Genomic DNA, 115,343 nt, shown 5'->3' on the forward strand with positions numbered 1-115,343 from the left:
GGCAAGCGCCCCACCAACGCCGGCGCTCGATACGCCACGCTATCGAACCACCGGGCGTACGGCGGCCCGCCCGGCGCCCGCAGCTGCACTTGCACCAGTCGGCTGGCCGAATCTTGGTAGACGTTGAGCACTACCGGTAGCTCGGCGCCGCGGTAGGTAAGCGTGCCTTCGTAGCGGCCAACGGGGGCCACGCGCTGCTGGCGGTCGGCAGCGGGCGAGCAGGCGGACAACAAGCCCAGCCCAAGGCTTGTCAACCACTCCCAGCGCACGTCCAGCAGCCGCCTCCTCATAGCCCCCTGCGCAGGACGTAGTCGGTTTGCACGTCGTTTCCCACGCGGAATTCGGTTTCACCGATTTGCTTGAAGCCTTTGCGGCGGTAAAACTCCTGGGCCTTTTCGTTTTTCTCCCACACGCTCAGCACCAGGGAACGGCAGCCGCGTTGCCGGGTCTCGTCGAGACAGCGCCGCAGCAAGCTCGCACCCAGCCCGGTGCCCTGCCAGTCTTCCTGCACGTAGAGGCGCTGCAGCTCGGCCCGGTTGCGCACATCGGCGCCGGGCTCAGCGCCCAGGCCCGAGCCGATGGTCAGCTTGGCGTAGCCTACCAGTTGCTGCTGCATCAACGCCAGGAAAAAAATGGTGTTCGGATCCTGCAACTCCGCTAGCTGCTGCTCCGGACCGAAATTCTCCGCCACGTACAGGGCCATATCCTCCGCCGTGTTCTGCGCGGCGTAGGTATCCTGAAAGGTTTGGCGGCCGAACTCGGCGAGTTGGGCCGCAGTGGCGGCGGTTCGTTTGGCTGGAACGATGCGGAGCGGTGAGGACATAGCGCGGCAAAGAAACAAAACGCGCCGCCGTTCGTCACGACACGCGGCCGCCGCCGGGCTCGTCGGAGATACGTCCGTCTTGCCGCATGCGCCACCCGTAGCGAATGATGAGCGCGCCCAGCACCAACATCAGCACGGACAACACCAGATACGTCGGCTGCACGGCGTTCCAGCCGCCTTGCTGCCATTCGGCCGCCGATACGCCAAACCGCAGCACCTGCGCCGTGACCAACAGCCCACCCGCCACAATCAGCATCAGCCCGACCAAGCGCCGGGTCGCCGGAGAAAGAGAAGTAGCCATAGCCCAACTCAACGCAATATTTCGCCGGGCGTTGCCTCAAACAAGTGCCCTCAATCTGACTCGACGTTTACTAACACCCACCGCTGCCGTCTTGCATATTCGCTGCTGCTACGTACTTTTGCTCTACCAAACATCAAGCGGGAGTAGCTCAGTTGGTAGAGCATCAGCTTCCCAAGCTGAGGGTCGCGAGTTCGAGCCTCGTTTCCCGCTCACTCAGAATCAGCCACTTAGACACAGGTCTGGGTGGCTGATTTGCTTTTGGTTGCAATAACTCGAGTAAGCGGGCATACAGTTGACAAGCCCGAGCAAACGAATCTGCTGTTGGTTATGCAAGGCCACTAAGGGACTGGCTGCGCTTGGATTAGTGGTAACTTGTGCTCCGTTTTTCCACAAGGCCACTTCTGCAACGGGGTTATGTCGACCTTTTTCCTCCTTCGGGCAGCAGCGCGCAGCTGGGCCTGCGGGCTCTTGCTGCTGGCAACCACCGCTACGCTGGCGCAAACCCCGTCGTCGCGCGCCACCGCCTATGCCCGGCAGCTAAAGCAGCTGAATGCATTAGTTGTCAGTCCCGGCTACAACCAAGGCGCCGCTCAGCAGCAAAAGCAGCTGAGCGCGCGCCACCAAGCGCGTGCCCTGGCGGGTGAAGCCCAACTCCGGGGCGAGGGCGCGGTGTATTTGCAGGCCACGGTCTTAGCCTTGGAGTTGGAAGGCATGGACTCCGGCCTTTGGGGCCGGCGTAAGATTCCAATCGGTGCCCTGGAGCAGGAATTGAAGCAAGCCACGTTTCCGGTGCGGCCGCTGCTGCATTCGTTATTGGGCGAAGCATACCACCAATACCTGCGAACCAAGCACTACCGACAAGACCTAAATGCGTGGGGCCCCGAGCAGGAGCCCAAAACCAGCATCGCGCACTGGAGCGACGAGCGGCTGGAGCAAGCCTCCTGGGAGCATTACCGGCTGTCCTTACTGGAAGCCCCGGACCAGCAACGGCAGTTGCGCTTGCGGGCCACGCCGTATTTGCTGCGCGGGCTCAACGCCCATACCGGAGCCGGTTACGAAACCCTGTTAGACCTGATTTACAGCCGGGCCGTGGCCGGGCTGCCGCACGGTTCCCTCGCCCCAGCTAGTGCAACCGATTCCCTGCGCACCGCGCACTACTATGCCGCCCTGCTGGGTAGCACTGCCAGCTTTACGCGGCAGTTGCTGAGTACCGACCAGCCCGTAGGCGCCGACTCGCAGACCTTGCCGCTGTGGGCCTGGGCCTTGCAGCGCTGGGAAAATGCTCAGCCGGCCACTGCTACCGGTCAGGCCATTGTTCGGTTGACGCGCCTGGAATCAATTGCTGCGCAGGCGCCCGAGGCGTATGCCAAAACCCTGTACCGCGACGCGCTGCGGCAGGGCGCCCGCGACTACCGCCACTTGCCTATTGCCGCCGAATACCTGGCCTTGGCGGCCCAGCAGTGGCTGCCGCTCAGCCGCGACTCGGCGCTGGCCTTATGCCAGGAGGGGCTGCAGCGCTACCCCGCCTCGTTGGGCGGCCGGCAGTGCGAGGCACTGCGCTATCTATTACAGCGCCCTCAACTGTCGGTGTCCACCGCTTCGCTGCAGGTGCCCGCCGACTCGGCTTGGTCGATGCAAGTAACCACGCAGAACGTGCCGCGGGTACATGCCTGGGCCTTCCGGTTGCCCTTGGCTCTGATGCCCAGGCCAGAGGAACTCGCCAATCCTTCCGATGCGCATTCAACGGCCCACATCCGCGCGTACCGCTACGTGCTGGACCGCCACGCGACGCCGGCCGCCGCTTGGCAGGTAGCGCCTGCCGCGCCGGATGGCGTGGCGCATGACTTGTCCGGGCCCGCGCTACCCAGTGGGCATTACCTAGTGGTGTACAGCGCGACTGCGACGCCCGCGGAATGGGACCAGCTAGATTCGAATACGCAGTGCCTGTTTCTGCAGGCCAGCAAGTTGGTCGCTTTGCGGCGGCAAATGCCCGCCCGGGGCACCACGTCGTTGTTGCTGCTCAACCGGCGCACGGGACTGCCGCAGCCCGGCGTGCAGGCCCGGTACGTGTTTACACCGCCCGTAGATAGCCTTCCCCGGCTGAGCTGGGGCCCCGTTTCATCGCCCCAGCCCGGGGCGGATGGCTGGCTGCACTTGCGCGGCCCAGCTCCCACGCGCCAGGGCTACAGCCACCGCGCGGATCTGCTGCTGAGTTACGCGGCCGATTCGCTGCTGGTGCCCGGGCCGGCCGGGCCGCCGGACAGCAGTGCGCAGGCCGCGGCGGCTTTAGAGGGCACGTCGGCGGGCCTGATTGTGACCGACCGGTCGACCTACGCGCCCGGCGACACGGTGCACTACAAAATCATCCTGACCCGCAACACCCCGACCTGGCACGTCGGCGCCGGCTTGGTGGATACGTTGCAAGTGACCCTGCCAGGAGCGGCTACTAACCGCATTCCGATTCGGACCAATGCTTTCGGCAGTTATAGCGGTACCCTGGTGTTGCCGGATAGCTTAGCCGCCGGGTACGACTACCTGACCCTGAACCTGGGCCGGCAGCAGCTAACCTTGTCGCTACGCCCCCCCGTCCCTGCTGGCATGCAAGTGATCTGGGCTGATTTACCCAAGCAGGTGCAGCGGCAAGAGCTGGTAACCGTCCGCGGGCGGGTTCTCTCGCCAAAGGGGCAGGAACAGCCGGGCCTGCGCGTGCGGTATCAGGTTGTGCGCGAAGTGGTGCGTTTGCATAAGAACGGCGTGTACGGCGACCCGGTGCTGAACACGCTGCCCGCGGCGGAACAGGTGCTGGACGCGGGCACGGTGCAAACCGGTCCGGACGGCGGCTGGAGCTTTTCTTTTCGGGCCGCGGCCCCGGCCGATGTGCCTCCGGCGCGCTTGTCGCCGGGGCAGCTGGCCTACCGCGTGCGCGTGCAAGCCGTGGCCTACGCCGGTACCGACAGCGTAGTCAGTTTCCGCGAGCTGCCCCTGGACCGGCCGTTGCGCCTGCTGCACCTGCACGCTCCGGCGGTGCTGAACCGCCAAGACCTGGTGCCGCTGCGCGTAGCCTGCGAAGCCAGCTCGGCCGCGGCACGCGAGGCCACGGGGCAGCTGGAGCTGTACCGGGTTTCGGGCACCGCGGCTGAGCTAAGTTCATGGGCCAGTGCGTGGTTGGAACACCTCACCGGCGAGCAGCCCCTGGACTACCCGGACTTGGAGCCAACCGCAGTACTCAAGCCGGATTTGGCCAAGCTGTCCAAGGAGTTGGTCGCCACGCAACCCTTCGATACGCGCAGCATGGCCCTACCGGAGCTGAATGCCGTGCTGCGCCGCCAAGCCCCGGGCGTGTTCCTGCTGCGGGTGCGCACCACCGATTCGCTGGCCCAGCCCGCCCAAGCCGACTTTGCGCTGCTGCTCTACGACGCGGCCGCCGCCTGCCTGCCTTTCCCGACGCCCGATTGGTTTATCGGGGCTCGGGCGCTGGCCCCGGCCGACACTGGCTGCGTAGTGGTGGGCAGCCAAACTGGAGGGCCGATGCTGGTCGAGTTTGGCGCAGCCGACCGGGTGCTGGCGCAGCAATGGTTGCGGCTGCGCGCCGGTGAACAGCAGCACGTATGCGTGCCGGCCACTGCGCGGGGCGCCGCGTGCTGGCTGCGTACCACGCAGTGGCAGCAGAACCGCTTGTACACGCACGCCAGCCCGCTGCTAGCGCCCGCCCACGCCCCGCAGCTGCGGTTGCTCCGGGCCCGGCGCCGCACCTCGGCCGCCGGCGTCAGCCGCTGGCAGATTCGGCTGCGGGTGCAGGATGCCCAGGGGCGGCCCGTGGCGGCGGAGGCATTAGCAAAGCTCGTGCTGACTGCGGCCGATCAAACGGCCCCATCGGAGCCGCTTTATGCCCAACACTGGGTGCCCCAACAAACCGGGGAATGGCAGGACCGTACGCGGGCCGTAGCAGCGTATGCCGTGGCGGCGGCCCGCATCGACCAGGGCTATTACCCACAACGCACCGCGCCCGGGTTGCGCCTGCTCGGTGAAACGGCCATTTCCGCCCTAGAAGGCGACTCCGTGGAACTGCGGCGGATAAACGAAGGGCTACCCGTTGCCTCAGCGCCTTATCCGTCCGACTGGGATGCCGCAGCCACTTCCGACTGGTCTCCTGCGTACGCCCAGCAGACTTCTGCCGGCCAGCGGCTAAGCTTACCCCTCCCGCCGGCCGCTGGGGAGGTCCCAGCCGGGGGGTGGCATCCAGCGTTGACACCGCGCAAAAACGGGCGGCTGAAGGTGACCATAGATCTTCCGGCAAACGCCAGCCCCTCCTCCCTGCGGTTGTTGGTGCATACGCCGGAGGCAGCTTCGCAGCTGCTCACGGTGCCCTTGTCGGTTTTCCGCTGAGTGCTCTTGGGCTTGAGCTGTGATTTAGGCTTGCTCCCGGGGGCCGCCCGGCAAAGCCGGCTGAGTGACTCAAGCCTCGATCTGAAAAAGATGTGTCATGGGGAAGTCCACGCATTGAATTTGCCAAAATAAACTCGGCCACTGTGGTGCTTGCCCCGGTGCAAAGACAACGTTTCTCCGCGGCCCTGACGCACAACGCCCCTGCTTCTCACGAAGCAGGGGCGTTGTGCGTCAGGGCTACCGTTTCCGTTTTCAGCCGTCGAGCCGTTGTTAATTAGAACTGCTGAGGCGGCAGGGCCGCCGAGCCTAAAACGTAGGACTCGGCGGCTGTAAAACCGGGAATGATGAGGCGGAGGTCAGCTGTTCGTCGAGTTCAGCGGATGGTTAGTGCAGCACCAGTTTGCGGGTGAGCGTGCCGGCGCTGGTGCGCAGTTGCACAGTGTACACACCCACCGGGAGCTTGTCAACGGCAAGCGGCTGCTCCAGCAGCGGACCGCGCAGCGTCAGGGTTTCGGTCCGCACTACCTGGCCCAGAGCATTTACCAAGCGCAGCTCGGCGCTGCCGGTGGGCAGCCCTGCGGCGGCCAGGGTCACGCTCGTGCCGGCAGCCGGGTTCGGGTATACCTGCAAGGTGGCACCGGCCAGCCGCGCCGCCGTGGTGGCCAGCGGACGGCTGGCGTTGAGGTGCAGCACAAAGCGGACGGTGCTCAAGCCCTGCGCCAGCTGCACCGTGTAAGTGCCCTGGCGCAGGTCGTGCCAAGTGCCGGTCAGGCGGTCCTCCAGAAGCAGCTGACTGGAGGTCGGGAAGTTGACCAGCTGCTCGGGCGCAAACGTGTAAGAGCCAGCCTGCGGGGCATTCACCGCCAGCGTGAGGTCAAACGGCTGGCTGCCGGTGGGCAGGCCCTGAATGGCGAAGCTGTTGGCGCCGTCCTGCTGGTACAGGGTCGGCTGCTGGCCGCCGTTGAGCTGCACTTTCAGCGCGTCGAAACGGGAGTCGAAGCCGGTGGTGGCGCCGGCTTCCTGGTAGCAGTAGAACGCATCAGCATCGACCGGGGCGCTGCTGCCAGTGCGCCGCAGCGCCAGCGCCAGCACCGGCCGGGTTTCCTGGGTCCGGTACACGGCGGGGTTCGGGTAGCTGGTTTCGCGGGCGGCGTTGGTGAAGGTAAGCGTGGCCGCACTCGTACCCGTCGTGACCCGGGCAAAGAAGCCCTGCGCCATGGCCACGATGTTGGCGCCCGCCGGGCCCACGCCGTTGACGTAGCTCACGTAGCTGCCCGTGTACTGCCCGCTGGAGCGGTACACGTACAAGGCGTTGTCCACGCCGGCCGGGCGCGTCAGGTTGTCCCAGTTAAGCGGCGAGGGGTAAGGGTTGCCCAGCAGCTGCCAGCCCGAAGCCGCCGTGCTACCGCGCGTCAGGCTCACCGGCAGGGCGCCGTTGTTCAGCGGGCCGGTGAAGTCCACGGTCGTCGGGCTCAGGTTCGACGTGTAGCCCCGACCTACGGCCAGCGGGCTACTGGTAGCGGCCGGCGACTCCCAACCGTAGTCGAAATCGGCCGTGGTTCCGCTGCCCGTCAGGCGCTGTTCGTTGTACTGAAACACCGTCGGAAACGGCGTTACGGCGTAGGGGTTCGGCGCCGAGTTGTAGGCCGGGTTCACCACGGGCGTGGTGGCGGGGGCGGCCAAATCGGCCACCGTAGCGCCCGAGGACACGGGGCTGCTGAGGTGACGGTAACCCAAACCCGCGTTCAGGGCGGGGCTGAGGTAGCGCTGCACCGTCACGTTGCCGGTCACGACGCCGCTGCCCAGGTTGGCAACCAGGCCCGTGTTCTGCGCATCCGACAAGAGGGTGAGGTTGCCGTTCGACGCCAGGTTGCCGCTCGTCAGGCTCACCATGCCGCGGACCTGCACCGGGCCAGTCAGCGTGGCCCCGGGAGTGCCCACCAGCAGGTTGAACAGCTGCATGGTGCCGGAACCGCCCAGCAACTGGGCCGTGGTCGTCGAGGTAAGGCGCAGCGGGGCCAGGCCCGTGGTGGTGTAGCTGCCGTTGTTGACCACGTTGCCCTGCACTTCCAGCAAGCCGCTGGCTTGGGTGATGGTGCCGTTGTTGGTCAGCGTGCCGAGCACCTGCAGGGTGCCGTTCGACAAGCTCAGCGAAGCACCCGCGGCTACCGATACGGAAGCCACGGCCGGTTGCGTCGTGCTTACCACCGGGTAGCGCGCGGCGCCGGCCGGGATAATCACGTCATTGCTGGTAACCGGCACCGTGCCCAGGCTCCAGTTCGAGGCCGTCGTCCACGCCGTGGAATTCGCGCCGGTCCACACGTTGGCCGTGGTCGGGGTAGCCACCGTGAAGGCCAGGCCGCGCGAGCTGCCTTCCTGCAGGGGGCCGCCGGCCGGGCGCACATAGCCGGTGCCGGCACCCGCGGGCACTGTCACCCGGGCCTGGGTGGGGCTCAGCAGCTGAAAATTGGTGCCAGCTACGCCGTTGAAGGTCACGCCCGTAATCTGCGCCGGTATCGGGAAGCCCAAACGCGGGTCGGTGCGCTGGAAGTTGAAGCCGGTTACCGTCACCACCGTGCCCGCCGGGCCGCTGCTCGGCGACAGGGAGCTGATAACCGGGCTCATTACTTCGAAGTTGGCGCCGCTCAGCCCGGGCGTGTTCGTCACGATGAACCCGCCGTTGCCCGACAAGGCTGACACGCCGCTCAGATCGGGCACCGTGGCGGTAATCTGGGTTTCGCTAACCACCGTGTACTGCACGGTGTACGTGATGGAGTTCAGCACATAAGCCACCGTGGCTCCGGTGAAGCCTGTGCCACTGATGGTGGCGTTGTCGCCCGTCAGCCCGCCGGGGTAGGTGCTGGAGCCCACCGTGGCCGCCGTCACGGCCAGCAGGCGCAGCGAGGTAGCCGACGTGGCCGTGCCCACCGGCGTCACCACCTGAATCAGGCCCGACGGCAGATCCGGCGACGCGGACGTGTTGGCGAACGGAACCGTGGCCGTCAGCTGCGTGCCGGCGGCATTCACCGTAAAGGAGGGCTGGCTCACGCCGCTGAAGCGCAGCGCCGTGGCCCCCGTCAAGTTGCTGCCGGTGATGGTGACGGTCTGCCCGCTCTTGGCAAAAACCGGCGCAAACGAGCTGATGACCGGGCCTTGCCCGGTGACGGTGAAGTTGCTGGTGCTCGTGCCCGTGCCCTGCGGCGTCGTCACCGAAATGGGTCCGGTCGTGGCCCCGTTCGGAACCGTCACGGTCAGCTGGGTGCCGGTGGCATCCACCGTAAAGCCCGAAGCCGCGGTGCCGTTGAAGCTCACGGCGGTGGCGCCCGTCAGGTTGACGCCCGTTAGCGTCACCGTAGTCAGGTTGGTCGGGCCGTTGTTGGGCGTAAAGTTGGTAATGGACGGCTGCGCGGTCAGCGTAAACGGCAGACTCAAGTAGGTGTTGCTGGCGAAGCCAAAGTTGCCTACTGCCTGCACGGTGATGACGCCGGGGCTTAGACCGGGCGGAATATCCGCCGTTGCCGTTTGCCGGCCGTTATTGGTGCCAGCGGCGAAGTTGAGGCCGGGCACCCCGTTGAAGGTGAGTCCCGTTGCCCCAGCACCAGAGCCAGTGGTCCAGTTGCCGTTGAGCGTTACGCGCGTACCGGCCGGTCCGCTGGCCGGCGTAAGACACGAGGCGAATGGGGTGCCGATTAGCAGGTTAGCGAAATAGGGGTTTCGCGGCGAGCCATAGGACGCCAACGTGCCTGCGGGCGTGGTAATATTCAGCGTTACGTACGGGTTGACAAAACCCGCCAGGTTGTACTGGAACACCACGTAAAGCATCGAATCGTTGAGCACCGCGGGAGTACCCACAAACGAGGAAACGCTTCCGCACCCGGTATTAAAGGCCTGAAAGGTGGCCCCGGTGGCACCCAGAAAGCCGGAGCCTTTCAGGTAAACCTGAGCTCCGTTGTTGATGGTGAGGCTCTGAGTCAAAGGTTGCGGCGCCGGGTAGTTGTACCCGCGCGACGCATCGTAGTACCCAATGACGTTGAAAATGCGCAGGCGCGTGGGGCTGGCGGCCGAGCCAGCTGGCGTAGTGACCCGCACAAATCCGGTAGTCACGGGTTGGCTGTTGCCGTTCAGCTGGTAGTCCGGGCCCGGTACCGTGGTGGTAATCTGGGTGCCGTCGCTGCTTACCGTAAAACTGGTTTGCGGCGCGCCGTTGAAGGTCAGCTGCGTGAGCCCCTGCAGGTTTTGGCCGGTAATGGTAATGGCGTCGCCGGGCTTTACGTAGGTGGGCGAGAAGCTCGTCAGCACCGGCGCGGCCGCCACGCTCACGCTGGCCTGCGCGGTGGCCGTGCAGTTGCTGGCGTTGGTGGCCGTCACGGTGTACTGCGCCGCGCCCGTGCTGGGCGGCGTGGCCGTGACGCTGCTGCCCGTGGTGGTTTGCAGGCCTGGGCCGCTCCAGGTGTAGCTCACGCCGCTCTGCACGTTGCTCACGCTCAGCGTGGCGCTTTGGCCTTGGGCAATGCTGCTCGGCGAAGCCGTTGCGCTGGGGGTTGTCGGGGCGGGTGCCACGGTTACCGTCACCGCATCCGAGGCCGTGCATACGCTGGTCTGCGCGTCGGTGGCGGTCAGGGTAAAGACGTACTGGGCGCTGGCCGTAACGGCGGGCAACTGCACCGTGGGCTGGGCCTGGCTGCTGCTAAAGCCCGCAATGCTGGGGCTCACCGACCAGCTGTAGTTCACGCCCGTTTGGGCCGCCGCGCCGCCGAGCGTCACCGTGTTGCCCGAGCAGGCGTTCTGGTCGGCGCCGGCATTGGCGGTGGGCTGGCTGCAGCTCACGCCGTATTTGGCGACGAAGGTGCTGAGGAGGCCGTTGTGGTCCGGCAAGGTAAGATTGCCTAGGGCCATCTGGTAAGAATAGCCCCCACCGAGGTAGAGGGAGCCACTGGCGTCCGTGCCCAAGTGGCTGACGATATCCTGGTCCGATTGACCACTGCTATTAAGACCCGCCAGCGTTTGCACCGAAACGACCGCTCCCGCTGCCGAGTAGCGGGTCAGGAACCCATCGTACGAAGGCCGCGAACCAGCATCCAGCACGCTGGTTCGGCTGTTGCCAACAATATCCACGGTCCCCGCGAAGTAGCCCCCGGTGTACACATCGCCGCTGCTGGTTAAGGCCACACCGGCTACATCACAGTAGCTGGCGGAGGAGGGGGTAGCCGTAACGTTAACCCACTCCAACGTGCCGCCGCTGTTGAATCGGGCCAAGTAGCTACCGCTGACACCTGCTGGTACGGTCAAGGACCTACTGGCACTACCAACTCCGCCTATTGACACGGTATAGTCTGCCCCGCCAGACGACCTAATGGTCGTGGCCAGGTATACATTGCCGGCCTCATCTGCCACAATGCCCATATCCCTGGTAACGTTGGGGACCGAAGTCGTAGGCCGTTCTGTCTCGTAAGCCAGCGCAGCAACTCCGTCGCCGGCCGCTAGCTTCACCACGAATTTATTGGGAGTGCTGTAAGGAGAAATGGATGCGTGAGGTAAGGAGCTACCCCAAGCCATCGTAGCACCCGATCCGGATGTGTTGAATGACATGCCGGTAGCCCATACATGCCCCGCGTTATCCAGGGTAATCTTACCCGCTCGGGTGTAAATATCATTATTAACGTTTGGCCGGGACACCCACAGCACACTCCCACTTGGGGAGAACTTGGCTACTATCATGTTGCCGTTGCCCGTGTTGGTGACGCCGCCCAAGCTACCGAGAAGACTGCCGCTGAGGTAAACGTTGCCATTGGTATCGGCAGCTATATCGGTTTCTGAGGTGTGCAGCGCTATAGCCCATTGCACCCCACCGCCGCTGCTGTATCTCACCAGATACGAATCGTTGTACGTGCTGCCAGTGACCGACTGGGAACCGAACGTGACGGTTACGCCATTGGGCAATGAACCCGCCACGTATGCGCCACCGCTGCCGTCCGCTGTCACGCTAGGCCCTCCCACGGCAACAAGCTGATTAAAATCAATCAGGGCTGCCCACAGGGGTAGCCCAGTCGGATCGTAGCGCACGGCATACATGTCACTCCCTCCCGTTGAGGTGAGCGTGACATTGTTGCCGAAGGACATTGTGCTAGGCCCCGTCCCCGAAAAGCCGCCGACCACGTAGCTATTGCCCGCAGCGTCCACCGCCATATCAGAGGAAGATGATTGACCCGCAGCCGTGCGGGCCCATTGCCAGCTCTGAGCTTGCGTGCCTAAGCTGCTGCACAGCAACAGCCATACGAATGACCACCACTTAAAGGTGGTCGGGTGATTTTGACCAGTAAAAATGCCCATGCGCCTGTGGTATTATGAGAGCATCCCTTATGCTCTGAATGCAACCTTTGAATGAGAAAACTCCAAAATTAACATCATTTTAATCACTATTACTACATTGTGCTTGATTATTACAGCCAAATGACATTAATCCAAGTCGTAGTTGCCCCAGCGAGTTGAAGCCTAAGACTTGCGCCGATAAATACCTTTTTCAAGGACAATCCGCCTTTTCCAATAGCTCGCACAGTGCGGCATTTTCACTCTTCTCTCGGGCTGCGCCTGCTTGCTAAGCTGTTGTAGCTGCCCGAGTAGTCCGCCAATGGTGATAAGCCGAGAGCTAGGCCAAATCGTGCGCAGCCGTGCTTCTAGCCTTAAGGCACGGCGGTGCCGGGGCCGCCCAGGTATTGCGGTATCAGGCTACATCTGGCGCGGGGTAAACACCTGCCGCTCCGGGGGCTAATGCTTGTAAATTATCGGTTCCTCTATGCGCAAGCTCCTTCTAAGTGTGTTACAAGCTGCTTTGCTTCAGAAGATTGATAATTTTGCTATCCATGTTTGGAGCACGTTTAATTGTATTCTTCTTTGTGGTATTGCTGGCGAGTCTGGCAAGCAATGCCGTGGCCCAATCACCGGTTCTCCCGGTAGCCGTTCGCCTCGGGCTTAGCGACAACGATTTCCTCCGGCTGGCCGCGGCAACCGGCGACTTAGTTATGGCCCGCCGCTTATTGGCTCGCGGTGCTCAAGTGAATGACCGCTACCCCGAACCGGGCGCCGTCCAGTCGGGTATGGTGCTGATGTTACCCGGTCCGCGGGCGCCCAGCCCCGGTGAGGCCCCTTTGCACGTAGCCCTGAGCTACGGGCAGGTGGCCATGACGAAGTTCTTACTCGACCAAGGCGCCTGGGCCAGGTTGCCTGGTCCCGGGAACGTCTCGCCGCTTGCCTTGGTGTTCGACGCCGTCCCTTCCCACGAACTGGAACTGGCCCGTCTGCTGCTGGCCTGCGGAGTCAGGCCCAACGTCGCTGCTTGGGAAACGTGGGGGCCTTATTTGTCCCGGCTTATTAACCATAACCTCCGCCGCGCCCGAATGCCCATGCGCCCACCGCCCGGCCAACTGCCCCCGGAGCGAACTGACTCGGCCAGCGTGGCCCTGCTGGATTTACTGCTCAGGGCGGGTGCCGACCCGACGGAGGCCGACGCCAACGGAATGCGCCCCTTGCATCACGCCGCTACCAGCGGAGAGTTGGGCATGGCGCGGTACCTCGTCACGCACGGCGCGGACGTAGACCTGCCCAATGGGGAAGGCGCCACGGCCCTGCATTTGGCCGTTCGCCGCCGCGACGTGCCCTTGGTGCGCTTGCTGCTGAGCCAGGGCGCGAGCCTGACGGCCGCCAACTGGGCCGGCTACAACGCGCTGCACGTGGCGGCCGAAACGGGCTTGCCCGAAACCGTGGCGTTGCTGTTGGGCACCGGTGCCGACCCCAACGCCCGTACGGCCAGCGAGGCTAGCCTGTACACCGAACCCCGGGGATTTTACCCCAAACGCAATGATTGGCGCTCGACTCCGCTGCACTGCGCTGCCCGCGAAGGCCGGGCAGACGCGGCCTGCCTGCTGCTGGCCGCGGGCGCCAATCCTAACGCCGTCGACGAACAGGGCATGACGCCTTTATGGTTGGCCCTCGCACTGCATCACGGGGACTCCGACCGCGCTGCCACCGAAGACAGCGAAGCTCGCCGCAACCACTGGCCGGGGGTGGCCCGCAATACCAAAAACCTGGTGGCGGCGCTGTTGGCCCATGGCGCCGATGTCAACACTTCCTGCCGAGGCCTCACGCCCCTGCATGTTGCTCTGGAGTGGAACGCCGATACGGCGCTGGTGCGGCTGTTGCTAGCTCACGGAGCTTCTCCGAATGCGACCAGCAGTAGCGGATATACCCCCTCTCACGAGGTGCTGGGGCTCGGTCCGCTGGCGTTGCCTGTGTTGCAACAGCTGCTGGCCCACGGCGCACGGCTGCAAGGGCGCGGTGCTTCGCCCTTGCTCACTGGCCGGCTGAACCCGGATGTGAAGCTGGCAAAAGCCTGCCTGGCCGCAGGCGCCAGCCTGCGCGAGCTGGATGAGGCGGGCCGTACCCCGCTGCATTGCCTGATCGAATTCAGCGATTCGCTTCGCGTGGATGTTCTGGAGTTGTACCTGGGCCGTGGCGCGCCCCTGGAGGTGGCCGATAGCGCCGGCTTCACCCCGCTGGCCCGCGCCGCCGGTCGTGGAGAACCGGCGCCGGTGCAGCGGTTGCTGGCCCATGGCGCCGACCCCGCTGGCAAGCCCCGCCATCCCCCGTTGGTACAAGCCGCTGCTAGCGGCAACGAGGCCGTTGTGCAAGCGTTGCTGCAGGCGGGCGCCCGGCCTGATCGGTCTGCTGCCGGCGGCACAAGTCCGTTGCAGGCAGCCGTGGGCAACGATTATCCAACTTTTACCGTCGTGCGGGCCCTGCTCGACGCCGGAGCAGATCCGAACCAAGTCGGCCAGGAGGGCTATACTCCCCTGCACTGGCTGTTGCTTCGCCAAGCCGTCTTGCTGAACCAATTCCGGGAGAAGCCAGATCAAGCACTAGCCGAAGCAAACTTTTTGGCCGTTGCCCACTTGCTGCTCGCCCGCGGCGCCCGCCTCGATCAACGCAACGCTGCCGGGCAGTCTGCGGCCACGGCCTTGGCTGCTGGCCAACTACCCGCATTCAAGTCCCTGCGGGCAGCATTGGGGACTCCCTTTCACGAGCCCATTGCCCCGCCTACCCCGCCCCGGCGTCCCGTCCCATCAGGCTGGTAGCCGCTGCGTGCAAGGACGTCAAAGCGTAAAGGCTTGCGGTGCTGAAAGTTTTGCTGAACGACGTGTACCCGACCCTTGCTTATCCGCGCCAAGCCTTCAGCAAGCTGTAGGGGCTGAGAATACCTGTTTAGCAGCCAAATCACAGCAAAGGAACCGTATGCTTACTGATGAGTTAACTTAACCCAGCCGCAGCAGTACGCCGTGTAACGTCCCCGCGCAGGCTAGCCCACTCAATGCTTCTTCCTTGCTCAACGGTTGCCAGTGATGACGATGGAATCGTCCAGCGAACTAGGCCGGCAGCCGAGGCGGCAAAAAAACCAGCGCCGTGCAGAAGGTTCGTTCTGCGCGGCGCTGGCTGCAGCGTTGCACCGTTATTGGCTACCCCGATCAACTAGGCAAGCCGTTTCGCCTGCCGGCAAAATGAAGTAGCTGTGTAAACTGCCGGTTACGCCTTGGCTTTGAATCGGTGGATGGCTTGGCGGGTAAAGTCTGATAGAACCAGGCGGCCGCTGATGCCGGCGCGCTCCACCAGCAAATCGCCCCAGTGCACGGTTCCCTGCCAGAACACCTGCTTCAGTTCGCGGAGGGCCTCGGGGTTATAGGCCGCCAGCTTGGCGGCAAAGGCGGCCACGGCGTGGTCCAGTTGCTCGGTAGTATCGAAGATTTCCGCGTATAGGCCCCGGTCGCGGGCCCAGGCAGCGGAGCGGAACTCGGCCGCATCGAGGGCCAGCTGGGCGTAGGCCGCTCCTCCGATCTTGCGCTCCACGGCCGGGCCGACCACGAACGGGCCGATGCCCACCACCAGCTCGCTGAGCTTCACCGCTGCGTGAGCCGTGGCCAAGCAATAATCGGTGGCCGCGGCCACGCCCACGCCGCCGCCAATGGCCTTGCCCTGCACGCGGCCGATGATGATGCACGGGCAGGTGCGGCAGGCGTTGATGACTTTGGCGAAGCCGGAGAAGAAATCCAGCCCTTCGGCTTCGGTCCCGATGGCCATTAGCTCATCGAAGGAAGCCCCGGCACAGAAGGTTTTTTCACCCTCGCTGCGCAAGACGATAACTTTTGTTTGCGCGGCCTGCCCGACGCGGGTAATGGTGGCGGCCAGTTCGGTGAGCAGGGCACCGGGCAGGGAGTTGTGAGCCGGATGGAAAAAGGAAATGGTGGCTACGCCGTGCGCGTCGGTGGAAGTTTCGACTTTGCCGGCGGTGAGAATGTCGTTCATGGGAATGGGGCAAACGGATGGAGGCGCTGCGAATTGCGCGGCCGGCGCCGCGCCCTGGCGAGTCGGGGCGCGGCGCCGGCGGCAGGAGGGTTACTCTTGGTTCTTCTTTTTGACCATGGTCAGAATCGTGGCCACGGCCACGGTGTCGCCGGTTTCGTCGCTGACCTGCACCAGCCAGCGCACGATGCCCTTGGCTACGTCGTCCTCGGAGCGCTTTTCCTGGGCTATTTTCTCCTTCACCGTCAGCTGCACGCCGATGGTCATGCCCGGGTACACGGGTTTGGTGAAGCGGCACTCGTCGAGGCCGTAGTTGAGCAGCACCGGGCCCTTGCGCGGGTCCACGAACATGCCGGCGGCCTTGCTCAGGATGTAGTAGCCGTGGGCCACGCGCCCGGTAAACAGCGTGCCTTCCAGCGAGGTAGCGTCGACGTGGGCGTAGAAATTGTCGCCCGACACCTGCGCGAAATTGGTAATGTCGGCCTCCGTGACGGTGTGGCGGTGCGTGGTGTAGGTCTGCCCGATGGTCAGCTCCTCGAAGTAGTGCTGGAAGGGGTGTTTGTCGCGCTCCGTCTGCTGGGCGCCCTGCTGGTACACGTCGGTAATGGCCGTAATCATCGTGGGCGAGCCTTGGATGGCCACGCGCTGCATGAAGTGCTCCACGCCGCGCATACCGCCCATTTCCTGCCCGCCGCCGGCGCGGCCCGGGCCGCCGTGGATGAGCAGCGGCAGCGGGGAGCCGTGGCCGGTGCTTTCCTTGGCTACTTCCTGGTTCAGCACCAGGATGCGGCCGTGGTGGGTGGCCGCGCCGAGGGCAAATTCGGTGGCTACCATCGGATCATTTGTGGCTACCGAGCACACTAGGGAGCCTTTGCCCAGGTTGGCCAGCTTCACCGCGTCGGCCACCGTTTTGTAGGGCATCAGCGTGGTCACGGGCCCGAAGGCTTCCACTTCGTGCGAGTCGGTGAAGCGGAACGGGTCGGCGTTCAGCAGCACGATGGGCGACACGAAGGCCCCCACTTTGCAGTCCCCGCCGACGACCTGCACGTTGTCCAGGTCGCCGTACACGATGGGCGTGTTCTTGGCCAGCTGCTGCACTTTTTCGCGCAGGCGCTTGACCTGCTCCATGCCGGCCAGCGCGCCCATGCGCACACCTTCGGCCAGCGGGTGGCCGATGGTGGTCTGCGCCAGGGCCTTGCCGAGGGCAATCTGCACGTCCTCCACCAAGTGCTCGGGCACGATGGCGCGGCGGATGGCGGTGCACTTTTGGCCGGCCTTGGCCGTCATTTCCTTGCGCACCTCCTTGATGAAGAGGTCAAACTCCGGGGTGCCGGGCGCCGCGTCGGGGCCGAGCACGGCGGCGTTCAGCGAGTCGGCCTCCAGGTTGAAGGGCACGGCCTCCTCGATGATGCGCGGGTGGGCCTTGAGCTTGCGGCCGGTTTCGGCCGAGCCGGTGAACGTCACCACGTCCTGGTAGTTGACGTGGTCGAGCAGGCCGATGCCGGAGCCGACGACCAGCTGCAGCGCGCCCTCGGGCAGGATGCCGGACTGGATGATTTCGCGCACCACGGCCTCGGTGAGGTAGGCCGTGGGCACGGCCGGCTTCACGATGGCCGGCATGCCGGCCAGCAGGTTCACGGCAATCTTCTCCAGCATACCCCAGATGGGGAAGTTGTAGGCGTTGATGTGCACGGCCACGCCTTCCTTGGGCACCATCAGGTGCTGGGCCATGAACGTGCCGCCCTTCGACAGCCCGATCGGCTCCCCGTCGACGTAAAACGGCTTGTCGGGGAATTTGCGGCGCAGCGAGGCGTTGGCAAACAGGTTGCCGATGCCGCCCTCGATGTCAATCCAGGAGTCGGCGCGGGTGGCGCCCGAGCGGTAGCTCAGGGTGTAGAACTGCTCCTTTTTTTCGGTCAGGTACAGGGCCAGGGCCTTGAGCATGCGGCCGCGCTCGTGGAAGGTCAGGCGGCGCAGGGCGGGGTTGCCCACGCGGCGGCCGTAATCGAGCATGGCGGCGAAGTCCAGGCCTTCGCCGTCGGCCAGGGCAATGACTTCGCCGGTGGAGGCGTCGTAGAGCTCTTGCTTCTGGCCCGAGCCGGGCATCCAACGGCCCAGGGCGTAGTTTTCGAGGGTGGGAGTCATGGAAGGGGAATGGTAAGAAGGGGCGTGAGCAAATGCAGCCCCTAAAGTAGCGTACCCGCGTTCGATGACCACACCGTCGCCCCAGCCCGTAGCACTTGGGCGGCGGGTCGCCGGGCGGCGGACCACGTGCGGCCGCCTGCTAGCGGCGCGGCCGCGGCGGTTCGGCCCGGCCGGCACCAGCTGTCCAGAGCCGACACCGGTCTTGCCAGCAGTTTCCGTTTTCGTCGATTCTTGCCCGGATTGAGAGCTTGTGTCCGTGTGCTGCGCCAGCTGCCCGGCAGCGCCTATACTGGTCTTTTTGGGCGGTCGGCGGGGCCCGCCGGGCACAACCGATGACATGGGCAGCCGAGCCAGCGCAGGCAGTGACGGCCCCGGGAGTTGTAAGCGGCATTGGCCCGTGCCGTCGTACAATTGCGGCGCAGGCCGGCTCGGCTTTAGGCCGCGGAATGGTAATCTGCGTACTGGTATGCACTCAGTGCCGCCGCTCTTGCCTCCGCCCTCCCGCACCGCCCGACCCAATCTACATGCCCGCCCCCGCTATTCAGGAGACCCGCCCGGATGATCTGCCTGCCTGGCTGCCCTTCGACGAATTGCTGAGCGAAGTGCTCAACGTGTCGTTGACCGGGCTTATTTTCTACCTGCCCGTCTACGACCCGGCCGGATCCGGCGCCATCGTCGATTTCCGCTTCGAATACCTCAACCCCGCCGCCCAGCGCATGATGCGCATGCCGGCCCGGCCCACGCTCACGCACCGGCAGCAGTGGCCCCACAGCGAGGCGCACGGCACCTTTGCCTTTCACCTCGACGCCTACGTGAGCGGCGAGCCGCGCAGCTACGACGTCAATTACCAAGCCGACGGCTACGACAACTACTACCGCCTCACCGCCCGGCGCGCGGGCCCGGGCTTGCTGGTCAGCTTCACCGACACGGCCGACCAGCCCCGCACCCCCGTGGAAATAGCCCTGCGTGAAAGCCAAGCGCGGGAGCAAACGGCCCGGGCCGAGGCTGAAGCCCAGCAGCAACACCTGCAAGACATCCTAAACCAGGCGCCGGTGGCCATTGCCCTGCTCCACGGCCCCGACTACCACATCGTGCTGGCCAACCCCACGGTATGCCAGATTTGGGCCCGCGAGCAGGCCCAGGTCGTCGGCCGGCCGCTGTTTGAGGCCTTGCCCGAGGTGCGGGGCCAGGGGCTGGAACAACTGCTGCTGGGCGTGCTGCACTCCGGCCAGCCGTACGTGGGCACCGAGCTACCCATCCGGCTGCTGCGCCACGGCCGCCTCGAAACGGTGTACTTCAACTTTGTGTACCAGCCCCAGCGCAGCGCCGAGGGTCTGACCACCGGGGTGCTGGTAGTGGCCAGCGACGTCACGGAAACGGTGCTGGCCCGGCGGCGCGTCGAGGAGCAGGAGCACGAAACGTCCCAGCTCAACGAGGAGCTGGCCGCGGCCAACGAGGAAATCCGGGCCAACAACGACGAGCTGGCGCGCAGCCAGTTTGATTTGCAACACTTGAACCAGGAGCTGGAGGCCCGCGTGCAGGAGCGCACTTACGCGGCGTTGGCCCTGCAGGCCGATTTGCTGGCCGCTGCCCAGCGCCAAGCCCAGCAGCGCGAAACGTTCTACCACATCTTCGAGCAGACGCCGGCGTGCATTGCCCTGCTCACCGGGCCCGAGCACCGGTTCGAGTACGTCAACGCGGCGTATCAGCAGCTGTTTCCCGGGCGGCAGCTCGTGGGCCTGCCGCTGCGCGAGGCCCTGCCCGAAACCGAAACGCAGGGCTTTGTGGCCTGGATGGACAAGGTGTACCAAACCGGGGAAACCTTCTTCGGCACCGAGGTGCTGCTCACCGTCGAGCAGCTCGACGGGCAGCCAGCCAAAGACGTGTACTTCACCTTCACCTACCAGGCCTACCGCGAAAACGGGGCCGTGGCCGGCATTTCCATCTTTGCCTACGACGTGACCGAGCAAGTGCTGGCCCGGCGGCAGCGCGAAGCCCAGCAGGCGCAACTGGCCGAGTTGTTCGAGCAGGCGCCGGTGGCCATTGCCGTCTTGCGGGGCCCGGAGCACCGCATCGAGGTGGCCAACCCCTTGGTGGCGCAGATTTGGGGGCGCAGCTCGGCCGAGGTGTTGGGCAAGCCCCTGCTTGAGGCCCTGCCGGAGATGCGCGAGCAAGGCTTCAAGGAGCTGCTCGACCAAGTGGTGGCCAGCGGGCAAGCGTTTGCCGCGCAGGAAGTCACCGCGCTCCTGCCGCGCAACGGGACGGTGCAGTCCGTCTACCTGAATTTTGTTTACCAACCCTTGCGCAACCCCCAGGGCGAAGTCACGGGCGTGGCGGCCGTGGCCGTCGACGTGAGCGAGCAGGTGGCGGCGCGGCGGGCCAGCGAGGCCAGCGCCCGGCAGCTGCGCCTGCTCACCGATGCCCTGCCGGTGCTCATCGGCTACCTCGACCAGGAGCGGTGCTACCAGTTTGCCAACGAAGCGTACCGGACGTGGTTCGACCAAGACCCGGCCGCGCTGCTGGGCAGGCGCGTGCGCGACATCGTGGGCGAGGCGGCCTACGCGGCTACTGCCGGCTACATGGACCGGGCTCTGGCCGGGGAGCGGCTCGACTTCGAGGCGGAAATGCCTTACCGCCCTGGCTTAACCAAGTACATCCGCACGAGCTACGTGCCCGATGTCCGCGACGGGCAGGTGCTGGGCTTCTACACCTTGGTTACCGACATTACCGAGCAGGTGCTGGCCCGCCAGCAGGTGCAGCGCCTCAACGACGAGCTGGCCGCGGCCAACGCCGCCCTGCAGGCCCGCATTACGGAGCTGCGCGGGATGAACGCCCAACTCACGCGCACCAACCAGGACCTGGACAACTTCGTGTACGCCGCCTCGCACGACCTCAAGCAGCCCGTCAACAACCTGGCCGGCTTGCTGGCAGAGCTGCGCCGCAGCGTTAGCTTCGCCGACCCGGCCGAAGAGCAGCTGCTGGTGCCCATGATTCAGGATGCCCTGCACCAGCTCGGCATCACCATCGACGATTTGGCGCTGCTCGGCCAGGCCCAGAAAGCCAGCGAGGCGCCGGCCGAGCCCGTCACGTTGGCCGACCTGACGGAGGAAGTCATCGGCACGCTGGAGCCGCAGATGCGGGCGGCGCGGGCGCGCGTCACCACCGATTTTTCGGCCCGCCCTACGGTGGCTTTTGCCCGCGCCAACCTGCGCACCATTCTGCTCAACCTGGTGGGCAATTCGCTGAAGTACGCCGATCCGGCCCGTCCGGCGCGCATCCACATTTCCGTGTGGGTGGACGAGGGCCAGCCCGTGCTGGTGGTGCAGGACAACGGCCTGGGCTTCGACGCGCAGAAGTACGGCGGGGAGCTGTTTCACCTCTTCCGCCGCTTTCACACCCACACGGCGGGCACCGGCGTGGGGCTGTACTTGGTCAACCGCATCGTGGAGGCCAACGGCGGCCGGATCGAGGTGCAAAGCCAGGAGGGCGCCGGCGCCACCTTCCGCGTGCACCTGGGCCGCGCCTGATGCCGAGGGCTGGGGCTTCAACGCCGAAAATATTGCCACACCCAAGGGCGTCGCGCACTTCCTCAGACGCACACCTGCGCAGCCCCAGGCCCGTAGGCGCGAGGCGGACACCCCGGGCTTTTCGAGGCTGCGGCTGCGCGCGGATGCCGCCGTAGCGGTAGGCGCGTGGCGAGAAAGGCCGTTCGTGCTTATGTTTACTGCCCGCCAACGGCTGGTTTCCCGGCTGCCGCGGCTTTTCTTTTTTCCGCTCGTTTCGCCCCCTGCTGCCACCGCGTCGACGGGGGTTTCATCCGCATGAAGGCACCCCACCGCACCTCCATCACCGACCTGGCCCGGGCCCTGAACCTGTCGCCCTCCACGGTGTCGCGGGCCCTGACGGGCCATCCGCAGGTCAGCGAAGCCACCAAGCAGCGCGTGCGGGAACTGGCCGAGCAACTGCACTTTCAGCCCAACCAGCTAGCGGCGGCCCTGCGCCGGGGCCGCAGCAACACCATCGGCGTGCTGGTGCCCTACATCACGGGGCATTTCTTCCCGGAGGTAGTCAACGGCATTGCCATCGAAGCCAGCCGCACGGGCCACAACGTGATGATCTGCCAGTCGAACGAGGACGTGCAGCAGGAAAAGCGCAACATCGAGCTGCTGATGAACGCGCAGGTGGAAGGCATTCTGGTGTCCCTGGCCAGCACCACCCAGGAGTTTGCCCACTTCGACGCGGTGCGGGCCGCGGGCGTGCCGCTGGTGTTTTTCGACCGCATCGTGGAGGACATGGCCGGGGCGCGCACCAGCGCCGTGGTGCTCGACGACCACGCCGGCGCCTACGAAGCCGTGGCTCACCTGATCGGCCAGGGCTACCGGCGCATTGCCCACTTTTCCGGCCCGCTGCACCTGAACATCCACCGCAACCGCCACCAGGGCTACCGCGACGCCCTGCGTGACCACGGCCTGCCGCTGCGCGAAGAGCTGGTGTTCATTGCCGACCTCAACAAGGAAGCCGGTGCCCAGGGCATGCGCCAGCTGCTGCAGTTGCCCGAGCCGCCCGATGCGGTGTTTTCGTCCAACGACCTGGCCGCCGTGGGCGCCATGCAGGTGCTCAAGTCCCAGGGGTTGCGCATTCCCGAGGACGTAGCGCTGGTGGGCTTCAGCAACGAGGCCTTCACCGCCCTGACCGAGCCCACCATCAGCTCGGTGGACCAGCGCTGCCACCTGATGGGCCGCACGGCCGTGCAGCAGCTGCTGCGCCTGCTCGACGCGCCCGCCGCCGAGCCCCTGCCGCCGGTGGTGCTGACGCCGGAACTGCTGGTGCGCGCCTCCTCGCAGCGGCGGTAGCCGCAAATTGCCCGGCTTTACGCACCGCGGTAGCCAGCCCGATGTCATTCTAAAAGGGTGCACCCGGCAGACCTGCCTGTTGGTTTGAGGGTGGAGGTTCGGGACAAAACCAGGGACTCCGACTAACTGCTCCCGGGGCGGGCCGAATCATTCGTACACAGCAAAACCCGCGGCGCCGACCGGTCGATATACTCGACAGGCCGGCGCCGCGGGTTTCTAAACTGCGGTTTGGCAGCTGCTAGCGGGCCACAGCGGAAGAGCGGCCGGCGGCTGTTACTTGGCTTTGCGGAACAGGTAGCGGGTCATGAAAATACCCTGGCCGGTGGAGCCGCCGCTCTGCAGGGTTTGCGTCAGCGGCGTCACTTGCACCAGGTCCCAGCCCTCGGCCTGCACGTCCTGCAGGGTGCGAATGATGGTTTCTTCGTTGGCGCGCACGTTTTGCATGTTGATGCCCGTCAGGCTGAAGAGGTTTTCCATCTGCGCCTCCTTGGTGCCCTTGAACTCGGGCGTGAAGGTGATGCGCGAACGGCCCAGCCCGCCCGCCACGATGGATTCAATGGTCGTCATCTGCATAAACTGATACGAAACGGCCTTGGACACCTGCGCCATGCTGCGTTGGGGCAGCAGCGGCAGCAGGAGCAATAACAAAGCGGGCAGCAGACGGAGGAAGCGGTGGATGCGCATGGTGGAAACAGAGAAAGGAAGAGTTGAGATTGGGCAAAAGTAGCCGGGGCCGTTGCCCGCCGCAACGCATGATAATGTGAGGTGCCGGGCCACGGCCAGCGCGTTCGGGGCTAGCTCGGCAGTAGCGGCCGCGGGCCTAACAATTCGGTAACACGCTTTCGGCCGGGGCGGTATAAAGCGGCAAGCCCCCTCCCCTATGCCTCCCGCTCTGCACCAATTGCCGGTCTACGCGCCCGGCTCCCGCCGCCTGCACGTGGTCATCGAAACGCCCAAAGGCAGCCGCAACAAGCTGGCCTTCGACCCCGAACTGGGCTTTTTCAAGCTCATGGGCGTGCTGCCCGAAGGCAGTTCCTTCCCCTACGACTTCGGCTTCGTGCCCTCCACCCTGGCCGACGACGGCGACCCGCTCGACGTGCTGCTGCTCATGGACGCGGCCACCTACCCCGGCGTGGTGGTGGAAGCCCGGCTCATCGGCGTGCTGGAAGCCGAGCAGCCCGAGGACGGGCAGCCCCAGCGCAACGACCGGCTGCTGGCCGTAGCCGCCGAGTCGCGCCTGCACCGCCACTTGCACGACCTCGGCGACCTGACGCCCCAGCTGCTGCACGAAATCGAGCACTTTTTCCATTCCTACAACGAGGCCAAGGGCCAGCCGTTCCGCATCGTGCGCCGCAGCGGAAAAAAGCGCGCCGAGGAGCTGGTGCACAAGGCCGCCGCGCAGGCGCAGCCCTAGCAGCCACGGCCATGGAACACGCGCTCAACGAACTCCTCGGGCTGCACGCCAGCTCGCACAACATCACCGCCCTGCAGATGTCGGTGCGGGCGGTGGTCGTGTTTTTCGTGGCGCTGCTGCTGCTACGCTTGGCCGGCAAGCGCACCTTCGGCTCGAACAGCCCCTTCGACGTGGTGCTCAAAATCATCCTCGGCGCCGTGCTGAGCCGGGCCATCGTGGCCGCGTCGCCCTTCGTGGGCACGCTGGTGGCCTCGGCCGTGATGGTGGGCCTGCACCGGCTGCTGGCCATGGCGGCCTACCACAGCCACGCGGTGGGCAAGCTCATCAAGGGCCGCTCCTACGTGCTGGCCGAAAACGGCGCGCTGAACCGGGCCAACATGCAGCACAACAACATCACCGAGCGCGACTTGCACGAGGGCGTGCGCAGCAAAGGCCACACCGACGACCTAACCGAAGTGGAAACCGTGCGGCTGGAGCGCGACGGCGAAATCAGCGTGGTGATGCAGAAGCAAGACCGCCTGCCCTCCTGACGCCCCGAAACGCCACGGGCCCGCAGCGGATGGCTGCGGGCCCGTGGTGCGCGTCCAGAGGGCGGCTTAGTCGCGCTTGGTTTTGAGCAGCTGCCGCAGCGAGGCCAGCTCGTCGCGGAACTTGGCCGCCTGCAGGAAGTCCAGTTCCTTGGCCGCGCCTTCCATCTGCTTTTCTGTCTGCTTGATGAGCTTTTCCAAGTCGGCTTTGCTCATCATGGCCACCACCGGCTCGGCCGCAATGGCCAGCCCGCCGCCGTCCTCGTCGGGGCCGGCGTAGGCCTGGGGCTGCTCCGGGATGCGGTAATCCGACAGCGAGGTTTGCTCCATGATGGCCTCGCGCGACTTGCGCACGGTGCGCGGCGTGATGCCGTGTTCCTCGTTGTAGGCCAGCTGCACGGCGCGGCGGCGGTTCGTCTCGTCCATGGCGCGCTGCATCGAGCCGGTGATACGGTCGGCGTACATGATGACCTTGCCGCGGTCGTTACGGGCGGCGCGGCCCATGGTCTGGATCAGGCTGCGCTGGTCGCGCAGGAAGCCTTCTTTGTCGGCGTCGAGAATGGCCACCAGCGAGACTTCCGGCAAGTCCAAGCCCTCGCGCAGCAGGTTCACGCCGATGAGCACGTCGATTTCGCCCAGGCGCAGCTGCCGCAGGATTTCCACCCGGTCCAGGGTCTTCACGTCCGAGTGCACGTAGCTGACCTTGATGTTGAGGCGCTCCATGTACTTGGTCAGCTCCTCAGCCATGCGCTTGGTGAGCGTGGTGACGAGCACCCGGTCGCCCATTTTCACGCGGTTGTCCACCTCGTCGAGCAGGTCGTCGATTTGGTTGACGCTCGGCCGGATTTCGATTTCGGGGTCAAGCAGGCCCGTCGGGCGGATGATCTGCTCCACCACCACACCGCCGGAGCGTTCCAGCTCGTAGTCGGCCGGCGTGGCCGACACGAACACGGCCTGCCGGAACATGCTTTCGAACTCGTTGAAGGTCAGCGGGCGGTTGTCCATGGCCGAGGGCAGGCGGAAACCATACTCCACCAGCGCGGTTTTGCGGCTACGGTCGCCGCCCCACATGGCCCGTATCTGCGGCATGGTGGCGTGGCTTTCGTCCACCACCAGCAGGTAGTCGTCGGGGAAGTAGTCGAGCAGGCAGAACGGCCGGGCGCCGGGGGCGCGGCGGTCGAAGTAGCGCGAGTAGTTCTCGATGCCCGAGCAGTAGCCCAGCTCCCGGATCATTTCCAAGTCGAATTCCGTCCGTTCCACGATGCGCTTGGCCTCCGAGTCGCGCCCCTCCTTCTCGAAGTAGGCGTGCTGCTGCACCATGTCGAACTGGATTTCCTTGATGGCCTGCTGCAGGGTGTCCTTGCCGGTCACGAACAGGTTGGCCGGGAACAAGGCCACGTCCTTTTCCTCGCCCAGTTTCTTGCCGCTTTCGGGGTCGATGCGGTGCAGCGCCTCGATTTCGTCGCCGAAAAAGTAGATGCGGTAGGCGTAGTCGAGGTAAGCCGGGTAGATGTCCACCGTGTCGCCCTTCACCCGGAAGGTGCCGCGGGTAAACTCCTGCTCGGTGCGCGAGTACAGAATCTGCACGAACTGGTAGAGCAGGGCGTTGCGCGAGAATTTCAGCCCGGGCTTCAGCAGAATCATGTTCTTGCCGAATTCCTCGGGGTTGCCGATGCCGTAGATGCACGACACCGACGCAATAACGATTACGTCGCGCCGCCCCGAGAGCAGGGCCGAAGTCGTGTGCAGGCGCAGCTTCTCGATTTCCTGGTTAATGGCCAGGTCCTTCTCGATGAAGACGTCCGTCGAAGCTATGTAGGCCTCGGGCTGGTAGTAGTCGTAGTAGCTGATGTAGTACTCGACGGAGTTCTGCGGGAAGAACTGCTTGAACTCGCCGTAGAGCTGGGCGGCCAGCGTCTTGTTGTGGGCCAGAATCAGCGCCGGCTTGCCCGTCTGGGCAATGACGTTGGCCATGGTGAACGTCTTGCCGGTGCCGGTGGCGCCGAGCAGTACCTGGGCCGGCTCGCCCGCCTCAATGCCCGCCACGAGCTGGGCAATGGCTTTGGGCTGGTCGCCGGTGGGCTTGAATTCAGAGGTCAGTTGATACTCCATGCGGGGAGAAGTCGGAGAGCGGAAAAGATAACCCTTCTTAACCGCGGGCGGGCGGCTGGGGTTTCCCGCTGCGCAAAGAAACCCGCTGCCGCTTACCGATCAACCGGTGCGGGCGGGCCACCAAAGAAAAACCCCACGACCGGAAACCAGCCGCGGGGTTCGGACCCAGGTGAGTGAATGGGTGAAATCAGAATTATCGATTAGGGAACCAGCTCCGTCTTGCCGCCGCCAAACTCCATGCTGGCCGACAGGCCCAGGGCGTAGGGCCGGGTGCGCTGGCTCCAGCTTTCGGTGGGGTTGGCGTTGAGCGTGGTCAGGCCGGCTTCGGCTTCGGGGCCGAGGTTGAGCTGCCAGCCACCGCCGGCGGGCGAGAAGCGCACCCCGGCGCTGCCGCGGGTGGTAGCCAGCATGCGGCGGTACGAGGAGTCGTCGGCGGTGCTCTGCGTGCCCACGGCGGTGCGGTTGCGCAGGATTACGTTGACGGCGGCGCCCACGGCGGCGTACACGCCCCAGCCCTGCTTGCGGCTTTCGTAGCGCACCTGCACGGGCACGCCCACAGTGGTGAGGTGGTAGCGGCCGGTCTGAAATTTATCGGCGGCCGTGCTGGTGCTGAACATGGTCTGCGGCACTTCGCGGCCGGTGCGGCCCGAAATGACGGCCAGTTCGGCGCCGGTCAGCAGCGTCCAGTGCTTTTTGTCGAGGGGCACGGCCACCCCGAACATGCCGCGCTGGGCCAGGCCCGCCTGCAAGCGGGTGGGCTCTTCGGGCACGGCAGCGCGAGAGGCCACGTTGCTCGGGCCGGGCGTGGGCATGGCGCTAAAGGCCATGCCGCTACCCACCATGCTGCTCACGTTCGGTTCGAAGCGGTGGGCGCCGAAGCTGCCGCGCCAGCGCCACCGGCTGCTGGGCGAAGCTTTTTTGTCCTCTGCCTCGTCGGCGGCGGTTACCTGTGCCGCCAACAGGGCGGGCGTACTCAGCAGGGTCGGCTTTAGCGAATCAGGCGTCCCGGCATTCAGGCCGGTGCGGCGCAGCCGGCTGGCAATGAACTGCAGGGTCTCGGCGTCGGCCGAAACAGCAGCGGTAGTAGCGGCGGCGCTGCGGGCCCCAGTTGTCGTGGCACTGGCCACCGCCGTAGCGCCAGCGGAGCCGGCGGCACCGCGTGGGGCCAGGGCCGGGCCGGCCGGCAACAGCGAACCGCCGTTGGACGCCGGCGCAGCGGCCCCGCCGCCGAAGGTCTGGCGGATAGCGGCCACGGCGCGGTTGAGCAAGCTGGGCTGAACAGCTGAAACAGCCGCCCGGCGGCGGGCTCCAAACGACTCGCGCAGGTTATCCACCGTGCTCGGAGCCTCAGCAGCGTCGACCCGGGCTACGTCCGTAGCGGCGGAGCTACCCAGCTGGCCGGCTGCGCTACCCGAGGCGTCTTGCGTAGCTTCAGAGGAGTCGGTCAAGCCGTTCGTGGCGGCGGCGCGGCCGGAGCCGGCGGCTACCGTAGCGCCGCGGCCGGCTTCAGCCATTGGCTGCGCGGCCTGGCCCAGGCGGGCGGCGGCGCTGCGGGAAGCGGCGTTGCTATCCACCACGGCCGCTACTTCGGTGCCGGGGGCGGGTGCCAGCGCATGTTGCGTTAGCCAGCCCCCGAGGCCCAGGGTAGCCACGGCCGCGGCCGCTGCGGCGGCGCGGCGGTAGCCCACCAACCGGCGGCGGTAGCCTTGGTTTTCGCGCAGCAGCAACTCGTGGTCGAGCCGGTCCCACACGTCGGTGCGGGGCTGCAGCTCCGCCTCGGCCAGCTTCTGGCGGAATAACTCCTCCAGGTTGCCGGTGGGCGGCCGGTGGTCGTTATGGTTATTGGAAACGGGTGTCATTGTAATGCTGGTCGAGTCTTTCAAGCTTGGCTTTCAGAATAGCGCGGGCGCGGGAGTACTGCGACTTGCTGGTACCCTCCGAAATGCCGAGCATCTCGCCAATTTCTTTGTGGCCGTAGCCTTCGATGGCAAACAGGTTGAACACCATGCGGTAGCGCGGGGCCAGGTCCTGAACCATCTTAAGTAACTCCGTGAAGTTGTAGTTGGAGAGAATGAGCTCCTCGTCGGCCACGACTTCCGGGTATTCGTTTTCCGTCACGGCCAGCATGGGGGCGTTGCGGCGGTGCTGGCGCAGGGCGGCGTTGATCATAATGCGCCGAATCCAGAACTCCAGCGGACACTCGCGCCGGAACAGGCGCAGGTTGCTGAACACCGTCACGAAGCCTTCCTGCAACACGTCCTCGGCCTCGAACGTGGTCTGGGAGTAGCGCGAGCAGACGGCCAGCATGCGGCCGGCGTAGCGCGTGTACAGCTCCTTCTGGGCCACGCGGCTGCCGTCGAGGCAGGCGTCGATCAGCTCGGCTTCGCTCCAGCGGCTGGCCGGCGTGAGCGGGCGCGTGGCAGCGGGCGGGGCCACCTCAGCACTTTCGGCCGGCGCCGACATTCCCCCAACCAAACGACCGAGGCTGCCGCCGAAGGCAGCGGCCAGGGCGCTCATATGCGGGCCCGGCGGGAGCGGCCGGGGGCGCCAGTGCCCGGCGCGGCGGCGCGGCGGGAATTGTTAGTAACAGGTAGCGGATGTCTCATGGGCTAAAGGGCCACGAACGAACAAAACGAAGCCGGCCAATTGGCGGCGGTATGGGGATGAGTAGCAGCGGGGCAACTTGGTTGCAAGCTCGGATATTTTTTTGTGTCGGCCCAAGCTCAACCTTGCCGCTGCATTTGGGGTACCTACCCGGGTCGAGCCACGAAGGCCGATGCTTGCTGACCCGTTCTGCGCCTATGAAAACGCTCATCCTATTCTACTCCACGTATGGTCACATCTGGAAAATGGCCGAAGCCGTAGCCGAAGGCACACGCGAAGTCGGCGGCAACGAGGTCAGCATCAAGCGCGTGCCCGAAACCTTGCCCAAGGAGCTACTCGACCAGATCGGGGCCACCGAGGCGCAGAAGGCTTTTGCGCACGTTCCGGTGGCCACGGTGGAAGAGCTGGCCGGTTATGATGCCATCATCCTGGGCGTGCCCACCCGCTACGGCAGCCTGTGCGGGCAAATTCAGTCGTTTCTGGACGCGACCGGGCCGCTGTGGGCCAAGGGCGCGCTGGTGGGCAAAGTCGGCGGGGCCTTCGTGAGCACGGCCACCCAGCACGGCGGCCAGGAAACCACCATTCGCACGGCCCACACGGCGCTGCTGCACCACGGCATGGTCATCGTGGGGCTGCCCTACGCCTGGCAGGGGCAGACGCGCATCGATGAAATAACGGGCGGCTCGCCCTACGGCGCCAGCACCATTGCCGGCGGCAAAGGCGAGCGGCAGCCCAGCGAGAACGAGCTGGCCGGGGCCCGTTACCAGGGCAAGCACACGGCCGAAATTGCCAGCAAGCTGGCGGCTAAATAATCAATCCGGGGAATTGGCCTGTCATCCCAAGGCAGCGCGAAGGACCTTATCCCATCGAAACGAGTCGTTGTAACGAGTATCGTTTTGGTGCGGTAAGGTCCTTCGCTTTGCTCACGATGACATTTCCTGGAGAAACTGAAGCCCCAGACGCTTTTTCACAGTTGATTGTGTGTCCGGATTAAGCCCATGAACGCGTCGCGGTAACTGTCGCCGACGGGGAGCAGGCGGCCGGCAATCTGCACCTTACCGCGCTCCACGTGCTCGATGCGGTTCAGCGCCACCAAGAAGGACTTGTGGATGCGGGCGAAGCGCTGCGGGGGCAGCACCTCCTCCACCCGCCGGAAGGACTGCAGCGTGAGGATTTTGCCGCTTTCGACGGTGTAAATCATTAGGTACTCCTTCATGCCCTCGATGTAGAGGATGTCGTCGAAGGCCACGCGCTGCAGCCGGTGCTCGTTCTTCACGAACATGGCGTCGGCCGCCGCGGGGGCTTCCGCTGGCGCGGCGGCTGGCAGCGCCGCGGCGGGTGCGGCCGGGGCGCGCAGCTTGCCGACGGCCTGCAGAAACCGCTCGAAGGCAATGGGTTTAAGCAGGTAATCGGTGGCCGACAGCTCGTAGCTCTGCACCGCGTACTGGGCATAGGCCGTGGTGAAGACCACGCGCGGGGCCGGCTGCGGCAGCAGCTGCACGAACTGCAAGCCGGTGATGCGCGGCATGTGAATGTCGAGGAAGATGACGTCGACGGGGTGGTCCTGCACGAAGGCCAAGGCCTGTAGCGCGTCGTGAAACTGCCCGCACAGCTCCAGAAACGGCACTTGCGCGCAGTAGCCGGCCAGCACGTCGAGAGCCAGCGGCTCGTCGTCGATGAGTACGCAGCGGAGTTTGCGGCCAGAAAGAGCTTCCATGCGGGAAAGTAGTCAGATCAATGCAACATAGAATTTAAGGCGCGGCTTGCTCCGCTGAATCAGCTTAGCGCCGGGCCAGGCAGCAGCCTGAGGGAAGCACGGTAATGGCCGGGTGGCGTTTCGAGGCGCAGCTCGTGCCGGCCGGGGTAGAGCAGCTCCAGGCGGCGGCGCAGATTCACCAGGCCCACGCCGCCGGAGGCTTCCAGGGCCGCCCCGCCGGGTTCGGGCGCCACGGCGTTGTCGACCACCAACTGCAGGGCGCCGGCCGCGGTCAACTCCAGCCGGATCTGCACGGCGGGGCGGGCGGTCAGGTCGCCGTGCTTGAAGGCGTTTTCGACCAGGGGCAGCAGCAGCATGGGCGCCACCGGCCACTCGGCCGCGGCGGGCAGGCCGGCGTCGTCGAAGAGGATGGCGGCGCCGCCGGTGGCGGGCAGGCGCAGCTGCTGCAGGGCCAGAAAGCTGCGCAGGTGCTGCAGCTCCTGGCTGAGCGGCACGGTATCGGCGGCCGACTCGTAGAGCATGTAACGCATGATTTCGGCCAGGCGCAGCACTGCTTCGGGGGCGCGGTCCGATTTCTGGCTGGCCAAGGCGTAGATGTTGTTGAGCGTGTTGAACAGGAAGTGCGGGTTGACCTGCATTTTCAGCAACGACAGCTCCGTGAGCAGCTGCCGGCGCTCCAGCTCGCGGCGGTTGCGCCGTTCCTGCAGGTAGTCGCCGGTGACTTTCAGGGCCGAGCTGAGAAAGGCCATCATCAGGCCCATCAGGGCGTAGGGCACGGCGAGCTGCAGCAGCGTGGGCTGCTTCATGCTCTTTTCCCAAACGGCCGTGTACACCCAGTGAAAGCTCGCCAGGCGCAGCCCAACGAACAGCGCGAGCAGCAGCACTACGCTCAGGGCGTAGAGCACCACCTGCCCGCGGGCCAGCAGCCGCGGAATCAACTCGCGCCAGTTCAGGTAGAAGATGCCCGCGTACAGCGCATCGGTAACCAAGCTGCGCAGCACTACATTTTGCCACAACTCCCAAGACCGCGCCTCGTCGGAGCTGAGGGTGTGAAGAATCTGCTGAAACTGCAGCGCGTCGGTGAGCAGCAGCACGCCCCAGAGCACGGCGTGGGCCCACAGGGGCACGCGGCGCGAGGTAACGGGTTCGGCCGTCGGCCAGGGAGCGGAGCCAAACAGGGGCGCAACGGCGCGGGCGAGGAGGGTTGGCATGGGTCCAGGGTAAAAGCCCCGGCAAGCTAGGGCGGCGCGGAAGCCAGGTGCGCATTTTTTCAACCAACCCGCCCAGACGGCGCCCCAACCGCCCGCCGTTCGCCGCCAACCGTTGGGCAGCCCGCTGAGGGGCCGAAACGGGGTAATTCGCCACGGCAAAACCGGCGTTCGGCCCAGGGATATAGGGTTTGGTGGATTTGTCGGAATGGAGTCGGAACGGGCCAATACGTTTGCCAGCACTGACGCCTTCTGACCTATGAAAACCAACTCCTTACTCGTCGAGACGCGGGCCCTGTCCTTCGGCTTCGGGCCGCGGCAGGTACTGCACCAGCTCGATCTGCAGGTGCCCGCGGGCAGCATCTACGGCTTCCTGGGCCCGAACGGGGCTGGCAAGAGCACCACGCTGCGCCTGCTGCTGGGTTTGCTGCCCGCCCCCGCCGGCACGGTGCACCTCTTCGGCCACGACCAAGCCCGGCACCGCCTCGCCGCGCTCGGACAGGTGGGCGCCCTCATCGAAATGCCTTCGCTCTACGACCACCTCAGCGGCCGCGACAACCTGGAGGTAACGCGCCGCCTGCGCGGGCTGCCCGCCGGCCGCACCGCCGAAGTGCTGGCCACCGTGGGCCTGAGCGCCGACGCCCACCGCCCCGCCCGCGAGTATTCTCTGGGCATGCGGCAGCGCCTCGGCCTGGCCCTGGCCCTGCTGCCCGATCCGCAACTGCTCATCCTCGACGAGCCCACCAACGGCCTCGACCCGAACGGCATCATCGAAATGCGCGCCTTGCTGCAGACGCTGCAGCGGGAGCACGGCAAAACCATTCTGCTCTCCAGCCACCTCATCAGCGAGATTGAGCGCGTGGCCACCCACGTGGGGGTGCTGCAGCAGGGCCGGCTGGCCTTTCAGGGCAGCGTGGCCGAGCTGCAGCGCCGGCAGCAGGGCCACGCCCAGGTTGTCATCGATACCGACGACGCGGCCCGCTGCCAGCTGCTGCTGCCCGTGGACCTGGGCGGCGCCACCGTGCTCGGCCCGGGGCGGCTGGGCGTGCCCTACCAATCGGCCGAGCAGATGGCTTACCTGGCCCAGCAGCTGGTGCTGGCCGGGCAGCCCGTGTACGCCCTGCACTGCCAGCAGCCCAGCCTGGAGCAAGCCTTCCTGCACCTCACCGAACCCGCCGTAGCCTAATGGAAACCGCCCTGACCTTCGCCCAGCCCGGGCTGCTCACCCAGCTGCGCCGCTCCCTCGCGGCCGACGTGCTCAAGCTCAAGCACACCCCGGCCCTGTGGCTGACTTTGGGCAGCGGGGCGCTGCCGGTGCTGCTCTTCGCCCTGATTTTCTTCTTCAAGGGCCAGTTTATCCTCAAGCCCGGTGAGAACCCCTGGCCGGCCTACATCCTGCAGAGCTGGCAAACGGCCACCGGCCTGCTGCTGCCCCTGTTCGTGGTGCTGCTCAGCAGCTTGGTGCTGCACACCGAAAACAAGGCGCTGGCCTGGAAACACCTCTACGCCCAGCCGCTGAGCCGCGCCGCAGTGTTTGGCAGCAAGCTGCTGGTGCTGCTAGGCCTGAATCTGCTGGCGCAGGTGGTGTACGCGGTGCTGCTCGTGGCGTCGGGCTGGCTGCTGGGCGTGCTGCGCCCCGGCCTGCACTTCGCCGACTTCGCCGCGCCGCTGGGCGCCATCGTGCCGCTGCTCTGGCACACGTTCGTGGCCACGCTCGGCATTTTGGCCCTGCAGTACGTGGCGGCGCTGTGGTGGCGCAGCTTCGCGGCGCCGGTGGCCGTGGGCATGGCCTGCACCATTGTCGCCCTCACGCTGATGCGCTGGGAGTACATCAACTGGGTGCCCTACGCCGCGCCGCTGCTCAGCCTGAAAGCCGTGGGCAAGGGCCTGGCCGTGGGCTGGGCGCTGTCGACCTCGGGGCTGCTGGCCCTAGGCTGGGCCGCCGCCGCGCTGCTGCTGGGCTACGTGCTGCTGGGCTTCCGCCACGAGGGCGCCGCTCGCTGAAGTAGCGCCTATATATCCTGACCACAATTTTGTCTGCCGGAAATGCAACCCCGCCCCGAATCGCCCCGACCCTTGTCCCAAATGCTCCTAGAACGACCGGCCTGTGCTACCGCTTATCACATAATCGAGTGATTGTCTGACGACGAAATCCGCCGGTCCTTTGCCCTGAAATAGACCTGCTTACCGGCGGCCACCCACCGCCACATACCCGCCGCGGGCGCCCAGTATCCGCCGCCCACCTGTTCCGCTTACAGTTCACGGCGCTGCCTCGCCGGAGCCGCTTTCGGCGTCCGGCAGCGCGGCTACTTCCGCAGCCTTTCTGTAGTAGCGTCCCTCCTCCGCCCTCCCTTTATCCATGAAGAATTCCTTACTCCTGCTGCTCGCCTCCGCGGGCTTGCTTGCCACCGAAGCGGCCGCTCAGGCCCCAGCCACCCGCCCCGCCGGCCCCCCGCCCGGCGCGCCCGCCAGCGGCGCGCCCACCGGTGCCCCGGGCGGCGCCAGCCCCAAGGCCACCATCCTGCCCGCGGCCCCGCGCGGCAACGGCCGCATCTCGGGCACCGTGCTCGACGCCTCCACCAAGCAGCCGGTAGAATTTGCCACCGTGGCCCTGCTGCCCGCCACCGGCGAGCAGCCCCTCGACGGGGCCGTGGCCGACGACAAGGGCCGCTTCTCGCTGAAAGGCCTCGCGCCCGGCTCCTACCGGCTGTCCGTGAGCTTTATCGGCTACGGCGCGGTGGTGCAGCCCGTCACGCTGGCCGAGGGCAAAATGAGCGTGGATCTGGGCTCGGTGGCGCTGCAGTCGCAGGCCAAGCAGCTGGGCGAAGTGCAGGTAACGGGCGAGCGGCCCGTGGTGGAAAGCAAGCCCGACCGCCTCGTGTACAACGCCGCCCAAGACAACACCAACAAGGGCGGCACCGCCGCCGATGTGCTGCGCAAGGCCCCGATGGTATCGGTGGACCCGGACGGCAACCTGCAGCTGCGCGGCTCGGGCAACGTGCGCGTGCTCATCAACGGCAAGCCCTCGGCCATCGTGGCCAACGACGTGGCCCAAGCCCTGAAGCAGCTGCCCGGCGACCAGATCAAAAACGTGGAGGTGATTACCAACCCCTCGGCGAAGTACGATTCGGAGGGCTCGGCCGGCATCATCAATATTGTGCTGAAGGAGAATAACCTGCAGGGCGTCAATGGCAACGTCGGCCTGGCGGCGGGCACGCGCAACTCCAACGGCAACTTCAGCCTGAACGCCCGCAAGGGCAAGGTGGGCTTCAACTCGGCCCTGAACGGCTGGGCGTTCTACGCCCCGGGCGTGCAGGCCGTAGACCGCAACACCTACGACCGCGCCGGCAACCTCATCAGCACGCTTACGCAGCGCAACACCGGCCGCGGCGGCGGGGGCGGCGGCAACCTGCGCCTGGGCGTGGACTACGAGCCGGCTCCGAACCACGCGCTGAACCTGACGGTAAACGGCAACCTGTTTCGCAACGGCAACCACGCCGACGTGAGCCAGACCTTCACGCCCGGCAACGACCGCCGCAGCAACTACGACCGGGAGCTGGAACAGAAATTCCGCAACCAGAACTTCGACCTGACCGGCTCCTACACCCGCTCGTTTGGGCAGCAGAGCCGCCGGGAGTGGTCGGTGCTGGCGCAACACTCGCGCAACACCAACCGCCGCGAGTACGACATCGACCAGTTTGACCTCTACCAGGAGCACCTGACGCCCTTCTACCAGGAATCGAGCCTGAACCGGGCGCGCAACGTGGAAACGACCCTGCAGACCGACTACGTGCACCCGCTCTCGGAGAAGCAGACGGTGGAAGTGGGCGCCAAGATGATTCTGCGCGACGTGTACAGCAACTACTCGGTGGACACAGCCGGCACGCGCGGCGTGTTCGGGCAGAACGGCAGCCTGACCAACATCTTCGACTACACCCAAAACGTGACGGCGGGCTACGCCACCTACGCCACGCCGCTGGGCAAGAAGTACAACGTGCGCCTCGGCGGCCGTGTGGAGCGCACCGACATCGAGGGCAACTTCCAGGGCGACGCCGGCCGCTTCACGCTGGACTACACCAACGTGCTGCCCAACGTGAGCCTGACGCGCAACCTCAAGCAGCAGGGCTCCACCATCCGGGCCAGCTACACGCGCCGCATTCAGCGCCCGAGCATCTTCTTCCTAAACCCCTACGTCAACCGCATCGACCCCTTCAACATTCAGCGCGGCAACCCGAGCCTGAATGCGGAGTTTGCCGACAACTACGAGCTGAACTGGAACACCTTCGTGAAGGGCTCGGTGATTAACCTGACCGGCTACGCCCGCATCACCAACAACGCCATCGAGGCCGTGCGCACCACGCGCGACACGCTGGTCAACGGCGTGACGCGGCAGATTCTGACCGGCACCTACGGCAACGTGGCCCGCAACCAGACCTTCGGCCTGAACGCCTTCGGCTCGGTGAAGCCCCTGCCGAAGTGGGACGTGAGCGGCAACGTGAACGTGTCGTACGTGTACCTGAAAAGCCAGGCCCTGCAGACGACCAACTCCGGCCTGATGTACTCGGCCAACATCAACTCGGGCTACAAGTTCGACAAGGGCATCAGCCTGCAGTTCTTCGGCATGCTGAACTCGCGCCGCGTGCAGCTGCAGGGCACGTCTTCGGCCTGGAGCATGTACGCCATCGGGGTGCGCAAGGACCTGTTTAAGGGCAAGGGCGACCTGACGCTGAACGCCGACAACCCGTTCACCAAGTTCCGCCGCCTGGAAAACAACTTCCGCACCCGCTACTTCGACGACCCCTCGCTGGTGCAGTCGGATCAGCGCAACACCACCAACATCTACCAGCGCGGCGTACGTCTGGCCTTCAACTACCGCTTCGGCAAGCTGGAGAACAAGCCCCAGCGCCCGCGCCGCAGCATCCGCAACGACGACCAGAAAGGCGGCGGCGACGGCGGCCAGGGCGGCAACTAACGCGGGTTTAAGGGCACGGTGGTGAGTGAGTGTCCCCCGGCTCGTTTTTTCCCGGCAGCAGGCGTTCCAGTGGGGCGCCTGCTGTTTTTGTTTTCGGGTTAGGCTGCCGGGGCCGGGTAGACCCACCCCAAACGCTTCGACGCGACGACGGCCCCGTTCACACAGCGGCAGGCCTTGCTGGGCGAAACTCCCGGCGGGATGGGGGCCGGCCGGCGCACCTTTGTCATGTCGAACGGGCACAACGGCCCGCGCACCTCTTCCCAACCGCTTTTTCAGCCGCCCTCATGAAAGCCACCGTCCTCGCCCGCCTCGCTTCGCTGTTCCTGGTTGTAGCCCTGCTGCTGCCCTCGCTGGACGCGGCCGCGGCCCGCCCGGCCAACTTCGGCCGTCGCGGCAAGACGGGGATGCACCGCCCGGTGTATAAGAAGTACCAGCCCGGCTGCCGCTGGCTGTTTCAGAAATAATTTTCGCGCCGCCGCAGCTCCAAGGCTGCGCCTACTACCACACCTGCCCCAAAAGCCCACCGGTCCGACACACCGCCGGTGGGCTTTTTTCAGTTGGTGAAGTGGTGAATTGGTGGGTTTGATGGCCTCACGTCACTCACAATTTCCCCACTTCATCATTTTACCCTTGCCAGATGGCCCAGGCGGCTTCGGCTTGTAGGCAGAGCATTTCGAACCCGTTTTGGGCGTGGGCACCCCGCTCCCGGCCGCGGCGCAGAAACTCGGTTTCGCGCGGGTTGTACACCAAGTCGAACAGGTAATGCTGCGGGGTGAGCAGGTGGTACGGGATGTCGGGGCAGGCCTCCACCTGCGGGTAGGTGCCCAGCGGCGTGGTGTTGACGATGAGCGTGTGCTCGGCCAGCAGCTGCGGGGTGAGGTCGGCGTAGGTGAGGCCGCGGCTCATGGGGTCCCGGGATACGAGCCAGTAGCGGATGTCTAGCTCGCGCAGGGCCACTTCCACGGCCTTGGCCGCGCCGCCGGTGCCGAGCACCAGCGCCCCGGCCGCCGCCCCGCGCAGCGGGTAAAAGCGCCGCAGCGAGTCGCGGAAGCCGGCGTAGTCGGTGTTGTGGCCGATGAGCCGGCCTTCGGGCCCAAACTGAACCGTATTCACTGCCCCGACGCGGCCGGCCGAGGGCGCCAGCTCGTCGAGGTAAGGAATGATTTGCTCCTTGTAGGGAATGGTCACGTTCAGGCCGCGCAGCTGCGGATGGGCGGCCAGCAGCGGGGCTAAGTCGCGGATGTCCGCCAGCTCGAAGGCCTCGTAAGTACAATCATCCAGCCCGAGGTGCTCGAACTTGCGCTGGAAGTAGGTGGGCGAAAACGAGTGCGTCAGTGTCCGCCCGATGAGGCCAAATTCCCGGTTCATGCGCCCTTGCTGGTTGGTTTCTAACCCGAACAAACAAAAAAATCCGCCCCGGCCAAAGCGGCTCGGGGCGGACTGCAACTTTCTATTGTCCAAATCCAGTTAGCGCGTGGCCGGCGTGCGGCGCTGCTTGATGAACTCGAACACGGCCGGCAGCAAAGACAGCACGATGATGGCCAGCACCACCAGCGAGAAATTCTTCTGCACGATGGGAATCTGCCCGAAGAAGTAGCCGGCGCCGGTCAGCAGCACCACCCACAGCACCGCGCCCACCAGGTTGTAGGAGAGAAACTTAGTGTAGCTCATGGTGCCCACACCCGCAATGAAGGGCGCGAAGGTGCGGATGATGGGGATAAAGCGGGCCAGGATGATGGTTTTGGCGCCGTGCTTCTCGTAGAACTCCTGGGTGCGCAGCAGATGCTCCCGCTTCAGGAAGCGGTAGTCGCGCCGGAACACCCGCGGCCCGATAAAGTCGCCAATGTGATAATTGAGCGCGTCGCCGAGCACGGCGGCCACCACGAGCAGCAGCATGAGCAGGCCCACGCTGAGCGGGCTGCCGTCGAGGGCGGCCAGCGAGCCGGCGGCAAACAACAGCGAGTCGCCGGGCAGGAAGGGCAGCACCACCACGCCGGTTTCCACGAAGATGATTAGGAACAGGATGGCGTACGTCCAGGTGCCGTACTGCTGCACCAGCTCGGTCAGGTGCTTATCGAGGTGAAGAACGATGTCGACGAAGTCCTTGAGGATTTCCATACGGGCGTGAGGGATTAGCCCGCAAAGCTACGGCCTTGGCGCCAAAGCACACGTAACCAGCCGCCCCCTGCCGCGAAAAGTGGCGCAGGCAGCTCCCGCCGGCGTCCGGTGCTGGCCGGCAGCCGCCCGCTATTCCGCCAGCTTCAGGCCGGGGCGCCCTGACTCCGGCGCGCAGAGCCAAGGCACCAAGCCGCCAACTACAACACGCTGATGGGCACCTTGTGCTCGTCGATGGCCACGAAGGTGAAGGTGCCGGACACCGCGTCGAGGCGCACGTCGGAGTACATTTCCTCGATGTGAATGTCCACCGTCACGTCCAGGCTCTTGGTGCCGATGCGCGAGATGCGGCCGATCAGCTCCACGATGGTGCCGGCCGGAATGGGCATGCGGAAGTTGATGCGGTCCGAGGAAACGGTGACCATGCGCTTGCGGCTGAAGCGGGTGGCGGCAATGAAGGCCACTTCGTCCATGAGCTGCATGGCCGTGCCGCCGAAGAGCGTGTCGTAGTGGTTGGTGGTGTTCGGAAACACGGCCTTGAACAGGCGGGTTTCGGCGGCGGCAATGCGCGGGGCGAGGTCCGGAGTCATGCGGAAAATGGGGTGAAGCCGCAACGGCAGTGGCCGCACGCCTCCCCTACTCCGCCCCCGGCCCACACGGACGCGCCCGCCCCGGCCCGGGCACAGGGGCCCCGGCAGCGGCGGTGCAGCTTCAATTGGCCCGACGGCAGCTCCTGGTCGCGGAAGCGTGCGTCACGTCGTAGGTAGGCAAGTCTCCTGGCTTGTAACGGGGCGGCCGGCCTTCTCGCTTCGGGGCGCGAAGCAATGGCGCGCGGGGGCGGCCCGGACTAGTGTTACTTACAGTTGCGCGTCAGCCCGTGAATCACACACGGTTCCTTTTTCAGCCAGGCCACGAGGCCCGGCACCGTTCTACGGCAATTGCGGATGGCAAAGAACTGCCCGCAAGGTAGCGCCTAGCGCTAAAACAGCCCGTCGAAAAAGAACGTCATCCTGAGGCGCAGCTGAAGGACCTTCCTCGAACCCCGCACCGCCGCGACCTAAGAAGTGCAGATGCTTTTTCGGCAATAGCTACCAACGAAGAAGCGCAGCCACCTCGCCCGGACGATGGGGCGTTGGTGGCTGCGCATTTCGGTTGGTGCGGGGTGCGAGGAAGAACCTTGACTACGTCGACCTTCGGTTCGCTCTGCTCAGGATGACGGTCAAATACAGTTACCGGCTGCCAGCCGCCGTACCGTTGCTCCCCGATGCCGCCACGCGCCAGATGGTGTTGGCGGCGTCGTCGGTGACGAGCAGGGCGCCGTCGGGCGCTACAAAAGTGCCGACGGGGCGGCCGTAGGCTTTTTCGCCGCCGGCCAGGAAACCCGTCAGGAAGTCTTCGGGTGAGCCGCTGGGCTTGCCGCCGCTAAAGGGCACGAAGACCACCTTATAGCCCGAGTAGGCCGAGCGGTTCCAGGAGCCGTGCTGCCCGATGAAGGCGCCGCCCTGGTACTTGCCGGGAAAGGCCTTGGCGTCGTAGAAGGCGAGGCCGAGCGAGGCGGTGTGCGGGCCCAGCGGCACCTCTGGCACGATGGTTTTCTGCACCAGATCGGGCCGCTCGCCCTGGCGACGCGGGTCTTCGTGCGGGCCGAAGTAGGCGTAGGGCCAGCCGTAGAAGCCGCCTTCCCGCACGCTGGTCAGGTAGTCGGGCACGAGGTCGTCGCCCAGCTCGTCGCGCTCGTTGACGGCCGTCCAGAGCTGCTTGGTCTGCGGATTCCAAGCCATGCCCACGGGGTTGCGCAGGCCGCTGGCGTACACCTGCTCCCCTGAGCCGTCGGGGTTGATGCGCAGGATGTTGGCCCGGCGGATTTCGTTGGCGGGGCCGTGCTCCTGCACGTTGGAGCCCGAGCCCACCGACACGTAAATCTGCTTGCCGTCGGGCCCGGCCAGCAGGTTGCGGGTCCAGTGGTTGTTGTAGCCGCCCTTGGGCAGGGTCATGATTTTCTGCCCCTGGCCGCTGAGCTTGGTCTGCCCGGCCTTGTAGGGGAAACGCAGCACGCCGTCGGTGTTGGCCACGTAGAAATAGTCGCCGAGCAGCAGCATGCCGAAGGGCTGGCGGAGGCCGTTGGCGGCGGTCAGGAAGGTTTCGCGCAGCTCGGGCTGCCCGTCCTGGTTGGCGTCGCGCAGCAGGGTAATGCGGTTGGCGCTGCTCTCGCGCAGGGCACGCGACTTGTCCAGCTTCAGTTCGGCGGCAATTTCCTTCTTGAGCCCCATCGGGACGGTGCTGGCTTCGGCCACCAGCACGTCGCCGTTGGGCAGTACGTACAGCCAGCGCGGGCTCTCGAAGCCGTCGGCGTACTTGGTGACGGTGAAGCCGGCCGGGGCCACAGGCGTTTTGCCCGCGGGCCAGTCGATGATGTCGACGCGCTTGGTGACGGACTTGGTGGCGTTAGGCGGGGGCAATTGCACGCTGGTGCCGGTGGCGGCCGCCGTGTCGGCGGTGGCGGGGGGCGGCGTGGGGGGCGCGGCGGTATCGGCGGTTTTGGCGTTCTGATTGCAGGCCGCCAGCAGCGTGAGGGCGGCGGGCAGCAGCAGCGGCAACTTTTTCATGAAGGACAACTGGCAGGTGTACCTGTCTTCTTACTGCCGAACAGCCGCAGGGTTGCCGGCGGCGAGTCAGCGGGTCGTCAACCCTACTTCCCGAGCAGTCGGCGCAGGGTTTCCGCCACCACAAACCGCTGCTCTTTCCCATCGGCCAGGCGGGAATAGGCGTAAACCGGCAGGTAGTCTTCGTCCCAGAACGCCACGTTGTGCCGGTAATGGCCCACATCCACGCTGTAAACCTGCCCGCAGTCGTCCAACGAGACGCTCACCATCGGGTACTCGCCCGCCGTCGGTACCGGGCGCGAGTACTCCAGCTTGAAGTAGATGTTGTCCTGCCGGTTGTGGCGGTACGCAGGGCAGCAGTAGCGCAGCGTATCGGCCCGCAACCCATCCAGCACCGCGGCCAAGCCAGTAGCGGAATCGACCCGCGCTGATTCGGCCGTGAGCGGCCCGGGACAGTCCAGGTTGTGGCCCCTGCTCATCTCGACGCCCACTTCGTAGGGCCGACCGAGCGCCCGCGTCACTTCTTCGACGCTCATGCCGGCCCGCACGCGCTGCAGGCCCGCCGCGGTTACACCGGGCGCTACATCCCGCCGCAGCCCCAACCGCTCCACCTCCCGCGCCGCCACATAAGCGCTGCCGCCGAGGAACAGCACCAGAATGCCAACTGCGCCCGCGCTGACAAGAAACGCTTGCACCAACAACCGGCCCAGAAATCGGACTACCTGCAGCAGCGACATAGTGCAAAGGTATTGATAGTGCCCCTACTGGTTACTTGGTTTTCAACAGAAAGCGGGCCGGTACTTCGAAGCGCTTTTTCCAGCTGGCCTCGCTGTGGGCCGCACCTTCGTACTTGCGCGTCAGCCAGTCCTTTTCGGTGTAGCCCTTGGCTTGCAGCAGGCTGTCGATGCGGCGCTGGTGGCCCTCGTAGCGCGCATCGAGCGTGGCGGTGCCAAAGTCGAAATACAGGCGCGGACGCCGGCCCTTGCGGGGCAGGTGCTCGTTGAGGTAGCGCAGGTAAGCGGTAGTGAATTCCGGAGTGTTGTCCTGCAGGCTCAGCGGCCAGTGCGTGGACAGGCAGGCCGCCCCGCCGAATACCTGGGGGTACTCCACCGCGGCGTAGAGCGAAATCAGCCCGCCCATGCTGCTGCCGCTGATAAACGTGCTGGTGCGCCGCGTGTCGGTCTGGTAGTGCCCGTCGACGTATGGTTTCAGCTCCTGCACCAGAAAGCGCAGGTACTCGTCGGACAGCGGCGGGCCGGGCAGCAGGCCCTCCTGCGCCAGCTGCGCCTTGCGGGCGGCGCTCAGCTGCTGGTAAGGCTTGGCCGGGCAATACTCGCGGAAGCGCCGGTCGGTGTTCCACACGCCCACCACGATGACGTCGGCGCGCACCGCGCCGCGCTGCTGCAGCCGGGCCAGCGTGCTGTCGACTTCCCAAGCCACGCCGCCGTAGCTGCTGGCCGGGTGGAAGAGGTTCTGGCCGTCGTGCATGTAGAGCACGGCGTAGCGGCGGCCGGGCCGGGGGTAGTCGGCGGGCAGCCACACGTCCACGTGCCGCGGCTTCACGAATTTCGACGGGAAATCGGCCAGGTGCTCCACCCGGCCCGGGTCGCGCGGGCCGTCGGCGCGAAACGCGAGCAGGCCGAGCGTGAGGACGAGTGTTAGCAGACGCGAACCGGGCATGGGGCCAAGCGTGGTGTAAGGTTTACGTAGGCAGAAGCGTGCCGAGCACGACACTCGCCCGCGCCTGGTGGCAGCAACGCGCTGCTCGACAAAGCATTGTCTGACAGCTGTTCGCGCCGTTTACGTTGCATCGCGCGGGGCCAGCAACGAATAAATGGCCGAATCGATAAACTGCCCGCGGAAGTGGTAGTTCTCGCGAAAGTAGGCCTCGCGCACGAAGCCCTGCCGCTCCAACAGCTTGATCGACGCCTCGTTTTGCGGGTTGACGTTGCCTTCGATGCTGTGCAGCCGCAGCTGTTCGAAACCGTAGCGGCACACGGCGGCCAGGGCCTCGCTCATCAGCCCTTGCCCCCAGGCGGCCGGGTGCAGCGTGTAGCCGATTTCGCCGCGGTGGTGCTCGGCGTCCAGGCGCCACAGCCCGCAGGTGCCAATCATTTGCTCCTCCTCGCCGAGGCGGGCCAGCGCCCAGGTAATACCCCGGTTTTCGCTTAGCCCGGCGTCGACCAAGCCCACGAAGGTTTCGGCATCGGCCAGGCTGGCGGCCGGTTCCCGGTCGAGGTAGCGCATGGTGGCCGGATCAGACCGCAGAAACAGCACCGTCGGCGCGTCGGCCAGGGTGATGCGGCGCAGCAGCAGCCGCGGCGTGCGCAGTTCGGTAAAAGGTGAGAGTTGGAAGTGCAGCATAAGGGGATATAGCTACGGGCAGGAAAATGCGCGGACGCAATAGGTACAGCGGGACTTACTCGGCAGCGGCCAGCAATTCCACCCCGCCGCGCAAGTCCATCAGAAAGCAGCGGACCTGCAGCGGGTACTGCGGACGGGCCTCGCTCCAGGCGCGGATTTTATCGGCCAGCCGCTGGGCGTACTGGTTGTGCAGGGCGTACTCGGCCGCGTGGTCGTGGACCGAGTCGCCGAAAGCGCCTTCGTCGCCCAGAAACACCCGGTAGGCGCCACAATTGCGGTGCTCCAGGATGTACACGTCGCGCACGTCGTGCAGCTGGCAGGCCACTTCCAGGTGCTCGAACAGGGCTTGGTCCCAGTGCTCATTGTGCGCCGCGCCCAAGGCCGCTCCGGCCAAGATGAACTGGTCGTAGCGGTTGGTGAGGTTGTCGTGTTCCATGAAGTGCACGATGTCGTCGAGCAGGCGCAAGTCCATGCAGCTCAGCAGCAACACGTTGCCGCGGGCCGGCGGGTACGTAGGGTAATGACGATGAGGCATGGCGCAAAGGTAGCAGCAGCGGCCTTGTATGGCAGCCCGTTGCCGCGGCCATGGCTACCGCGCAGCTTTTCTCGCAACTCCACTGCCGGGCTCCGCCCAAAGCTCACCCGGCCGCGGTGTGTTCTGCTACTGCTTAAGCAGCATCACCCGGACGCCCGGTGCGTTGCACAGCTCCAGGCAATACCGGCCGGGCGGCAGTGCGGTGGCCGGTACCTGGCTTTGGACCGAACTGATCTGGCCTTGCCCCACCACGCGGCCGAGCTGGTCGAGCAGGCGGTAAGGGCCCTGGTAGCTGGGTTGCACGCGCCAGGCCGTCGTGGCCGGGTTCGGGTAGGCTTCCAGCGCCACGCGGCGGGCCGGCGCCGCTGCCGCCAGCGGCAGGCCTTGCGAAGCGCCGTAGTAATTCACGCGGCGGTTGCCGCTGCTGCGTGATTCTACCTGCACCCACCAGTACCGCCACGCACCGGCTACCGCCATGCGCACCACGACAAAGCCCGGCACGCCGTCGCGGAAAAACCCGCGGCCGCCGGTCCCGCCGTTGCCGGTGACTTCGTAATCGACGTAACCGGTGCTGCCCCAGCGGATGCCGTTGCGGATCAGCTGCCCGGCCTGAAATCGTTTCGCGCTGTCAAACTCCACCGAATCGGTGGCCAGTTCCACCGCCGCGTTTCGGGTACTCACCGTGAATGTGCGCAGCGTGGGTGCGCCCGCGCCCGCGGCGGCAGTGTACACGTTGGAGAATCCCACATCCGCTGTGCCGTCGCCATTCAAATCCAACGGGAACGTTTCGGTAAACGAGGTGGACCCGTAAATCGGTGACTGCCAGTTTATGGGCGTGGTCGGCGCACCGGCGGGCTGCACCGTTTGGCCGACGGCTATTTCCGCCACCAGCAACAGGGCGGGAGTCAAGTACCAGTGGTTCATAGCAATGGCGGTAGGCTGCACTGAAGGTAGAGCATTTTCGCCCGGCTTGGTTCCGAAAGCACGCAAGCCCTGACCGGAACGACCAGGGCTTGCGTGCTTTCGGGGTCAGCGTGCTTGTTAGCCGCGCGGCATCGAGGTACCCGGCTTGGCGCCCGGCTTCTCAGTAGGCTTGAACATGGGGTCGACCGCGTCCATGTCGAGGAAGTGCGAGAACGTGTCGCCGCGCAAACCCAGGCGGATGGTTTCGAGCGAAATAACCTCGTTCGGGGCGATGTTGCCCAGGTTTACGTTGGCGCCGAGCATCTTGATAAACCACACCTGCTGGGCTTTCTGCGGGGCTTCCCAAAGGATTTTCTCGAAGGGAATCTGGGTCAGGATTTCTTCCACCAAACCCGAGCGCACTTCGCCCGTGGAGCGGAACAAGCCCACGTTGCCGGCTTCGCGGGCCTCGCCGATAACCTTGATGGCGCCGGCTTCCAGCTCGGTGCGCATCTGGGCAATCCACTTGTAGGGCGGAATAATCTTCTCCGCGTCCTTGGAGCCCACTTCCGACAGCACCTTCACGTCCTGGGACAGGGTGCGGATAAACTCCAGTTTCCGGTCGTGGTCCAGCTCGATGGAGCCGTCCGACACCTCGGCGTACTCCATGCCGTATTGGTCGAGCAGGCGGCGGTAGTCGTCGAACTGGTTGCGGATGATGAAAGCTTCGAACAAGGTGCCGCCGAAGTACACCGGAATGCCCGCGGCCTTGTAGGCGTCGAGCTTGCGCTGCAGGTTGCTGGTCACGTACGACGTGGCCCAGCCCAGCTTCACGATGTCGGTGTAGTCGGCCCCAACTTCCAGGAAGTCCTCGACTTCGCGCACGCTCAGGCCCTTGTCCATAACCATGGTAAAGCCTTGTTCGCGCGGTTTCTGGGTGCGTTCGGGGATTTGCGAGAGGGTGTAGTTCATCTGATGAAGGTGGTCAAATGGGGCAAACGGCGGCGGGGCAGTACCTGCAGCAGCGGCAAAAAAAGAGTGGCCGCCGGGCGCCGAAGCCCCGACAGCCACTGCTGTTTTCAGTCCGTTAACAAGGCAGCCATTCAGCCATTTACTTCCGGTATTGCTCGATCAAGCGGGTGAGGGCGCGCTGCTGCTCCAGCTCCGGAAAGAACTCGAAGAGCAGGCGGTGCTTGTCGAAGTCCAAAAGTAGGGCATTTTCGAGTACCTCGTACGCCTGGCGGTAGCGGCCGGCGGCCAACTGGTAGGCGCAGAGGCGGTAGAGCAACTCCGCGTCTTCGGGCAGCAGCTCGGTGGCCGTCTTCATCAGGTCGATGGCCGCGTCGTAGTTGCCCTGCTCGTAGAGGATGGCGCTCCAGTTGATCCAGCCCTCGGGCATGTCGGGCTGCACCTCGGTGGCTTTTTCGTAGGCTTCCAGCGCCGACACGATATTACCTACTTGGTACTCGGCCCCGGCCAGGGCCACCCAGTACTCTCCGCTTTCGGCGTAGAGGCTCACGGCCTTGCGGTAGTAGTGAATGGCCTGAAACCAGTGCTCCTGCGCGTCCAGAATCACGCCGATGCCAAACCAGGCCTCGTCCATTTCCGGGTCGAGGTCCAGGGCCTTCTGGTAGTGGCGGCGCGAGAGGTCCCACTGGCGCAGCTTCTCGTAGCACTCCCCGATGTTGCAGAGGGCCTCGGCCGTCGGCTCGCCCTCGGGGTAGCTGAGCTGAAACTCGTCGATGGCGCGCTGGTACTCCTCCATGCTCACAAAGCAGCTGGCCAGGTAGGCGTGCGCCTCGTAGAATTTCGGGTCGATGACGATGGCGTAGTCGAAGGCCTGGGCGGCGTTGCCATACTGCACGGCCTTGTAGTAGGCCTGCCCGAGGTTGTACCAAGCAATGGTCGAGTACGGGTCCTCGTCGGTGAAGCGGCGGAAAAACTCCAGGTTGCTATCCAGGCGGCCCGACACTTCCAAGCAGTACAGCAGCTCCTGCACGGCCGCGTCGTTGTCGGGGTTGAGCTTGAGGCTCTGCTTGTAGTTGCGGGCGGCGCTCTTAAACTTCTGCCACTGCTGGTAGGCTAGGCCGAGGTTGAAGTAGATGTCGTCGCGGTCGGGGGCGCGCTCCACACCCTGCTGGAAGTAGGCTACGGCCGCCGGGTAGTCGCCCTGCTGCGTCGAAACGATGCCGCGGGTTACGGCCACGTCGGCATTATCCGGGTCGCGCTCGGCCACCTCGTCGATTTGCTTGAGCGCCTCGGGGTATTGCCCGCGCATGGCCAGCACCTGGGCCCGGTCGATCAGCAGCTCGGTGCTGAAGGGGTACTGGGCCACGGCCGCCTCGCAGGCCTGCAAGGCTTTGTCAAATTGCGCGGATTGGGTATAGTGGTCGATAATGCTTTCAAAATCGGCCAGATCAAAAAACGCCGGTTCGCCGTCAGCCAGCATGCGCTCAAAACGCTGCACCGTGGCCAACACCTCATCCCGTTCCTCAGACTGTTCGTTCATTCTCAATATAATCAGCAACGGCCGCGGCAGCCAGGGCCGACGCGTCCTTCCTCTGTACGGCGCCGCCCGCTTTTTGTGGACGGCCCCTAGGGTACTACAACCCCGCGCACCGGTTCGGAGTTCGGCCCGGCGGCCAGGGCCGAGCAAGCCCAGCGGATGGTTTCCTCAATTGGGCGGAAGCGCAGGCCGGTAGCCCGCTGCACCTTCTCGGCTTGGTACACCACGGGACGCCGCCCGGCGCGGGCGGTGTCCTTGGTGATGAGCGGCCGGGAGCCGCTGACCAGGCTGCGCAGGTGCTCCAGCCGCCAAATGGCTTCGGCGGCCCAATCGGGCACCTGCACCGTCGGGGGCTTCTTGCCGAAACAGGCCGCAGCCTGCCGGAAAAACTCCCCCAGCGGCAGCGCGCCGGCGCTCAGAATGTACCGCTCGCCCGTCCCAGCAAGGTCCAAGGTCAGCCGCAGCATGGCCTCCACCACGTCGCGTACATCTACAAAATTAACCTTTCCCGGCGTGTAAAACGAATGCTGCTGGTGGGCGTAGCGAAATAGCCGCGTGCTGCTCCGCTCCCAGTCGGTGGCGCCCAGGATTACCGAGGGATTCACAATGACCGCTGACAGCCCTTCAGCCATGCCGCGCCACACCTCCGTCTCGCCCAAGTACTTGCTGGTGGCGTAGTGCCCGTGGGCCGCGCCCAGGTCCCACTTGGCGTTTTCGTCCAGCTCGGGCCCGGTGGCCGTTTCGGGCAGCCCGCCCAGCGCCGCTACCGACGACACGTAGCACAGCCGCACGCCCGGCCGGGCCAGGCAAGCATCCACCACGACGGCGGTGCCTTCCACGTTCACCTGCCGCAGCAGCTCGGCGTCCTGCGGGGCGTAGGAAACGAGGCCGGCGCAGTGAAACACGTGCGTGACGCCGGCCAGGGCCTCGCGCAGCACGCCGGAGTCGCGCAGGTCGCCTTCCACCCATTCCACCCGCTCGTGGCCGGGCACGTGCCGGGGCACGGCTTGGCGGTACAGCGCCCGCACGCTCAGCCCCCGGGCCAGCAGGGCCGGAATCAGGTAAGAACCCACAAGGCCGCTGCCGCCGGTAACGAAGATCATGGCAGGAATAGGTAAACTGGCAACTGGTTAACAGGCTAGGCGTGCGGGCATCGGCACGATTGGCGGGTCAACCAGGTCGCCATTTGACAATTTACAGCTCCGCGTTGCGCAGCGGCAACTGCAACAGTTTGGGCAGGTACTCGCTGCTGAGCACGCGGTCGAGCGAGGACATGTGCTTGAGGTTGTGCGCGTCGGTACCCGCGAAGTCGACCAGGCCGGCGTCGATGAGCTTCTCGGCCACGCGCTTGGCGCCGCTGGAATAGTAGCCCACCAAGGAATTGAGGTTGACTTGCAGCAGGGCGCCGTTTTCGCGGATTTTTTCCAGCTCCGGGAAGCGGCCGTAGAGGTAGGTGTAGCGCTCCGGATGGGCCAGCACCGGCTGGTAGCCCGCGGCCTTCAGCCCAAACACCGCTTCCTGCAGGTTAAACGGCTCGTTGATGTACGACGTCTCGAAGAGCAGGTAGCGCTTGTCGCCACCGAAGCTGAGCAGCTCCTCCCCCGTTTCCAGCCGCCGCATGAAGAACTCGTCGAGGTAGTACTCGGCCGCGCAGTGCAGCTCCACATCGATGCCGGCCGCCGTGGCGGCGTGCTGCAGCTGAGCCAACGCGCCGCGCACGCCCTCGGGCGTGTTGCGGTAAAAGTCGCCCATGATGTGGGGCGTCATCACCAGCTTGCGGTAGCCCAGCGTCTGCATCAGCCGCAGCAGTTCCAGCGACTGTTCCACGGTTTCGGCCCCGTCGTCGAGGCCCGGCAGCAGGTGGGAGTGCATATCGGTGCCCAGCCCGGCCAGCGAAGCCGGCACTACGGCCGCACTCCGACCGAAAAGCTTTTGGAAAAAGGAAGCCATAGAGGCGGCAACTTACGAAAAGCGGCGGCGCAGACGCGCCAGCAGCCCCGTAGGTGCTTTGGTTTCCTCGTAGTAGCCGTAGCCGGTGCCGTAGCCGTACCCGTAGCCGTAGCCATATCCGTAGCCGTAGCCATACATGCCACCGGCCTGGGCGTCGTTGAGGATGGTGGTCAGCTTGCCGAAGCCGCTGCCGCGCACCAGCTTGTTGATGTTCTTGAGGAAGGCCTTCTTGGAATAGCCGGCGCGCACGATGTAAATCGGCACGTCCACCTTGCGCATGATGAGCACGCCGTCGGTTACCAGACCCACCGGCGGGGTGTCAATGATAATGACGTCGTAGGTACGCTTAAGCTCTTCCAGCATCTGGTCGAACTGCGGATGTAGAATCAGTTCCGAGGGGTTAGGCGGGGTCGGACCGGCCGAAATAAAGTCCAGCGACGGAATGCTGGTGCGCTGAATGCACTCCTGCACCGTGTGCCGGTCAATCAGGATGGTGCTGACGCCCTTGGTATTTTCCGCGTCGAAGGCCAAGTTCACCTTCGGCTTGCGCATGTCCAGGTCGATGATGATGACGCGCTGCTCGGAGAGGGCAATGATACCGCCCAGGTTGACGGCCACGAAAGTTTTGCCCTCACCCGAAATGGTCGACGTCACCGAAATCAGGCGCTTCTGCCGGGAGTTGGCCACGAACTCCAGGTTGGTTCGAATGGAGCGAATGGCTTCGGATATGGCTGATTTGGGGTTTTTATCCACAATCAGCTTCGACACGGACAGCTTTTCCTTGTCGTAGGACGGCACCACGCCCAGCACCGGCGCCACGGTGTTGCGCTCCAGTTCGCGGATGCTCGTCACGGTGTTGTGCAGCAGGTAACGCCCGGCCACCAAGCCCAGGCCCAACACGGCACCAATGGCCAAGCCGATGGCGTACACCATCATCTTCTGCGGGGAAATCGGCACGCCCGGCAGGCTGGCCGGCGACAGAATCTGCAGGTCGGCAATGGTACCGGCTTTCTGAATACCGAAGTCGACTTTTTTCTGCATCAACAGCATGTAAGAGCTGACGTACAGCTCCACCGGTCGGCGCAGGCGGGCCAGTTCGGTTTCCTTACCAGGCAAAGCCTGCAACTCGCCGGCCAATTGCTGCTGCTGCCGGGTCAACGCATTCAGTTCGTCGTTGGTGAGCTTCAGCGTTTGCTGCAGCAAGCGGCGGATGCTGCGCTTGGTAAACGCCAGTTGGTTTTGGCGAATCTGCACGGCCGTGGTGGTGGGCTGGTACGACTGCAGCACCTGCCGCAACTCGCGCTGCTGCTCGTTGAGCACGCCCAGCTGCTGGCTGATTTGCGGGTCCTGCAGCACGGCCAGCCCCGGAATGCTTTCTTCCACGGTCAGGTCGTCGCTGTTCACCAAGCGTTCCTGTTCCACTACCCGAGCCAAGTCCTGCAGCACGCCCTGGCGCCGCTGGATTTCCTCCCGCTTCTTGGCCAGCTCCTGCATCTGGGTGGTAATGGTGCCCAGGTCGCCCTTGGCATCGTAGGTGCGGTTGCGCTTGACGGCGGCCTGCAGGGCGTCTTCGGCTTTTTGCAGCGAATCCCGGTTGCCGTTGAGCTGGCTGTCCAAGAACGACATGGACTGCTGGGTGCTCTGGGAATTGCGGGCCAGCTTTACGTCCAGGTACACCGAGTCAATCTTGTTGACGATGTCGCGCGCTTTGGCCGGGGTGTAGTCGGTAAAGGCAATGCCGATGGTGTTGGCGTCCGGGTTGATGATGCTGACCACCAGGTTTTGCGCCAGGTAGCTGTTGATGGCTTCCGGCGTATTGATAACAAAGAAGTACTTGGTATCCGGCGTCTGCTCGTTGAAGAAGCGGGTGCGCGTCAAGGTGAGGGTAAAGCCCGGCGTGGTGACGGGTTCCCCGAAACGGTACTCCTTGCCCTGCTCCGCCTGGCCCTGGGCGTAGCTCAACCGGAACCGGTCCTGATCGAGCACTTCCACGTTGAATTTCTGCCCAAACTGCACCGGCTCCAGCACCTTGTAGTCCACCCGAAACGGCGCCGTGCGGTACAGCTCCGTCTCCAGCACCGTGCCCTCGGTGTAGTAATTCACGTCGAGTTCCAGAGAGTCGCGCAACCGACTGTATATCAGATCCGACTGGATTAACTCTACTTCCCCCGACAGCTTGCTGATGCCTTGTTGGCCGGCTTGGGCGCCGGCGGCCAGCAGGCCCAGGTCCCCGGCCTGCTGCTTCTCGTCAATCTTGATGGTGGAGGACGAGCGGTACAGCGGTTTGGTGTAGCGCAAATAGCTCCAGCTGGCGGCCAAGCCAATCAGCACCAGCAAAATCATCCACGGCAGACTGCGCCGCGTCACCGATAGCAGTAGCGGCAGGTCGAACCCTCCCCCTACCGACTCATCGTCGGCCTCGGCTGCGGGCGCCGCCGGCGCCGCGCCGCCACTGGTGGCGTTTCGGATGAGTTCTTCCAGTTCGGCGTTTTCGTTAACGGCCATCTAGGTCAGGTATGCGATGCAAAGAGAAAGACTTCCGAACTACTCAGTTTGAGTTATACCGGATGATGGTGATGATCAGGGCGGCGGTATTGAGCACCAAGCCCGCCAAGCCCAGTACGGGCGCCGCGTCGTTGAGCGAGTCGTAGAACGGACGCCGCACCGGTTCGATGTATACGATGTCGTTGGGTTCCATTTGCAGGTTGGCCCGACGCATGCCGGCAATGGTCGTCAGGTCGACGATTTCCACCTGCGGATTCTTCAGGTCGCCGCGGATGATGCGCACGTTGGACACGTTACCCCCCGAGCGGTACAGGGAGCCCGCCCCGCCGGCGGCGCCGTCGACGCCCCCGGCCGCGGCCAGTACTTCCAGCAGGTTCATGTTATCGTTGACCAGCGGCACAATTTTGCCGCCGGGCGAGCCGAGCACCACCACCCGGTTGTTGGTGACGCGGGTGGTCACAAACACGCCCTTGTAAAATTCGCTGTAGCGCACCTGCAGCAGGCTGTCGGCCTGCATCAGCGTCAGGCCCTGCACGCGCACGCGGTTGACCAGCGGCAGCTTCACGTAGCCGTCGGTCTGTACCAGGAATTCCGATTCCCCGGCCGCCGACGAGCTGGTGCCCGCGCCACCGCCCTGCCCGCCCACGTTGCTTAGCGTCCGGCTACCGTTGGCGCCGGTGGAGAGCAAGCCCGCCGGATTACCGAAACGGAGCTCCCCGTTCGGGTCGATAATTCGCTCACCGCTATTGGTATACACCCGCACGGCCAGTAAATCGTTGTTCTGGATGGTATAGTTCCGATTGGCCCGGTTGACGGCCCGCCGCACCTTGGCCGTATCCATCTGACCCTCCGCGTTCATTTTGAACATAACCCGCTGGTTGTAAATCTTCTTGGAGCAGGAAGAAAGACCCAGTACGACGAGTAAGCACGGCAGCCAGAGCTGGCGCAGGCAACGGAAAGCAGGTAGATGCATGCAGGCTTAGATGAGCCGAAGAAAGAGGGAAACGGACCGCAACTGTGTACGAGCCGGAAAGGTCAGAACGCTTAAAAAACCTTCAAAGTAACTCAATCCGTGGGCGCTTTCAAAATTGGGGCCGCCCGGGCAGTGGCTGGCAGCCGCCAAAATGCGTACCTTAGCCCGACCCAAACGAGCGTTTGTTTTTCTCGTTCTGCTCTTCCCATCATTCCCACCAACCCCTTTTTACTGCCATGGAACTGGTAGCTACTGAAAATCAGACGATGATTGCCCAGATGGTGCGCGACTTCGGCGCGGCCCACATCAAGCCCCGCATGCGGGAATGGGACGACACCCAGGAATTTCCAGTGGAGGTGTTCCACAAGCTCGGTGAACTGGGGCTGATGGGCGTGCTGGTGCCCACCGAGTACGGCGGCGCCGGCTTCGGCTACGTGGAGTACGTGACGGCCATTGCCGAGCTGTCGAAAATTGACCCGAGCATCGGCCTCTCGATGGCGGCGCACAACTCGCTGTGCACCGGCCACATACTGCAGCACGCTTCCGAGGAGCAAAAAGCCAAGTACCTGCCCAAACTCGCCTCGGGCGAGTGGATCGGCGCCTGGGGCCTGACCGAGCCCAACACCGGCTCCGACGCGGGCAACATGCGCACCACCGCCGTGCTCGACGGTGACCATTACGTGCTCAACGGTGCGAAGAACTTCATCACCCACGGCAAGTCGGGCAACGTGGCCGTGGTCATTGCCCGCACCGGCGAAGTGGGCGACTCGCACGGCATGACGGCTTTCATCATCGAGCGCGGCACGCCGGGCTTCGAAGCCGGCCGCAAGGAGGACAAGCTGGGCATGCGCGCCTCGGAAACCACCGAGCTGATCTTCACCGATTGCCGCGTGCCCAAGGAAAACGTCATCGGCAAAGTAGGCGACGGGTTCGTGCAGGCGCTGAAGGTGCTCGACGGCGGCCGCATCAGCATTGCCGCGTTGTCGCTGGGTATTGCCCAGGGCGCCTTCGAGGCCGCGCTGCAGTATTCCAAAGAGCGGCAGCAGTTCAACCAGCCCATCAGCAACTTCCAGGGCATCAGCTTCAAGCTGGCCGACATGGCCACCGAAATCGAAGCCGCCTCGCTGCTGACCTACCGCGCCGCCGACCTCAAGGACCAGGGCCAGAACGTGAACCGCGAATCGGCCATGGCCAAGCTCTACGCCTCGGAAGTGTGCGTGCGCGTGGCCAACGAGGGCGTGCAGATCTTCGGTGGCTACGGCTACACCAAAGATTACCCGGCCGAGAAGTTCTACCGCGACTCCAAGCTGTGCACCATCGGCGAGGGCACGTCCGAGATTCAGAAGCTCGTTATTGCCCGCACCATTCTGAAGTAAGCCCGACGGCTTATTCGGAGCGTTATTCCGCACCGGGCTGGCCGGAAAATCCCGGCCGCCCGGTCGCGTACGCCATTTGGGGCAGGCTGCCAAGCGGTTGCAACGAAAAAAACGGCACAAGCCGTGCATTCGTCAAAATCTCTGGCTATCTTTGCGGCCCTCAAAACTCAGAAACTCCACGCTTTCTTTTTTATGCTCATCGTCCAAATCAAGGAAAACGAGTCGGTTGACCGCGCGCTGAAACGTTTCAAAAAGAAATTCGAGCGCACGGGCGTGCTGAAAGAGCTGCGCCGCCGCACGTTCTTCCAGAAGCCTTCGGTTACGAAGCGCAAGCAGAAGATCAAGGCTGCCTACAAGCAGACGATGTACGGCCAGCAGGACTAATTCTGCGGCTAGGAGCCAGCGAGCCTCGCGCTCAGCCGGCTAACAGATTCACGACCAGCCAGCCCATTTCTTGTGGGCTGGCTGGTCGTTTTTTTATGTTTTGATTCTCGGCGGGGTTTCCTACATTGTCCGTCCACCCGCCGCCGCCGCGGCTTCCCTCGCATGGAAGCTTTCATCGATTACCTGCGCTTCGAGCGCCGCTACTCCCCCCACACCATTCTCTCCTACGAGACGGATCTGCGGCAATTCGCGGACTACCTGCTGGCAGCCTACGAAATCAGCAACCCGGCCGAAGCCGACCACACACTGATCCGCTCGTGGATAGTGACCTTGATGGAGCAGCAGCGCGACCCGCGCACCGTGAACCGCAAGATTGCCTGCCTGCGCTCCTACTACAAGTTTCTGCTGCACACGGGCGCCGTCGCGCGCAACCCCATGCTGCGCATCACCTCGCCCAAGACCAGCAAGAAGCTGCCCGACTTCGTGCCCGAGGAGCCGCTGAACCACTTGCTCGACTCGTTTGCGTTTACCGACGACTTCGCCGGGGTGCGCGACCAGCTGATGCTGGAAATGCTCTACGGCACGGGCATCCGCCTCGCGGAGCTTATCGGCATCGGGCAGCAGGACGTGAGCCTGCCGGGCCGCACGGTGCGCGTGACGGGCAAGGGCAACAAGCAGCGCATTGTGCCGCTGAACCCCTCGCTTATTGCCGTGCTCGACAATTATATGCAGCGGAAAGCCAAGGAGTTCGGCGCCGCTGGCAACGCCGCAGCGCCCCTGCTCGTTACGGATAAAGGTAAGCCGCTTTATCCGCAGCTGGTGTACCGCACCGTCAAGCACTACCTCGGGCAGATTACCTCGGCGCCCGGGCAGCAGCACCCCCACGTGCTGCGCCACTCCTTCGCCACGCATTTGCTGGGCAAGGGCGCCGATCTGAACGCCATCAAGGAGCTGCTGGGCCACGCGAATCTGGCGGCTACCCAGGTGTACACGCACCTGAGCATCGACAAACTGAAAGCAGTGTTTGAAAAGGCCCACCCAAAAGCCTAACGTTCCTTTTTTGTCTTACTCCTAACCCCCACGACCGATGAAAGTACAGATGCAATCGGTGCACTTCACCGCCGATCAAAAGTTGCTCGACTTCATCCAGAAGCGCCTTGATAAGCTGGAAACTTTTTATGACCGCGTGACGGAAGGCGAAGTAATCATGCGCCTGAACAACAACGACGGCATTAACAATAAAACCGTAGAAATCAAGCTCTTCGTACCCGGTACCACGCTCTTCAGCCAGGAAGACGCCGGCAGCTTCGAAGCCGCGGCCGATGCGGCGGCCGAGCAGCTGAAAAAGCAGCTCATCCGCCACAAGGAAAAGCAGGTGGCCCACTGAACCGCGTCGGCTACCGGATAAAACAACGGCGCCCGTTCCAGCTGGAACGGGCGCCGTTTTGCGTAGTCGCGCGGGCCGAAGGCTCAGCGCAATGCATTTAGTTCAGACCGAACGCCTGCTTGATCTGGTCGACGTAGTCGAGCTTTTCCCAGGTGAAGGTTTCAACGGTGCGGGTCGAGCCGTCGGCGCCTTTCACTTCCTTTTTGCCGGGCTGTCGGCCCATGTGGCCGTAAGCGGCCGACTCGGCGAAGATGGGGTTTTGCAGGCCCAGGCGCTGCACGATGGCGTAGGGGCGCAGGTCGAAGATGCCCTGCACTTTCTCGGCAATCTGCCCGTCGGTGAGCTTCTGGCCGTTGCCGTTGCTCACGTGGGTGGTGCCGTAGGTGGTCACGAACAAGCCCACGGGCTCGGCCACGCCGATGGCGTAGGCTACTTGCACCAGCGCCTGATCGGCCACGCCGGCGGCCACCAGGTTTTTGGCAATGTGGCGGGCAGCGTACGCGGCCGAGCGGTCCACTTTCGAGGAGTCTTTGCCCGAGAAAGCACCGCCGCCGTGGGCGCCCTTGCCGCCGTAGGTATCCACGATGATTTTGCGGCCGGTGAGGCCGGAGTCGCCGTGGGGGCCGCCGATGACGAACTTGCCGGTGGGATTGATGTGGTACTTGATGTCGTCGGTAAAGAGCTGCTGCACCTCGGGGCTGAGCTGGGCCTTCACGCGCGGAATCAGGATGTTCTTCACATCCTGCTCGATCTGCTTGAGCATCGTCTGCTCATTTTCATCGAAGTCGTCGTGCTGGGTGCTGACGACGATGGTTTCAATGGCCTCGGGCGTGTTGTCGTCGGCGTAGCGGATGGTGACCTGGCTCTTGGCGTCGGGGCGCAGGTAGGTCATTTCCTTGCCTTCGCGGCGGATGGCGGCCAGCTCGCGCAGCAGACGGTGCGAGAGGTCGAGGGCGAGGGGCATGTAGTTCTCGGTTTCGCGGGTGGCGTACCCGAACATCATGCCCTGGTCGCCGGCGCCCTGCTCCTCGGGCTTGGCGCGCTCCACGCCCTGGTTGATGTCGGCCGACTGCTCGTGCAGGCGGTTCATCACCTCGCAGGTGTCGGCGTTGAAGAGGTATTCGGGCTTGTTGTAGCCGATGCGCCGAATCACCTCGCGGATGATGGGCTCGGGCTCCACGTGGGCCGTCGACTTAATCTCGCCGGCTACCAGCGCGAAGTCGGTGGTTACGAGGGTTTCGCAGGCGACCTTCGCGGCGGGGTCCTGACGCAGGTATTCGTCGAGGATGGCGTCGGAAATCTGGTCGGCGACTTTGTCGGGGTGGCCTTCCGAAACCGATTCGGAAGTAAACAGATAGGGCATTGCGCTGAATTAGGGCCGGTTTTGGGTAAACCAGTATCCGCCGGGCGCCCCGGCAGAGCGGCGGCGGATAGGTCACAAAGCTACGATTTTACTTATCAGTTGTCTGCCCCCAGGAGCAGTTGCGCCGCGTTTTCCGCTGGCGCCGCGCCGCGGGCGGGGTCGGCCCAGCTAGCGGCTCCGGCGCGGGCCCGGCGGGCGGCGTCAACCCGCACGCAAGCTCTGCCGTTGTAGGAGCCTTAGGATTTTGCCATGAACCACACCTCCGCCCTCTTCTTTGCCGGTACGCTGCTGACCACCCTGGCGCCCGCCGCTCAGGCTCAGCAAGCGCCTTCGCCCTACCGCACCCGCTTTGCCGTCGATTTTCCCATCACCGCGGCCCTCGGCGTGGGGGCCGGCACCGGCCTGTACCTGATTCAGCAAAAGCACGGCCTGAGCGAAGCCGAACTGGCCGCCCTCGATAAGAACGACATTCCCAAATTTGACCGGTGGGTAGCGGGCAAGTACAGCGACAACGCCCAGCTCGCCAGCGACCTGCTGTGCTACCCCACCCTGCTCATTGCGCCGGGTTTGCTGGCGTTGAATGACAACGTACGCGGCCGCTACGGGCAAGTGCTCGGGCTGTACGTGCAGACGCTGGCCCTCTCCGACGCTGCGTTTACCTTGTCGGCGGGCAACGTGTACCGTTACCGGCCCTTCGTGTACGGACCCGAAGGGCCGGCCAACAAGCGCGGCAGCAAGATTGCCACCAACTCGTTTTTTGCCGGGCACACCGGGCATACGGCCGCGGCTACCTTCTTCGCGGCCAAGGTATTTCACGACTTCAACCCCGACTCGCCCGCGCAGCCCTACGTGTGGACCGCGGCGGCCCTGGTGCCGGCGGCGGTGGCCTACAACCGCATGCAAGCCGGCAAGCACTTCCTCTCCGACAACATTGTGGGCTATTCCGTGGGGGCGCTGTCGGGCATCTTGGTGCCGCAACTGCACAAGGCCAAGGGCGGCAGCATGTCGATGGTGCCGGTGCAGGGCGTGAACGTCAATGGCTTTAGCTACAGCGGCTTTCGGCTGAGCAAGCAGTTGTAAAGCCGCGCGACGTGCCGGCAATAGCGGATCGAAGGGCTACATTTAACGCCTCTTTGATCCGCTAGTATTGTTGTAGATGAACCTGTGTTGGTTACGCCCGACCGGCCTGTGCGTGCTGCTAGGCTTCAGTGCTGCGGGCGCCCGCGCTCAGACGTTTGAACGCGGTTACCTCGTGCTCAGCCGCGGCGACACGCTGCGCGGTGAAGTTGAAAATGCGTTCTGGTCGGATCCGCCCGACAAAATCCGGTTTCGCTCCGATGCTGGCCTGCGCATATACAGCGCCGGGCAGCTGCGGGCCGTAGGGCTGGGTGGCGGCCGGCTCTTGCGCCACGAACTGCTGCCTCTCGACCGCACCGCCGAAACCGATGCCAACCGCCTCCAAGTGGGCCTGCACTTGGCGCAGCACCCCGACTCGGTGCTAGCCGATGTGCTGGTGGACGGGCCGGCTTCGCTGCTGGGCGTGACGCTCAACAACGTCAAGCACTTCTTTGTGCGGCGGCCGGGGCAGGAATACCTGGAAATGACCGAGCGCCGCTACCTGGTGCTGCGCGACGGCGCCCGGCGCATCGCCGACGGCAACAACTACCGTGGGCAGTTGCTGCTGTACTTCGGCGACTGCCCCGCCGCGGTATCGGTGGCCGAAGCCGCGGCCTTCACCGCGGCGGCACTGGCGGAGGTGGTGGAAACCTTTAACCGGGAATGCTCCAGCGCCCGGCAGCCGGGGCGGCGCGTGGCGCGGGAGCGGCGGCCGCCCGTCAAGCTGCAGGTGGGCCCCACCCTGGGGCTGCGCTACAACACCTTGCGGTTTCGCACCACCGACGAGCCCGCGGTTGAGCGGGCCACCCTTAACGGCGTGGACCTGGACGGCCACGTGCACCCGCAGATTGGGGCCTACCTGGACCTGGTGCACCCGGGCCGGCGGCTGGCGCTGCACTTGGCGGTGCAGCACGCCGCGTACGGCCGCACGGTGGCGCTGCCCTCGCCCGATGGCTCGGCGCAATGGCAGGGAAAACTGAGCTGGCGAGGCCGGCTCACCACGCCTCAGCTGGGCCTCCGCTGGCTGCGGCCCCTGGGCCAGCAGTACCAGCTGCTGCTGGGCACCGGCGCCGAAGTGCCCCTGCGCTGGCGCAACCGCGAGGAGTCATTGCAATACGGCGACGACGCGGCCGCGACCCGACTGATCGACAACAACCAACGGCTGTCGACCTACGCCGTGGTGCGTCCTGGTTTCGGTACCACGCTCCGCCCCTACTTGGAAGCCGGCGTGCACCGCGGCCGGCTGACTTTCACGCTGACGGGCCGATGCTACGGGCGGGAGTCCCTCTTCGACCACATGGTTGTCAGCCGCTACATCGTCAGCGGGCAGTTCACGCACCACAACGGCTACGATTACTCGGGCCGCACCTACAGCCTAGGCGTGGCCCTGGGTTACCAGCTCAACCGCAACTCCGACCAGCCGACGCCCCAGTAAACGCCCAGCCCCGGCCGTCGTGATACGGCCGGGGCTGGGCGTTTACTGGGGCGCGGTGGAGCCCTAGCGGCTACCGGTGCTGCCGCCCCCGCCGGCCGGCCCAGCGGCCTGCCCACGCAGGTTGGTTTCGAACAGCTTCAGAATGCGCTTGTACTCATCGGTCCACGACGCGGGCTCCACGAAGCCGTGGTCTTCGACGGGGTATACAGCTAGCTCCCAGTTTTCCTTTTTCAGCTCGATCAGGCGCTGCGAGAGGCGCACGATGTCCTGGAAGTGCACGTTGGTATCGACCATGCCGTGGCACATGAGCAGGGCGCCCTTCAGGCCCTCGGCGTAGTTGATGGGCGAAGAACGGGCGTAGGCCAGGGAGTCGTTGTAGGGCTCGTTGAGGATGTTGTCGGTGTAGCCGTGGTTGTAGTGGGCCCAGTCGGTGACGGAGCGCAGGGCGCCGCCGGCCCGGAACACCTCGGGCTGGGTGAACATGGCCATCAGCGTGATGAAGCCGCCGTAGCTGCCGCCGTAGATGCCGATGCGCTGCGGGTCGACGCCGTACTTGTCCACCAGCAGCTTGGCTCCGTCGACCTGGTCGGAGAGGTCCTTGCCGCCCATGTAGCGGTAGATGCCGGTGCGCCAGGCGCGGCCGTAGCCGGCCGAGCCGCGGTAATCCACGTCGAGCACGGTGTAGCCGCGGTCGACGAGCAGGTTGTGGAACATGTACTCGCGGAAGTACTGGCTCCACCACTTGTGCGCGTTCTGCAGGTAGCCGGCGCCGTGCACGAAGATGACGGCCGGCCGGCTTGGGTCGGGCTGGGCGGGGCGGTAGAGGCGGGCGTAGACGGTGGCCCCGTCCTGGGCCGGGAAAGTCACCACTTCCGGGTCGCGCCAGGCGTAGCTTTCAAACTCCTTCGTGGTCGAGTGCGTGAGTTGCCGGTACTTGGCGCCGGGCTTGTTGTCCAGCACGAACAGCTCCCAGGGCTTGTTCGAGTAGCTGTAGCGCACCAGCAGGGTTTTCTCGTCGGGCGACACCACCACTTCGTGGGCACCGGAGCGGGTGGTAATCTGCGTGAGTTGGCCGCCGTCGACGGGCAGGCGGTAGAAATGCTGTTCGCCGGGGTGGGGCTTGTTGGCGGTGATAAACCAAGTCTTTTTGTCCCGGGACAGTTGGGCCTGCTGCACCTCGAAGTTGCCGCTGGTTAGGGCCTTTTTCTGGCCGTTGGTCACGTCCACGGTGTAGAGGTGGGAGTAGCCGGTTTCCTCGCTCTGGAACCAGATGCGCTTGCCGTCGGGCAGCCAGCCCACGTTGCCGGCGCCGTAGCCGATGCCCGGGCCGTTGATCCAGGCTTCGTCGCGCTGCCGGTCGAGCAGGCCGATTTTCTGGCTGGTCGGGTCGAGGCTGACAATCCACCGGTCCTTGTTGTCGGCCGAGCGAATGACGAGGAAGGCCCGCTCGCCGGTGCGGTTCCAGTAGGGGCCGTAGGGCACCACGCGGCGCAGCTCGGAAGCAGGCTTGTCCTTGGCGCCCTTGCCGTCAGCGGCCGGCTTGCCATCGGGCGCGGGCGTGGGCGCTTTGGCTTTCAGGGCGTACTCCTTGCGGTAAGCAGGCTGCTCGTCGAGGCCCTGCAGGTCCTTGTAGCCGAGCACGAAAGTGGTGTCGCGGCCGATGTCGTAGATACCCAGTTCGTAGGCCGTTTGCGGGGCGCCCACTTTGTTGCGGGTGTTCAGCTCTTCGGTAAAGCCCGACGCGGTGACGAAGCTCGGCACCAGGGCCAGCTTATCGGCCGCCGGCGCCTGCACCAGCGAGTAGGTCACGTAGCGGCCATCGGGGGCCAGCTGCAGGTTTTCCACGGTTTTGGTGCCGAGGTAAATGGCTTTGGGCCGCAGCCGGGCCAGAGCTTTCTGCTGCCGCTCCCGGGCCAGCCGGTCCTGCTCGCGTCCGCGCAGCACTTGGAACAAGGCCAGCTGCTGGGCCCGCAGGTACTTCTCCGATTTATCGGTGGAAGGGCCGGGCAGGGGCTGGCCGCGACGGAAGTCGGTACGCTGGGCGGTTTCGCCGGTAGCCGGGTCCCAGGTGAAGAGGTTACCGCCGCGCACGTAGCTGAGCACGCGGTCCTGCAGGGCAAATGCCGGCTCGGTTTCACGCTCGGCCGTGTTGGTCACGCGCCGGCTCTTGCCCGATTTCAGGTCGAGCAAGTAAATGTCGCCGTCCTTTTCGTAGACCTTGCGGCTGCGGGCTTCGTCGTACTCGCCGCGGGCGGCGGGCAGCTGGCGCTGCTCCGCGAGGCTGACCTTGCGCGGGGCGCCGCCAGCCGGCGTGGTCACGTACAGCGAGTCGCGGCGGGCTTTGTCGGGGTTCCACTGGAAGTAGATGCGCTTGCCGTCCTCGCTCCAGTACGGGGCCGAGGGCAGGCCGCCGAGCCACTCCGCCGGCTCGCGCATGATCTTGTCGACGGTGAGCGGGGCCAGGGCGGCCGGCGCGGCGGCGTTTTGGGCGGCCGCGGACAGCGGCAACAGGCCCGGCAGCAGGCAGAGGTAAGCAGGAAAACGCATGAACGGGAATCGGGCAACGGGACCAAGCGCAAGGTAACGCGCCCGGCCGGCAACGACACGCCCCGGCGGCGCAGCGTTGCAACGTCGGGCGGCCCGGCTCAGAAGCGGTTCTGCTGCCAGGCCTCTAGCTCGGCGCGCAGGTTGCGGCGGGCCTGGGGCTCCAGACGGCGAAACTCCTCGGTCTGGTACACGTGGGGCAGGGCCAGAAACTTCTGCAGCACGTCCTGCCGGCCGCGGCGGTAGAGAATGTCGGGCACCAGGGCGTACTCCTGCCGCACCTGCCGGGCGTAGCGCCAGTAGTCGGCCTCGGGGGCGCCCAGGATCTGCAGGTCCGCGTCGAGCAGCAGGTGCAGGTCGGTGTCGGCGGCGGGCTGGGGCTGGGTGTGGTCCTTGGTGCGCTCGATCAGGAAGGCCACCCGCTCGCGGCGGGCGGCGGAAAGGCTGGTTTGGGCCAGAAACTGCCGGGCCATTTCGGCGCTGCGGGCTTCGTTGTCGGAGCGCAGCGGGCTGTACACCACGTCGTGAAACCACACGGCCAGCTGCACTACCACGGCATCCTGCAAGGCAGCAAGGCGCGGGTCGAGGGCTTCGAGCATTTGGCGGATGTGCGGCAGGGCGTGGTAGTGCCGCCCCGATTGGGCGTAGGCGTCGTGGAGCTGTTGGTAGCCGCGGCGGCGCAGGTCGGCATCGGCGGTGAGCGGCGTCAGCAGTTGTTGCCAGCGCGCTTCCAAGGTCAAGGTCATGCAGTCGATACGATAAAGCGGCGGGTAGCGACGCCGAAGGCCGGCCCCACTACCCGCCGGGTATACTCTCTACAACGAGCTGACGGCCTAAAAATTCAGTGGCGGGTGCTTTTCGTCGAAGTCGGTGGCGTCTTGGTAGGCCTTGGCCAGGGCCAGCAGCTTGGCTTCCTGGTAAAGCTGGCCGGTAAAGGTGATGGTGCTCGGCAGCCCGTTGGGGCGCATGCCGTTGGGCACCACCACGGCCGGGTGCCCGGTGAGGTTGGTAATGACCAAGTTGCTGCTGAACGAGGGCGTGACGTAGCCGTCGAGGTCCTTGATGCGGGCGTCCAGCTCCTCGATGAGCAAGCGCCGGGCCCGCTGGGCCTGCAGGTATTCCACGGCCGGCACGAAGCGCGAGGCCCGGAACAGGCTGGGCCAGGCGTTGCGGTCCTGCTTCACCAGCAGCGCGTCGCGGCCCGAGCGGGTGAGGTCGTCGAAAGCGGCGGCGCCCTCGGCGGTGAGCAAGAAGGTCATGTCGGAAGCCGGCAACTTGGGCAGCTCCAGCTCCACCAACTGCACGCCCAGCTTGCGCAGCGCGTCGAGGCTGGCTTGGTCGTTGGCCTTGCCGGGGTAGTTGCGCTCAAAATCGGCCTTGACGTAGCCCACCCGCAGCTTTTTCACGTCGAGGTTGAATTCGTAGTAGAACTCCTGGGACAAGGCCAGCAAGGTGGCCGGGTCGCGCGGGTCGCGGCCCACCAGGGCGTCGAACACCAGGGCGCAGTCTTCGGCCGAGCGCGTAATGGGGCCGGCTTTGTCCATCGACCAGCTCAGGGCCATGGCCCCGGCCCGGCTCACGCGCCCGAAGGTGGGCCGCAGCCCGGTGGTGCCGCAGGCCGTGCTCGGGCTGACGATGGAGCCCAGCGTTTCGGTGCCGATGGCGAAGGGCACCAGCCCGGCCGCCACCGCCGAGGCCGAGCCCGCCGACGAGCCGCTGCTGCCTTGTTTCAGGTCCCAGGGGCTGCGCGTCATACCGCCGTACCACACGTCGCCCATGGCCAGCTCGCCGAGCGTGAACTTGGCCACCAACACCGCGCCCGCGTCGCGTAGCTTGGTCACCACGGCCGCGTCCTCGTCGAGCTTCTGGTCCTTGTAGGGCACCGAGCCCCAGGTGGTTTTGTAGCCCTTGGTGCTGAACAGGTCCTTCACCCCGAACGGCACGCCGTGCAGTGGCCCCTTGTACTTGCCGGCCTTGATGTCGGCATCGGCCTGCCGGGCCTGCTGCAGGGCCAGCTCCTCGGTGAGCGTGGTGACGCACAGCAGCTTGGGGTCATACTTTTTCAGGCGAGCCAGGAAAAACCGGGTTAATTCCTCGGAGCTGATTTGCCGGGTGCGAAGCAACTCCCCGAGCTGACGCACCGAGTAGAAGGCGAGGTCGTCGCGGCTGGCGGGCAGCGTCACCTTGCCGATGCTGGGCAGCTGGTCGTCGACGCGCTGCTTGACGGAGGAAATGGTGCGCAGGCGCAGCGGGACGGGGTCGAACACGAGCGTGGGCGCCACGCTGTTGGGCAGCGGCAGCTTGCGCAGCGCCTCGTAACTGTCGCGGTTGTCGCCCACGTCGCGGCGGGCCGAGTCGAGCTGGGCGTCGGTGAAATGCAGGCCCAGCACTTCTTGGGCGGCGCGCAGTACGGGCACGGTAAGGGGCGCGGGCGCATCGGCCACGCGCATGGTCAGGGCGCCGAGCGTGAAACAGGCCGCGCCGCTGAGCAGATACGGAAAAGAAATCTTCATCAATTACCCTCGCGCCCGGCTGGTGCCGCCGCGGGCAAGAAATATCCGCAATCCGCTTGGTCCCCCCAATGGCCGGGCTGCGTACATACACACATCCGCACACGCTTACCTGCTAACTTCTTGCCTATGAAACGTTTCGCCGCTTCGATTTTATTACTGACCCTGGCCTGCGCCGGCCGGCCCGACGCCGTAGCCCAGCCCACCACCTACCAGCTGGGCAGCACCACACTCACGCTGAGCACGCTCACCACCGGGCTGAACACGCCCTGGGAGTTGCTCTGGGGCCCCGATAACTTTCTGTGGATGACGGAGCGCGGCGGCCGCATCAGCCGCATTAACCCCGCCACGGGGCAGGTCTTGCCGCTGCTGACGCTCAGCGACGTGACGCAAACCGGGGAAAGCGGCCTGCTGGGCATGGCCATTTTGCCCTCGCTCACCCTGCCCGCTATTCCCCAGTACAGCGTGTTCGTGGTGTACACCTACACCGACAACGGCGCGGTCAAGGAAAAGCTGGTGCGTTATTACTACGATGAGCTGCTGGGCATGATCAACCCGCAGGTTATCCTGGACAACCTGCCGGCCACCAACATCCACAGCGGCTCCCGCCTGCTGATTTTGCCCGACCGCACCCTGCTGATGACCACCGGCGACGCCAGCAACACCAGTCTGGCCCAGAACCCGCAGGCGCTCAACGGCAAGATTCTGCGCTTGAACCCCGATGGCACAGTACCGACCAACAACCCCACGCCCGGTAGCTTGGTGTACACGCTGGGGCACCGCAACCCGCAGGGGCTGGTGCGGGTGGCCGCTACCGGCCGCCTCTACAGCTCGGAGCATGGCCCCAACAACGACGACGAGCTGAACCTCATCGAAGCCGGCCGCAACTACGGCTGGCCCAACGTGGAAGGCTTCTGCAACCTCGCGGCCGAACAACCCTTCTGCCTGGCCAACAACGTGCGCGAACCGCTCACGGCCTGGACGCCGACCCGCGCCGTGGCCGGCCTTACTTACTACAACCACCCGGCCATTCCGCAGTGGGCCAACACCCTGCTGCTCGTCAGCCTCAAAGACGGCGCCCTCACCAGCCTGCCGCTCAATGCCAGCGGCGACCAGCTCGGCGGCCCCGCCGCCGACTTGTGGGCGGGCACTTACGGCCGCCTGCGCGCTATTTGCGTGTCGCCGCAGGGCCGGGTATACCTGACCACCTCCAACCGTGACGGCCGCGGCGCCCCCGCCGCCACCGACGACCGGGTCTTTGTGCTCGAAAACCGGGCCTACTCTCCCACCGCTACCCAAACCGCCCAGTCCGCCACGTGGCAGCTTTATCCCAACCCAGCGCCGGCCGCCCTGCCCGCCGAGCTGAACCTGCCAGCGCTGCCCGAGCCGGCGGCGTTGGAGCTCACCGACAGCCAGGGCCGGCGCGTGTGGCTCGGCACGGCCGCAGCGCAGCAGACGCGCCTGCAGCTGCCGGCCATGGCGCCCGGGGCGTACGTGTTGCGGATGCGCACTGCCGAGGGTCGGGAGCAGTACGCCCGCTTGTTGCGCTACTAACTCAGCCGCCCTAAACGCAACAACGCGGCGCCCCAGGGTGGAGCGCCGCGTTGTTGCGTTTAGGGCGGGGCTGTTTATTCCACCGCCACGGAGCGCGTTACCACGGCTCCGTCTACCTGCAGGCGCAGCGTGTAGAGGCCGTGGCTTAGGCCCTCAACCGACAGCTGCTGCTCCGCGGCACCGTTGCGGATGCTCACGGCCTGCGCGCGCACCACTTGGCCCAGGGAATTGATCAGCTGGGCTTGGCCCGCCGAAGCCTTGCCGGCACCGTCCAGGCGCAGCGTCAGCGTGCCGCCGTGTACCGGGTTGGGGTACACCGCCAGCTGCCCGCCCAGCAGCGCATTGCGGCTGGCCGTGGCCGTCGTGCTGATGGTGAACGTGCCCTGCGTGTCGCCCGAGCCGTAGCCCGACACCGCCATGTAGTAGGTGGTGCCCGCCGTCAGACCGGTGAAGCTGATGGCCCCAACGCTCTGGTTGTTGCGCGCCGAGGCCTGGCAGCCCACCAGCGCGAAGCCGGTGGAGCAGGTAGCGGCCGTGTAGAGGCGTACCATGCCGGCCGGGTTGCCGGTCACAAACCCGCTGATGGCAGTAACGCCGGCGGGCACCGTCACGCGGAACCACACGTCTTTCGGCGAGAGAGCCGGCGAACAAGTGGCGGGCAGCGTAATGCCCGGCTGTACGCTGGTGGTAGAGCCCAACGTGGTGCCAGTACCCGATACCGCCCCGGTGGCCGTCACGCTCAGCGCCACGGCCCCGCAGGGCTCGTCGTTTTGCGGCACGGGAGTCAGCGTCAGGAAGCATACTTCGGTCGACGGTACGCTGGCCCCCTGCTGGGCGCCGCAGTTTTTCGTCACGGTGAAGCAGTAGTTCGTGTTCGGCAGTAGGCCGGTCAGCGTGGTGCTGGCCGACGTGATGTTGTTCACGGTGGTGTAGGTCGGCGTCGACTGCTGGCGGTATTGCACCGAGAACGTCTCACCCGTGCCCAGCGTACCGCCCCAGCTCAGAGCAGCGCCGGTAGCCGTGGGCGTCGCCACCGGGGCGGTGGGCGTTGCGCAGTTGCTGGTAGTACGGGCGCAGATGTACACGGCCCCCGTCGGGTTGGCATTGCTGTATTGCCACAGGCGCACGTACACCGTGCTACCGGGCACCAGGTTCGTGCTGTTCAGCAGCGAGAACGTGCCCGTGCCGCCGTCGTCGTCGCAGCCGCTGAGCGCCAGGCTGCCGCAGGTGCCGGTGTAGAGGGCCACGCCCGTGTCGGTAATCGACGAGCCGCCCACGGAATCCGTTTCGATGGTCAACGCGCCGCTGGCCGGCACCACCACGCTAAACCATACGTCGCCGCCCTGGTAGCTGGCGCAGCCGGGGGCCGGCGCACCGGTCGAATTGGTAGCGCCCGTCAGCGTCACGCGGGTACGGGTCGTGCAGTTATTGCTGATCGTGGGCGTCAGCGGCGCGGCGCTGGTGCACTCGTCGTTGATCGTCGTGAACGTGCCGGCGTTCGAGCGGCTGCTGTTGCCGAGCGTGCCGCCGCAGTTCTGCGTCACGTAAAACTGGTAGGTCGTCAGCGGCGTCAGGCCGGTAATGGCCAGCGAGTTGCCGCTGATGCCGGTGCGCGTCACCACGCCACTACCGCCGCCACCGGGCGTGAAGCCGCGCGGGCCGTACTCGATGGTAAACGTGCCGTTGCCGCTGAGAGCGGTCCAGTTCAGCGTGGCCGACGTCAGGCTCAGGTTGGTGGCGGTCAGGCCGCGGGGCGTGCCGCAGCCGGTCGATACCGGCGGCAGGAACGCGTATACCTGCCCGGCAGCCGGGCGGGTGGCGATGTTGCTGGTTTCGGTCGTGGAGCTAGCCGTCGGGGTTGCCGAGGTATTGTTCAACGACAAGAAGGAGCCCACCGTAGCCCCGGCCAAGCCGATGGACGCGGAAGCCGAGTTGATCGAGCCGCTTTCCGGCCGGTAGATAAACTCGACGCGGTTGGAGCCCTCGTACAGCTTTACCTGGAAGCTGATGGTCGAGCCGGTGGCACTGTAGTTCCACTGCCAGTTCAGCCACTCGAAGGTGAACACCCGGTTGGGCGACGTGCCCGTGGTCACGTACGAAGCCGTGCCCACTTCCCCGTCGAGGTCGTCCCACAGCGGGGCGACGAGCGGCCGAATGCCCACCGGACCCACGTTCAGCTCGTTGAAGCGGTAATCGTCGGTGGTCGACGAGTTGAACGACACCCAGCCGTTCGACGAGGCGACAACCTGCGTGTAATTCACGCCATCAAACTGAAAAGTGAAGCCCAGCGGAATGGCCGCCGACGCTTCGTCGTCCGTTTGGATAGCGGCCACGGTGGTTGCGCCCGTCACCGGGGTGAAGGTGCCTTGGCTCGGCGTGAGGGTGTAGGCGTCAACTTGGGCGTTGACGGTGGTGGCGCCCAGCAAGGCCGCTGTTAGCACAGCCATTGCCTTCCGCCAGCCTGCTCCCAAAAGATTGTGGAGTAAAGGTTTTCCCATAGGAATTAGGTGGTTATGATGTGAGAACGGTGCATGGGTGGGGGTCGTCAATAAACACAAAAAAAAGACAGCAACGGAACCCGTTGCTGTCTTTTTAATAAATATCCGGTTTTCTTAATCAACCATCACTTTGCGCACCAGCACATCGGAACCGATGCGTAGGCGTACCTGGTAGAGGCCTTTGGCCAACCCGGTGGTGGTGAGGGTTTGCTGCAGATTACCGTTGCGCACTTCGGCCGTCCGCGTCTGCACCACTTGGCCCAGCGCGTTGATGATTTCGCAGTGCAGTGCACCCGATTTGGCGCCGCTGATCTGAACGTTCAGTTCAGCACCACCCACTACCGGGTTCGGGAAGATGGCCACGTCGCCGCCGGCCAACTGGTTTTTCTGCGCCGTGATGATGGCCGTCGTGAACTGCCCACGGTTGTCGCCCGAGCCGTAGCCCGACACCGCCATGTAGTAGGTCGTGCCACCGGTCAGACCGGTGAAGTTGACGGCCCCAACGCTCTGGTTGTTGCCACCCGAAGCTTGGCAGCCCACTTGCGCAAAGCTCGTCGAGCACGTAGCCGCCGTGAACAAGCGTACCATGCCCGCGGCAGAGCCCGAGAAGGAGGCGTTGATTGCGGTTACGTTGCTGGGCAGCGTCACACGGAACCACACGTCCTTCGGCGAGAGAGCCGGCGAGCAAGCCGGCAGGGTGATGCCCGGCAGTGTGGTGGTCGTGGCGCCAAGCGTGGTGCCCGACAGGGTGACGTAGCCACCCGAGCTTACGGTCGCCGCAATGGCGCTGCACGGCTCGTCGTTCGTGGCTGCACCGGGGTCGGTGGTGAAGCAGATCGGGCCAACCCAGGCGCTGAAGCCGTTCACCGTGCCGCAGTTCTGGCGCACGTAGAAGCAGTAGTCCGTGCTAGACGCCAGCGTGTTGAGCGTGGCCGTCTGGCCGGCAATGCCCGTGATACGAGTGCCGCTGTTCAGCGTGAAGCCTTGCAGACCGTACTCAATTTCGTAGGTCGAGCCGCTCGTTTGCACCCCGCCCCAGTACAGCGAAGCCGAGGAGCTGGTTACGCTGGCTACCGTCGGAACCACCGGGTCTTGGCAGTTCGGCAGCAGCGAGACGCAGATGGTGAAGGGGCCTTGAGGATCGGTGCTGCCGTAGCCCGAAACGCGCACGTAGTACGTCGTCGAAGGTGCCAGAGCGGTCAGGTCCAGGTTCGGCGCTACCGACGTGCTGCTGTTGGCCGAGCAGCCAATCTGCGTAAACGGCCCAGCGGCGCTGGTGGCCGAGAAGGCGCGTACTTGGCTGGCCGGCGTACCCGTCACGCTGATGCGAACCGCCGTGCTGGTCGGGCCGGTGGCGGCCGTCGTGAACTTGTACCACACGTCCTTGGGCGAGCCAGCCGTGCCGCAGCCGGTGGTGCCCGTACCCGGGTTGAGGTAACCGCTAACCGTGGTCGTGGTGGCACCAACGTTGGTACCGCTGGTCGGCGTGCAAGCCGTGTTCACGGTCAGGGCAATGGCGCCAGTCGGGTCGTCGTTGGTGATTTGCGTGTTGAACACCACCGGGCCGCCAGCAGCCGAGGTGGTCGTGCCGCAGTTCTGAATCACGTAGAACTGGTAAGGCGTGCCGGGCGTCAGGCCGGTCAGGGTCGTGGTCGTGCCGGTGATGCCGGTTACCTGCGTGCCGGTGCCGAGCGCGAAGCCGATGGGACCGTACTCAACGGTGTAGTTGCCCGAACCGCTGTTCACCCAGTTCAGCACAGCCGTCGTGGTGGTGGTCGTGCCCACCGTCAGGCCAGCCGGCGACAAGCAGCCGGTAGCCGACTCCACGCGCACATTGTCCAGGCCGATGTCGGTGAGGCCAAAGTCGCTGCGGCCGCGGAAGCGGATTACCGCCGTGGCCGAGGTCGAGGTGAGCGTCAGCACTTGGTTGGTCCAAGCCGTAGCCGTGTTCAGGCGCAGCAGGGCCGGGCCGAAGGTCACGCCCCCGTCGGTCGACAGGTGCACCGTCAGCGAGTCCGTGCCCGTCGTGTTGATGAAGTCGAAGGTCAGGCGTTTGTTGCCGGCTTGGCTCAGGTTCACGTAGTAATCCAGCGTGCCCACGGTGCCCGAGGAGGCGTTGTAGGTGTGGAAACGGGCCGAGTTGATGCCTTGGCTAGCAGCGGGCGAGTACGCACCCGAAGTCGGACCCGTCCAGCCACCGGCCGCGCCGTCGTCGTCGCGGCGCCACGAGGCGTCTGCGTCCGTCGGCGAGGGGGTCGAACGCCAGCTGTTGCTGGGCACGTTGCGGGTGCCGCAAGCATCCACCCAAGTGTTGTCGAAGTTCTCGAGGGCGGGCAGCGAAGCGTAGGTCGGCACCGAGTAGGTCACCTGCACGGCCGTGGAGTTGGCCGACTGGCCCGAGCACGTCACCACGGCGCGGAAATACGTTGTGGTGGCTACGCCGGCAGCAGTGTAGGTCGGGCTGGTGGCGCCGCTGATGTTGGTGTAGGTCGTGCCGTTGGTCGAGCTCTGCCACTGGTAGGTCAAGCCCGTCGAGGCGGGAATGCCCGTCAGGCTTAGGGCCACGGCCGTCGGCGAGCAGATAGTCGACACGCTGGCCACGGCCGTGCCCGCTACGGGCGGCGTGGTGCAGGGGTTGAGCACCACCAGGTTCACGTTGTCCAGGCCGATGTCGGTGGTGCCGAAGTCGCTGCGGCCGCGGAAGCGAATAACCGCCGTGGCCGAAGTCGACGTGATGGTAACCGAGCGGGAAGACCACGTTGCGGCCGTGTTCAGGCGCAGCAGGGCCGGGCCGAAGGTCACGCCCCCGTCGGTCGACAGGTGTACCGTCAGCGAGTCCGTGCCCGTCGTGTTGATGAAGTCGAACGTGAGCAGCTTCGAATTGGTCGCGCTCAGGTTGGCGTACAGGTCCAGCGTACCCACGGTGCCGGAAGTGGCGTTGTAGGTGTGGAAACGGGCCGAGTTGGTGCCCTGGCTAGCCGTGGGGCTGTAAATGCCCGAAGTCGGACCCGTCCAGCCACCGGCCGCGCCGTCATCGTCGCGGCGCCACGAAGCGTCTGCGTCCGTCGGTGCTGCTTTTGCCCGCCAGTTGTTGCTCGGTACGTCCCGCGTGCCGCAAGCATCCACCCAGGCGTTGTCGAAGTCTTGGCTGTAGGGCAGCGAAGCGTAGGTCGGCACGGTGTAGGTCACTTGCACCGCGGTGGAGTTGGCCGATTGGCCCGAGCACGTCACCACGGCACGGTAGTAGGTCGTTGCGGCTACGCCGGCAGCGGTGTAAGTGTCGTTGGTGGCGCCGCTGATGTTGGTGTAGGTCGTGCCGTTGGTCGAGCTCTGCCACTGGTAGCTCAGGCCGCTTGAGGGCGTGATGCCGGTCAGGCTCAGGGCCACGGCCGTCGGCGAGCAGATGGTCGACACGCTGGCCACGGCCGTGCCCGCTACGGGCGGCGTGGTGCAGTTGGGCAGCACCGTCAGGCTCAGGTTGTCCAGGCCGATGTCGGTGGTGCCGAAGTCGCTGCGGCCGCGGAAGCGAATGACTGCCGTGGCCGAGGTCGAGGTAAGCGACAGCACTTGGTTGGTCCAAGTCGAGGCCGTGTTGCGGCGCAGCAGGGCCGGGCCGAAGGTCACGCCCCCGTCGGTCGACAGGTGCACCGTCAGCGAGTCCGTGCCCGTCGTGTTGATGTAATCAAACGTGAGTTGCTTGGTGCCGGCTTGGCTCAGGTTCACGTACAGATCCAGCGTGCCCACGGTGCCCGAAGAGGCGTTGTAGGTGTGGAAACGGGCCGAGTTGGTGCCGTTGCTGAACGTCGGGTTGTAAATGCCCGAGCTCGGGCCCGTCCAGCCACCGGCGGCGCCGTCGTCGTCGCGGCGCCACGAGGCGTCCGCATCTGCCGGCGAGGGGGTCGAGCGCCAGTTGTTGCTCGGTACGTCGCGGGTGCCGCACACGTCTACCCAAGCGTTGTCAAAACCCTGGGTGTAGGGCAGCGTGGCGTAGGTCGGCGCGGTATAGGTCACTTGCACGGCCGTGGAGTTGGCCGATTGGCCCGAGCACGTCACCACGGCGCGGAAATACGTCGTAGTAGCTACCCCAGCAGCAGTATAAGTGTCGTTGGTGGCACCGCTGATGTTGGTGTAGGTCGTGCCGTTGGTCGAGCTCTGCCACTGGTAGGTCAGCCCCGTCGAAGGCGTGATGCCGGTCAGGCTCAGGGCCACGGCCGTGGGCGAGCAGATGGTCGACACGCTGGCCACGGCCGTGCCCGCTACGGGCGGCGTGGTGCAGCTCGGCAGCACCGTCAGGCTCAGGTTGTCCAGGCCGATGTCCGTCGAGCCAAAGTCACCCCGAGCGCGGAAACGAATGACCGCCGTAGCCGAGCTGGCCGTGGTGGTCAGGGTCAGCGGCGTCCACGTTGCGGCCGTGTTGCGGCGCAGCAGGGCCGGGCCGAAGGTCACGCCCCCGTCGGTGGAGAGGTGCACCGTCAGCGAGTCGGCGCCGTTGACGTTGATATAATCAAAGGTGAGTTGCTTGGTGCCGGCTTGGCTCAGGTTCACGTACAGGTCCAGCGTGCCCACGGTGCCCGAAGAGGCGTAACCGCTGTGGAAACGGGCCGAGTTGGTGCCGTTGGTGAACGTCGGGTTGTACACGCCGTAGGTCGGGCTGGTCCATCCAGCAGCCGCGCCATCGTCGTCGCGGCGCCACGAGGCGTCCGGGTCGGCCGGCGAAGCGGTCATGCGCCAGTTGTTGCTGGGCACGTCGCGGGTGCTGCAAGCATCCACCCAAGCGTTGTCAAAACCCTGGGTGTAGGGCAGCGTGGCGTAGGTCGGAGCCGAGTAGGTTACCTGCACCGGCGTGGAGTTGGCCGACTGGCCCGAGCACGTCACCACGGCGCGGTAGTAGGTCGTAGCCGTTACCGACGTGCTGTAGCTCGGGCTGGTAGCGCCGCTGATGTTGGTGTAGGTCGTGCCGTTGGTCGAGCTCTGCCACTGGTAGCTCAGGCCGGAGCCAGAAGCAGAACCTTGAAGCGAAAACGAAACGGTAGTTGCCGCGCAAATGGCCGTGGCGCTAGCCGTAGTGGTGCCAGCCGTCGGCGGTGCGGAGCAGGCGCCGTGGGTCAGGCGCAGCGTCGGGCGACGGTTGCCGTAGGTGGTCGTCAGGGCCGTGGAGCTGGTCAGCGCGGTGCTGTTGGCAGCGCCCAGCCCAAACCCGGTGGCGGCATTCGTGACGAAGTTCACGGCGGCCGAAGCGCTGCCTTGCTTTACCCAATCGGTCAGGATCAGCAGGTTGCCCCCCGTGTAAGTAAAGGGCTGGTTCAGCGTAACAATAAAATACGAGCCGGCGCCGCCGGTAACCTGCTGCGAAGAGGAGGTGTACACTTGCGTCGCCGTCGCGCTGATTGCACTCCAGGTCTGGGTCGTGCCGAGCGTGGTGCTCGTCGAATTCTCCAGCCATACAGTGAAGGTATTGTTACCGGTCACAGTGCCGGCGTCCGCCTTCAACCACGCCAGTTCCGAAATGACCGACCCCGCCGAAATACCCAGTTCCGCAGCCGTATACAAATAGGCGTAGCGGGAGTAGTCGAACGAAGAGCCCGCGTCATTGGCGGAGCGGTAGATGGGGCCGTAGAGGTAGCTGCTAGTTGCGGGGGAGGCAACCGGGATGGTAGTGGAGCCGATGGTGGTCGTCTGGGCCCAGACGCTGACGGACGTCAGCCACAGCAACACGGGCAGCCACCACGAACGCAACCCGCGCCGGGGTGCAGGCGCAGGCCACATGCGTAGAGATGTTCGCATGAAAAAGGGGTTAGAGGGTGGTTGATGACGCCTCCCTTCATGCTGGGCATGATAAAGAAGCCCTTAAAGCTAATCCCAGCAAATGGATATAAAAAAGAAAAACCTGTTGGAACTTTTTTTTGGGATTCATGCAAAACTGGCAAAAGCTGGTAAAATATTTGCTTGATGCAAGAATGGTTTGACGCTTGGTTTGCATCACTGCTCAGTTTTGTCCTTATCTTACGCAGCAAATCGGTCACCCACCCAGGTCCATCGTTTCCCTTCAACCACCTTACTACATGAAGCACCTCTTACGCGCTTCTCTCCTGCTGCTTACTGCCTGGTGCCTTGCACTCTCCGGCGTGCAGCAGGCGTACGCCTCGCACGCCCAAGGCGGGCAGCTGACCTACGAGTACATCGGCACGGCGGCCCAACCCAACCGTTACCGCGTGACCTGCCGCTTCTTCCGCGACTGCAGCGGTATCGATGCGCCGACGCAGCTGACGCTGAACTGCCGGGTGGGTACGCCCACCACGTCGTGCACCGGTAACGACTCGCGCAACTTCACCGCCACGCTCGTGCGCGGGTTGTTGACCACGGGTACGCCGTACTGCACCAGCGCCGGTAACCCCTGCGGCTCGACCGGCCGCACCAACTACGAAACGGCCAAGTACGAAGCCGTAGTAACGCTGCCGCCCGCTCCCTCGTGGACGCTGAGCGTAGTGGAAAACGCCCGCCCCACGCTGGCAAACGTGACCGGCACCTCGCAGAACATGTACTTCGAAGCCGTGCTCAACAACCAGCTGAGCCTGGCTTCGGGCGGGCAGCTGGCCATCAACAATACCTCGCCCCAGTACCTGGACCAGGATATTCCGATACCGTTCGTATGCAAAGAGCAGCGCACCACGCTGACCTTCTCCACGTTCGAGCCCGACGGTGACTCGCTGGTATACAGCCTGGACCGCGCTCTGGAAGACTGCAACCAGCCCATGACCTACAAGGCCATGCCCGGCGGTGGCATTACGGTAATTTCGACCCAACCCCCCTGCGTACTTACGCTGGGTGCCGGCGGCAACTTCTCGCCGACTTTCCCCATTCCTTCCTACACCGTGGGCGGCTCCTGCCCGGTGCAAGTAGGTACGCCTTCCTTCCTCTTCAACGCTACCACCGGTAGCGTAACCTTCACGCCCTACTACTACGACGCCGTCAACCTGGCCAACAACAAATACGTGGTGGTTGGCAAGGTGACCGAGTTCCGCAAAATCAACGGCCGTTACTACCAAGTTGGCTCGGTACGCCGCGACATGCTGGTTGTAGTTATCGACTGCGGCGGCAACTCCGTACCGAACCCGCCCGTGGCTACCGGCGTGACCCCCGGCAACCCCAACCCCGTTAACCTGACGGACTCGACCGTAGTTGACGTGTTCACCTGCAACTACTCGCAGGTAAAAGTGCGCTTCACCGACCCCAACGCCGGCCAACAGCTGACCGTAACGGTTCCGCCCGCAGCGCTGACGCCCCTAGACGACATCATCGTACCGAACGGCTACGTGCTGTCAGGCAACGGCACGAGCACGCCGGTGATGACATTCTACTTCCAACCCTCGCCGCAACTGGTGGGTACGACGATTCGCATCCCCGTTAAAATCGAAGACAACGCCTGCCCCATCAAAGGCGTGCAGAACCGTATCATCGTGGTGCGCGTGAAGCAAGGGCAATTTGCAACGGCTGTGGCTGCCGCTACGGCGCCGGGCCAGAGCAGCACCAACCCGATTATCTGCAACGGCACCTCGCTCACCATCCGTGGCTCGGTGACCCGTCCTGACTCGGTGCGCAACGGCCTGCAGCAGTACTCCTACCGTTGGGCCGCGGCTCCGGGCCTGCCCGCTGCGCAGCAGAACAGCCAGTCCATCACCGTCAATCCGACGAGCACCACCCGCTACCGCCTGACCATTGCCCCGACCATCGGCTATTCGCAGGGTTGCGGCGACACGACCTCCATCGTAGTACGCGTGGCTCCGCGGGTGCAGGCTGCTTTCCGCGCCGTCTGGGCTGACTCGGTACAAGCCGTACGCCTCGGCCAGACCCAGCGCCAGCCGCGCACGTTCAACATCACCAACCTCTCGAGCGTGAACAACGTGCAGACGCTGGTGGGCATCGACTCCGTGAAGTGGACGCTGCAGCGTATCAAGGATGCCGATGGCAACCCGGTAACGGAAGCTGCCCGCACTATTCACCGCGGCAAAACCGCTCTGGCTCCCGTAAGCCCGCCCGCAGCTGGCGTGTACCAGCTGACCCTGAGCGTGGCCAACACCACGCCCGGCGTTACCTGCCCTGCTTCGCTGGCCACGCACCTGCTCGTGGTACCGTTCCAGCAAATGCCGAACGTCTTCACCCCGAACAAGGATGGCCTGAATGACAACTTCGTCGTGCAGCCGGATATGGTTGGCGGCAAGGTGGTAATCTTCAACCGCTGGGGCCGCAAGGTGAAAGAATACGCCGCCTACAACAACGACTGGGACGGCGACGCCCAGCCGGCCGGCGTGTACTACTACCAGGTTACTGCCCGCGACGGGTCGGTGACCAAAGGCTGGGTGGAGCTGGTTCGCTAATCCTCTCTTCGCTCTACAGAAAAGGCGCTGCTCCGGCAGCGCCTTTTTTTATGCCCTTGCCCTTCGCCCAACCCTATTTTCCTGGGCGCAGTAAAGGCCTTGGAAAGCGCTGAAGCTGCGTCAAGAGTTAAAGAATGGCTCCGGTACCACCCGCCGAAATACGCGTAGGTTCGACTGGGCCCCCTTTTCCAGTGCGGTTTATTCAGGCTATAGCTCAAACCTTTTGGCAGATAATGAGTAATTAAGTGAGTTTAAAAAAAATTTTAGACCAGACTAAATTTCTGTTCCTTTGCGGCAACAATCTGATTTGATGCTTCCTACTAATACCTCTCCGGCTGCTGAAGCGGCATTGGCACCTGAAACCGGCCCCGAAACCGGCTGGCGTCAGCGGCGGCATGCCCCTTCATTAGGCGATGTTTACGCTTCGGTCCGCGTGCCGGGGCAGCAAGCCCCTTTCTGGCGGAAGTTGTTGGCGTTTACGGGTCCGGGCCTTATGGTGGCTGTTGGGTACATGGACCCCGGCAACTGGGCTACCGACATTGCCGGCGGGGCCCGCTACGGCTACACGCTGCTGTCGGTGATTTTGCTCTCGAACTTGTTTGCCATGCTGCTGCAGCACCTAGCCGCCAAGCTCGGCATTGTGACGGGGCGCGACCTGGCGCAAGCCTGTCGTGACCATTATTCCAAGCCGGTGGCCATGGTGCTGTGGGTCCTCTGCGAAGTGGCCATTGCCGCCTGCGACCTGGCGGAGGTCATCGGCTCAGCCATTGCGCTGAACCTGTTGTTTGGTATTCCGCTGGCCGTGGGCGTGCTCCTCACGATTCTGGACGTGCTGGTGGTGCTCTATTTCCAAAACCGCGGCTTTCGCGTCATTGAGTCGCTGGTAGCAGGGCTTATCGTCATCATCTTCGGCTGTTTCGCCTACGAAATTGTCGTGTCCCGGCCCGACTGGGCGGCCCTAGCGGGCGGATTGGTGCCGCAACGCGAAGTGGTAACCAACCCGCAGATGCTCTACGTGGCCATCGGCATCTTGGGGGCTACGGTGATGCCTCACAACCTGTACTTGCACTCCAGCATCGTGCAGACCCGCGCGTTTGACCGCACCGAAACCGGCAAGCGCATGGCGGTTAAATTTGCTACCATCGACTCGACGCTGGCGCTGTTCCTGGCATTCTTCGTCAACGCGGCTATTCTGGTGTTGGCAGCAGCGGCGTTTCACCGCAGCGGGCACCACGGCGTGGCCGACATCAATCAAGCCTACGAACTGCTCACGCCCGTACTCGGCGCCGGCGCTGCCAGCGTGCTGTTTGCAGTGGCGCTGCTGGCCTCGGGCCAAAACTCGACGCTGACGGGCACGCTGGCCGGCCAGATTGTGATGGAGGGCTTCCTACACCTGAAGCTCAAGCCTTGGGTACGGCGCTTGATTACGCGCCTGATTGCCGTGGTGCCGGCGTTCATCGTCACGCTGATAGCGGGCGAAAAGGGCACTGGGGAACTGCTGGTGCTCAGCCAGGTGATTCTGTCGCTGCAGCTAAGCTTTGCGGTGGTGCCGCTCGTGCTCTTCACGTCGGACCGCCAGAAGATGGGCGTGTTCGTGAACCGCCCGTGGGTGAAATACACGGCCTGGGCCGTGTCGGTAGTCATCATCTTGCTAAACGCTCACCTGCTGATCCAAACCTTCAAGGGCTAATCAAAAGCGGAACCGGGCCAGACCTGTTTCCGCTTTTTTGCGCACAATTCAAGATTTAGACTCGTCTAAATAAAAATAAAAGCCTCAGCTAAAATGATAGCACGATTTTTACTCTTCTCCCTTGTGCTGCTCAGTCTGGCCGTGCCGGTTTCGGCGCAAACGGGCTCGGTGCGCGGCACCGTGCGAGCTGCGGGGCAGGCCGTGCCCTTCGCTAGCATAGGGCTGAAAGGCACCACCATTGGCACCACAGCCGACGAGCACGGCGGCTTTGTGTTGAGCAAAGTGCCCCTCGGGCGCTACCAGTTAGCCGTGACGGCGCTGGGGTTTCAGCCTGCCGAACGACCGGTGGAAGTGCAGGCGCAGGGCACGCTGCCCTACACGGTACTGCTGCTGCCGACCAGTAACGAGCTGACCGACGTGGTTATCAGCGGGACGCTTGGCGAGGTAATCAAAAGCGAGTCGCCGGTGCCGGTGGAGCTATACACGCCGAAATTTTTCCAGAAAAACCCGGCGCCCTGCCTGTTCGAGAACCTGACCATGGTCAACGGCGTGCGGCCGCAGCTCAACTGCAGCGTGTGCAACACGGGCGACATTCACATCAACGGGCTGGAGGGGCCCTACACCATGGTGCTCATCGACGGCATGCCCATCGTGTCGTCGTTGAGCACGGTGTACGGGCTGAGCGGCATCCCGAACAGCATGGTGGAGCGGGTGGAAGTGGTGAAAGGGCCGGCCTCCACGCTGTACGGCTCCGAAGCCGTGGGCGGGCTCATCAACGTCATCACCAAAACCCCGCAGAAGGCTCCGCCGCTGTCGGTGGACGTGTTCGGCACCAGCTTCGGCGAGCTGAACGTGGACGTGGGCACGGCCCAGCGGCTGGGCCAGGCCACCTCGCTGCTGACGGCCAACGTGTTCGGCTACGACCGGCGGCGCGACGTGAACCACGACGGCTTCACCGACGTGCCGACGCAGAAGCGGGCTTCCGTCTTCAACAAATGGAGCCTGAGCCGGCCCGAGGACCGCGTGGCCAACCTGGCCGGCCGTTACTACTACGAGGACCGATTTGGGGGACAACTGGGCTGGCGGCCCGAGTTTCGGGGCACCGACAGCGTGTACGGCGAGAGTATCTATACCAGTCGCTACGAGCTGCTGGGCCAGTACCAGCTGCCGGTGCGCGGCGAAAAGCTGCTGCTCAGCGGTTCCTACAACCGCCACCACCAAAATTCGGCCTACGGCACCACCCGCTACCTGGCCACCCAGCACGTGGGCTTCGGGCAGCTCACCTGGCTGCGCAGCCTCAGCGTGCAGCACCAACTGCTGCTCGGGGCCGCCTACCGCTACACCTGGTACGACGACAACACCACCGCCACCGCCCGGCCGGAGGGCGACCGAAGCCGCAACCAACCCGACGTGGTGCGGCTGCCCGGCCTGTTTGCCCAGGACGAATGGCGGCTGAACCTTCGCTCCACCCTGCTCACCGGCCTGCGCCTCGACCACGACCCGCGCCACGGCCTCGTGCCTTCGGGGCGCGTCAACTACAAATGGGGCACCGCCGACAACCGCCAGGTGCTGCGCTTAGGCGCCGGCAACGGCTTTCGGGTGGTAAACCTCTTCACCGAAGACCACGCGGCGCTGACCGGGGCCCGGCAAGTGGTAGTGACCGAGCGCCTGCGCCCGGAGCGTAGCTGGAACGCCACCGTCAACTACACCCAGCAGCTCGGGCCCGATGTGCGGCCGCTGATCCTGGACGGCAGCCTGTTCTGGACCTACTTCACCAACAAGATCCTGCCCGACTACGACACCGACCCCAACCAGATCATCTACCGCAACCTGCGCGGCTACGCCGTGTCGCGCGGGGTGACGCTGAACGCCGACTGGACGGTGGCCCCGGCGCTGAAGCTGCTGGCGGGCGTGACGTTGCTCGACGTATTCCGGCGCGAGCCCGGCCGGGCCGCGCACCTGCGGCAGGTGCAGACGCCGGGCTTTTCGGGTACGTTTGCCGCCTCCTACACCGCCGCCCGTTGGGGGCTGACGGTGGACTACACCGGGCAGGTGACCGGCCCCATGCACCTGCCCGTGCAGCCGCTGGACTACCGGCCCAGCCGCTCGCCCTGGTATTCGCTGCAGAACGTGCAGGTTACCAAAGAACTGGGCAAGCGCTTGCAGGTGTACGGCGGCGTGAAGAACCTGCTCGACTTTCTACCCCGCCACGTGCTGCTGCGGGCCTTCGACCCCTTCGACAAGCACATAAACCAGGATAATCCAAACGGCTACACGTTCGACACTGAGTATAACTACGCACCGCTGCAGGGACGCCGGGGCTTTTTGGGACTGCGTTACGCGTTGTAACTACGGATTTGTGACCGGGTAAGCCCTGCCGTACATCCGGCAGGAAGCAATTGCGTATGCGGGGCTAAATACCATTCCCCTCCCCCCTACTCATGTCACGCTTACTCCTGTTGCTGGCCGTGCTGCTCGGCAGCTTCGCCGGCCGGGCGCAGTCGCCCGATAAGCCCAAGACCTGCCCGTACGACTCGGCGCACTTCGATTTGTTTCATCCGGTGCCCCGCAACCAGTTGCGCGAGCTGCGCCCCGACCGGCCGGGCGTCACGGAAAGCCCGTTTACCGTCGACGCGGGCCACTTTCAGGTGGAAGTCGACGGGTTCCGGCTTATCAACCGCCGCGAGGACGACCAGCGCGAGCGGGAGTGGCACGCAGCCTACGCCATGCCCAAGCTCGGCCTGAGCCGCCGCACCGACCTGCAGCTGGAAGTGCCCGTGTTTGCCACCCAGAAGCAGCGCCAGGCCGATGAGCCGAACTGGGAGCAGCACCGCGGCTTCGGCGACGTGGCCGTGCGCCTCAAACACAACTTCATCGGCGACGACGAAAAGCAGCCGTTTGCGCTGGCGGCCGTAGGTTGGGTGCGCCTGCCCACCGGCGGGCAAGCCGGTGCCGGCGGCGCGGAGTACGGCCTCATCGTGCCGGCCGACGTGAACCTGGGCCACCACTGGGACCTGGAGGGCCAAGTGGAAACCAAGCTGAACTACGACCGGGAAACGAGCAAGCACTACCTCGGCGTCGTGCCCTCGGTGGCGCTGGAGCACGACTTCAACGACCTGTTTTCCTTTATGGTGGAAGGCGTGGCCCGCTGGGACGAGCAACGCGCGGGCTGGCGCAACTCGGTGAACGTGGCCCCGATTTTCAACCTGACCGACAACTTTCAGTTCGATTTCGGGGCGCACCTGGCCCTAAACCGCGAAACCGACCGGGAGTTCTTCGTCGGCTTCACGTACCGCCGCTAACGGGGCGTTAGGCCAGCTGGCTGCATCGACATGCAAAAGCCGCCCAGACAGCAGTCCGGGCGGCTTTTTTGTGCGTGCCAGTAGCCCGTGGCTTAGTGGCGTAGGCTGGTATCGGTCATCAAAGAGCCGGTGCGGGGCCGGGCGTTGGCGTGCGTGCCCACGCCCTTCCAGTCGGTAATCAGCCACACGAGCAGGAAGACGATGCCCGAGCCGACGAAGAGGTTGCGGGCCACAGGTTGGTCGTCGGAAAAGCCGAAGAGAAAGGGCAGTACGATGAAAACCAGGCCGCTGACCAGCTCGAAGGCGCCGTGCAGCGGAAACGGAATCACGCGCATGAACCCCATCGGGTAATCGGTGCACAGCGAGATGAGCAAGTAGCCGGCGGCCAGCACGTAGAAGGCCGTGGAAAACGGGTGCTGCAGCTCAAGCAGCGAAGGAGCCAGGGCAAAAACCACGACGGTGATATAGTCGAGCACGCCGTGGGCGGAAGGTGAAAGGACTTTCATGACTGGGTGCAAGGTTTGGGTTGGACATTGCATTCAGCCCATTTTACGCACTGACAATCAGCATGATATTGTTCAGTCGACAATTTCCGTATTTATACCAGGCCCGGGAGCGGCGCAACGTCACGGCTCAAAATCAGCTGGTTGTCGGCACCCAGCCAGTCGTGCAGAATGCTGGCGTAGATGCTGCGGAAGTCGAGCTGGTAGCGTAGGTCGCCCGCGTCGAGGTTGGCCAGGTCGGGCGCGGCGTTGGCCACGCCGGGCTGGCACAGCTTGCCGCCGAGCAGCAGCACGTTGTTGGCCGTGCCGTGGTCGGTGCCGTTGCTGGCGTTCTGGCTCACGCGCCGGCCGAATTCTGAGAAAACCAAGACGAGCGTCGAGTCGAGGTTGCCCCCGCGCTGCAGGTCGTCGACGAAGGCGGCGAGGCCCTCGGAGAGGTCTTGCAGCAGCTTGCCCTGCTGCTCCTGCTGGCGCACGTGGGTATCGAAGCCCGACAAAGCGGTGTAGTACACGCGGGTGTCGAGGCCGGAGTTGATGAGCTCGGCCGTGGTTTTGAGGCTCTTGGCAAAGTCCGTTTGCGGGTACGCGACCTTGGACTGGTACACCTTGCTTTTCTCGAAAAGGTAGTCGGCCGAGGAGGCGGTTTCGGCCAGGGTCTTGTAGAGGTAGTCCAGCTCGCCGAGGCCGGTGGCGGCCGATTCGCGGCTGGCGGCGCTGAGCAGGCGGTTGCGGGTTAGGTCGCGGAGCTTCTGTGGGTTTTTCAGGGCCAGTCCCTTGCGCTGGGCGCCTTTCATGGCCAGGCTCAGCGTGTCGTCGACCTCGATGCCGGTGTGGCCGGTGGCGCAGCCGGCGCAGGCCGCGTCGAGGTAGCGGCCCAGCCAGCCGGTCGCCAGGTACTCATCGGCCGCCGAGCCGGTGTGCCAGATGTCCATGGAGCGGAAGTGCGAGCGGTCGGGGTTGGGGTAGCCCACGCTGTTGAGCACGGTCACGCGGCCTTGGTCGTAGAGGCCCTTGAGCGCGCTCATGTGCGGGTTCAGGGCCAGGTCTTTCTCCAGCGTCAGCAGGCCGCTGGTTTCGCGCAGGGCCAGCGTGGGCCGGGCGTTGTAGTAGAGGTCGTTGCGGTAGGGCACGATGGTGTTCAGCCCGTCGTTGCCGCCGCCGAGCTGCACCACCACGAGGCGCCGGCCGCCGGCGTCCTGCAGCGCGGGCAGGGCCTGGGCATCGAGCTTGTGCAGAAAGCGCGGCACGAACAGCAGGGTGCTGGCCAGCGCGGAGGTCTTCAGAAAGTCGCGGCGGGAGGTCATGGTGGAAGGAGGTGGGTGGACGGGCAGAAGACGATAAAGGAAACTCGGGCCGTTATGTCGAGCTTGCCTTACTCGGCGCGTGCCAGCTACATCAGCTGGTACTCGGGCAAGGACAGCAGCACGCCGACCTGCTGGCGCAGCGCCTGCTGCGGACCGCCGCCGGCGGGGGCGGCTTGGTGCAGCAGCGCCCGGTTTTCGGGGCGCAGCGGCGCTTGGAGCAGGAAACCGGCCAGCGCTTCCGGCTGCTGCTCGGCGGGCACCGTGGTCAGGAGCGCGGCCACGGTGGCTAGGCTCACGGGCGCCTCGCCCGCTTGCTTGCCGCGGCTGCGCAGCAGTCTTTCGCTGCGGGGCAGCTGCGGCGCCAGGTCGTTTTCGTCGTCCTTCAGCGCGATATTGACTTCGGCTTGCTTGAGCAGCACCTGCGGCAGCTGCAGGCGCAGCAGCAAGGACGAGGAGTCAATCCAGCTGCGGCCGCCGGGCCAGCCGGCCACGTTCGGGGGCTGAAACAAGGTCTGGCCCAAGGCTTTCTGCCAAAACACCAGCTTCTGCCCGTCGGCGGGCGCGAGGCCGGCCTGCCGCTGCAGCCCCACCAGCAGCTCCACCGGCGACTTGATGCGGGTGCCCACGTGGGCCGCGTCGTAAAACCATTCGGCCGAGAACATGCGCTCCAGCAGGTCCTGAATGTCGTAGCCCGACTGGTAAAACGCCTCGGCCAGGGGCTGGATGTGGGCGGCGTTGGGCTGGTCGTTGACGAAGAAGCGGTAGAGCTTGGTGGTCAGAAACAGCGCCGTTTCGCGGCGCGCGGTGAGCATACGCAGCACGTCCTCGCCGCCGAAATTGCCGGTTTGGCCCAAGAAGGTCTTCTGGCCGTCGTCGTGCTGACGGGCCCGAAATTCGTAGCTACCCTGGGCGTTGAAGCCCCAGCCGGTGAAGGAGCGGGCGGCCTCTTTCACGTCCTGCTCCGAGTAGTGGCCGCGGCCGATGGTGAACAGCTCCATCACCTCGCGGGCGAAGTTTTCGTTGGGGCGCTGCTTGCGGTTCTGCTGGTTGTTGAGAAACTGCAGCATGGCCGGCTCCTGGGCCACGGCCAGCAGCAGGTCGGGAAACTTGCCCAGCGCCAGCCGCCGGATGGTGTTGTTGAGCTGCAGAGCCAGGTCGGGGCGGCGCACCCGGCAGGCGAAGTGCCCGTGCCAGAAGAAGGTGAGCTTTTCGCGCAGCTGGGCCGGCGAGGTGGCCATGCGCGCCAGCCAACCGGTGTTCATGGCGTAAAAGGCGTCGCGGATCTGTTGGTTTTGCTGCTTGCGCTGCTCGGCCGTCAGCTCGCCCTTTTTCAGCGCCGGCGCCTGTGGGTCCTGCTTGAGGTCCATCGTCGGGGCGGGGCTCATGGCCAGCGCCTCGCGGTAGCGCATCTGCGGGCTGTCGAGCGGCTCGTAGGCCTGCGCGTCGTGGAGCAGCTGCCGCAGCACCTTGCGCGGGGCAAGGCCGGCCGTGGTATCCTGGGGCCGGGGCCCGAAACCCGCCCGCCAGAGCAGGTGCTGTACCCGTTGTTGCGTCGTCATGCCTGGTTGGACGGGATTAGCGCGCCAGGGTTTAACGGTTGCCCGGCAGCTTATGCCGCCACTAGCTGCCGTCGCGCGGACTCCGGTCCGCACAACGGCAGCTAGTAATCCAAACTCGCCCGAGCGGACGCGGCCGGCAGCCCGCACTGCTGGCGCCGCAGTGAACAAGCCCGCGCGAAAGGCTGTTCTCTAAGCCATTTCCAGATTCCATGAACACGAACCTAGCCGAACTGCCCCTTTCCATTCTGGAGCTGGCAGCCATCCGCGAGGGCCACACGCCCACCGATACGTTTCAACACAGCCTCACCCTGGCCCAGCACGCCGAGCAGTGGGGCTACCACCGCTTCTGGCTGGCCGAGCACCACAACATGGCCAGCATTGCCTCCTCGGCCACGGCCGTGCTCATCGGCCACATTGCCGGCGGCACGTCCACCATCCGGGTGGGCTCGGGCGGCATCATGCTGCCCAACCACGCCCCGCTTATCGTGGCCGAGCAGTTCGGCACGCTGGCCTCGCTCTACCCCGGCCGCATCGACCTGGGCCTGGGCCGCGCCCCCGGCACCGACCAGATGACCGCCCACGCGCTGCGCCGCGACTTGCAAGGCTCCGTCAACGACTTCCCACAGAACGTGCAGGAGCTGCTGACCTACCTCTCGGCCGAAAACCGCGGCAGCCGGGTGCGCGCCATTCCGGGCGAGGGACTGGATATTCCCGTCTGGCTGCTGGGCTCCAGCACCTTCAGCGCCCAGCTGGCCGCCTACTTGGGCCTGCCTTTCGCCTTTGCCAGCCACTTCGCCCCGAGCCAGCTGCAGGCCGCCCTGCACCTGTACCGCGAGAATTTCCGGCCCTCCGAGTACTTGGCCGAGCCCTACGCCGCGGCCTGCGTCAACGTCATTGCTGCCGACACCAACGAGCAAGCCGAACGGCTGGCCACGTCGTTCTACCAGCTGGCCACCAACATCGTGCGCGGCACCTCCCGGCCGCTGCAGCCGCCTGTCGAGAGCATGGCCGGGCTGTGGAGCGACATGGAGGAGGAATCGGTGCGCATGATGATGGCCTACGCTTTCATCGGCAGCCAGGCCAAGGTGCGCAAGCAGGTGGAACAGTTCGTGCAGGTCACCGGCGTGAACGAATTGCTGGTGGTGTCGCACGTCTACGACCCAGCCGCCCGCCTGCGCTCCTACGAGCTGCTGATGCAGGCGCTGCGGCAGCCGGTGGCGGTGTAAGCCTTGGCTGTCATCCTGAGCCGAAGGCGCAGAATCTTTCTTTCCCACTGTACCAACTAATAAGCGCAGCCACCAACGCCCTTTCATTCGGGCATGGTGGCTGCGCTTTTATGCTATAGCCAGAAAACGTCTGCTCGTTGTTCGCGCCGGCCGTGCCGGGTTTGAGGAAGGTCCTTGACTTCGTCGACCTACGGTTCGCTCGGCTCAGGATGACGGGCTGGTTGTGGGCACTTCGTAAGCTCGTTTTATCTACTCAGAGCCGCGCGCCTACCACCACGGTCTTCTTGTACTCCTTTTTTGCGCCGCCGCCGGGCTTGTACAGCTCGATGTGGAGCACGTAGTAGCCCACCGGGGCTTTGTGGCGGGCATCGGTGAGGCCGTCCCACTGGAAGAAGCCGGTGGTGGCTAGGCTTTCGTTACGCACGAGGCGGCGGGTAAGGCGGCCCACGGCGTCGTACACGGTGACGCTGGCAGCGTAGCCGGCCCCGTCGAGGCGGTAGCTCAGGGTGGTGTAGTCCTGCTGCCCGTCGTCGTCGGGCGTGAAGACTTCGGGCTCCACCGCAAACTGCTGGCTGCTCCCCGACTCGGCCAAGAACTGCGAGTTGCGCCGGCCCGGGGTGGCGTAGCCCACGCTGCCCGCGGCCGAGTGGAAGTTGGCGCCCCGGCTGGGCCCGTCGGGCCGCAGGCGCTCCAATGATACCCCGTCGCGGGTATCGAGCAGGGCCAGGTGCAGGCTCTCGTTGTAGTCGAACCGGTCGATGCGCTGCGGGCCGTTGATCAGTGTCACGATGCCCGCATCGTCGGGGTAACTGGGGAGCGTGAGGGTCGGCAGAAAGGCGGCCGGGTCGCTGCTGCTGGCGTACTGGGCCTGTACCACGTCGGGGCGCTGGCTGAGCACCACCAGCTGCCCGGGGGCCAGCACGTACGGTTCGCTGATGATGGTGCGGTTTTCGGCAATGCTGTCCGGGCGCACCCGCCCGATCTGCCAGCCCTGCAGGTCAATGTACTTATTGGAGCGGTTCAACAGCTCCACGAAGTCGAAGCCTTCGGTGCGCGGGTTAAACAGCACTTCGTTGATAACAATGTCGTTGACCGCCGCCGCAGAGGGCAGCACCAGCGTGGCGGAGGTCAGCGGACCGGCGCCGTTGCCCACGCAGTCGGTGGCGCGCTGCACGGTGAGGGCGTAGGGTTGGCTGGGCGTCAGCGGGGCGGCCAGCGTCAGCTCCACGGCCCGAAAATCGGCGGCGACGGGCACGGCGCGCTGCACCGCGGGGCCGCCCGTGCCCAAGCTGTAGAGGGCGGGATTAGCCGCCAGGGTGCTGTCGAGCTTTTCGGCGAAGGTCAGGCGCAGCAGCGTGGGCGTGGCGGCCACGGCGCGCAGCAACGCGGGCGCGGTGCGGTCGGCGTTGGCGGCGCGCACGGCGTTGGCGCGGGCGGGCGTGCCGCCGCTGGCGTCGGTGCTGGCCAACCAGTTGTCGGCCCCGCCGCAGGGGTTGCCGGTATCCACCATTTCCAGCGTCCAGCCGCCGTCCTTTTTGCTGTTGTCGCGGTACCAGGTGTCGGCGTAGTTCACCTCAAACAGCTGCCGGCCGTCGCGGGCGCGCAGCAGCAGTTGGTCGCCGGTGTTGCCCAGCGCCGGGAAGTTGGTCAGGCCGAACACCTTGCCGTAGCTGGCAAACTGCGCCGTGCGGGTGTTGCCGCACACCACCGCGTACTCGCCCGGCAGCAGCAGAGAGCCAGCCGGGAAAATAGCCGACGATGTGCTGCCCGGCTTGGTCAGGCGCACCCCGGCCAGGTCCAGCGGGTTGGTGGCCGAGGGGTTGTAGATTTCAATAAACTCGGACGCCGGCAGCCCTACTTGCGGCGTTTCGTCGGCCAGGATTTCGGTGATGAGCAGCTGATTCGGGCCGGGCAGCACCGGCGTACCGTTGTAGACGAACGGGGCCGTGAGCGGCCCGGTGGCCACGTTGCCGTATAGGTCTACCACGTTGCGCGCTTCCAGGGTATTCGGGCCCAGCGGGAAGGTGCCGGCAAAGGTCAGGTGCACGAGGCCGGGGTCCTGGGCGTCGCGCGCGGCGCTGCTGGCGGTGGCACCGCTGCTCAGGCGGAAAGCCGAAGCCGGGATATTGGCCGCTACCGGCTCGTTGAAGAGCACATCAAGCGTGGTGCCGCTCTGGGGCGTGGCGCTGCTCAGCTGCGGCTCCGCTTGGTCCGAGACGCGAAAGTCGTCGAAGGTGAAGGCCCGGTTGTTGGCCGAGGAATACGTCAGCAGCACGCCCAGGTACTGGCTGCGCTGGTAGGTGTTGTCGGTGGCGGTGCCCTCGCTCACGTAATTGGTGCCGCCCGTCAGGTCGCGCTCCAGCGTCCAGACGCCGGCTGGAGTGCGCGTCACGCGCACCCGCACCAGGTTGTTGGTGGTCGAGGCCAGCGTGCCGTCGGCGCCGTTGATGACGTAGCTGCCCGCGCCGCTGGCGTCCTTGCGGAACAGGGCCACCTCGTCGGGGGTGCCGCCCAGGCGCACGAAGTAGCCGCGGTTGCCGGCCGCTTTCAGGTCGGCCTGCTCCGAAATCAGCCAGACGTCGGCGAGGTTGCCGCTGGACGTGGCCAGGCGCAGATTGGCCCAGAATTCCCAGGTGGTGCCCGTGACGGCCTGCACGGGCGTGGCCAGCTGCAGCTGCGTACCGGTCACGGCCGGGCCGTTGCTCTGCAGCTGCTGGCTGGTTACCTGAAAACCAGTCGCGTCGCCGGTCCAGGCGGGGTTCTGGGTGAAGTCGCCGTCGGTAAAGGTTTCGTTGAGCTGGGCGGCGGCCGGGGCCGCCGTCGCCAATACCAGGCTTAGGGCGCGGAGTACACGTAGCAGCATAGGCAGCAAACAGGAGCAGAAAAGACTGATGCTGAGGCCGCGCGCCGGCGCGCGGCCACGTCGCACCGGTACGCAAGCTAAACCATTGGGTGCAATTCCGCGCGTTTTTGCCGATTTTTGCGGGCCGCCTCGCTTGAAGCGGTTTTTCGCTGATTCTGAAGATGAAAGTAGCCGTCGTTGGTGCCACCGGCCTCGTGGGTGGCCAGATGCTGAAAGTGCTCGAAGAGCGCAACTTCCCCGTCACCGAGTTGCTGCCCGTCGCCTCCGAAAAATCGGTGGGCCAGCTCATCGAGTTCAAGGGCCAACAGTACCCCGTGGTGAGCATGGACGACGCCGTGGCCGCCCGCCCGGCCGTGGCCATTTTCTCGGCCGGCGGCTCGGTGAGCAAGGAGCAAGCCCCGCGCTTCGCCGAAGTGGGCACGGTGGTTATCGACAACTCCTCGGCCTGGCGCATGGACCCCAGCAAGAAGCTGGTGGTGCCCGAGGTCAACGCCGCCGTACTCACGGCCGAGGATAAAATCATTGCCAATCCCAACTGCTCCACCATTCAGATGGTACTGGCCCTGAGCCGCCTGCACCAAGCATACAAGGTGGAGCGCGTGGTGGTGAGCACCTACCAGAGCGTGACGGGCACCGGCAAAAAAGCCGTCGACCAGCTCATGCAGGAGCGCGCCGGCGGCGAGGTGACTTCGCAAGCCTACCCCCACCGCATCGACCTGAACGTGCTGCCCCACATCGACGTGTTCGAGGACAACGGCTACACCAAGGAGGAAATGAAGATGGTGAAGGAGACCAAGAAAATCATGGGCGACGACTCCATCCGCGTGACGGCTACCACGGTGCGCATCCCGGTGGTGGGCGGCCACTCCGAAGCCGTGAACGTGGAATTCGCCAAGGACTTTGACCTCGTCGAGGTGCGCCGCCTGCTGGAAGAAACGCCCGGCGTGGAAGTGGTGGACGACCCGGCCAACAACCGCTACCCCATGCCCAAGGACGCCCACGGCAAGGACGCCGTGCTGGTGGGCCGCCTGCGCCGCGACGAGTCGCAGCCGAACACACTGAATATGTGGGTGGTGGCCGACAACCTGCGCAAGGGCGCCGCCACCAACGCGGTGCAGATTGCCGAGTACCTGCTGCAGCAAGGGCTGCTGAAGTAAGCTTCACCCTATTAGCCAAACGGCTCCGGATGGTACTTCATCCGGAGCCGTTCTGTTTAGGGAATGGATGTTGGCAGAATGGTGCAGAGACGCAATCTTGCGTCTCGTCGTTGAACGATGACGACCAGACATCGGCAACGATTGAGACGCAAGCATGGGTCACTACGTCGTGCAGGCACGCGTCACGGACCGGCCGTTTACTTCGCCAGGGCCTCGTTGAGCGCGTCGATGGTGGCTTGGCCGGCGCTGGGCCGGGGGGCCGCGCTGCCGCGCAGCTGGCCTTGGCGGTCGATGATGAAGTAAGCCGGGATGGACTCAATCGAATAGGCTTTGGCCGCCGGCGTCTCGAAGCCCTGGGCCCAGCCGTGGCGGGCGTTGGGGCCGGTGAGCAGGGGCTTGGCCAGGGCGCCCTTCCAGGCCGGCTCCTTGGTATCCACCGACACGTAGAGGAAAACCACGTCCTGCTTGGCGTATTTCTCGCGCAGGGCGGCGCTGGCGGGCATTTCCTGCAGGCAGGGGGCGCACCAGCTGGCCCAGAAGTCCAGATATACCACCTTGCCGCGGAAGTCCGACAGGCGCACCGGCTTGCCGGTGGCGTCGCGCACGGTGAAATCGGGAGCGGGGCGGCCGCCGCTGAGCTTGTACTTGCGCGCGTAGAGGCGCTGCACCGGGTTTACTAGCAGCGTATCACGGGTCATCTGCTGCAGGGCCGCCACGAAGGGCTGGGCCGCAGTCAGTTTCTGGCTTTGCAGCACGTACACGCAGTACTGAGCCATGACCACGTCGCGGGTGCGGCTGGAGCCGAAGTGGGCGGTGAGCTGGGCGGGCAGCTCCTTGGCCGTGACGGGCCGGGGGCTGTTGTAGAGCACGGTGGACAGGTAACATTCCAGCAGGGTTGCCCACTCGGCGCTGTGCTGGCGCATGGCCGAGTCCAGGGAGGGCAGCTGCCGCAGCCGCTCGTAGTAGCCGGGCGGAGTGGGCCAGTCTGGGTTCTGCTCCTTGCGCCGCTTCAGGTACGGGTACCACAGGTTGCCAGCGGCGGAGGCATAGGCAATGGAAGTGCGGGCAAACCGCTCGAAGTCGGCCGGCAACGGGTGCTCGGCGGCGTAGGAGCGCAGAAACGCGTGCTCGCCCTGCTGCAGCGAGTCGCTCAGGCGCTGGTCCTGCTCCGGGGTGCGCCAAGACCGGGGCGCGGCTTGGTCGCGGGCGGGTGGTGGCCCACTGGGCAGGGGAAAGTCGTAGAAGCGCAGGAAACGCTGGGCCAGGTAGTTGTTGGCGTTGGCGCCGCGGCCGGTATAAGTCAGCGTTTCGTCGAACTGCTCGGCGTCGAGGGCCAGGTGCAGCTCGTCGCCGGGGGTCAGGTACAGCTCGGCCGTTTCGCCGCCGTGCACAAACTCGGCCTGCTGGCCAAACGGGAGGTCGGGCACCTCCAGGCGGAAGTTATTGGCCTCGTCCAGCTCGCCCCAAACGGCGCGCAGGGGGCGCCGGGTGACGGGGTGATTCCCGAGAAACAAGGCTACGCGGCGACTGGCCGGGTGCTCGATGTGGCCCGTGACGACGGTGGGCAAGGGGGCCGCGGCGCGGGCGGCGGAACCCAGCAGCAGGAGCAGACCCAGCAGCCAGTGCGCGGGCTGGGCGCGTAAACAGAACTTCATACAAGCGTAGCGAATAGGATTCGGGCGAATGCCGCCGAAAAGTATTTATTCCGCAAGATATAAGCAGCACGGCAACCAGTTCCACGCTAGTGTTCCTCTCGCAACCCGAGCTGGCACGCCGGTGCCCTGCGTATCTTGCAAGGCAGATTCGTCTGATATTCCCGTTTTATTCGATTTTTAATGCATTTCCGCATTATACTGGCGGGCCTGACGCTGGCCGCCGCTACCGCCCAAGCCCAAACCGCCCCGGCCGGCGACACCGTGCACGTCGGCGGCAAAGTGTACACCTATGTGGAGCAAATGCCCCAGCCTACCGGCGGCATGGATGCCCTGAAGCAGTACCTGCGTCAAACCCTGCAATACCCGCCCGAGGCCCTGCAGCAGCGCATCGAAGGCCGGGTGTTCGTCAATTTCGTGGTGAATGTCGCCGGCGGTATTGAGCAGGCCAAAGTGCTGCAGAACCCCGACCCGCGGCTGGGCGCCGAGGCCCTGCGCGTGGTAAGCCAGATGCCGGCCTGGGAACCGGGCCGGCAGAACGGCCGCCCGGTGAGCGTGCTCTACACCTTGCCCGTCACCTTCAGCCTGCCGCCCGTGACGCCCGCGCTGAGCGGGCAGCGCCCGGCGGCCGAAGGCCAGCCGGCCCGGCCCGTGGGCGGGCAGCGGGCGTTGGAAGAATTCCTGAAAACAGCTCTGCACTACCCCGAGGCCGCCCGCCAGGCCCAGGCCTCGGCGCTGGTATTCGTGAAGCTGGAGCTCGACTCGCTGGGGCAGGTGGGCAAAACCTACGTGCTCACCGACATGCACCAGCAAGCCCAGCGCGGCGCCGACAAGAAAGCCCTGCGCCAGGCCCACGAGCAGATGACCGCGGCCGCCGCCGAGGCGTTGCGCCAACCGGGCCTGCGCTGGCAGCCGGCCCTGCGCCAGGGCCGGCCCATCAAAAGTTCTACCATTGTGCCCATCCTGTTTCAAGGCGCGACGGGCACGGCAGGCGTCACGCCGGGGCTGCACCTGTTTCCCATGGTCATGCCGTCGGTGGAGGGCGGCGTGGCTTCGCTGACCAAATTTCTGGGGCAGAACATCCGCTACCCGGTGGAAGCGCTGCGCGGGCGCACCGAAGGCAAGCTCATGGTGCTCTTCGAAGTGAGCGAAGCCGGCCTGGTGGAAAATCCGGTGGTTATCCAGTCCGTGTCGCCCGAAATCGACGCCGAAGCGCTGCGGGTGGTGGCGCAGCTGCCGCCCATGTTTCCGGCGCTGGAAGAAGGCAAGCCCGTGCGCAGCTACCTCATTGTCCCGCTCTCCTTCAAGATTCGCACGACCGTCACCCGCACGGGCCGCTAGTCGCGGCTTCGGCTCCACCCCTTATCCTATCCATCTATGCATTTCCGCATTCTGCTGGCGGGCCTGACGCTGGCCGCCGCTACTGCCCATGCCCAAACCGTCCCGGCCGGCGACACCGTGCGCGTCGGCGGCAAGGTCTACACCTATGTGGAGCAGATGCCCCAGCCGCCGGGCGGCATGCCGGGCCTGATGCAGTTTCTGGGCAGCCAGCTGCAGTACCCAGCCGAAGCCCAGCAGCAGCGCATCGAGGGCAAGGTGTTCGTCACGTTCGTCGTCAACACGGAGGGGCGCATCGAGCAAGCCCGGGTGAGCAAGGGCGCCCACGCCCTGCTCGACGCAGAAGCCCTGCGCGTGATTCAGCTGATGCCGGCCTGGACCCCGGGCCGGCAACTAGGCCGCCCGGTGAACGTGGCCTATACCGTGCCGGTCAATTTTCGGCTGCCCCCCGCCGAGCCGGCCGCGGCCTCGCCCAAGTACCCCTTCGACGTGATGGCCGAGCCGCCGGGCGGCATGGCCGGGCTGATGCGCACCATGGCCAAAACCCTGCGCTACCCGGCCGAGGCCCGGGCGCAGGGCGCGCAGGGGCGGGTGTTCGTGCAGTTTGTGCTCGATTCGACCGGGCAGGTGCAGCAGCCGGTGGTGGTGAAGAGCGTGCACCCGCTGCTCGACGCGGAGGCGGTGCGCGTCATCCAGACCATGCCGCGCTGGAAACCAGCCCTCTACCAGGGTCGGCCGGTGCCCGTGTCGATGACCGTGCCCGTCACGTTCGGCCTGCCTGGCCGGTAGCCGCGCGGCCGCTTATTCCTCGCGTTCGAACACGCGCCCGGCGAAGTCGAGCACGGCGCGGCGCGTCACCTCGGGCTGCTCGAAGAAGCCCACGTGGCCCACGCCGTCGAGGATGAGCACGTGGCTTTCGGTGGGCAGGGTGAGCTGGGGCAGCAGGCTTTCCACGGTCACGGCCACGTCGTCCTTGCCGATGATGAACTGCACCGGGTAGCGGGCCTTGCGCAGCACTTCGGTGCGGTCGGGGCGCTGCTTCATGGCTTTTAGCGCGCCGATGATGCTGTCCTGAGGGGTAGCCTTACCGATTTCTTCGAGGAAGCAGCGTTCATCCACGAGCTTTTCGCGGTTGGCCGGGGCGAAGAGCGGGCGCACGAAGGAGTCCATGAACTTCTCCACGCCGTGGCGCTGGATGAAGTCGATGTTTTTGTCGCGGTTGGCTTTGCGCTCCTCGGTGTCGGGCAGGGCGGTGCTGTGAAACAGCGAGAGGCCGGCCACCATGCTGGGGTAGCGCTCGGCAAAAGCCAGGGCCACGTAGCCGCCCATGCTGTGGCACACGAACACGGCCCGCTCGACGCCGCGCTGGCGCAGGTACTCGGCCAGGTAGCGGGCCTGGGCTTCCATGGAGAAGTCGCGGATGTCGTGCACGTTGGTGCCGAAGCCGAGCAGGTTGGGCGTGACGAGGCGGTAGTCGTCGGGAAAGTCGCGGGTGAAGGCGGTCCAGACTTCGCGGCTTTCGGCAAAACCGTGCAGCAGCACGATGGTCGGTTGGGCGGTGCTCATGGCAACGGGCGTGAGGGTGCGGGAACGGCAAATCTACGCGGCGCAGGCGGCTTGCGCTGCGTAGGGCGGCGGAAGGCGGCAAGGGGCGGGGCCGTGTAGCGTGTCGAAAGAATGGAGTAACGGGTTGACGGCTCCGGAACTGGTGGCAACGGTTTCGCATCTGGTGCCGACGGCATAGAGCAGCGTGTCGACGGGGCCGAAAACGGTGTTAGTGGCATGTAGGGGCGCGTCGTAATGTATTAATTGCGTAGCCCCGGGGGCAGAACGGGTGGGATTCAGGGTTGCATTGTAGCTTCGCCGGGGCGGCTTGCGTATGCAGGCCGCTTACCCTTTCGCTATGAACCGACTTCTTCCCCGGCTGGGCTTTGGCCTGCTGCTGACCGGTGCCGCCTCGCCCCTGCTGGCGCAGGTGACCGATACAACCCAAACGCCCACGCCGACCCCGGCCACGTTGCCGGTTGCGGCCCCGGCTCCCTTCGTGCCCTCACCCGTGGCGCCGACGCCCCCGGCGCCAGCCCGCCTCGACGTGACGGACCCCAAAGCGCCGCTGCAGGCGCCGGTGTACGTGCCGCTTGATCAGGACGTGTACCGGCTCATTGACCGCTACGCCATCAAGTACGGCCCCGATTCGGCGGGCGACATCCACACCTCCACGCGGCCCTACAACCGGGCGGCCGTGGCGCGGCTGGCAGCGCGCATGGCCGCCGCGGGCCGGGTGGATGAGTTCAACCAAGCCTACCTGCAGCAGGACAACTGGACGCACTCGGCCGCCGGGCCGGCCGAGAGCAAGCGGCCCATCCTGAAGCACTTCTACCGCACGCCCACCGACCTGTTCAGCGTCAACTCGCCCGACTTCCAGCTGCGCGTGAACCCGGTGCTGAACCTGCAGGTGGGCGGCGGTTCCGACGGCTTCCTCTACACCAACACCCGCGGGGCGCAGGTGGAAGGCACCATCGACAAGCGCCTGGGCTTCTATACCTACTTCACCGACACGCAGATGCGGGTGCCGGAGTACGTAGCCGGCCGCATCCGCCGTGACAACGCCGTGCCGCACGAGGGCTACTGGAAGTACTTCAAGAACCAGCAAAACCAGTTCGACTTCCTCACCGCCCGGGGCTACATCACCTACGCTGCCACCCGCCACATCAACGTGCAGCTGGGCCACGACCGCAACGTCATCGGCAACGGCTACCGCTCGTTGATTTTGTCGGATTTCTCGGCGCCGTACTTCTTCCTGAAGCTGAACACGCGCGTCTGGAAGCTGAACTACCAGAACCTCTTCGCCGAGCTGACCGCGGAGCGGCGCAACATCGACACGGTGTTTCAGAAGAAGTACATGGCCCTGCACCACCTCAGCGTCGACATCACGCCGGGGCTGAACGTGGGCCTGTTCGAGTCGACCATGTTCGGGCGCGGCAAGGGGCGCTTCGAGCTGCAGTACCTGAACCCCATCATCTTCTACCGCAGCGTGGAGCAGGCCGTCGGCTCGAACGACAACGCCATCCTCGGCGCCGACTTCCGCTGGAACATCAAGCGCCGCGCCCAGCTCTACGGCCAAGTGGTGCTCGACGAGTTGGTGGTGAGCCAGGTGCGCTCGGGCAACGGCTGGTGGGCCAACAAGCAGGCCTTCCAGGTGGGCGGCAAGTACCTCGACGTGTTCGGCCTCTCGAACCTGGACTTGCAGGTGGAGTACAACTTCATTCGCCCCTACACCTACCAGCACCTCGACCTGTACCGCGCCTACGAGCACTACGGGCAGCCGCTGGCCCACCCCATCGGGGCCAACCTGCGGGAGCTGTTCGGGCAGCTGAGCTACCAGCCGCTGCCCCGCCTGACCCTGGTGGGCAAGGGCTTTTACTCGGTGTACGGCGAGGACGTGACGGTGTTGGACGAACTGGGCCGGCCCAAGCTGCTCAACTACGGCGGCAACGTGCTGCAGCCCTACACCACCCGGGTGCAGGATTACAACAACGTGGTGGCCCAAGGCCGCCGCGTGGAGCAGCTCTTCGCCGACTTCACCGCTACCTGGATGGCCCGGCCCAACCTCTGGCTCGACGCCAAGCTGGTGGCCCGCAGCGCCCGGGCCGACGGCACCCGCACCACGGGCGTGTACCCCTCGCTGGCCCTGCGCTGGAACGCGGCCCAGCGCCTGCACGAGTTTTAAGCCCGGGGCACGGCTAAGTTGTCCGAATCACCCTAATTTTGAGGACGATTGTCGTTCGGTGGTGCCACGGCTTGCAGTCGTGGCATCATTCGTTTTATGCCGGCTTATTCCCCTTACCCCCATGCAGACTACCGCTACCATCACGCTCTACCGCCCCGTTAACCAGGCCGAATTGGACCTCATTGCGCAAAGCGGCTGGCAGGCGTTTCCGCCGCGTCTGCCCGAGCAGCCCATCTTTTACCCCGTTACCAACGAGGCCTACGCGGTCCAGATTGCCCGCGACTGGAACGTGCCCTACTACGGCGTGGGCTACGTGCTGCGCTTTGAGGTGGGCGCAGCCTATGCCGCCCGCTTCCCGGTGCAAAACGTGGGCGGCCCCGAGCACGACGAGCTGTGGGTGCCGGCCGAGGAGCTGGCCGAATTCAACCTGCACATCCTCGGCCCAATTGAAGTGACCCAGACCTTCCGGCGCGAGTAAGCGATGCACTGGCAGTCATTGCGAGCGAAGCGCGGCAATCCTTCCTCTCGCGGCACGTCGGCTCAGCTGGCAGCCCCCATTACCTCCGCTCGGAACCAAGTACCTGGGGTTACGGGCGGGGGTGTTTTTTGGGTAGCAAGCATTGTATCGGCGGTGCTACTAGCGGACCGATTGCCGCGCTTCGCTCGCAATGACTACTGGGTACTACCGCCCGCAGCCGGTGCCACAATCGGTGTTGGCTCGGCCGGCGCGGGCGGTTAAGGTATTCGGCCGGGTGTAGCGTCGAATAGCGTAGCCCCGCCGGGGGTTACCTTTGTGCTTTCGATGAAGACATACCTGCGCATTCTCAGTTTTGCCCGGCCCTACGCCGACTTCGTGCCGCTGTACTTTCTGTACACGGTGCTGGGCATTTTCTTCGGCATTGCCAATTTCAGCCTGGTCATTCCGCTGCTCAACGTGCTCTTCGGGGTGGAAGGCAAGGAGCCCCTGCCGACGGTGGCGCCGCCCTTCACGCTGAGCCTGGACTACGTGACGGGCACCTTCAACTACTATTTTGGGCAGGTGGTGGCCACCGAAGGACGCATGGGGGCCCTGGGCTTCGTGTGCGGCGTCATCGTGGTGTCCGTGTTTTTCAGCAACTTGTTTCGCTACCTCAGCCTGCGCCTGGTGGCGCGGGTGCGGGCCCGGGTAATTCGCCAGATGCGGGCGGCGCTCTACCAAAACGTGACGCGCCTGCCGCTGGGCTACTTCTCGGCCACGCGCAAGGGCGACATGATGTCGCGCTTTACCAGCGACGTGCAGGAAGTAGAAACCTCCGTTATCAACACGCTGCAATCGGTGGTGCGCGAGCCGCTAACCATCTTTTTCATGTTCGCGGTGCTCTTCAGCATGTCGGTGAAGCTCACGCTGTTTACCCTGATTCTGCTGCCGATTTCGGGCGGGCTGATTGCGGGCGTGTCGAAGCGGCTGCGCACGCACGCCAAGACCAGCCAGTCGACCTTGGGCACCATGCTCTCGGTGATTGACGAGACGTTGGGCGGCATGCGCGTCATCAAGGCCTTCAACGCCGAGCCCTACGTGACGGAGAAGTTTCACGAGCAAAACGAGCAGTACACCAAGACGCAGCGCCGCATCGACAACACCCGCGACCTGGCCTCGCCCTTCTCCGAGTTTGCGGGCGTGATGGTGGTGGCCGGCCTGCTGTACTACGGCGGCTCCCTGGTGCTCAGCGGCACGGCTGGCCTGAGCCCGGCGTCCTTTATCACTTACATCATCCTGTTTTCGCAGATTCTGGTGCCGGCCAAGGCCCTCTCGTCCTCGTTCAGCAACATTCAGCGCGGCCTGGTGGCCGGTGAGCGGGTGCTGAGCATCATCGACACCGAGCCCAGCATCAAGGACAAGCCCGGCGCCGCGACGCTGCCCGCGTTCCGGCACGAAATCGAGTTCAGCGGCGTGGGCTTCGGCTACGGCGGCGAGGACGGGCGGCAGGTGCTCAGCGACATCAACCTCACTGTAGCCAAGGGCAAAACCGTGGCGCTGGTGGGGCCCTCGGGCGGCGGCAAAAGCACCCTGGCCGACCTGCTCCCGCGCTTCTACGACGTGACCGAGGGCAGCATCCGCATCGACGGCCAGGATCTGCGCGACTGCACCGTGCACTCGGTGCGCGAGCAGATGGGCATCGTCACGCAGGAAAGCATCCTGTTCAACGACACCATCTTCAACAACATCCGCTTCAACAAGCTCGACGCCACCGAAGCCGAGGTCATCGAAGCGGCCAAAATTGCCAACGCCCACGAGTTCATCATGGCCGCCCCCGACGGGTACCAGACCATGATTGGCGACCGGGGCGCGCGCCTCTCGGGCGGGCAACGGCAGCGCCTGAGCATTGCCCGCGCCATCCTGCGCAACCCGCCCATTCTCATCCTGGACGAAGCCACCTCGGCCCTCGACACCGAAAGCGAAAAGCTGGTGCAGGAAGCCCTCACGCGCCTGATGACCAACCGCACCTCGCTGGTTATTGCCCACCGCCTGAGCACCGTGCAGCACGCCGACGAAATCGTGGTGCTGCAAAACGGCCGCATTGCCGAACGCGGCACCCACGACGAGCTGCTGCTGCGCCCCGACGGCCTCTACGCCCGCCTGAGCCGCATGCAGAACAACCCGGCGCTGGCGTAAACGCCGCCCCGGCACCACATCCGAACCCCAGCATGCGTAAAAGGGTATATTTCGCCGCCGACGCCCGTTGGCGGCTTCCACACCCTCACTCCTCCCCTTCCCCATGTTGATTATTCGCCGTATTGCCACCGTCGCCGTGATGGTGTACTTGCTGCTCACCGTGCTGTTCGTCGTGACGGGCGGCGCCCGCGACGCCATGATGGCGCTGACCGGCAACCAGAACCCGGCCGAATTCTGGTACGTGATGACGCTCATCGGCGCGGGCCTGCTGCTGCTGCTGCTGCTCACCGAAAACGCCTACAACGTGGCCATGCGCCGCGACATCAGCCGCCACGAGCTTAAGGTCAACGAACTGAAAGCCAAGCTCTACGACCACCAGCTGGAGCAGCGCGACCGGGACGTGCGCCCCGTAGCGGCCACCACTGTGCCCCGCCCCGAGCCGGCCCCCGGCGCCATTCCGCGCGGCAGCATGACGCCCCCGCCCGCCACGCCCTACTCCGGCGACGACCATCCCACCGACACCACGGTGCGCCCCTCAGACCGCCCGCTGATGTAACTTTGCCGCGTGGCAGACAACACCCTTTCCGACCTTATCCGGGCTGAGCTGACCGAAGCCCGCAGCGTGCTCGACCGGTTCCTGACCGAACCCCAGCACATCCAGTCCATCGAACGGGCCGCGCGGCTCGTGGCCGACAGCCTTCAGCAGGGCGGCAAAGTGCTGACCTGCGGCAACGGCGGCTCCTTGTGCGACGCCCAGCACTTCGCCGAGGAGCTGAGCGGGCGCTACCGCCAGGACCGCCCCGCCTTGGCCGCCATTGCCCTGACGGAAGCCTCGCACATGACCTGCGTGGCCAACGACTACGGCTTCGAGTTTGTGTTCAGCCGCTTTGTGCAGGCCCTGGGCCGCCCCGGCGACGTGCTGCTGGCCATTAGCACCAGCGGCAACTCGCCCAACATCCTGCGCGCGGCCGAAGCTGCCAAAGCCGCCGGCCTGCAGGTCATTGCCCTCACCGGCAAGGACGGCGGGCAGCTGGCCGCCCTGGCCGACGTGGAAATCCGGGCCCCGCACCACGGCTACGCCGACCGGATTCAGGAAATCCACATCAAGGCCATTCACATCATGATCATGCTCATCGAGCAGTTGGTGGCGGCGTAATTCTGCCAGTAGATAAAAAGCAGCCCGTCATCCTGAGGCGCAGCCGAAGGACCTTCCTCGCACCCCGCACTAACTAAGAAGCGCAGCCACTAATGCCCCATCGTAAGGGCCGCGGTGGCTGCGCTTCTTAGTTAGCTGCCTTTAGCAGAAAGGCGTCGGCAGCGGCGGTGCAGGCTTTGAGGAAGGTCCTTCGGCTGCGCCGTACGCCAGATGAAGGATGACGTCCTGATGTTGCCCACGATGCCGGCCTGATTTCATTGCCCAGCCTCCGGGCATCCTTATCTTCGCCCTCCCTCTCTTGCATTTTATCTCTATGGTTACCAAGACCTACGGCTCGGCCGTGCAGGGCGTTAATGCCTATACCATTACTATTGAAGTCGTTGTATCTCAGGGCATGGGCTTTTTCGTGGTGGGCCTGCCCGATAACGCCATCAAGGAAAGCCAGCAGCGCATCGAGGCGGCCATGCGGGTGCGGGGCTACAACATGCCGCGCACCAAGGTAGTAGTGAACATGGCCCCGGCCGACATTCGCAAGGAAGGCTCGGCGTATGACTTGGCCATCGCGCTGGGCATTCTGCACGCCTCCCAGCAAATCAGCACCGAGCGGTTGGGCGAGTACATCATCATGGGCGAACTGGCGCTGGACGGGGAGCTGCGGCCCATTAAGGGCGTGCTGCCCATTGCCATTCAGGCCCGCAAGGAGGGCTTTAAGGGCTTTATCCTGCCCCGACAAAATGCTCAGGAAGCCGCCATCGTCAACAACCTCGACGTGATTCCCGTCGACACCATGCAGCAGGCCATCGATTTTGTGGAAGGCCGCGCCGCAATCGAGCCGCTGACGGTGGACACCCGCGACGTGTTCATGCACTCGGCCAACCAGTACGCCGCCGACTTCGCCGACGTGCAGGGCCAGGAAAACATCAAGCGGGCCCTGGAAATAGCCGCGGCCGGCGGGCACAACGTCATCATGATTGGGCCGCCCGGCGCGGGCAAGACCATGCTGGCCAAGCGCCTGCCCAGCATCCTGCCGGCCCTGACTATGCTGGAAGCGTTGGAAGCCACTAAGATTCACTCGGTAGCCGGTAAGCTCGGCACCAATGCTTCGCTGCTGAACACCCGCCCCTTCCGGGCCCCGCACCACACCATTTCGGACGTGGCGCTGGTGGGCGGGGGCGGCAACCCGCAGCCCGGCGAAATTTCCCTGGCGCACAACGGCGTGCTGTTTCTGGACGAGCTGCCCGAATTTAAGCGCACGGTGCTGGAGGTGATGCGCCAGCCCCTGGAGGAGCGCCGCGTGACCATTTCGCGGGCCAAGGTCAGCATCGACTTCCCGGCCAATTTCATGCTCATTGCCAGCATGAACCCCTGCCCCTGCGGCTACTACAACCACCCGGACAAAGAATGCGTGTGCGGGCCCGGCGTGGTGCAGAAGTACCTGAACAAAGTCTCCGGCCCGCTGCTCGACCGCATCGACCTGCACGTGGAAGTGACGCCGGTGACCTTCGACCAGATGACCGAGACGCGCCGCTCCGAGAGCAGCGGCACCATTCAGGAGCGCGTGGAGCAGGCCCGGCAGGTGCAGGCCGCCCGGTTCCATAATTTCCCCGACATCCATTCCAACGCCATGATGCCCTCGCAGATGGTCAAGGACATCTGCCAGATCAACCCGGCGGGTCGCACCTTGCTCAAGACGGCCATGGAGCGCCTCGGTCTTTCGGCCCGGGCCTACGACCGGATCCTCAAAGTAGCCCGCACCATTGCCGACCTGGCCGGCAGCGAAGAAATCCGCATCGAGCACCTGGCCGAGGCTATTCAGTACCGCAGCCTCGACCGGGAAGGCTGGGCCGGGTAGCCCCCGCCGCAGCGCCCTTCTTGCTCCGTCGCCCCGGCGCAGCGCCTCACTGAGGACGGCACCGGGGCGACGGTATTTGGGAGTACCACGCAAGCTTATTTGCCGCGCTCCAACCGCGGCCGGGCCGCCGGGGCCGGCGTGGCCTTGCGCTGTTCGGCTGCTGCCGGGCGCCCCGTGGGGCCGCTTTCCGGGCAGGCGATGATCAGCGACGTATACGTTTTCATGCCGCTGGTAAAGTTGCGGCAAGTTGTGGACTGCTTCTGGTAAATTGAGGTGTAGCCCCCGCAGCCGTCGGCGCGCCCGAAAGTAGCCCGGCCCGTGAGCGTGCCGTCCGGGCACTGTTCGCAGCCCAATTCCACTTCGGTACCGGCGGCGGGGTAGTTCGCGTTGTCAAAGCTCACACGCAGGCTATGGTCACCGCCGAGGTTGGCAACGGTGTAGCTGCTGGTCGCCGGGTCGTAGCTGATGCGGGTGCCGTCGCGCAGGGTTGCCGAGCCGAAATAGCCAATCCCGTCGACGGTGAAGGAGGACGAGGCAATCCAGTTGCAGTTGGCGCCGGTGGCAGCGTAGGTCAGGTCGTCGCCGACGTAGAGCGTACTAGCGCCCAGCGGCGCGATGGTGCCGCTCACGCCGGGTGCTACGGAAGCTGTCAGGGTGAAGCGCCGGTCACGCGCGTAGTGGCTCACGGTTTCCGAGGTCAGGCGTACGGGCTGCCCCACGTCCAGGATTTCGCGGTAGGTGCGCACGAGTTGCCCTTTGGCATCGTACTCGTAGCGCGTGAAGAGGTTGTCCTGGTTGAGGGAGTGCGTCAGCTGCCAGGTTTGCGGGTCGTACACGTACGAGGTGAAGGTGGCGTCGACCGGGTGAAAGCGGAAGTCGTCGAAATACACCGGGCTGGCACCGAGGTTTTTGCAGCCGATGCGCACGATTTGATTGGCCGCGCCGGCCGGTACGGTGAACGTCAGATTCAGCAGGTACCAGTCGCCGGCGCGCTTGACTCCGGTGCTGTTGATAGCCACGCTGCCGAGTTCGTTTTCGACGGTACCCGCGAGCAGGGCCGCGTAGAGGCGGCCGCCGGCGGCCGCTAGGTCGCTTTGGTGCAGCCAGGCGCTGGCCCGGTAGGTGCGGTCCAGCTCCAGCCCGTCGGTCGTGCCGGCTTTGGCTTCAAAGATGAAACCGCGCTGCCCGTTGCCCAGTTGCTCGCTGTAGCGCCCGGTGTGGCTGTAAGTGGTCGAGCGCAAATCGGCGCCGCGCACTTCGCCGCCAAAGTGCATGCGTCCACCGACGTTGCTCACGTCTTCGGCGCCGGAATACGCTATTTCGTTGTACTTGGCGTTGGAGGCCCGGGCAATGCCGAGCGCGTTGCCGTAGCCCCGCTTTTGCGCCGAGTACCGGCCGTTCAGGGCCTTGCTCTCCAGTGCTGCCGAATAGTCGTCGTAAACGGTCACTTCGCCCAGCTGCTTCCAGTTGCGGGGCTGAGTGGCGCCCGAGGTCCACGCAAAATCGGTGAAATCGGCCAGCGAGGTCAGGCCCACCGCGTTGGGGCGCGGGTTGTTCCACACGTAGCTGCGGTGCTGGCGCCACACGGGTACGGCGCCGGTTTGGGCTTCGTACTGCTCGGTGTTCGGGTTGTAGCCGCGGTAGGTAGCCCAGTCCTTCTTCCACGTCTGAACGGCAGCAGCCAGCAGGCTCATCACCTGCCCGGCCCCGTTCAGTTTTTCGGTGTAAGTGGCCGCGCCCTGGCTGAGCATGTTTTTATTGGCCGCGTTCTGGGCTTTGGAGCCCAGCTCGGGGTACTTGGTATAAGCCGGCACCTTGCGGGTGCGGAACCACTCGCCCGTCGAGCTGTACCATTCGTCCTCCAGCACGCCGCCCGTCACGAAGTCCCAGGTTTTGTTGGTGCGCACGGTGGTCAGGCCGTTGGAAGTAGTCCGCACGCTGGTCAGCACGTTGGGGTATTGGGTTTTGGTGGTACGGCTCAGCTTTAGGTGCATGGGCGAGCCGGCGTCGCCAGCTTTTTCGACTTCGCTCAGGATGGCGCCGCTGGTGTACAAGCCGCGGTTGTCGGCCGGCTGCTGGGTGTACTCAAACTGGGTTTCACCCATGGCCAAGCCGCTCTTGTCGAGCACGCGGATGCTTTCGATGCGCCCGATGCGCGAGGTGTAGTTCTTAATATCGAAGTTGAAGAGCTTGGAATCTTCCACCTTCCCGCCGGTTTGCGTGCGCCAGCCGAGGTACTGGTTGGCCACCATAGTGTGAGCCACCACCATGTCGCCAGCGTCGGGGGTGGCGAAGTTGTACTCCACCTTCTGCTTGTAGTCCGTGTCGCTGACCATGCCCTCCACGGTCGTCACCTTGCCGTAGAGCACGGGCGTGGTGGGGTAGTCGTAGTAGTTGTAAAAGGGGTAGTCGGCGGTGCGCACCAGCTCGGGCTCCTGGGCCACTACGCCGGAGCTGGCACCGGTGCGCTGGCCGTTGCGGGTGTAGAGGTAACCGGTGCGGTACTGGTGGCCCACCTCGTCTTGGGCCGTAACGGCCGCCACGCGCACCCCGCCGCCGCGCTTGGACGCCAGGGTGAATTCCAGGTTGCCGTCGGTGCTGTACCAAGTAGCGTCGTTACAGCCCTGCAGGCTGTTGCCGTGGCCGCCCATCAGCTGGGGCCGGCTGATGGCAAAGCTATTGGCCGTAAGCGACTGCACCAGCTGGGTGGGCGAGATGTTGTAATCGTAGTAATCCGGGCTTTGGCCCCCACCGATGGCCTTCCAGCAGCGTTGCTCCTGCTTGGCCGCGAGGTAGTTGAAAGTCACCGTCGTGCCGTTGCTCAGGAAATCCGTCAGCGTGTACGGGGCGATGCTGCGGATGTCGAACTGCAGCACGCCGTGGGTGGCATCGGTGGCGCGGAAGCCGCTCACGTTGACGTGCTGCTTGATGGGCTGCCCGCTGATGGAACCGTACTCGTCGCTTTCGTAGTCGATTTTCACGCGCCCGCCCAGCGGCGTCAGGATGTCGGTCAGGTGCCACACCGTTGGGTCGCTGCCGTTAGAGAAGTGCGAGTAAGCGCCGTTGGCGTTGTAGGAACCCCAGCCGTCCCAGGCGTCGCGGTTGTAAGCCGGGTTTTTGGCGGGGTTGTCGGGGCTGTACTCAAACTTGAAATCGGGGAAGACTTTGACGTTGTTGGCCGCGTAGTAGCTCACGCTGTGGAGCGTGAGCTTGCCCAGGCGGCCGGTGGCTTGGTTGGCGTTGAGCGCAGGGGGCGCGGCGGCGCTTTCAAACGAGTTGGTGGTGCCGGGGCAAAGCTTGTAGCTGGTGTTCAGCACCACTTTGCGCTGGGCCCGCTCATCGAGAAAGGCGCGGAAGGCCCCGGTGCCCACGTCGTACACGTCGTACACGTCGCTGAGCGAGCAAGTGGCCCCCTGCTGCGCGGCGGGCCCGTTCAGCTGGTTGGCGTCGATGGCCGCGCCGGCGGTGGAGTTTTTCGCGAAGCCCTGGTCTTGCAGCTGCTGGTAGTCGTCGTTGCGCAGCAGCACTATCTCGCGCAGGGCCAGGCTGGAAGCCGGGTACTTGTTGTCCTCGGCGCGGGCCCCGGGCGGCAAGGAGCCGTCGGAGGTGTAGGTGTAGGCGCTGCGGCCGTCCTTGCGCACGTCTTTGATAAACAAAGCCGTGTGCGAGCGAGTCTGCACCGCGTTCAGGTAGTAGTTTTCCTTGATGCCGCGGCTGTACGACACCCGGTTGACGTCGTGGATGTAGCCGGTATAGGGGAAGCGCCACTGGTAGTCGGTGGCGAAGCGTCCGTACTCGAAGCGCACCCAGTAGCCCGCATCGGCCGCATCCACCGTGCCGATCTGGCCGCGGTCCACGAAGTCGGGGCCGGTAATGGCCGTCAGCAGCCAGGTGGTGGCGTACCAGCCCTCGGACGACATGGAGGGGTTGGTCGTCGAGGTAGAAAACTTGCTGGCTTCCTGGCCCTCGATGCCGCTGTACTCGATCTGCTGTTTGTTGTAGACGGGCAGCGCGTAGTGGTAGGTCGTGCCATCGACCCCGGTCACGGCGAAGGCGCCGACGCCGCGGCTGGGCCAGGTGTTGCGGTCGTTCTGCCGGCGGCTGTCGCCAAGCGGAGCGTATTCCATCACCTTGCCGGTTTGGGCGGGGGTGTTGTTGCGCATTTCGGCGTTGGAAAACCACTCCACGTGCTTACCCTGCGCTAGGCGCTTGTTGTAGAGGCCCACGCGGTCGGCCTCTACGCGGCTGCTGGCGGCCGTCAGCTTGGGGTCGGTCAGGTTGTAATACGCCCGCAGCGGGTTGGTGCCGTTGCTGATGCTCATGCCCGGCCCGTTGCTGTCGTGGTGGGAGTAGGCGTTGCCCGGGTCGCCGTTGTACTTGAACTGCACCTTGCTCAGCTCCACGCCTTCCTCCAGAAAGGGCACCACGTTGAACTTGGTCGACGCCATCGAGAGCTGCTTGGGGTTGATGAGCGAGCCGATTTCCGGGCGGTACGGCGCCATGGCCCCGGTTACGTCGCCGCCCATCACCGAGTACGAGTCGAAGGCGACGTGGGCCGGGTTGAACGAGTACGCGTAGGTGGCATCGGGCTCCACGTAAGTGTACATGTCACTGGTCAGTGCCGGCGTGCCGTTGTCGAAGTAAGTGGACATGGGAAAGGGCTTGGCGGGCTGCCAACTGCCGCCCGGCACGCCCAGACGCGGGTAGGATTCGTCGCAGTCGTTGGGGCAGTACGACATGAACGGGAAGACGTGGTGCTTCATCTGCCCCAGGTACAAGGAGCCGTAGCTGTGCTCTTCGCGGGTGGCGTCCAGCCAGTACTTGTAGTCCTGCCGGAAGCCCAGCCACGACGAGCTTTGCTCCTGGCGCCACTGCCCGATGTTGCTCACCGAATTGCCCTGCGACTTGTAGCCGGTGTAGAGGCCCTGGGCCGTCATGCCGATGTCCATGACGGTCTGGCCGAATTTGAGCGTATTCTCGATCTGCAAGGCCGTCATCGAGCCTTTGAGGGTCGAAGCGGCCGGTGCCGAAGCGCCTAATGTACTGAGCGTCATTACCGCGTTGAAGGCCTGCTCCGGGCTGAATTTGGCTTTGTCCTTGTCGAAGGTCAAGCCCATAATGGAGGCATCCTGCACTTGGCCGCGCCCCCAGCTCATGCCCACCACGTCGAACAGGTTTACGGCCCCGCCGAAGCCCTTCTGCGAATCCCAGCTGCGCTGGTACAGCAGGTAGTTCTTGACGTAGCCACTGCCGCCCGGGTCCTCCACGTGCACGTCGGTCTGCACGTTGAAGTCGTCGTCGGCCGAGGCCACCTTGGCGCGCGAAATAGCACCCGGGTTTACGTTCCAACCCAGGCCGGCCCAGCTGGCTTCGTCTTCTAGCCCGATGCCGCTGTGGTAGCTCAGCGGCAGGCTGTAGCCGCCTTCCGGGCTGGGTACCTCAATCAAGGGTACGTTGTAAGTAAAGTCGCCGGTGATGAGGTTGACCATGTCCGTGGTGCCCATGGGCTCGTAGGACGTGTACTCCACCTGGTTGGCGCCGTTGGTGAGGGCGTAAGAGGCCACCGGCTGCACGAGCTGGGCCGAATACAGCAGAAGCAGGCTTAGCGCCACCCGTTTTCTGCGGCGAGTAGAAGTATACATTCGCAATTGGCGTTAATCGGTTTAAAGAGCGGGAATGGCGTTGATGGCGGGGGCCGCAAAGCGCAAAGTCAGCGGCCCGGTGCCCAGCGTGGGGCTATTCAGGAGCAGGGTCAGGCCCTTTTCCGGGGCCACGTCGGCCTTGCTGAATACCAGCAGCAGGCTGTTGCCGGCCCCCTGCCCATAGGAGCGGGCGTAGAGGCTGGCCAGCGGCTTCACCGTCTGGTGGCGGTAATTGACAACGGCGCAGTCGTGCTGCAGGCCCTGGGTGAGGTACTGGATGTACTGCGGCCCAAGGCGCTCCAGGTCGGTGCCGTTGTGGGCCAGGGCCAGCCGCAGGTACACCTTGTCGCGGTACGGCCGGGTCAGCGAATCCAGCGTGGCGGGCGCGGGCGCCGCGTCGTCGGTGAGTTCGTTCAGTGCCAGGTATTCGCCGGGCAAGTACTGGGCGGTGGCCTGAAAGCCGTTGGCGCTGGCCTGCTGCACCAGCCCGTGGCCGGGGTCGGCCACGTACTGGCGTAAACCGGCCACGCCGCTGGGCTGGCTGGAGCAGGCGGCTAGAACCAACAACCCGGCGCAACGCAGCGGGAGCGGGCGGGATAGAAATAATGATATCATGAAAAAACGCGGAATTGAATAAGAGGCGTCCCGGCAGGCGGCCACCGGCTGTTTAACTGGGTCGTTGCCAGTCATCGGCTCGCCGCCCAGCCCGCTTCCCTTCCCTGTTGCCGGGTCCGGCCTCGCGCAGAACCGAACATGCGCTTGGTCGGTAGTCGGCCACCGAGGGCAGATCAAAGACGATGTGCTGGGCGCCGGGCGTGCTTTCGGCTACACTTCCCTTGCTGGTATCTGCTCCCACTTGGGCGTTGATTTCTAGGTCCCGATTGAATCCAGCGGGGCCCAGCTTTCGGTTAGCGGTAGTCTCCGGCACCAAGTGCGGATTCCCCGTTGCTGAATCACTAAGCCGCGTTTGCCCGGCCGCATTCATCAGGAAGTGGCCTTGGCCGAAGGACTCTTTGATACCGAGCCGAAAGGCTTTGTCGGCTGGCACGCAGGCGCTTACGCAGACGCGCCCCCGCAGGGCCTGCGCGCTTGGGGCGCAGGTCACTTCGAACACGGTGTGCGAGTCGGTAGTGCAGGCTCCGGCCAGGGCTGCCAGCAGCGCCTGCGCGCCGCGGCTGCTGCGGTTGGAGTTTTTCAGCTGGTTCCCGCGCAAGAGGCCGGACAACAAAAACCGGTAGGGGCCACGAATTCCCGGCGACGTCTCCATTGCCGCAGCCGAATTGCGTACCTCGTGTGCGTTGGCAGTAGAGGTTTTCATTGCGCTTGCTTGTAAAAGCGCAGTATTACGTCTGATGGCGTCGAATCATTCAACATCAGCCGGTAGCTGAGCGTGTCGGGCGGCATCTCCCGGAAACCGGTCCACAAACCCTCCCGGTGCCCTTCCAGGCCGCGGTTGGGGTCATTGACCATTCTCGCTTGTACATCCCAAAGCTTTTCATTCGGCTCGGTCATTTGGATGACAAATCCAAAACCGGCGCCGGGTTCTTGGTCAATCCGCGTGTTGGAAGCCCATACCCCTACGTGCTGCCAGGATTTTTCCACCCAACATTCGCGTATGCGGAAATGGCCTCCGGCTGCATCAAACTCCGTTACGGCCGGGCGGTACTGGCTGAGAAAGACGCCTCGAGTTCGTGCTTCCTGAATACTGTCGCTGACCCCAAGCGCGCCATCTAAAGTTGGAGCGAAGTCCTTTAGTTGGTCGCATCCGCCTAGCACCAGCAGCAGCGGCCACATTTTGCACCAATGTTGTTTCATTATCTAAAGCGTGGGCTTTTGGGCTTGAAGAGCTGGAGGACTCGGCGCATGTTGCGCCCGGCCACACTGTTGAGAGCCGACTGCACCGGGTGTGACTTCGGGGAAAGCCCATACGCAGCCGCCCCTGCTTTGAGCAATTCCGGCGTATAGTCGGTGGCTACGTCGGCATTGCCGCGGGCAATATCAGCCACCCGGAAATTGGGCATCATGCCCAAATCGTAGTATATGCCTGGATACAATTTGGCGGCATACAGCGCATCGGACACTACGTCAACACAGCTGGCGCCTACGGGCGTGAGCAGCGTCCCGAACAGCATGTAATCTTTCTTGATCTGTTCGACGGCCGCCTTTTTCATGGCCTTGTCCTGATCGACTGTAGTAGGAATATAAAGGGCAGCCTGGTACTTGAATTCGTCTTCGGCCGCATCGTACATATGCGAGAATTCAGCATCCTTAGCCCAATCTTCCAGGGTCCGGTATATCGTGCCACCTACTGGTGATTTTTTGGTTTTGCCGAAAGCCCCATACCGCCCTCCTTCCTTGGAATAAAACTGCCAGCCGTCGATTTCGCCCTTTGCGTTGCGGTGCGACACGAGAATGGCGGCGTGCCCGGCGTAGCCCGCTGCGTTTGGGGCCAAGAGCACAATGACGTCGCGGCCGTCCGGGTCGCCGAACTTAACCGGGTTGTTGGCCATGCCCACGTAGGGGCTGAAGAAGTTGTTTTCGCGGTCGGGGCTGAGCCAGCGGCCGAGGCGGGCCGAGTACTGACGGTACTCGAAGCTGTCCCAGTTGGACTCCGGGTCGTGCTCGGCCACGTGGCCCTGGAAGCCGTGGCGGTAGAGTGGCGCCTCGGTGCTGTAATTCAGCCCGACGATGGGCGAACCGAACGCGTACTGGTGCTGCTCCTGCACGATCATGCCGCCGGTGTGCTCCACGGTGATGTCGTCGAAGTAAGCATCGTCGTCTGGGTCGTTCTTTTCCTGGTGGTTTACCACGGATACTTCCAGCGTGCCTTTTTGCTTGATGCGCACGCCCAGGCGGAGGTATTCCCACTTGTCGAAGTCGGTGGCGTACTCGTACTGCTCGTCCACGATGTCGCCGTTTTCGTCGCGCAACACGTAGTGGAGGCCGTATTCGCCCGGCTCGTACTCGCCGGCTTGGCGGCGGCCCGTCGGCAGCAGCTGGTCCAGGTTCTTCGGCACCAGGGCCACGCCCACCGCGAAGCGCGAGAGCAGGGCCGCGCCGCGCTGCTGCGCCACGGGTTTCTGCTCGTTCGAGGCGCCGCCCAACCGGCCCGGCTGGGCGCTGCGCACGAAGGGCACCAGCGCCAGCCGCGGCGAAGCGGCGCGCGGGTAGTTGTACCGGGCCTGCCCGTCGAGCGCCCACGCCGAGAAGGTCACCGTGTCGCCGGGTTGTACCGGCAGGGTTTTGTGCGGCCCCACCACATCGGCGTCGACGAAGGGCAGGCGGGCGACGTACTGGCCCGAAATAGCCGCGCCGGCATACTGGTAACGGGTAGGCTCCACGTCGTCGAATTCGGCTTCTTCCTCGCTGGCCCGGTCAAGCTCCATGGTGAGTTGTTTGGTCGTGGTCAAGGGCTTGTGAAAGACAACGCGGGCGCTACCGGTCTGGTCGTTCAGTTCGTAACGAGCGTCCAGTTTCCCGTCGGCCAGGCGCGTGAGCAGGCCCAGGCGGCTGCTGCCGTAGAGCGGCACTTCGGTGCGCACGGCGGCGCCGGTGCCGGCTTCGCGCTCGTAAGTGCTCAGCACGTTGCCCATCAGGTCGCGCACGTAATGCGTGGTCAGGCCCAGGCCATTCTGGTAGCTGGTTTTGCTGGCCCGGAAGCCGTGGTCGTTGTAAGTAAACGTCACCACCGGTTGGCTGTGGGCCGCGTCGCGGTACACGCCGGTAACCTTGCCGGTCAGGTCGTAGCTTAGGTAACGTTGGCCCTGCTCGTCGCGCTGCCGGGTCATCTGCCCGGTGGCGTCGTAGTCGAAGTCCATGACGGCGCTGCCGGCTTGGTTGTCGGCGCCGAGCAGGCGGTTGGTGCCGGCCGCGTAGCGGTAGGTAAAGTCGTCGGTGGCGAAGCCCGCCGCGTCGCGGCGGCGAAGCCGCTGAATGTTGCCGTTCAGGTCGTACTGCGGCACGGCTTCCTCGTTGGCGCTGTTCGGGGCGGGCTGAAATTGCCCGGTGGCGCGGTTCAGACTGCCAAAAGTCGCTTGCTGCAGCCGGTCCAGCGCATCGTACTGGTAGGTGTGCATGCGAATCAGGTCATTGGCCGGGGTAAACCACGCAGCCGAGCGCAGGTTGCCGTTGTAGCGGCCGGTGAGCCCGGCAACAACCGGCGAGGTAGCCCCGCCGGCCTGGCGGCTGCGGTAGTCGCCGCTGAAGTAATCCAGCGACAGGCCGAACAAGTCCTTGCTCATGCCGTTGTTGCGCGGGCTGTCCCCGCCCGGATCCAGGGACTTGTTGGCCTGGTTGATTCCCTTCAGCCAGCCTTGCACCGTGTAGGTGTAATCCACCCCTTGCAGGTCGCCGGCCAACTCGACGCGCTTCAGCGGGCCGTGCAGGTAGTAGTGGTACTGGGCCTGCAGCGTGCGCGTCACGCCGTCGGTGCTGGTGTAGGCCGCGCGCATGCGCTGGTCGGCGTCGTACTCGTAGTGGTGGAAGAAAGCGTCGGGTTGGCCTTTCTGGTACGCCACTTCCAGGGCGTTGCCGTTGAAATCGTAGGTGTACTCCACGGTTTTCAGGCCCAGCACCGGGTCTTCCTGCAGCATCCAGACCATGCGTCCCAGCTCGTCGTAGCTAAACCAGGAGGTAGCCGCGCCGTTGCTGCTCTTGGCCACCACGCCGAGCACAAAATCCTGGGCGTGGCCGTTGAGCTGCGGGTCGTTCGTGGGCACGTCGTACCAGAGGCTTTTGCGCTCGAAGCACAGCGCGGCGTTGAGCCCGCCCGAACGGGTGCGGTTTTCCAGCAGTGCTTCTTGCAGCACGCTGTTGCCGGCCGGCGTGGCGGTAGTCATGGCTTCGAAGGCCACGGCCCCCGCGCCGCTCGGCCGGTATTCGCCGGTTTCCACGATGCGCCCTGCCTGGTCGTAGTTGGTGTAGCCGAAGGCACCGGTAGCGCGCTGGGTGGCGTTCTGGCTGAAGCGCAGGGAGCCGTCGGCGCGGTACACGTAGTGGGTCAGCCCTTCGTCGGGCGTGGTGCGCGTCAGCAACTGGCCGTTCGTATCGTAGGTGTACGTGGTCACAAAGTCCGGCGTCTGGTCGAGGGCCGTGTTCAGGCCAGCGGGCATGAGCGCGGCTAGGCCTTCAGGGGCCACCGAAGCCACGAGCAGCCCGGCGTCGTTGAAAAACGAGTAAGTGAAGTGCCCGTAGCGCACCGGGTAGGAAAACTGCAGGGTCCCGCTGGTGGCCACGAGGCGGTAAAAGCCGGGGGCCAGCGTCACCGAGCCGCCGCCGGCCACGTTGACGGGCGCAGCCGTGCCCGTCAGGC

At 65.0% G+C, this 115,343-nt stretch carries 76 protein-coding genes, 1 tRNA gene and 1 riboswitch (2 of these 78 only partly in view); of the genes, 33 read left to right on the forward strand and 44 right to left on the reverse strand.

The genetic code is table 11. From position 1 onward, the window contains the following. The 3 genes in view from LJ737_RS11105 to LJ737_RS11115 are tightly spaced (at most 34 nt apart) and all read right to left on the reverse strand, a layout consistent with a single transcriptional unit that may run on beyond the window. Nucleotides 1-290, reverse strand: the 5' end (the start) of a protein-coding gene (locus LJ737_RS11105) for a dienelactone hydrolase family protein (RefSeq protein WP_227765618.1). Its footprint begins 766 nt before the window's first position; only the first 290 of its 1,056 coding nucleotides appear in the window; its start codon is at nt 288-290; its stop codon lies beyond the left edge, outside the window. Next, nucleotides 287-823 carry a GNAT family N-acetyltransferase gene (locus LJ737_RS11110; RefSeq protein WP_227765620.1) on the reverse strand — a complete coding sequence of 179 codons (537 nt, stop codon included), beginning with the start codon at nt 821-823 and terminating at the stop codon, nt 287-289. The genes LJ737_RS11105 and LJ737_RS11110 overlap by 4 nt, the downstream gene beginning before the upstream one ends. 34 nt (nt 824-857) lie before the next feature. Then, entirely contained in the window at nt 858-1,124 is a 267-nt protein-coding gene (locus LJ737_RS11115) for a hypothetical protein (protein WP_227765622.1), read from the reverse strand. Between the two features lie 137 nt (nt 1,125-1,261). On the opposite strand from LJ737_RS11115, the gene LJ737_RS11120 reads away from it, so the two are divergent. Together LJ737_RS11120 and LJ737_RS11125 are read left to right on the forward strand one after the other, a co-directional pair. Continuing rightward, nucleotides 1,262-1,334 (forward strand) — tRNA-Gly (locus LJ737_RS11120). Nucleotides 1,335-1,538: 204 nt separating this feature from the next. Beyond that, complete coding sequence (locus LJ737_RS11125; RefSeq protein WP_227765625.1) at nt 1,539-5,510, forward strand: hypothetical protein; 3,972 nt, start codon at nt 1,539-1,541, stop codon at nt 5,508-5,510. Between the two features lie 384 nt (nt 5,511-5,894). Here LJ737_RS11125 and LJ737_RS11130 read toward each other — a convergent pair whose 3' ends face one another. Next, nucleotides 5,895-10,625 (reverse strand): DUF8693 domain-containing protein, encoded by a 4,731-nt coding sequence (locus tag LJ737_RS11130; protein ID WP_227765627.1) that lies wholly within the window; start codon nt 10,623-10,625, stop codon nt 5,895-5,897. Between the two features lie 1,727 nt (nt 10,626-12,352). Here LJ737_RS11130 and LJ737_RS11135 point away from each other — a divergent pair. After that, nucleotides 12,353-14,638 carry an ankyrin repeat domain-containing protein gene (locus tag LJ737_RS11135; RefSeq protein WP_227765629.1) on the forward strand — a complete coding sequence of 762 codons (2,286 nt, stop codon included), beginning with the start codon at nt 12,353-12,355 and terminating at the stop codon, nt 14,636-14,638. A gap of 445 nt (nt 14,639-15,083) precedes the next feature. Here the strand turns inward: LJ737_RS11135 and LJ737_RS11140 are convergent, their stop codons facing one another. Together LJ737_RS11140 and paaZ are read right to left on the reverse strand one after the other, a co-directional pair. Beyond that, nucleotides 15,084-15,860 (reverse strand): enoyl-CoA hydratase/isomerase family protein, encoded by a 777-nt coding sequence (locus tag LJ737_RS11140; RefSeq protein WP_227765631.1) that lies wholly within the window; start codon nt 15,858-15,860, stop codon nt 15,084-15,086. 90 nt (nt 15,861-15,950) lie between these two features. Continuing rightward, nucleotides 15,951-18,002, reverse strand: a complete 2,052-nt coding sequence (gene paaZ, locus LJ737_RS11145) for a phenylacetic acid degradation bifunctional protein PaaZ (protein WP_227765634.1) — start codon at nt 18,000-18,002, stop codon at nt 15,951-15,953. Between the two features lie 524 nt (nt 18,003-18,526). Between paaZ and LJ737_RS11150 the strand changes: the two genes are divergently transcribed. Together LJ737_RS11150 and LJ737_RS11155 are read left to right on the forward strand one after the other, a co-directional pair. After that, a complete protein-coding gene (locus LJ737_RS11150; RefSeq protein ID WP_227765635.1) occupies nt 18,527-21,529 on the forward strand; it encodes a PAS domain-containing protein in 3,003 nt (1,000 codons plus the stop codon). Nucleotides 21,530-21,823: 294 nt separating this feature from the next. Continuing rightward, nucleotides 21,824-22,855 carry a LacI family DNA-binding transcriptional regulator gene (locus LJ737_RS11155; protein WP_227765637.1) on the forward strand — a complete coding sequence of 344 codons (1,032 nt, stop codon included), beginning with the start codon at nt 21,824-21,826 and terminating at the stop codon, nt 22,853-22,855. A gap of 273 nt (nt 22,856-23,128) precedes the next feature. Here LJ737_RS11155 and LJ737_RS11160 read toward each other — a convergent pair whose 3' ends face one another. Beyond that, nucleotides 23,129-23,539 carry a hypothetical protein gene (locus LJ737_RS11160; protein WP_227765639.1) on the reverse strand — a complete coding sequence of 137 codons (411 nt, stop codon included), beginning with the start codon at nt 23,537-23,539 and terminating at the stop codon, nt 23,129-23,131. Between the two features lie 196 nt (nt 23,540-23,735). On the opposite strand from LJ737_RS11160, the gene LJ737_RS11165 reads away from it, so the two are divergent. Beyond that, nucleotides 23,736-24,269, forward strand: a complete 534-nt coding sequence (locus LJ737_RS11165; RefSeq protein WP_227765641.1) for an inorganic diphosphatase — start codon at nt 23,736-23,738, stop codon at nt 24,267-24,269. An 11-nt stretch (nt 24,270-24,280) separates the two neighbouring features. Next, nucleotides 24,281-24,799 (forward strand): DUF421 domain-containing protein, encoded by a 519-nt coding sequence (locus tag LJ737_RS11170; protein ID WP_227765643.1) that lies wholly within the window; start codon nt 24,281-24,283, stop codon nt 24,797-24,799. 66 nt (nt 24,800-24,865) lie between these two features. On the opposite strand, the gene uvrB is transcribed toward LJ737_RS11170, so the two are convergent. The 3 genes from uvrB to LJ737_RS11185 form a co-directional block, all read right to left on the reverse strand. After that, a complete protein-coding gene (gene uvrB, locus LJ737_RS11175; RefSeq protein ID WP_227765645.1) occupies nt 24,866-26,908 on the reverse strand; it encodes an excinuclease ABC subunit UvrB in 2,043 nt (680 codons plus the stop codon). A gap of 200 nt (nt 26,909-27,108) precedes the next feature. After that, nucleotides 27,109-28,767 carry a hypothetical protein gene (locus LJ737_RS11180; protein WP_227765646.1) on the reverse strand — a complete coding sequence of 553 codons (1,659 nt, stop codon included), beginning with the start codon at nt 28,765-28,767 and terminating at the stop codon, nt 27,109-27,111. Next, nucleotides 28,748-29,425: an RNA polymerase sigma factor gene (locus tag LJ737_RS11185; protein ID WP_227765648.1), complete on the reverse strand. Its 678-nt coding sequence runs from the start codon at nt 29,423-29,425 to the stop codon at nt 28,748-28,750. Before LJ737_RS11185 ends, LJ737_RS11180 begins: the two co-directional genes overlap by 20 nt. A 284-nt stretch (nt 29,426-29,709) precedes the next feature. Between LJ737_RS11185 and wrbA the strand changes: the two genes are divergently transcribed. Next, on the forward strand, nt 29,710-30,324 hold the full coding sequence (wrbA, locus tag LJ737_RS11190; protein ID WP_227765649.1) for an NAD(P)H:quinone oxidoreductase: 615 nt from the start codon (nt 29,710-29,712) through the stop codon (nt 30,322-30,324). 155 nt (nt 30,325-30,479) lie between these two features. Here the strand turns inward: wrbA and LJ737_RS11195 are convergent, their stop codons facing one another. Both LJ737_RS11195 and LJ737_RS11200 read right to left on the reverse strand, forming a co-directional pair. Beyond that, complete coding sequence (locus tag LJ737_RS11195) at nt 30,480-31,229, reverse strand: LytR/AlgR family response regulator transcription factor (RefSeq protein WP_227765650.1); 750 nt, start codon at nt 31,227-31,229, stop codon at nt 30,480-30,482. Between the two features lie 59 nt (nt 31,230-31,288). Beyond that, on the reverse strand, nt 31,289-32,440 hold the full coding sequence (locus LJ737_RS11200) for a sensor histidine kinase (RefSeq protein ID WP_227765652.1): 1,152 nt from the start codon (nt 32,438-32,440) through the stop codon (nt 31,289-31,291). Between the two features lie 256 nt (nt 32,441-32,696). On the opposite strand from LJ737_RS11200, the gene LJ737_RS11205 reads away from it, so the two are divergent. From LJ737_RS11205 to LJ737_RS11220, 4 genes are all read left to right on the forward strand, one after another. Beyond that, nucleotides 32,697-33,623 (forward strand): ABC transporter ATP-binding protein, encoded by a 927-nt coding sequence (locus tag LJ737_RS11205; RefSeq protein WP_227765655.1) that lies wholly within the window; start codon nt 32,697-32,699, stop codon nt 33,621-33,623. After that, on the forward strand, nt 33,623-34,441 hold the full coding sequence (locus tag LJ737_RS11210) for an ABC transporter permease (protein WP_227765657.1): 819 nt from the start codon (nt 33,623-33,625) through the stop codon (nt 34,439-34,441). Before LJ737_RS11205 ends, LJ737_RS11210 begins: the two co-directional genes overlap by 1 nt. A gap of 355 nt (nt 34,442-34,796) precedes the next feature. Then, the gene (locus LJ737_RS11215; protein ID WP_227765659.1) at nt 34,797-37,409 is read left to right on the forward strand and encodes a TonB-dependent receptor; all 2,613 of its coding nucleotides are present in this window, start codon (nt 34,797-34,799) and stop codon (nt 37,407-37,409) included. A 284-nt stretch (nt 37,410-37,693) separates the two neighbouring features. Then, nucleotides 37,694-37,873 carry a hypothetical protein gene (locus tag LJ737_RS11220; protein ID WP_227765661.1) on the forward strand — a complete coding sequence of 60 codons (180 nt, stop codon included), beginning with the start codon at nt 37,694-37,696 and terminating at the stop codon, nt 37,871-37,873. A gap of 160 nt (nt 37,874-38,033) precedes the next feature. Here the strand turns inward: LJ737_RS11220 and LJ737_RS11225 are convergent, their stop codons facing one another. The 15 genes from LJ737_RS11225 to LJ737_RS11295 form a co-directional block, all read right to left on the reverse strand. Beyond that, nucleotides 38,034-38,777 carry a shikimate dehydrogenase family protein gene (locus LJ737_RS11225; protein WP_227765662.1) on the reverse strand — a complete coding sequence of 248 codons (744 nt, stop codon included), beginning with the start codon at nt 38,775-38,777 and terminating at the stop codon, nt 38,034-38,036. A 99-nt stretch (nt 38,778-38,876) separates the two neighbouring features. Then, nucleotides 38,877-39,527 carry a DedA family protein gene (locus tag LJ737_RS11230; protein ID WP_227765665.1) on the reverse strand — a complete coding sequence of 217 codons (651 nt, stop codon included), beginning with the start codon at nt 39,525-39,527 and terminating at the stop codon, nt 38,877-38,879. Between the two features lie 197 nt (nt 39,528-39,724). Next, complete coding sequence (locus tag LJ737_RS11235; RefSeq protein WP_227765666.1) at nt 39,725-40,114, reverse strand: acyl-CoA thioesterase; 390 nt, start codon at nt 40,112-40,114, stop codon at nt 39,725-39,727. A 159-nt stretch (nt 40,115-40,273) separates the two neighbouring features. Further along, a riboswitch (cobalamin riboswitch) is annotated at nt 40,274-40,468 on the reverse strand. 285 nt (nt 40,469-40,753) lie between these two features. Continuing rightward, nucleotides 40,754-42,130 carry a PQQ-dependent sugar dehydrogenase gene (locus tag LJ737_RS11240; RefSeq protein WP_227765668.1) on the reverse strand — a complete coding sequence of 459 codons (1,377 nt, stop codon included), beginning with the start codon at nt 42,128-42,130 and terminating at the stop codon, nt 40,754-40,756. An 83-nt stretch (nt 42,131-42,213) separates the two neighbouring features. Continuing rightward, entirely contained in the window at nt 42,214-42,864 is a 651-nt protein-coding gene (locus tag LJ737_RS11245) for a hypothetical protein (RefSeq protein WP_227765670.1), read from the reverse strand. Between the two features lie 31 nt (nt 42,865-42,895). After that, on the reverse strand, nt 42,896-43,807 hold the full coding sequence (locus LJ737_RS11250) for an alpha/beta hydrolase (RefSeq protein WP_227765672.1): 912 nt from the start codon (nt 43,805-43,807) through the stop codon (nt 42,896-42,898). 120 nt (nt 43,808-43,927) lie between these two features. Beyond that, a complete protein-coding gene (locus LJ737_RS11255; RefSeq protein WP_227765674.1) occupies nt 43,928-44,491 on the reverse strand; it encodes a GNAT family N-acetyltransferase in 564 nt (187 codons plus the stop codon). A gap of 55 nt (nt 44,492-44,546) precedes the next feature. Next, nucleotides 44,547-45,026, reverse strand: coding sequence for a hypothetical protein (locus LJ737_RS11260; RefSeq protein ID WP_227765677.1), 480 nt, complete (start codon nt 45,024-45,026; stop codon nt 44,547-44,549). 126 nt (nt 45,027-45,152) lie between these two features. Further along, nucleotides 45,153-45,950, reverse strand: a complete 798-nt coding sequence (locus LJ737_RS11265; RefSeq protein ID WP_227765679.1) for a hypothetical protein — start codon at nt 45,948-45,950, stop codon at nt 45,153-45,155. A gap of 117 nt (nt 45,951-46,067) precedes the next feature. Further along, complete coding sequence (locus tag LJ737_RS11270) at nt 46,068-46,901, reverse strand: phosphosulfolactate synthase (RefSeq protein ID WP_227765682.1); 834 nt, start codon at nt 46,899-46,901, stop codon at nt 46,068-46,070. Between the two features lie 139 nt (nt 46,902-47,040). Beyond that, on the reverse strand, nt 47,041-48,438 hold the full coding sequence (locus LJ737_RS11275) for a tetratricopeptide repeat protein (RefSeq protein ID WP_227765684.1): 1,398 nt from the start codon (nt 48,436-48,438) through the stop codon (nt 47,041-47,043). 86 nt (nt 48,439-48,524) lie between these two features. Beyond that, a complete protein-coding gene (locus LJ737_RS11280) occupies nt 48,525-49,538 on the reverse strand; it encodes an NAD-dependent epimerase/dehydratase family protein (protein WP_227765686.1) in 1,014 nt (337 codons plus the stop codon). Between the two features lie 91 nt (nt 49,539-49,629). Further along, nucleotides 49,630-50,385 (reverse strand): tyrosine-protein phosphatase, encoded by a 756-nt coding sequence (locus LJ737_RS11285; protein WP_227765688.1) that lies wholly within the window; start codon nt 50,383-50,385, stop codon nt 49,630-49,632. A 12-nt stretch (nt 50,386-50,397) separates the two neighbouring features. Then, nucleotides 50,398-52,890, reverse strand: a complete 2,493-nt coding sequence (locus LJ737_RS11290; protein WP_227765690.1) for a GumC family protein — start codon at nt 52,888-52,890, stop codon at nt 50,398-50,400. 43 nt (nt 52,891-52,933) lie between these two features. Then, nucleotides 52,934-53,863, reverse strand: a complete 930-nt coding sequence (locus LJ737_RS11295; RefSeq protein WP_227765691.1) for a polysaccharide biosynthesis/export family protein — start codon at nt 53,861-53,863, stop codon at nt 52,934-52,936. Between the two features lie 236 nt (nt 53,864-54,099). On the opposite strand from LJ737_RS11295, the gene LJ737_RS11300 reads away from it, so the two are divergent. The 4 genes from LJ737_RS11300 (at nt 54,100) to hpf (ending at nt 57,010) form a co-directional block, all read left to right on the forward strand. Further along, entirely contained in the window at nt 54,100-55,239 is a 1,140-nt protein-coding gene (locus LJ737_RS11300; RefSeq protein WP_227765693.1) for an acyl-CoA dehydrogenase, read from the forward strand. Between the two features lie 192 nt (nt 55,240-55,431). Beyond that, a complete protein-coding gene (gene rpsU / locus LJ737_RS11305) occupies nt 55,432-55,623 on the forward strand; it encodes a 30S ribosomal protein S21 (RefSeq protein WP_227765694.1) in 192 nt (63 codons plus the stop codon). A 162-nt stretch (nt 55,624-55,785) separates the two neighbouring features. Then, nucleotides 55,786-56,673, forward strand: a complete 888-nt coding sequence (locus tag LJ737_RS11310) for a tyrosine-type recombinase/integrase (protein ID WP_227765697.1) — start codon at nt 55,786-55,788, stop codon at nt 56,671-56,673. 37 nt (nt 56,674-56,710) lie between these two features. After that, entirely contained in the window at nt 56,711-57,010 is a 300-nt protein-coding gene (hpf, locus tag LJ737_RS11315) for a ribosome hibernation-promoting factor, HPF/YfiA family (protein WP_227765699.1), read from the forward strand. A gap of 97 nt (nt 57,011-57,107) precedes the next feature. Here the strand turns inward: hpf and metK are convergent, their stop codons facing one another. Beyond that, entirely contained in the window at nt 57,108-58,373 is a 1,266-nt protein-coding gene (gene metK, locus LJ737_RS11320) for a methionine adenosyltransferase (RefSeq protein ID WP_227765702.1), read from the reverse strand. Nucleotides 58,374-58,622: 249 nt separating this feature from the next. Here metK and LJ737_RS11325 point away from each other — a divergent pair, with 249 nt between their 5' ends. Next, nucleotides 58,623-59,453 carry a phosphatase PAP2 family protein gene (locus LJ737_RS11325; protein ID WP_227765704.1) on the forward strand — a complete coding sequence of 277 codons (831 nt, stop codon included), beginning with the start codon at nt 58,623-58,625 and terminating at the stop codon, nt 59,451-59,453. A gap of 76 nt (nt 59,454-59,529) precedes the next feature. Beyond that, nucleotides 59,530-60,924, forward strand: coding sequence for a hypothetical protein (locus LJ737_RS11330; protein ID WP_227765706.1), 1,395 nt, complete (start codon nt 59,530-59,532; stop codon nt 60,922-60,924). A 63-nt stretch (nt 60,925-60,987) separates the two neighbouring features. Here LJ737_RS11330 and LJ737_RS11335 read toward each other — a convergent pair whose 3' ends face one another. From LJ737_RS11335 to LJ737_RS11345, 3 genes are all read right to left on the reverse strand, one after another. Next, nucleotides 60,988-63,471: a S9 family peptidase gene (locus tag LJ737_RS11335; protein WP_227765708.1), complete on the reverse strand. Its 2,484-nt coding sequence runs from the start codon at nt 63,469-63,471 to the stop codon at nt 60,988-60,990. 98 nt (nt 63,472-63,569) lie between these two features. Beyond that, nucleotides 63,570-64,214, reverse strand: a complete 645-nt coding sequence (locus LJ737_RS11340; RefSeq protein WP_227765710.1) for an HD domain-containing protein — start codon at nt 64,212-64,214, stop codon at nt 63,570-63,572. 87 nt (nt 64,215-64,301) lie between these two features. Next, nucleotides 64,302-65,981, reverse strand: coding sequence for an amidase (locus LJ737_RS11345; RefSeq protein ID WP_227765712.1), 1,680 nt, complete (start codon nt 65,979-65,981; stop codon nt 64,302-64,304). 126 nt (nt 65,982-66,107) lie between these two features. On the opposite strand from LJ737_RS11345, the gene LJ737_RS11350 reads away from it, so the two are divergent. Next, a complete protein-coding gene (locus LJ737_RS11350) occupies nt 66,108-67,532 on the forward strand; it encodes a PQQ-dependent sugar dehydrogenase (protein ID WP_227765714.1) in 1,425 nt (474 codons plus the stop codon). 74 nt (nt 67,533-67,606) lie between these two features. On the opposite strand, the gene LJ737_RS11355 is transcribed toward LJ737_RS11350, so the two are convergent. Further along, nucleotides 67,607-69,979, reverse strand: coding sequence for an NIDO-like domain-containing protein (locus LJ737_RS11355; protein ID WP_227765716.1), 2,373 nt, complete (start codon nt 69,977-69,979; stop codon nt 67,607-67,609). A gap of 165 nt (nt 69,980-70,144) precedes the next feature. Continuing rightward, a complete protein-coding gene (locus LJ737_RS11360; protein WP_227765718.1) occupies nt 70,145-75,814 on the reverse strand; it encodes a DUF8696 domain-containing protein in 5,670 nt (1,889 codons plus the stop codon). A gap of 278 nt (nt 75,815-76,092) precedes the next feature. Here LJ737_RS11360 and LJ737_RS11365 point away from each other — a divergent pair, with 278 nt between their 5' ends. From LJ737_RS11365 to LJ737_RS11380, 4 genes are all read left to right on the forward strand, one after another. Continuing rightward, nucleotides 76,093-78,405: a T9SS type B sorting domain-containing protein gene (locus tag LJ737_RS11365; protein WP_227765721.1), complete on the forward strand. Its 2,313-nt coding sequence runs from the start codon at nt 76,093-76,095 to the stop codon at nt 78,403-78,405. Nucleotides 78,406-78,715: 310 nt separating this feature from the next. Continuing rightward, complete coding sequence (locus LJ737_RS11370; protein WP_227765722.1) at nt 78,716-80,095, forward strand: Nramp family divalent metal transporter; 1,380 nt, start codon at nt 78,716-78,718, stop codon at nt 80,093-80,095. 123 nt (nt 80,096-80,218) lie between these two features. Continuing rightward, a complete protein-coding gene (locus tag LJ737_RS11375; protein WP_317206649.1) occupies nt 80,219-82,444 on the forward strand; it encodes a TonB-dependent receptor in 2,226 nt (741 codons plus the stop codon). Between the two features lie 92 nt (nt 82,445-82,536). Continuing rightward, complete coding sequence (locus LJ737_RS11380; protein WP_227765726.1) at nt 82,537-83,397, forward strand: transporter; 861 nt, start codon at nt 82,537-82,539, stop codon at nt 83,395-83,397. 92 nt (nt 83,398-83,489) lie between these two features. On the opposite strand, the gene LJ737_RS11385 is transcribed toward LJ737_RS11380, so the two are convergent. The 3 genes from LJ737_RS11385 to LJ737_RS11395 all read right to left on the reverse strand — a co-directional run bounded on the left by LJ737_RS11385 (nt 83,490) and on the right by LJ737_RS11395 (nt 86,763). Next, a complete protein-coding gene (locus tag LJ737_RS11385) occupies nt 83,490-83,903 on the reverse strand; it encodes an SPW repeat domain-containing protein (RefSeq protein ID WP_227765728.1) in 414 nt (137 codons plus the stop codon). Between the two features lie 92 nt (nt 83,904-83,995). Next, nucleotides 83,996-85,204, reverse strand: a complete 1,209-nt coding sequence (locus tag LJ737_RS11390; protein WP_227765730.1) for a DUF1501 domain-containing protein — start codon at nt 85,202-85,204, stop codon at nt 83,996-83,998. Between the two features lie 86 nt (nt 85,205-85,290). Then, nucleotides 85,291-86,763, reverse strand: a complete 1,473-nt coding sequence (locus LJ737_RS11395) for a DUF1800 domain-containing protein (RefSeq protein ID WP_227765732.1) — start codon at nt 86,761-86,763, stop codon at nt 85,291-85,293. 209 nt (nt 86,764-86,972) lie between these two features. Here LJ737_RS11395 and LJ737_RS11400 point away from each other — a divergent pair, with 209 nt between their 5' ends. After that, the gene (locus LJ737_RS11400) at nt 86,973-87,989 is read left to right on the forward strand and encodes an LLM class flavin-dependent oxidoreductase (protein WP_227765733.1); all 1,017 of its coding nucleotides are present in this window, start codon (nt 86,973-86,975) and stop codon (nt 87,987-87,989) included. Between the two features lie 253 nt (nt 87,990-88,242). On the opposite strand, the gene LJ737_RS11405 is transcribed toward LJ737_RS11400, so the two are convergent. After that, nucleotides 88,243-90,852 (reverse strand): lamin tail domain-containing protein, encoded by a 2,610-nt coding sequence (locus tag LJ737_RS11405; RefSeq protein WP_227765735.1) that lies wholly within the window; start codon nt 90,850-90,852, stop codon nt 88,243-88,245. 161 nt (nt 90,853-91,013) lie between these two features. Between LJ737_RS11405 and LJ737_RS11410 the strand changes: the two genes are divergently transcribed. Beyond that, a complete protein-coding gene (locus LJ737_RS11410) occupies nt 91,014-92,009 on the forward strand; it encodes an aspartate-semialdehyde dehydrogenase (RefSeq protein ID WP_227765737.1) in 996 nt (331 codons plus the stop codon). Nucleotides 92,010-92,206: 197 nt separating this feature from the next. Here the strand turns inward: LJ737_RS11410 and LJ737_RS11415 are convergent, their stop codons facing one another. Beyond that, nucleotides 92,207-93,664 carry a TlpA family protein disulfide reductase gene (locus tag LJ737_RS11415; RefSeq protein WP_227765739.1) on the reverse strand — a complete coding sequence of 486 codons (1,458 nt, stop codon included), beginning with the start codon at nt 93,662-93,664 and terminating at the stop codon, nt 92,207-92,209. Nucleotides 93,665-93,844: 180 nt separating this feature from the next. Here LJ737_RS11415 and LJ737_RS11420 point away from each other — a divergent pair, with 180 nt between their 5' ends. Both LJ737_RS11420 and LJ737_RS11425 read left to right on the forward strand, forming a co-directional pair. After that, on the forward strand, nt 93,845-95,002 hold the full coding sequence (locus tag LJ737_RS11420; RefSeq protein ID WP_227765741.1) for a TonB family protein: 1,158 nt from the start codon (nt 93,845-93,847) through the stop codon (nt 95,000-95,002). A gap of 36 nt (nt 95,003-95,038) precedes the next feature. Next, nucleotides 95,039-95,788: an energy transducer TonB gene (locus LJ737_RS11425; protein WP_227765743.1), complete on the forward strand. Its 750-nt coding sequence runs from the start codon at nt 95,039-95,041 to the stop codon at nt 95,786-95,788. Between the two features lie 12 nt (nt 95,789-95,800). Here the strand turns inward: LJ737_RS11425 and LJ737_RS11430 are convergent, their stop codons facing one another. Next, complete coding sequence (locus LJ737_RS11430; RefSeq protein WP_227765744.1) at nt 95,801-96,565, reverse strand: alpha/beta fold hydrolase; 765 nt, start codon at nt 96,563-96,565, stop codon at nt 95,801-95,803. Nucleotides 96,566-96,902: 337 nt separating this feature from the next. Here LJ737_RS11430 and LJ737_RS11435 point away from each other — a divergent pair, with 337 nt between their 5' ends. From LJ737_RS11435 to LJ737_RS11460, 6 genes are all read left to right on the forward strand, one after another. Further along, entirely contained in the window at nt 96,903-98,729 is a 1,827-nt protein-coding gene (locus LJ737_RS11435) for a capsule assembly Wzi family protein (protein ID WP_227765746.1), read from the forward strand. Nucleotides 98,730-98,850: 121 nt separating this feature from the next. Next, complete coding sequence (locus LJ737_RS11440) at nt 98,851-99,207, forward strand: hypothetical protein (RefSeq protein ID WP_227765748.1); 357 nt, start codon at nt 98,851-98,853, stop codon at nt 99,205-99,207. Between the two features lie 324 nt (nt 99,208-99,531). Next, nucleotides 99,532-101,382 (forward strand): ABC transporter ATP-binding protein, encoded by a 1,851-nt coding sequence (locus LJ737_RS11445; protein WP_227765750.1) that lies wholly within the window; start codon nt 99,532-99,534, stop codon nt 101,380-101,382. 103 nt (nt 101,383-101,485) lie between these two features. Then, nucleotides 101,486-101,938, forward strand: coding sequence for a hypothetical protein (locus LJ737_RS11450; protein WP_227765752.1), 453 nt, complete (start codon nt 101,486-101,488; stop codon nt 101,936-101,938). 9 nt (nt 101,939-101,947) lie between these two features. Then, nucleotides 101,948-102,538, forward strand: a complete 591-nt coding sequence (lpcA, locus tag LJ737_RS11455) for a D-sedoheptulose 7-phosphate isomerase (RefSeq protein WP_227765754.1) — start codon at nt 101,948-101,950, stop codon at nt 102,536-102,538. Nucleotides 102,539-102,851: 313 nt separating this feature from the next. Further along, nucleotides 102,852-104,390 (forward strand): YifB family Mg chelatase-like AAA ATPase, encoded by a 1,539-nt coding sequence (locus LJ737_RS11460; protein WP_227765756.1) that lies wholly within the window; start codon nt 102,852-102,854, stop codon nt 104,388-104,390. 95 nt (nt 104,391-104,485) lie between these two features. On the opposite strand, the gene LJ737_RS11465 is transcribed toward LJ737_RS11460, so the two are convergent. The 5 genes in view from LJ737_RS11465 to LJ737_RS11485 are tightly spaced (at most 52 nt apart) and all read right to left on the reverse strand, a layout consistent with a single transcriptional unit that may run on beyond the window. Continuing rightward, nucleotides 104,486-110,032 (reverse strand): hypothetical protein, encoded by a 5,547-nt coding sequence (locus LJ737_RS11465; protein ID WP_227765758.1) that lies wholly within the window; start codon nt 110,030-110,032, stop codon nt 104,486-104,488. Between the two features lie 21 nt (nt 110,033-110,053). Further along, nucleotides 110,054-110,647 carry a hypothetical protein gene (locus LJ737_RS11470; protein ID WP_227765760.1) on the reverse strand — a complete coding sequence of 198 codons (594 nt, stop codon included), beginning with the start codon at nt 110,645-110,647 and terminating at the stop codon, nt 110,054-110,056. 52 nt (nt 110,648-110,699) lie between these two features. Further along, nucleotides 110,700-111,350, reverse strand: a complete 651-nt coding sequence (locus LJ737_RS11475; RefSeq protein WP_227765762.1) for a hypothetical protein — start codon at nt 111,348-111,350, stop codon at nt 110,700-110,702. Then, a complete protein-coding gene (locus LJ737_RS11480) occupies nt 111,347-111,847 on the reverse strand; it encodes a hypothetical protein (RefSeq protein WP_227765763.1) in 501 nt (166 codons plus the stop codon). The genes LJ737_RS11475 and LJ737_RS11480 overlap by 4 nt, the downstream gene beginning before the upstream one ends. Further along, a protein-coding gene (locus LJ737_RS11485; protein WP_227765764.1) for a LamG-like jellyroll fold domain-containing protein crosses the window boundary here: on the reverse strand, nt 111,847-115,343 show its 3' portion. It continues 3,226 nt past the right edge of the window; the window shows 3,497 of its 6,723 coding nt (coding positions 3,227-6,723); the start codon falls outside the window, past its right edge; it ends in the stop codon at nt 111,847-111,849. The genes LJ737_RS11480 and LJ737_RS11485 overlap by 1 nt, the downstream gene beginning before the upstream one ends.

Source organism: Hymenobacter sp. 15J16-1T3B, from assembly GCF_020711235.1.
Lineage (GTDB): Bacteria > Bacteroidota > Bacteroidia > Cytophagales > Hymenobacteraceae > Solirubrum.

Excerpts from the sequence above, each read along its gene's own strand:
- LJ737_RS11110 (WP_227765620.1), bottom strand. The coding sequence starts at position 823 with ATGTCCTCACCGCTCCGCATCGTTCCAGCCAAACGAACCGCCGCCACT.
- LJ737_RS11115 (WP_227765622.1), bottom strand. The coding sequence starts at position 1,124 with ATGGCTACTTCTCTTTCTCCGGCGACCCGGCGCTTGGTCGGGCTGATG.
- LJ737_RS11125 (WP_227765625.1), top strand. The coding sequence starts at position 1,539 with ATGTCGACCTTTTTCCTCCTTCGGGCAGCAGCGCGCAGCTGGGCCTGC.
- LJ737_RS11140 (WP_227765631.1), bottom strand. The coding sequence starts at position 15,860 with ATGAACGACATTCTCACCGCCGGCAAAGTCGAAACTTCCACCGACGCG.
- paaZ (WP_227765634.1), bottom strand. The coding sequence starts at position 18,002 with ATGACTCCCACCCTCGAAAACTACGCCCTGGGCCGTTGGATGCCCGGC.
- LJ737_RS11150 (WP_227765635.1), top strand. The coding sequence starts at position 18,527 with ATGCCCGCCCCCGCTATTCAGGAGACCCGCCCGGATGATCTGCCTGCC.
- LJ737_RS11155 (WP_227765637.1), top strand. The coding sequence starts at position 21,824 with ATGAAGGCACCCCACCGCACCTCCATCACCGACCTGGCCCGGGCCCTG.
- LJ737_RS11160 (WP_227765639.1), bottom strand. The coding sequence starts at position 23,539 with ATGCGCATCCACCGCTTCCTCCGTCTGCTGCCCGCTTTGTTATTGCTC.
- LJ737_RS11165 (WP_227765641.1), top strand. The coding sequence starts at position 23,736 with ATGCCTCCCGCTCTGCACCAATTGCCGGTCTACGCGCCCGGCTCCCGC.
- LJ737_RS11170 (WP_227765643.1), top strand. The coding sequence starts at position 24,281 with ATGGAACACGCGCTCAACGAACTCCTCGGGCTGCACGCCAGCTCGCAC.
- uvrB (WP_227765645.1), bottom strand. The coding sequence starts at position 26,908 with ATGGAGTATCAACTGACCTCTGAATTCAAGCCCACCGGCGACCAGCCC.
- LJ737_RS11180 (WP_227765646.1), bottom strand. The coding sequence starts at position 28,767 with ATGACACCCGTTTCCAATAACCATAACGACCACCGGCCGCCCACCGGC.
- LJ737_RS11185 (WP_227765648.1), bottom strand. The coding sequence starts at position 29,425 with ATGAGCGCCCTGGCCGCTGCCTTCGGCGGCAGCCTCGGTCGTTTGGTT.
- wrbA (WP_227765649.1), top strand. The coding sequence starts at position 29,710 with ATGAAAACGCTCATCCTATTCTACTCCACGTATGGTCACATCTGGAAA.
- LJ737_RS11195 (WP_227765650.1), bottom strand. The coding sequence starts at position 31,229 with ATGGAAGCTCTTTCTGGCCGCAAACTCCGCTGCGTACTCATCGACGAC.
- LJ737_RS11200 (WP_227765652.1), bottom strand. The coding sequence starts at position 32,440 with ATGCCAACCCTCCTCGCCCGCGCCGTTGCGCCCCTGTTTGGCTCCGCT.
- LJ737_RS11205 (WP_227765655.1), top strand. The coding sequence starts at position 32,697 with ATGAAAACCAACTCCTTACTCGTCGAGACGCGGGCCCTGTCCTTCGGC.
- LJ737_RS11210 (WP_227765657.1), top strand. The coding sequence starts at position 33,623 with ATGGAAACCGCCCTGACCTTCGCCCAGCCCGGGCTGCTCACCCAGCTG.
- LJ737_RS11215 (WP_227765659.1), top strand. The coding sequence starts at position 34,797 with ATGAAGAATTCCTTACTCCTGCTGCTCGCCTCCGCGGGCTTGCTTGCC.
- LJ737_RS11220 (WP_227765661.1), top strand. The coding sequence starts at position 37,694 with ATGAAAGCCACCGTCCTCGCCCGCCTCGCTTCGCTGTTCCTGGTTGTA.
- LJ737_RS11225 (WP_227765662.1), bottom strand. The coding sequence starts at position 38,777 with ATGAACCGGGAATTTGGCCTCATCGGGCGGACACTGACGCACTCGTTT.
- LJ737_RS11230 (WP_227765665.1), bottom strand. The coding sequence starts at position 39,527 with ATGGAAATCCTCAAGGACTTCGTCGACATCGTTCTTCACCTCGATAAG.
- LJ737_RS11235 (WP_227765666.1), bottom strand. The coding sequence starts at position 40,114 with ATGACTCCGGACCTCGCCCCGCGCATTGCCGCCGCCGAAACCCGCCTG.
- LJ737_RS11240 (WP_227765668.1), bottom strand. The coding sequence starts at position 42,130 with ATGAAAAAGTTGCCGCTGCTGCTGCCCGCCGCCCTCACGCTGCTGGCG.
- LJ737_RS11245 (WP_227765670.1), bottom strand. The coding sequence starts at position 42,864 with ATGTCGCTGCTGCAGGTAGTCCGATTTCTGGGCCGGTTGTTGGTGCAA.
- LJ737_RS11250 (WP_227765672.1), bottom strand. The coding sequence starts at position 43,807 with ATGCCCGGTTCGCGTCTGCTAACACTCGTCCTCACGCTCGGCCTGCTC.
- LJ737_RS11255 (WP_227765674.1), bottom strand. The coding sequence starts at position 44,491 with ATGCTGCACTTCCAACTCTCACCTTTTACCGAACTGCGCACGCCGCGG.
- LJ737_RS11260 (WP_227765677.1), bottom strand. The coding sequence starts at position 45,026 with ATGCCTCATCGTCATTACCCTACGTACCCGCCGGCCCGCGGCAACGTG.
- LJ737_RS11265 (WP_227765679.1), bottom strand. The coding sequence starts at position 45,950 with ATGAACCACTGGTACTTGACTCCCGCCCTGTTGCTGGTGGCGGAAATA.
- LJ737_RS11270 (WP_227765682.1), bottom strand. The coding sequence starts at position 46,901 with ATGAACTACACCCTCTCGCAAATCCCCGAACGCACCCAGAAACCGCGC.
- LJ737_RS11275 (WP_227765684.1), bottom strand. The coding sequence starts at position 48,438 with ATGAACGAACAGTCTGAGGAACGGGATGAGGTGTTGGCCACGGTGCAG.
- LJ737_RS11280 (WP_227765686.1), bottom strand. The coding sequence starts at position 49,538 with ATGATCTTCGTTACCGGCGGCAGCGGCCTTGTGGGTTCTTACCTGATT.
- LJ737_RS11285 (WP_227765688.1), bottom strand. The coding sequence starts at position 50,385 with ATGGCTTCCTTTTTCCAAAAGCTTTTCGGTCGGAGTGCGGCCGTAGTG.
- LJ737_RS11290 (WP_227765690.1), bottom strand. The coding sequence starts at position 52,890 with ATGGCCGTTAACGAAAACGCCGAACTGGAAGAACTCATCCGAAACGCC.
- LJ737_RS11295 (WP_227765691.1), bottom strand. The coding sequence starts at position 53,863 with ATGCATCTACCTGCTTTCCGTTGCCTGCGCCAGCTCTGGCTGCCGTGC.
- LJ737_RS11300 (WP_227765693.1), top strand. The coding sequence starts at position 54,100 with ATGGAACTGGTAGCTACTGAAAATCAGACGATGATTGCCCAGATGGTG.
- rpsU (WP_227765694.1), top strand. The coding sequence starts at position 55,432 with ATGCTCATCGTCCAAATCAAGGAAAACGAGTCGGTTGACCGCGCGCTG.
- LJ737_RS11310 (WP_227765697.1), top strand. The coding sequence starts at position 55,786 with ATGGAAGCTTTCATCGATTACCTGCGCTTCGAGCGCCGCTACTCCCCC.
- hpf (WP_227765699.1), top strand. The coding sequence starts at position 56,711 with ATGAAAGTACAGATGCAATCGGTGCACTTCACCGCCGATCAAAAGTTG.
- metK (WP_227765702.1), bottom strand. The coding sequence starts at position 58,373 with ATGCCCTATCTGTTTACTTCCGAATCGGTTTCGGAAGGCCACCCCGAC.
- LJ737_RS11325 (WP_227765704.1), top strand. The coding sequence starts at position 58,623 with ATGAACCACACCTCCGCCCTCTTCTTTGCCGGTACGCTGCTGACCACC.
- LJ737_RS11330 (WP_227765706.1), top strand. The coding sequence starts at position 59,530 with ATGAACCTGTGTTGGTTACGCCCGACCGGCCTGTGCGTGCTGCTAGGC.
- LJ737_RS11335 (WP_227765708.1), bottom strand. The coding sequence starts at position 63,471 with ATGCGTTTTCCTGCTTACCTCTGCCTGCTGCCGGGCCTGTTGCCGCTG.
- LJ737_RS11340 (WP_227765710.1), bottom strand. The coding sequence starts at position 64,214 with ATGACCTTGACCTTGGAAGCGCGCTGGCAACAACTGCTGACGCCGCTC.
- LJ737_RS11345 (WP_227765712.1), bottom strand. The coding sequence starts at position 65,981 with ATGAAGATTTCTTTTCCGTATCTGCTCAGCGGCGCGGCCTGTTTCACG.
- LJ737_RS11350 (WP_227765714.1), top strand. The coding sequence starts at position 66,108 with ATGAAACGTTTCGCCGCTTCGATTTTATTACTGACCCTGGCCTGCGCC.
- LJ737_RS11355 (WP_227765716.1), bottom strand. The coding sequence starts at position 69,979 with ATGGCTGTGCTAACAGCGGCCTTGCTGGGCGCCACCACCGTCAACGCC.
- LJ737_RS11360 (WP_227765718.1), bottom strand. The coding sequence starts at position 75,814 with ATGCGAACATCTCTACGCATGTGGCCTGCGCCTGCACCCCGGCGCGGG.
- LJ737_RS11365 (WP_227765721.1), top strand. The coding sequence starts at position 76,093 with ATGAAGCACCTCTTACGCGCTTCTCTCCTGCTGCTTACTGCCTGGTGC.
- LJ737_RS11370 (WP_227765722.1), top strand. The coding sequence starts at position 78,716 with ATGCTTCCTACTAATACCTCTCCGGCTGCTGAAGCGGCATTGGCACCT.
- LJ737_RS11380 (WP_227765726.1), top strand. The coding sequence starts at position 82,537 with ATGTCACGCTTACTCCTGTTGCTGGCCGTGCTGCTCGGCAGCTTCGCC.
- LJ737_RS11385 (WP_227765728.1), bottom strand. The coding sequence starts at position 83,903 with ATGAAAGTCCTTTCACCTTCCGCCCACGGCGTGCTCGACTATATCACC.
- LJ737_RS11390 (WP_227765730.1), bottom strand. The coding sequence starts at position 85,204 with ATGACCTCCCGCCGCGACTTTCTGAAGACCTCCGCGCTGGCCAGCACC.
- LJ737_RS11395 (WP_227765732.1), bottom strand. The coding sequence starts at position 86,763 with ATGACGACGCAACAACGGGTACAGCACCTGCTCTGGCGGGCGGGTTTC.
- LJ737_RS11400 (WP_227765733.1), top strand. The coding sequence starts at position 86,973 with ATGAACACGAACCTAGCCGAACTGCCCCTTTCCATTCTGGAGCTGGCA.
- LJ737_RS11405 (WP_227765735.1), bottom strand. The coding sequence starts at position 90,852 with ATGCTGCTACGTGTACTCCGCGCCCTAAGCCTGGTATTGGCGACGGCG.
- LJ737_RS11410 (WP_227765737.1), top strand. The coding sequence starts at position 91,014 with ATGAAAGTAGCCGTCGTTGGTGCCACCGGCCTCGTGGGTGGCCAGATG.
- LJ737_RS11415 (WP_227765739.1), bottom strand. The coding sequence starts at position 93,664 with ATGAAGTTCTGTTTACGCGCCCAGCCCGCGCACTGGCTGCTGGGTCTG.
- LJ737_RS11420 (WP_227765741.1), top strand. The coding sequence starts at position 93,845 with ATGCATTTCCGCATTATACTGGCGGGCCTGACGCTGGCCGCCGCTACC.
- LJ737_RS11425 (WP_227765743.1), top strand. The coding sequence starts at position 95,039 with ATGCATTTCCGCATTCTGCTGGCGGGCCTGACGCTGGCCGCCGCTACT.
- LJ737_RS11430 (WP_227765744.1), bottom strand. The coding sequence starts at position 96,565 with ATGAGCACCGCCCAACCGACCATCGTGCTGCTGCACGGTTTTGCCGAA.
- LJ737_RS11435 (WP_227765746.1), top strand. The coding sequence starts at position 96,903 with ATGAACCGACTTCTTCCCCGGCTGGGCTTTGGCCTGCTGCTGACCGGT.
- LJ737_RS11440 (WP_227765748.1), top strand. The coding sequence starts at position 98,851 with ATGCAGACTACCGCTACCATCACGCTCTACCGCCCCGTTAACCAGGCC.
- LJ737_RS11445 (WP_227765750.1), top strand. The coding sequence starts at position 99,532 with ATGAAGACATACCTGCGCATTCTCAGTTTTGCCCGGCCCTACGCCGAC.
- LJ737_RS11450 (WP_227765752.1), top strand. The coding sequence starts at position 101,486 with ATGTTGATTATTCGCCGTATTGCCACCGTCGCCGTGATGGTGTACTTG.
- LJ737_RS11460 (WP_227765756.1), top strand. The coding sequence starts at position 102,852 with ATGGTTACCAAGACCTACGGCTCGGCCGTGCAGGGCGTTAATGCCTAT.
- LJ737_RS11465 (WP_227765758.1), bottom strand. The coding sequence starts at position 110,032 with ATGTATACTTCTACTCGCCGCAGAAAACGGGTGGCGCTAAGCCTGCTT.
- LJ737_RS11470 (WP_227765760.1), bottom strand. The coding sequence starts at position 110,647 with ATGATATCATTATTTCTATCCCGCCCGCTCCCGCTGCGTTGCGCCGGG.
- LJ737_RS11475 (WP_227765762.1), bottom strand. The coding sequence starts at position 111,350 with ATGAAAACCTCTACTGCCAACGCACACGAGGTACGCAATTCGGCTGCG.
- LJ737_RS11480 (WP_227765763.1), bottom strand. The coding sequence starts at position 111,847 with ATGAAACAACATTGGTGCAAAATGTGGCCGCTGCTGCTGGTGCTAGGC.